Origin of the sequence: Methylophilus sp. 13 (genome assembly GCF_015354335.1) — a bacterium.
Classification (GTDB): Bacteria; Pseudomonadota; Gammaproteobacteria; order Burkholderiales; family Methylophilaceae; genus Methylophilus; species Methylophilus glucosoxydans.
This window is the reverse complement of sequence record NZ_JADKYR010000003.1, coordinates 510,551-625,893: the sequence shown is the minus strand read 5'-3', so window position 1 is coordinate 625,893 and position 115,343 is coordinate 510,551. Positions and strand designations below refer to the sequence as shown.

Below are 115,343 nucleotides of genomic sequence, written 5' to 3'. Positions count from 1 at the left end.
CTGCAAGCAGTTGAAACTGAGCTGGGAAAGTTGCTTGTCTGGCTGCGCGAGAAATGGTGATATTGCCACTTTCCAGAGGCTCGCGGAGCACCTCCAGCACTTTCCTGTCGAACTCAGGCAGCTCATCCAAAAATAACACGCCGTGATGGGCAAGGCTGATCTCTCCGGGTCTGGGCACACTGCCGCCACCCACCAGTGCCACGGCAGAGGCGGTGTGATGTGGCGCCCTGAATGGCCGCTTTTTCCACTGGCTGGCCGGAAATTGGCCGGTCAGTGACAAAATTGCCGCACTTTCCAGCGCTTCCTGCGTAGTCATGTCCGGCAAAATGCTATTAAATCGGTTCGCCAGCATGCTTTTGCCTGTGCCTGGCGGGCCGCTCATCAATAAACTATGTTGACCCGCCGCGGCAATTTCCAGGGCGCGCTTGGCGCGTAATTGACCTTTGACTTCGAAGTAATCCGGAAAGCTTAATGAGGATTCTGACAGCACCAGCGGGTGAGGGGACAGCGATTGTTTGCCCGACAGATGGGCGCAGACTTCAAGCAAACTATTCGCGGCAAAAATGGAACAGCCCTCTACCAGGCTTGCCTCATGCGCACTCTCCTGGGGCAAAATCGCCGCCCTTTTGTGCGCCGGGCCCTGAATCAGTTGGTAAGTCATCGCCAGGGCGCCGCGTATCGGCCTTAACTCGCCTGTTAGTGCCAGCTCACCAGCGATGACATAGTTGGCCAGCGCTTGTTTAGGTAATTGCCCGGAGGCTGCCAGAATCCCAAGCGCAATCGGTAAATCGTAGCGGCCCCCCTCTTTGGGCAGATCTGCCGGTGCCAGGTTAACTGTAATCCGCCGCGCCGGGAATTCAAACTGTGCGGTTTGAATCGCGGCCCTCACCCGGTCTTTGCTCTCTTTCACTTCGGTTTCTGGCAGCCCGACGATAGTGAAGCTGGGCAGGCCATTGGCGAGATGCACTTCTACCACCACTTCTGGTGCATCCATCCCGCTTAGGGCCCGACTGTATAACACGGCCAAACTCATGTAGCACTCCCGCACCAAAGAATGCTAACAATTGTAAATTAAATTTTACTTTCTGGCGGCGTTGGCTTGTTCTAGCTGGCTGATTTTTTCTTCAAGCTGTTTTAATTGTTGCTGCGTGCGTGCCAGCAAAGCGGCCTGAATATCAAATTCCTCGCGCGAAACAAGTTCCATTTTGGGGAGCATGCCCTGAATTAGTGCATGCAAGTTGCTTTCAAGCTCTGAAATGGGGCTTGAATCAATTAGTTGTTTGATTTTAAAAGATAATTCTTTAATTTTTTCATTTGAAAATAGCATGGCAGGCTCTCCTTGGGATCACATTTTAGCATGTAAGGCCCTCGAAAAAAGGGGTGTAAATGGTTGATTTTTATGTGTTTTCAATTAAAAACATGTTGTTGTGTTGCTAATGTAAGTATTTAATTTAAGTATTTTAATTAAGGTATTGATTTTTAATAGCTATGTGGGTTGGCACGTGCCTTGCTTTTAGGTCAATGTTGTTTCATTCTCGTTTACAACAATTTGATCAAGATTTTCACAGAGAGAGGACCTATAAATGCGTCAATCTATTTTGCTCACAGCAGTATTGAGTGCAATGTCATTTGCACAAGTTTCATACGCAGCTGAAGAAGCCAAGGAAGAAGCCAAATCTGACTGGACTGCCACTGGTAACATCGGTGTGGTATCTGACTACTACTTCCGTGGTATTTCACAATCCTGGCATAAGCCAACCGTGCAAGGCGGTATGGATATTACGCATTCCAGCGGTTTCTATACTGGCCTTTGGGGTTCTGGTGTAACACCAAATACCTATCCTGATGCCACTACTGAAATTGATATCTATGCCGGTTATAACGGTACGATTCCAACCGTAGAGAAATTAGGCTACACCGTTGGTATTTACGGCTACCTGTATCCAGGTGGTTCATGGAAAAAATACAGAGGCTCTACTACAGTTGACGTAAATGGCAACCCAGATCCGAATAGACCTTTGACTCCAGGGGGTGGGCGTTGGGATACTTACGAAGCAAACGTGGGTGTTTCTTATGACTGGATCAGTGCAAAACTGTCGTACACTCTGACCGATTGGTTTGGTGCAGATAAGTCTACTGGTTGGGATGGCAGTACTAAAGGTTCAACCTATGTTGAGCTGAACGCTGCTTATCCATTGCCATGGTGGGATTTGACTCTGATTGCTCACGTTGGGCGTTTGAACGTCTCTGGTAAACTTGATAGAACGTTCTCCACCGACGGCATTAACTTGCCTAGCGATTCTCTTTCTAAAGCAACTGACCCAGACTACACAGACTGGAAAATCGGCTTAAGCAAAGCATTCAAAATCGGTGCTACAGAAGGCTGGAATGCGGGTGTGTATTGGATTGAGTCTGATAACTCACGCTACTGGGGTTACAGAGGCTACGGCGGCTCAAGCTTTAATGGTAAAGGCACTAACGGCGCAGTTGAAAGCAAAAACCTGAATGATGGTCGTTTAGTTTTAACATTAGGCCGTACATTCTAAGTAAGCAAGTTTTAGATCTGGCGGGCATGTGCCTGCCAGAGTTAACAACGGGAGAAGCAAATGAAATTTGTATCCGCAATAATCAAGCCATTCAAGCTTGATGAGGTGCGTGAGGCTTTGTCCAATATCGGCGTACAAGGCATCACTGTCACTGAAGTCAAAGGATTTGGCCGTCAAAAAGGGCACACTGAGTTGTATCGTGGTGCTGAATATGTCGTAGATTTTTTGCCTAAAGTTAAACTCGAAGTTGCGATCAAAGATGACATGCTGGATCAGGTCGTAGACGCGATTGAAAAAGCAGCCGCAACAGGCAAAATCGGCGATGGCAAAGTCTTTGTCTTCGATTTGGAACAAGTTTACCGTATACGTACCGGCGAAACCGGTCCGGATGCGCTATAAGAAAGGGCTTCTGTTATGAAGAAAATTCTTTCCATATTATCGCTGGTCGCCGTGATGGGTCTGGCGGCAAGCCCAGTCAGTTATGCAGAAGAAACTGTGACCGAAACCATCACAGTACAAGAAACCGTTTCTACTGATGCGGCACCTGCGGCCGAAGCGCCTGCAGCGGCCGAAGCTGCCCCTGCTGCTGAAGCAGCACCAGCCCCGACGCTGGATGTGGGTAATACCGCGTTTATGATTGTTGCCACTGTGCTGGTGATTTTGATGACGATTCCTGGCCTGGCGTTGTTCTACGGCGGTTTGGTACGTCAGAAAAATATGTTGTCAGTGCTGATGCAAGTGTTTGTTGTCTTCTCTATGATTTCTGTATTGTGGGCTGCGTATGGTTACAGCATGGCTTTCAGCGAAGGTAACATGATTGTCGGTGGATTAAGCAAGGCGTTTCTGGCGGGTATTACACCTGCTAGTTTGTCTGGCACGATTCCAGAGTATGTATTCTTGACCTTCCAGCTGACATTTGCTGCCATTACACCGGGGTTGATTGTTGGTGGTTTTGCTGAGCGTATGAAGTTCTCTGCTGTATTGTTGTTCACGGCATTGTGGGTGACTTTTGCCTACATCCCAATCGCACACATGGTATGGGGCGGTGGTTACCTGGCAGAGCTGGGTGCCAAAGACTTTGCTGGTGGTACTGTCGTACATATCAACGCTGGTATCGCTGCCTTGATTGGTGCCATCATGTTGGGCAAACGTATTGGTTACGGTAAAGAAGCCATGCCTCCGCACAACCTGGTGATGACCATGATTGGTGCTTCCTTGCTGTGGGTAGGTTGGTTTGGCTTTAACGTCGGTAGTGAACTGGCTGCTGATGGCATTGCCGGTATGGTGCTGATCAATACACAATTGGCAACAGGTTCTGCTGTATTGGGCTGGATTTTTGCTGAATGGTTGTTCAGAGGTAAGCCAAGCATGCTGGGTGCCGCTTCTGGTGCAGTCGCTGGTCTGGTTGCCATTACCCCTGCTTGCGGCTTTATCGGCCCGATGGGTTCTATCATCCTTGGCTTCACTGCCAGCTTTGTCAGCCTGTGGGGTGTGACCAAACTGAAAGGTGCGCTGGGCTACGATGACTCACTGGATGTGTTCGGTGTGCACGGCTTGGCCGGTATCTGGGGTGCGGTGGGCACTGGCGTATTGATGTCACCAGGTTTGGGTGGTGTTGGTTACGCAGAAGGTGTGACGATGGGTGGTCAGGTCTCTACTCAGATCATCGCAGTGGTAGTGACATTGATCTGGACAGGTATTGTGAGCGTCATTCTTTACAAAGTGGTAGATGCGGTTGTCGGTCTGCGTGTGAGTGAAGAATATGAGCGCGAAGGTTTGGACACGACTGAACATGGCGAGCGTGCTTACAGCTTGTAATCGTTGTGTGGTATAAAGAAACGGCTCTAGTTAGAGCCGTTTTTTTTTGGGGAACTAATATAAACGGTTGTTATCCATTTACAGGGCCTAGTTAACAACAATTCTTATTATGGCAAACATTCATACAACATCTCTCAGCCCTTTTCAAAGAGTCGTCAAATTACTCTCATTTGAAAAACAGGACATTTTGCTGCTTTTTTATTTAACTGCGGCTTACGGTGTGCTGGGTATCGCGACACCTGTTGCCGTGCAGGCGATGGTGAATATCGTCACCATGGGCGGCGTATTGCAGCCGCTGTACGTCGTGGGGTTTATCCTGTTTTGTTTGCTGGCGTTGTCTGGTGCGATTTATGCGATTGAGAGTTTTCTGGTTGAGATGATTCAACGACGGCTTTTTGTACGGTATAGCTTACAGATTGCGCAAAATACCGGGCAAATTCATATTTCTGTGTATGACAAATTCAATCCGGTAGAACTGGTGAATCGTTATTTTGATATTCAAACGGTGCAGAAATCGATGGCCACCTTACTCACGGTTGGCTTGACCGCCTTGTTGCAAGGCATCATCGGCAGCATTGTGCTGCTTTTTTATAGTCTGTATTTTGGCATTTTGGTCATCCTCATGCTGATTGTGTTGTGGGTGATTATTTTTGGCCTGGGTAAACAGGCAGAAGAGACATCGATCAAAGAGTCTAAAGCCAAATATGAAATGGCGGCTTGGCTGGAAACCATTGCCCGCAATAAATGGCTCTCAAAGTTTTATGGTGCGACTCAGCGCAACACGGCGAATACCGCGCAGCTTGCAGAAGGCTATCTGCAAGTCAGGACCAAGCACTTTAAAGTACTCATGATGCAACTGATAGGCGCGGTGGGCCTCTATGCCTTGATTGGCACGGGTATGCTGATTTTAGGTGGGACGCTGGTGATTAAAGGCCAGATCAATCTGGGCCAGTTTGTTGCCGCAGAGCTGATTATTTTTGGGGTGCTTTCTGCGTTTGTACGATTTGTGACCAAGCTGGAGTATTTCTATGATCTGCTTGCGGCGGTCGATAAACTTGGCGTGCTGGAAACCTTGCCTGTAGAGCGCTCGGGGGAGCATCAGTCAGGTCAGGAAGGCTACACTACCCTAAAGGTGCATCAGCTGACTTTTCAACACGCGGATCAAGCCGCTTTGGTCAGCAACCTGAGTTTTCACTTGCAACGTGGCGAAAGCCTGGCGTTGATCGGTGGCTTAGGCAGCGGTAAAACGACGTTGCTGGAGCTGATCACCGGTATGAGGCAGCCGCTGCAAGGACATGTCAGCTACAACGACATTGATGTGCGCCAGCTTGACCTGGCACATTTGCGTGACCGGATTGGCGTGGCGAACAAAGTCGAGTGGCAGCATGGCTCTATTCTGGATAATCTGAGGTTGCAACGGCCAGAGGTGACACTTGATCAGGTGATTGAGTTACTACAGGTGCTTGGGTTGTGGCAAGAAATCAGCAAGCTGCCCAATGGCGTAGAAACAGTCTTGACCGACTTTGGCGCACCGATGACGCATACGCAGTTACAACGGTTAATGCTTGCCCGTGCGATGCTGGGTCAACCGGATGTATTAATCATTGATGGCTTGCTGGATCAACTGGCGCAACATGAGCTGGATCAGGTGCTGATGTTGCTTAAACGTCACCAGCAGGACTGGATGGTGTTGATCACCACGCGATATCAGCATATCGCCCAGCAATGCAAACAAGTCATTCATCTGCAAAGCCAAGCGGCGACAGACGTGGCAGGAGGTCAGCATGAGTAATACGGTTGAAAGTATGCTGACACAAAGCGTACAAACCCCTGAGCATTTAAGGGTTTGGATCAAACGGATGGCCTGGCTGCTTGTTGTGCTGCCCCTTGCTTTTTTGCCTCTGCCATGGCAACAAAACGTGACCGCGCTGGGCAAGGTCACGGCCTACTCTCCCTCCGAGCGGGTGCAAACCGTCGATGCCCCCGTGAGCGGGCTCATCCAGCACTGGTATGTGCAAGAGGGTTCGCAAGTGAAGCAAGGCGATGTATTGCTGGAAATCAGCGATACTGATCCTAACTTCAGGCAGCGCCTGCAAGCGCAGCGCGATAACCTGGAGGACAAACTCGCTTCCAAGCAAAGCGAGTTATCAGCTTACTCGGTGCAGCGTGACAACCTGGCCGCCGGCCGTGATGCCAAAATCACCGCCGCCCAATACAAGTTGGATGTCGCTAACCAAAAAATTCTCAGTGCACGTGAAGCGGTGAACTCTGCTCAAGCGACGCTGGATGCTGCCACGATGCAGGTCAAGCGTATGCAACGCCTACTGGGCGATGGCCTGGTTTCCAAGCGAGACACCGAAGTGGCTGAGCGTGACCATACGATTGCCAGCCGTAACCTAAATAGTGTGCAGGCACAACTGCAATCGGCCATGGCCGAGGCGCAGTCGGCACAAGCAGAAATCCGCCAGGTGCGTGCCGATACGCAAGCATATCTGGATTCGGTCACGGCCAATATCAACAAAATCAAAGGCGAGGTCTCAGATGCTGAAAACAGCCTGCACAGCTCCGAGATTTCACTGGCGCGGCAAAACATGCAGAAAATCATCGCGCCCCGAGATGGCACGATTTTCCGTTTACCGGTCAATTCACAATCCCAGATAATCAAGCAAGGTGATCCCTTGCTGATTATTGTGCCACATACCTCGCAGCGTGCCGTGGAGTTATGGGTTGATGGCCGCGATGCGCCACTGATTACTCGCGACAGTGTTGTGCGTCTCGAATTTGAGGGGTGGCCTGCGATTCAGGTGCCTGGCTGGGCGCAAGTCGGTGTGGGCACGTTTGAGGGAAAAATTGCTTTCGTCGACCCGACTGACAATGGCACCGGGCATTTCCGTATCATGGTGATCCATAAAGAAGGCACGCCGCAATGGCCAGAAGCCCGCTTTTTGCGTCAGGGTATCAGTGCCAAGGGTTGGGTATTGTTGGAGAAAGTGACGATAGGCTATGAATTGTGGCGCCTGCTCAATGGCTTCCCGCCCAGAATCCCGCATGAGCCAACACCGCTCAATCTACCGGCTGGCGTTGGGGTAAGCAAATGAAGCGTGGTGTGCAAATACCGGTTTTGACCAGGCTGTTTGGTCTGGCCAGTATGCTATTGGCCACAGTTGTCGGTGCGGATGAGTCATTGAGTGACAGCCGGGCGCGCCAGCGATTGCAGAACACAGAAGGCCGCGGCCTGGAGCCATATGCCAAGGGCAAGGGTGTGCCGCTGCATGATGCGGTCAAACAGCAGCAGCAACAACGCAATAAGTCGGTAGTGATAGACCTGAAAAGTGCGCTGCAACCGTTTGACTCGCCAGAAACTGCAAATATGCTCAGCAATGCGCCCAAGCAAGGGCCGCAACTGAGTATTGCGGATGTGCGGCAGAAGGCGTTGCAAAATAATCTTAATTTGCAAGTGGCCAAAATCGACCCGACCATTGCCGCGCAATCGTTGCGTGAAGAGCAGGCCAAGTTTGACCAGGTCATTTTTGCCTACGCCAAATATGGCCAGAAAGACTTGCCTGCGATGGCGGGCGACAAAGTGATTTTCAAGTCGGATAATCCTGCGCTGGATAGCGAGCTGGTCAAACTGAATCCGGCAGCCCAAAACAAGGAGTTTTGGGAGTTGGAAACGGGCATCAAAGTGCCGTTAAGAACTGGTGGTAGCGTTACCCTGAGTGCGCCACTGGAAAACTACCAGAGCAAGGGCAGTCTGCCCAGTGACCAATACCGTAGTGCATTGCGCTTCTCCTTCAGCCAGCCGTTGTTGCGTAATGCCGGGCGGCAGGTGAACGAGGCCAGCATCCGCATTGCAGCACTTGATCAGGATAGCGCCCAGCTCAGAACGCGTTTGCAAAGCATCCGCATAGTCACCATGGTGGATAAAGCTTACTGGGATTTATACGAGGCTTGGGCGGCCCTGGATGTGCGCCGCAATCAGTATGAATATGCTAGCCAAAATCTGGCCATGGTCAAACGCCGCGTGCAGGAGGGGCTCACCGCCGCGATTGAAGTCAACCGTGCTGAAATTGGTGTCGCGGATCGCATGGAAGCGCTGATTATTGCCGAAACCAACCTCAAGCTGGCCCAGCGCCAGTTACAGTTCCTGCTCAACGAACTGCCGGAGCAAGGCGTGACTAGTTTGCCGTGGGTACCTTCTACCACGCCCAATCTGGTCAAGTTTGAGTTTGACCGTGAAAAACTGCTCAAAGATGCGTTGGATAGCCGCATCGAGCTACTCGATCAGGAGCTCAAGCTGAGCGCAGATCAATTACAAATTGATTATCTGCAAAATCAGACCCTGCCGATGTTTACGCTGGATTACCAATACGGCGCCCTGTCCAGTTCTGCCAACCGGGCAGGCAATATCGGTCAGGATTTGCTGAATGGCCAATACAATGACTGGTCGGTGGGCCTGAAGTTTGAAATGCCAGTGAGCAATGAAGCGCGCAAAGCCAAGCTGGATAAAGCCATTGCCCAGCGTATGCAGCGCCTGACTAACAAAACGCTGCAAGCGCTGACCGTCAAACGCGAAATTCATGACGCCCTGGATAAGCTTGAGCAAAACTGGCAGCGCATTCTCGCGGCACGCCAGCAGGTGATGATCGCCGGCTATAACTACGAAGCCGAACTCAAGCAGTTTAATGAAGGCTTGCGTACCATGACCGAAGTGCTGGAAACGCTGACCCGGCTAGGCGAGGCGCAGATCAAGGAAATTCGCGCCATTAATGACTATCAGATTGCCCTGATAGACCTGACCTTTGCCACCGGAACGGTGTTGGGTTATACGCAGATTAGCATGCAGTAGGGTAGCCTCGAATGACGTGCAAGGCAGATGAGGCTACTTGATCAAATCTGTGCGCTGAGTGATTTAAGAAGCGGTGCGGATGCCTGGATCAGAAAAACTCAGGCGTTTATTCAGGTTTTTCTCAGGATTCTCTGAGGACAAGCATCAAAGTGATCGCACACTTTAGATTCTTGTTGCGATGGGATTGGCTATCAGAAGAAAACACGCATTGTTTACTGTGCAGGCATGCCCCTACTCGACGATTTTTTCTATGCTGCCTAACAATCTGGCCAGTTACGCTTATCCTTCATAAAACTCGGCTAGCCAGAGGGTCTCTCTGTTTGGCTAGGTCCATTTCAACCGGTGTTTAGCGGCAATATTCAGACAATCTCCGGCTTTCAGGTTGAGGGTGCCTTCTTCAAATGCCCGTTCTGCTTCATCTTGCAAGCGCAACACCCACGCAGCTTGCGCTTGGTCATCCCAGAAGTCCGCTGTCGATGAATGACCCTAGGAGACGATGCGCTCAATATGCAGTTGAGGTGAAGAGAGCAGCACTTGAAGGCATTCCTCAGGCAAGAGCACGGGAATCTCTGCAAGCAGGTTGAGTTGTTAAATGAGGGATGTCACGCGCAGTCGAGCTGCGGCAATCTGATTATTCAGTCAGGATCGGTTTCAGCAGCGCTTCCACCTGCGCCAGCGTCATCCGGTGGATTCCCGCCTTTTCCCCGTGTTTACGCGGGGCGGTACGCAGGTCGTCGGCTTCAAAAATACTGATGCGTTGCGTACCGTACCGGGTTTCTACCAGTACCACCGGCACCCGTTTGCGTAGCAATTCGTGCTTTTGTTTGCTCGGACGGTCTGACATGCGGTAGTGCTGTTCGTCGAGGCGGTAGGGGATATTCTGGTTAAGCAGGTAGATTTCCAGTTCTTTGGCGCTCTCGGCAAAGACATGGATTTCGGTATCGGCATGGGGCCCGGCAGTGCCTTCCATGACGGCGCCAGTCAGGTAGGGCTGGAATTTCTGCAATAGCCGCATGGTATGCAGCGCGGCCTGCCGCAGTTCCAGCAGGTGAGCGGCATCGCTTTCATCTGCGTAAAGCGCGTGATATTCACGCAAGGCCGCATCAATTTCGCCGTTGGTCGGCAAGGGCGCATCTTGCGTGATGCCCATGGCTTTGATGGCTTTGCGTTTGGCGCGCGCATAGTCACTGATGCCTTCTTCAAACATCAGGCGCGCAGCAGATTGGGCAATTTCTTGCCTCAAGTCACTCGTAAAATCATCAAACATACTTTAGGCTTTTCGTAGATTGATTGCTAATTCGGGCTCAGCAGCTTGGCTGCCGGATTGGCTGGCAGTTTTCTATCCTCATTGTTGCCACTGTGTTCGCCGATCAGGCGCTCCAAAAAGGAAGGCTCTTCCTCTTCGGGCGCATGTTCACCCTCCGGGTCAAACAAGCCAGGCAGTGTTTCGGGTTTGGATTGTGGCAAGTGCTCTTCATAAAAATACTCATAAATGCCCGCATCGTCTTCGCTGATCTGCGCACCGGTGTAAGCATCTACTTTCAATTGCAAGACGCCCTCAGGCACTTTGTATTGATAAATCGGCTGACCTGACAGGGTTTGCTGCATATAGCGTATCCAGATAGGTAAAGCTGCGCGGCCACCAGTTTCGCCTCGGCCCAGGTTGTGCGGGTTGTCATAACCCACCCACGCGACTGCCACCTCTTTTGGGTGGTAGCCAGCAAACCAGGCATCAAACTGGTCGTTGGTGGTGCCAGTTTTACCGGCAATGTCGGGGCGGCGCAATGACAGTGCTGCGCGCGCAGTCCCATCTCTCACCACGTCTTGTAGCATGGTGGTAATGATGAAGGCGTTGCGCTGGTCAATCACCCGCTCGGCGGAGACATGTTTGCCTGGTTGCACGGCCTGAATCACCTTGCCGCGGCTGTCCGTGATCTTTTCGATCAGGTAAGGATGCACCTGATAGCCACTATTGGCAAAGGTGGCATACGCGGCCGTCAGCTGCCAGACCGTGGTTGAGCCAGCGCCCAAGGCGGTAGACAGATAGGCCGGGTGATCCTTGGGGTCAAAGCCAAATTTGCGCAGGTAGTTTTGGGCATAACGCGCGCCAATCGCATTCATAAGCCGGATTGAGATGGTGTTTTTGGATTGCGCCAGTGCTTCACGCAAACGCATCGGACCAGCATATTTTTCATCGTAGTTGCGCGGCTCCCAGCTGCTGTTGCTGCCAGTCTCGGTGGAGGTGAAACTGATCGGTGCGTCTTCAAACACACTGGCAGGGGAATAGCCTTTTTCAAGCGCTGCAGAGTAAATAAATGGTTTAAAGCTGGAGCCGGGTTGACGGCGACCCTGGGTGACATGGTTATATTTGTTGCGCTGGAAACTGAAGCCACCGATCAGCGCTTGTACCTGTCCGGTTTCAGGATTGAGTGCCATAAAGCCACTTTCCACTTCTGGCAGTTGTACTACCGACCATTCTTCACCGTTTTGATATACGCGAATGACCGCGCCCGGCTTGAGTGACAAGGGGGTGGGTTTGGCGGGCGGCATATGGTTTTTGACCAGCAGCAATGATTTGTCCTGCAGCTTGAGTACCTGGCCGCGCTTGGTGACCAAAGTGAGCAGGTTGGGTTCCACCTTGGTGACCAAGGCGGGCACAAATTGGTTGTAAGTGACAAAATCACGCAATAAATCAGCGGCTTCCGACGCCCTGAGTGTTGCCGGTAATGGCAACACTTGCTCTGCGCCACGGAACCCGTGCCGCAACTCAAAATTGATGATGCCTTGAATCATGGCCGTATTGGCAGCAGCCTGGTGTTTGCTATTGATGGTGGTATAAACACGCAAACCGCTGGTATAAGCCTTCTCACCATAGCGTTTATACAAGCTTGCCCTGACGATCTCGGCCACGTATTCCCCGCCCAGTGCCTGGATTTGGCGTCTGGATGACTGGAATTTAAGCGGTGCTTTTAATGCTTCTTGATAGGCTTGATCAGAGATCATGCCATAGCGGTGCATGTCGCGGAGTACTTCGTGCTGACGGTTAATGGCGTAGTCGGGATGAATGTAGGGATCGTATTTGCTCGGCGCTTTGGGCAAGCCTGCCAGTAACGCGGCTTCGGCCAGGTTCAGTTGTTTCAAGTCTTTGTCATAGTAGGTTTTGGCGGCAGTCGCAAAACCATAGGCGCGCTCACCGAGGTAAATCTGGTTGAGATAGAGCTCCAGAATCTTGTCTTTGCTAATGGCATGTTCAATTTTGATCGCCAGCAAGGCCTCTTTAATCTTGGTCCATAGATTGCGTGGCGTATCTGGATTGCTGAAAAAGTTTTTAGCCACCTGCATGGTGATGGTGCTGGCGCCTTCGTGCCCGCGTCCGGTCAGGTTGTTTCGAATCGCCCGCAAAATGCCTGTGGTATCAATGCCGTTGTGCTGGTAAAAGCGACGGTCTTCAATCGCCAGAATGGCGTCTTTCATGACTTTGGGCGTTTGTTCAATCGGTACGAATGCGCGGCGCTCCTGACCAAATTCAGCCATCAAGCCGCCATCGGCGTCATAGACCCGCAGGGGCAATTTGGGGTGGTAATCCGTCAGTGCATCAATCGAAGGCAGGGAAGGATAGAGGATGCTGATCATCAATACCAGCAAGGCTGCGACGATCAAACTGCCAGTAATGAAGAGAAAAAGAAGGGACTGCAACCAGGTTCTTGAATTCATGCGTCTTGCTGCCATCGAGAGAATTACCTATGAATTGTAATCTTTTTTTGCTGATTCATAGGCAGTTAATTATGGAATCATGCAAATAATCAGGATTTCCCTGACTCGCAAAAATACATGTAAGCCATTGTTTACCCACTCGAATGCATGAGTTGGCATGGATGATGCATAGCAAGTCGGGCATGTAACTATTTATGAAGGGCAATACCGTTGAGTCTGGGCTTTTTACAGCGCAAAAAAACCAGTTTTATTGGTGTGGATGTCAGTGCAACCGCCGTCAAGATGGTGGAGCTCAGTGCCATTGGCAAGCAGCAATTCCGGCTGGATGGCTATGCCAACGTCACGTTGCCTAAAGGCGCAATCAGTGACGGCAATATCAATGATCTCACCCAGGTGGCTGAGAGCATGCGTGCCGCCTGGCGATTGCTGGGTTCGCGTGCACGTCAGGTAGTCTTGGCCTTGCCAACTGCGGCGGTGATTTCCAAGCGCGTGATTATGCCTGCCGGATTGCGCGAAGAAGACATGGAGCTGCAAGTCGAGTCTGAGGCAAATCAGTACATCCCGTTCCCGCTCGACGAAATGAATCTGGACTTTCAGATCTTGGGCCCGATGGGGAAAAGCACCGATGAAGTGGAGGTGCTGATTGTGGCGGCCAAGAAAGAAAAAATCGATGACCGGGTGGCCGTGGCTGAAGAAGCCGGGCTCAAGGTGCAGATCATGGATGTTGAGGCCTATGCGACAGAAACGGCTTACCGTCAGATTTTGAGACATTTGCCTGATCACAGTAAAAAAACTGTGACCATGATTCTGGATATCGGTGCCTTTGTTACCCATATCAATGTGATGGTAGGCACACACTCCGTCTATGCACGAGAGCAAGCCTTTGGTGGGGCGACCTTGTCGCAAGAGATTCAGCGCCGGTTTGGCTTGTCGCCTGAAGAAAGCGAAATCGCCAAGCGTCAAGGCGGATTGCCAGCTTCTTATGCGCAGGAAGTGTTGCAGCCGTTTTTACAAAATCTGGCGGCCGAGGCTGCCAGAGCCGTTTCATTTTTCACTAACTCCACCCAATACAACAAAGTTGATCATCTGTTGTTGGCCGGTGGCGTGGCGGCAACCGATGGCTTGGCGGCACTTATTGAAGAAAAAACCGGCGTGCATAGCTTGGTGGCGAATGCTTTTCAGGGCATGGCGCTGGCCAGCAAGATTAAACCTTCACAGCTTGAGACAGATGCCCCAGCACTCATGATTGCCTGTGGTCTAGCGTTACGCGGGGTGGACGCATGATTAAAGTCAATTTGTTGCCGCATCGTCAGATCCGGCGTGCCGAGCGTCAACGTGAGTTTGGCTTGATGGCGGCATTGGTAGCCGTCGCCGCCGCAGCCATTTTATTTGTGAGCTGGAGCTATATCCACAGCAAAATCCAGGCACAGCAAGCACGGAATCAGCGGCTGCAAGACGAAATGGCAAGGCTGGATACCGAAATTGCCAATATTGGCAAACTGAAGGATCAGATCAAGCATGTTTTGGAGCGCAAGCAGATTGTTGAGGGCTTGCAAAGTGACCGTAACCAGGCGGTGCTGATTTTGGATGAATTGGCCAGACAACAACCCGAAGGTGTCTATCTCAAGAGCGTAAAACAGCTTGAGGATGAAATTGAGCTCAAAGGTGTGGCCGATACCAATGCCCGAGTGGCGACGCTGGTGCATAACCTGGCTAGCTCAACCATTATGCACAGCCCTAACCTGGTTGAAATCAAAGCCATCACAAACGCACAAGCAATCAAGGAGTATGAGTTTGTCTTGCGCGTGACCTTGAAGCGGGATGCTCCCCCTACGGCGGACAAGCAAACCCCGGTGCCAGCTAAAGGATGACCTCGTATGCAATTGTCTGACTTTAACAATATTGATTTAAAAAATGCCGGTAACTTGCCGGTGCCAATGAAGGCGGCCTTGCTGGCGATGCTGGCTGCTGCCTTGCTGTTACTTGGCTACTTGTTTCTGCTCAATCCCAATCTCAAGGAATTAAAAGCAGAAAAGGAAAAAGAGCAGGGGCTGCGTGATGAATACCTGGCCAAGAAAGTCCAGGCCTTGAGAATGAATGCCTATGAGCAACAGGTGGTCGAGATTCAGCATACCTTTGGCACGCTGTTGAAACAATTGCCGGATAAATCCGAAATGGATGGCTTGCTGACCGATATCAATCAGGCTGGATTAAGCCAGGGACTTTCATTTGAAGGCTTTGTGCCTTTGCCTGAAATATTTGCCGAGTTTTATGCCGAGAAGCCCATCAATATCAAGGTGTTGGGGCATTACCATGATCTGGGCGCATTTGTGACAGAGGTCGCCAAGCTGTCACGCATCGTGACCTTGCATAACTTGCATATTCAGCCTGCAGGCAAAGATGACAAGCAGCCGCATAAAGACATGCTGGTGATGGAGGCCGTTGCCAAAACATATCGCTATCTCGATGCCGAGGAAGTGGCGGCGCGTAAGGCACTGGAAAGCAAGGCGGCAAAAAAATGACGATCAATCTGCAATGGATCCCGGTTGGATTGGCGCTCCTGCTGACCGCATGCGGTAGTAAGCAGGATGATGATCTCACCCAGTTTATGAATGAAGCAAACCAGACCATGGTTGCACCGATAGAGGCATTGCCACAGGTACAAGGGTTTGCGCCCAAACAATACAACGCAGACGGTGCGTTGCATGATCCGTTTGTGCCCCGCAAGGCCGCGGTACACAACACGAATCAGCCTGACTTGAAACGGCCTAAAGAGCCGCTGGAAGCGTATCCGCTCGAAAGTCTGAAGTTTGTCGGCGTGATGAGCAAGAAAAGTATTATGTTTGCCACTATCCAAACGCCGGATAACCTTATTTACCAGGTCAGGCCGGGGTCTCATTTGGGAGAGCGGTTTGGTGTGGTCACGGCTTTGGGTGAGAACCGGCAAAGCCTGAAATATGAACTGAAGGTAAAAGAGACGATTCAAGACCCGGTTAGCGGTGAATGGTCTGAGCAAATGACAACGTTGGAACTGCAGGAACATCAATGATGAAAATATTTCCTAATCATATTGTCCGATTGGCATTGCTGATCGCCATGGCTGCCCAGATTGGTTTTGTGGCAGCAGAACCAACAGACGGAAAAACCCAGCTGCAGGCCGTTGAAGCTACCTTGCAACCCGGTGCCAAGCTAAATCTGCAGTTGCAGTTGTCGCAACCATTGGCAAGCGCGCCAGTTAGCTTCACGTTAAGTAATCCGCCCAGAGTGGTTTTTGATCTGCCGAATGCCATCAATGCGACAGGGAAAAATGTGATCCCGATCAATCAGGGGGTGTTGAAATCGGTACAGATCGCGCAAAGCAATGACCGTAGTCGTGTGGTGTTGAATTTAACCAAATCCGTACAGCACCAATTGCAATTGCAGGGCGCATCCCTGATGGTCGGGTTGATTCAGGAGGCTCAGGAGGTGCCAGTCGCTGCGGCTGCAGCGAAACGCTTTTCGGAGCAAGCGTCGGGTGCAGCACATAAAATTGAGCACATTGATTTTGTGCGTGGCAGAAATGGTGAAGGCCGGATACTGGTTGATTTGTCGGATAGCCGGGTGGGCGTGAATGTACGTAATGCCGGTAAAACCGTGGTGATTGACTTCGCTGATACCGAGTTGCCTGAAGCGCTGCAACGCCGTTTAAATGTGATTAACTTTAATACCCCCGTGTTGTATGTGGATGCATTACGTCACGCGCATCAAGCGCAAATCGTGATTGAACCGCAAGGCGATTGGGAGCAATCGGCTTACCAGACGGATAAACGGTTGGTGGTGGATATCCGTCCGTTGGCAAAAGACCCGAACAAGCTGATTCAAGGCTCCAAGCAGGGCTATGCAGGTGAAAAGTTATCGCTTAACTTCCAGCGCGTTGATGTGAGGGATGTGTTGAAAGTGATCGCTGACTTCACCGGTAAAAATATTGTGGTCAGCGATGCGGTTTCGGGCAGCGTGACCATTGGTCTGAAAGATGTGCCCTGGGATCAGGCGCTGGATGTGATCATGAAAAGCAAAGGGTTGGACATGCGCGTCAATGGCAGCGTGATCTCGATTGCACCGGCCGAGGAGTTTGCCGCGAAAGAGAAAGCACAACTGACCGCAGAAGCCGAGCGCGAGACACTGGAAGCATTACGTACAGAAGTTTTCTCGCTCAAATATCAAAAAGCCATGGACTTCAGGAATATGCTGCTGGGGGGTGGTACGGGCACCACCGGAAGCAGTGGTGGCGCCAGCTTGTCTATGAGTGGTGGTGCTGGCGGATCTTCAGGTGGACGGATGAACCGTATTTTGTCTCAACGTGGCAGTGTGACCTTTGATGCCAGGACAAACACGATATTTGTGCAGGACACGCCGAGAAAACTGGATGAGGTGCAAGCCATCATCAACAAGGTGGATGTACCTGTGAAGCAGGTGATGATTGAGTCACGCATGGTGATTGCCTCAAATACCTTCTCCAAAGCGTTGGGCGCACGGTTTGGTATTTCACAAACCGGTACACCGGGTAGCAATACCAATCTTTCTATCGGCGGAGGCTTGGGGAACAAGGCAACCGCATTCACGGCACCGACGACGGCGGGTAGTAACGGGACCTATACCTTGGGTGCTCAAGGAGGCACGGTACAAAGTGCCACGATAGGCAACTATATTATTAGCTCCAATGGTCAGCCTGATCTCATGTCCAATTTGCCGGTCACCAATGCTTATGGCGGCATCGCGCTCAGTTTGCTCAAGCTCTCGGCTAACTTGTTGCTGAATCTGGAATTGTCTGCACTGGAAGCCGACGCACGCGGCAAAGTGATTTCAAGTCCGCGCGTAACCACAGCCAATCAGCAAAAAGCCCGTATTGCACAAGGCGTGGAGATTCCATACCAAACTGCGACCAGCAGTGGGGCGACAGCCGTCAGCTTTAAAAAGGCCGAGTTGAGCCTGGAGGTGACGCCACAAATTACACCAGACCAGAAAATTATTATGGATCTCGATGTGCGCAAGGATAGTAAGGGTGAGGATACCCCCGGCGGTGTCGCGATCAACACGCAAAACGTGCAAACGCAAGTGCTGGTGGGTAACGGTGAGACCGTGGTATTAGGTGGGATTTATGAGCAAGTGTCGCGTAAATCTACGGACAAGGTGCCATTTTTTGGTGACTTGCCTGTGGTGGGTTATGCCTTCAAGCGCAACACCAGACAGGAAGATAAAACTGAGTTGCTGATCTTTATCACGCCTAAAGTCATGGACGAGACGCTGGCCTTGAACTGATCATTGCATGGCTTGCTGAACGATTACTGACAGCAGACAGGCTTTGCCTTAAAATGCCCAACTGAACAGTTGGGCATTTTTATGGGTACGCAAATACCAAATAACATTTTTTTGATCGGGTTGATGGGGGCAGGCAAGACCACAGTTGGCAAATTGATTGCCAAAAGTCTGGGCAAGACCTTCTACGACACGGATCATGTCATTGAGCAGCGCACGGGCGTTAAAATCCCGACCATCTTCGAGCTGGAAGGCGAAGCTGGCTTCCGCAAGCGCGAGACCGCCACGCTAGAGGAGTTTGCGCAGCAGGAAAATATCGTGCTGGCCACCGGCGGTGGTGCCATCATCGCCCCGGAAAACCGCGAAATTCTCAAAAAATATGGCTATGTGATTTATTTGCGTGCAAATGTGAATGAGCTGTATTTACGCACGCGCAACGATAAAAACCGACCGCTGCTACAGAATGTCGATGTCAAAGCCAAATTGGAACAATTGTTCCATGCCCGCAATCCACTCTATACCGAGACTGCACACCTGATCGTCGATACCGGTCATCAGCCAGTCGCAGTGATTATCCAAAAAATTGAGAGCGCCCTGAAAGCGTTGGAGCCGTCATGCAAACCTTAACCGTCAGCCTGGCTGACCGTAGCTATCCTATCCATATTGGGAATGGCCTGTTACATCAGGCAGACCTGATATTGCCTCACCTCAAGCGCAAGCAAGTGGCGATTGTCAGTAATACAACGGTCGCGCCTTTGTATATGCAGAGTATTGCCCAGCCACTGCGAGAGGCAGGCGTGAGCGTGATTGAAATCATTTTGCCGGATGGCGAGGCCTATAAAAATAATGAGACCTTGCAAATGATTTATGATCATCTGCTACAACACCGCTGCGAGCGTAATACCACGCTGATTGCGTTGGGTGGAGGGGTGATTGGCGATTTGACCGGGTATGCTGCGGCGACCTATTTGCGCGGCGTGCCGTTTATTCAGGTGCCTACGACTCTGCTCTCGCAGGTGGACTCCAGTGTCGGTGGTAAAACCGGCATCAACCATCCTCTCGGCAAAAACATGATAGGCGCGTTTTATCAGCCCAAGCTGGTACTGGCGGATATTGATACCTTGAGAACCTTGCCGCAACGCGAGTTGTCTGCCGGCGTGGCTGAGGTTATCAAGTACGGGCTGATTCGGGATGCTGATTTTTTTAATTGGCTGGAAACCAATATGCCCGCCCTGATGGCGCTGGATCATGCCGTAGCCAGCTATGCCATTTACCGTTCATGTCAGAACAAGGCCGAAGTGGTTGTTGCGGATGAGCATGAGCAAGGCGAGCGCGCCTTGCTCAATCTGGGCCATACGTTTGGTCATGCCATCGAAAATGCCATGGGTTACGGTGTCTGGCTGCATGGCGAGGCAGTGGCGGCGGGTACCGTGATGGCGGCTGACTTATCGCAACGCATGGGCTGGCTGGATGCGGCACAAGTCGCGCGTATCAAAACCATCATGCACGCTGCCAGCTTGCCGGTGACTGCCCCTGATTTAGGCGCGGACGAGTATTTGCGTTTGATGCAACTGGACAAGAAAGTGGCCGATGGCCGCATTCGCCTGATTCTGCAACAGGCGATAGGTAAAGCCGTGATCACGGCTGATTACGATGCAGATAAACTTAAACAGACGCTGTCGCTGGCGGCCTGATTCAGAAAGCCCATGATGACACTCGCCGTTTTTGCTGCCCATCCAGAACAGTCTCGTGGCCGCAAGGTCGGCGAGCAGGAGTCCCCGTTGCGCAATGTTTTTCAGCGTGACCGCGACCGGATTATTCATTCCACGGCCTTTAGGCGTCTCGAATACAAAACGCAGGTATTTGTAAACCATGAAGGTGACCTGTTTCGCACGCGTCTGACGCATAGTATCGAGGTCGCGCAACTGACACGCGGTATCGCGCGCACCTTGGGCTTGCACGAAGATTTGGCCGAGGCTATCGCGCTGGCGCATGATCTTGGGCACACACCGTTTGGCCATGCCGGACAAGATGCGCTCAATCATTGCATGAAAGACTATGGCGGTTTTGAGCACAACCTGCAGTCCTTGCGCGTGGTCGATCTGCTGGAAAACCGCTATGCCAGTTTTGATGGCTTAAACCTCACTTTCGAAGTCCGTGAAGGCATCCTCAAACATTGCTCGCGCAAAAATGCGCAACTTCTGGGCGATGTCGGTGAACGTTTCTTGCGCGGTGAGTCGCCCAGCCTTGAGGCCCAAGTCACCAATTTTGCTGACGAAATTGCCTATAACAATCATGACGTGGATGACGGCTTACGTTCCGGCCTCATCACCATCCAACAGCTATCCAATATCCAGCTATTTGCCGAAAATATGCATGAGGTTAAAAAGCAATATGGCGAGATTGAGGAAAAGCGGCTCATCCATGAAACCATCCGCCGTATGATCAATGTGCTGGTGGTCGATTTATGTCAGCATAGCCAGCAAGCGATTGCGCAGTTGAATCCGGGCAGCGTAGACGATGTGCGCAAAGCACCCGCTTATCTAGTCGGCTTTAGCCAGCCGGTCGTGCAAAAGAATCACGAATTAAAACAGTTTTTGCGCAAGCACCTCTATCAGCACTACCGGGTGAATCGCATGAGTGCCAAAGCCAGGCGGATTATTGAAGAGTTATTTAAGACCTTTATGGATAATCCGGCCTTGATGCCTGACGAGCACCAATTGGCAGCCAAGCAAGATCAGGCGCGGGCGGTGGCTGATTACATTGCCGGCATGACTGACCGTTATGCCATCCGTGAGCACAAACGCTTGTTTGCGGTTGAGGAGCACTGGTAGTGCGTGGATGATGGCGATGCAATAAAACCAGTGCAATAAAAAAGCTGCCCTTAGGCAGCTTTTTTATTGCTTGATAGCTTTAGCCTTATTTGGCGACTTGTTTCTCGCGCATTTCATCCAGCGTTTTGCAGTCTATGCACAAGGTGGCGGTTGGGCGGGCTTCCAGGCGCTTGAGGCCAATTTCGATCCCGCAGCCTTCGCAGTAGCCGTAGTCACCGCTGTCGATGTTACGCAAGGTTTCGTCGATTTTCTTGATCAGTTTGCGCTCACGGTCACGGTTGCGCAGTTCCAGCGCCATGTCAGATTCCTGGCTGGCGCGGTCATTCGGGTCAGCAAAGCTGGTCACTTCGTCCTGCATGGTATGCACGGTACGATCAATATCGTGACTCAATTCTGCTTTCCAGTCATTCAGGATTTTGCGGAAGTGATCCTGCTGCTTTTTATTCATGTATTCCTCACCGGCGGCGGGCTGGTAAGGGGTAAAGGATTTGTTAACGGTATCTGCCATGATGGTTCCAACGAACGAAACTTCGAATAGTGAATGCCTGTAGCGGCATGGTTTATTGCATTACGTCAATCAACAATCGCGCGAGTTTACACCAGTTTCAAACCCCTGCAAAGCCTATTCGCAAGGGCAAGACTGCTTCGGCTTAAGCTTGCTCACTGAGTTCCAGCGCCTTCAAGGTATTTTCCATCAGCGTGGCTACAGTCATTGGGCCGACGCCACCAGGCACCGGCGTAATATGGCTGGCACGCTGGCTGGCAATCGCAAAGTCAACGTCGCCGGTGATCTTGCCATCAGGCAGGCGATTAATCCCAATATCGACCACAATAGCGCCAGGTTTAATCCACTCACCCTTGACCAAGCCAGGCTTGCCCACCGCGGATACAATGAGATCGGCACGACTAATATGGCTTTGTAAGTCTTTGGTGTGCCGGTGACAGCTGGTGACGGTGCACCCGGCCAACAGGAGCTCCAGGCCCATAGGGCGCCCAACGTGGTTAGACACGCCAACGACAACGGCGTCCAGCCCCTTGATCACGATCCCGCTGGCTTGCAGCATCTTTATGACTCCGTAAGGCGTGCAGGAACGTAATAAGGGCTTGCGTACCGCCAGGCGGCCTATATTGTAGGGGTGAAACCCATCCACATCTTTGCCGGGATCTATCAGCGCCAGAATGGCAGACTCATCAATATGATGGGGGAGCGGGGATTGCACCAGAATGCCGTCAGTGTCAGGGTCGGCATTCAGTGTTTGAATGAGCGCGAATAAGGCCTCTTGCGTGGTGTTGGCTGGCAGGTTATGCGCAATTGAGACGATCCCTACTTTTTCGCAAGCCAGACGCTTGTTGCGCACATAAATAGCCGAGGCCGGATCATCACCGACCAGGACAACGGCCAGGCAAGGAGCACGTTTGCCATCAACTAGCCGTTGGTCGATTTTGGATTTGATTTCTTCTAATAGTTGATTCGCAATTTGCTTGCCATCAATAATCTGAGCGCTCATGAGCAAAAAATTTGTCGTAAAAAAGATAATTTTATCACATCGAGATTGACACAAATTCGTGAAATCGGTTATATTTCTGCTTTCGGCGTGTAGCGTAGTCTGGTAGCGCGCCTGCTTTGGGAGCAGGATGTCGGGAGTTCGAATCTCTCCACGCCGACCAGTTTCTCTGGATTGCCTGATCGGCATGTAACTACTTTATCTGCTCGTAGCTCAACTGGATAGAGCACCAGCCTTCTAAGCTGGGGGTTACAGGTTCGATTCCTGTCGGGCAGGCCAAAATTTCAGCCAATTTCTCTCAGTGGTGGCTATAGCTCAGTTGGTAGAGCCCCGGATTGTGATTCCGGTTGTCGTCGGTTCGAGCCCGATTAGCCACCCCATTTTCACTTTTCTGCTTCAACCTCACAATTTAGTCCTACAAATCGGTTCTTTTCCTAATTAAGAATCATTCTTCCCTTTGTTAAAGTGTTCGAAACAACATCTGTCGAACACATGCCTAGTCATTTAAATTTGAAAAAATTTATGCAAAGCCTGATCGGCCTGACACAGGTCAGGGAGAGCCTTGCATTGGATCCAGCGCTACTCTCGTTGATGCAGCACTGGATGTGTATTTTTGCTGCTGAGGAAAAGCCGATCCGGATGCAGGTATTGTCGCGTCGGCAGTTGGTCTCGGTGATGGACTCTCAAGATGAGATGGATCCTGCTTTTGAAGCGTGGCCTAGCGATGTTTATGCGTTGCTTTTAAATTACCTGGATCAGGAAACTCGGCAATCTGTTTGCCTGGACACTGCAGCGGGCAAGTTGCACATTTTTCCGCTAAAACAAAGTGTTGCCCATAAAAATGCCATACTGTTGATTCAGCATGCGCAGTTAACCGCAGAAGCGATCGCGCTGGTCGAACAATGTTTGCAGGTATTTAATCACTATGCCGGCTTGATTATTGAAAACGAGCGGGATGCACTGACTGGGTTGCTTAACCGCAAAACCTTTGATAAGTGTGTGAGCAAGATTTTGCTCAATGACTACAAGCCAGAATTCCGGTTTCCGTTACACCATTATCTGGTGATTTTTGATATCGATTTCTTTAAAAAGATCAATGACAGCTATGGTCATTTGATTGGTGATGAAGTGTTACTGCTTTTATCCCGCCTCATGCAGGAAACCTTTCGTGATGGCGATTTGCTGTTCCGCTTTGGTGGTGAAGAATTTGTGGGCGTATTTTCATGTGCTGATAAAGATGACATCGTCATGCTGCTAGAGCGCTTCCAGCAAGCCCTTGCTGAATATCGTTTCCCGCAAGTCGGGCGAGTTACCATCAGTATCGGTTATTCCAAAATGTCACCGCATTTGCTGCCGAACACTGTGCTAGAGCGGGCAGATGAAGCACTCTATTATGCCAAAGAGCATGGCAGAGACCAGGTCTGCTGCTACGAATCCCTGGTTGAGCAAGGCTTACTCAACTACAGCATCATTAGCGGCGAAATCGAGCTTTTTTAAACGCCCTCTCTCGCACTGGTTGACCAGATTGCGCCGGATGGATTGACAGTTAACATTGCTTATATTTAATATATGTTAAAAAATGTCAATAATCATTTGGAGGGGGTTGATGCGTATTGCGCTCATCCTGTGGTTGGTGATTGGACTCGCTGCCTGTAAAAGCCAGCCCCCGGGCAGCGCTACGCATGCGCAGTTGCATTTACCCTCAACCCCTTCAACCCCTCAGGCCGACAACGGTTCGGCTAGCTTCCCGGAAATTGAAACGGCAGACATTGTTTCTACCCCAGCCATCAAGCCCCCCGCGCTCAAGTCGGCCATCCCCACCATCTTGATCAATCTGGTCGTCCGCGAAGCCCCCGTGCAGGAGGTCCTGTTTGCCATGGCTCAAGAAAGCGGCCTGAATTTTGATGTGCATCCGGCCTTGATCGGTAAAGTCACTTTAAATGCGCAGCAACAGTCGGTGCACGCGATTCTTGCGCGCATGGCCAGGCAAGTCGATATGTATTATGAATGGTCAGACGGGGTGTGGCTGGTGACACCGGACACGCCGGTGATTCGTAGCTACAAACTCAATTATGTGAACATGAGCCGCGATACCTATGGCTATATTGGCGTGGCCAGTGAAATCAATGGCGCTGGCCGTGGCGGCATGGCCGCAGCCGGTAACAGTAATGCGCAGGTGCAAGCATTGCCGGCACAAGGCGGCAGTAGTAATAGTTCCAGAACCGCAGTCACCTCTCAATCCCGCTATCACCTGTGGGAGAGCGTGGTAGACAATGTACAGCTTCTGCTGGATGAAACGGATAAAGCCGGTAGTGCACGGGCAGAAGTGATGGATCACCTGCCCGCAACCGTGATCATGCCAGCGAGCGGTACTGATAGCGCGCCAGGTAGCGCCGCAGTCAGTGAACTCAAAACCACAGCAGAATCCGTCTTACCATCACCATTGCAAGAAAAGTCGCAGCAAGCGCAACGCCGTTGGCGGGCTTCCAAACTGATTGCAAACGCCGAAACCGGCATCTTGACCATACGTGCCTCGCAGAGTCAGCAGGCGCAAGTCAAAGCCTATCTGGAATCTGTGATGCAGGTTGCCGCCAGGCAGGTCTTGATTGAAGCTACCATTGTAGAAGTTGAGCTGAATAAAAGTTTTCAGATGGGCATAGACTGGAGTCGCCTGTCAGCCTCGGCGCAACAACGGGGCTGGCTGCTTTCGCAATCTTTGGGCAGCGATGCGGCCCAGTTTAACCGCACCACTGGTCAGTGGGAGAGCAATAACAGTAAAAATGCCTTGGGCCAGAACAATGGCAACGTGGCGTTTATGTTGAGCTACTTAAATCCTCTCAGCCGCTTTGGTAATTTAAGTGCCAGTGTCACCTTGCTTGAGCAGTTTGGCAAAACGCGTGTCCTCTCCAGTCCCAAGCTCATGGTGCTCAATAATCAGACGGCCATTCTCAAGGTGGTCGATAACTTGGTCTACTTCACCATCCAGTCGCAAATTTCGCAAAGCAGTAGTAATAGCGGTGCTAATTTGCAAGCAGTGACGACCACGGCCAATACGGTGCCGGTAGGCTTGGTCATGGCTGTCACGGCACAAATCAATAGTCGCCAGCGCGTCAATTTAAATGTCAGGCCGACGGTGTCCAAGGTGCTGCGCTATGTCGAAGACCCCAATCCGCAATTAGGCAGTGGCAGCAGTCGGATTGTGAGTAGCGTGCCCGAAATCCAGGTAAGGGAAATGGAGTCTGTGCTCAATGTTGCCAGCGGCCATATCGCTGTTTTAGGCGGCCTGATGCAGGATGATCAGCGTGAATTTAGTGACCGCGTGCCTGGCCTCTCGCGACTGCCTGTCATCGGTCAGGCATTTATTGGCAAAAATCAGGCCGCCAAAAAGACCGAGCTGATTGTGTTTTTGCGGCCCACTGTGATTGGTCGGGCCGATGTTAACACGGGCGATTTGCGATCGTTTCAACCCTTGCTGCCAGACGCTTTGCCTGCTGATGCATTTGAAATGAATGTCGAGGAGCCATCATGATGGATGTTCGAGCATGGCTGGCTGATTCAAAACGCCCCTTGCGCTTAAATAAAAATGCATATGCAAAATCGCTGATGATCACCGATTGGCAGCAGCTTGAGCGGCGTATCATGGGATTGTTGTGGCTGATGCTGATCATTGCGTCTTGCTGCGTAGTGCGACAAGGCTGGGATATCTTTTCAGCGGCATCCGCGCCGGACCATCATGCTGCGCCCAGATGGGTAGATGCAAAGCCATTCGTCACTCCGGTTAAGCCGTCACCAATCGGTGAGCAAAAGTATCGATTGCAGGAGGAACCTAGCGTATTTGCTTTGCATGCGCCAGCAAAAGCTGAGCAACCTTCCGTAGCCACACCCAGTCAGAGTGAGCCTGCGCAGAGCCCATCACCCTCACTCCGTCAAAATAACCCGCCTCGTTGGGTCATGCAGGTACAGCGTGGACCATTGCCGACCTTGTCCTCCATCAGTCTTCTGGCGCAGGCGCGTACGGCATTACAACAGGAGAAACTGCAAAATGCGCAGCCTCTTTATGCGCAACTGTTGGCGCAAGATCCGCATCAACTCGAGGCTTTAGTCGGCATGCTTTATATCAGCCAACGGCTGGGTGATCAGGCGCAATACGAGCACTATTGGCTGCGCGTTCGGCAACTGATGCCAGGGGTCGAAGCCAATGCTGCTTTATTTGCGCAACTACTGGAGCAAGAGTGATGCGGATCGGAGAGTGGATGCTGACGAAAGGCATGATTACTTCGGATCAGCTTGATATCGCACTGATCGAGCAACGCAAGCAGCAATTGTTGCTTGGCCAGCAGTTGGTCAGGCTGCACTTTGTCACCGACGCCATGGTGAGAGACGTGCTGGCACAGCTGCATGTGCAAGAGAGTATGGATTTGCAGTATGTGATGCCCGACCCGGCGTGGATCGCCAAAGTGCCAGAAACCTTTGCCAGGCAACATCGCTTGTTACCGCTTGATCTGACACCAGATCAGCAATCGTTGCGGATTGCGGTACAGGATCACCAGAACGCACACGCGATTGAAGCACTGAAACATTTATTAGGTGGTGGCATTACACTGACGCCTGTTCTGGCGACCGAAGTCCAGATAGAGCAGGCGCTGGATCGGTGTTATGGACATAGCCTGTCGCTAGAGCGCTTGTTGCAGGAAATCGAGCAGCAAGAGGCTGCAGTTAGTCTTTCGCCGGTGGCTTCCGCCTCTCATCCCGTGATCCGGCTGGTGGATGCCATCTTGGTCGATGCCGTCAAACAAGGCGCCTCGGATATCCACTTCGAGCCTGAACAGGCGTTTGTCAGGATACGCTACCGCATTGATGGTGTGCTTTGGCAGATCCGCTGTTTGCACGATCGCTATTGGCCCGCCATGTGTGTGCGCCTCAAAGTCTTGGCTGGCATGGATATCGCTGAGCAGCGTATGCCGCAAGACGGCCGCGTGAATCTGTTCTTGTGCGGGCGCGAGGTCGATTTCAGGGTCTCCAGTCATCCTACCCTGCATGGTGAAAACTTGGTGCTGCGCGTGCTGGACAGGCATAAATCCATTATTCCGCTGTCGCAGATGGGTATACGCTGCGCGCAGTTGGCGTCTTTAAAAGCCATGCTGGCAAAACCGGAGGGCTTGTTAATCGTGACGGGCCCGACCGGGAGCGGTAAAACCACTACGCTTTATTCCATGCTTGGGCATCTCAATCAGACCGGGGTGAATATCATGACCCTGGAAGATCCGGTTGAGTATCCGCACCATTTAATGCGGCAAACCTCCGTCAACGAAGCCAATAAGGTGGATTTTGTCACTGGTGTGCGCGCCATTTTGCGACAAGACCCCGACATTATGCTGATTGGCGAGGTCAGAGATGAAGCCACGGCCGCTATGGCGGTGCGCGCCGCCATGACCGGACATCTGGTGATGACCACCTTGCATACCAATCATGCTGCAGCTGCCTTTTTACGCTTGCAGGATTTGGGGATTCAGCCGCATACCCTGGCCGGTTGCCTAGTTGGGGTGATTGCCCAGCGCTTATTGCGACGCTTATGTCAACACTGCAAGCGCCAAGCTTCCCCGGACCCACACCTTTTAGCCATGTTTCAATACATCGATTCAGCGTGCATTCCTGAAAGTTTCACGTGTTTTGAAGCGGTTGGTTGTCAGCATTGTCGACAAAGTGGTTATCAAGGCCGGACTGTGGTGATGGAAATTTTGTCCATGCATTCTGGCTTGGAGGAGGCGCTCACGCCACTCTCGCTGCCAAGGTTACAGCAGAACGCACGATCATATGGTTACACCACGCTGGCCGAGGAGGGGGTGCGATTAGTGATGGCAGGCGAAACTAGTCTGCAAGAATTAAAAAGAGTGGTCGATTTAAGTGTGCTTGAGGCCAATGTGCTGGATGTAAGCAGGCCTGTTTAAAACGATGACAAGCTACCGATACACCGCGATTGATAAGACGGGCCACTTAACACGGGGCTATGGCACCTCCGACTCTGAAGAGGCGCTGGCTGCATCCCTGCAGCAGCAAGGCTTGGAATTGCTGACGGTGAAGCTGGGTGAGCCATTGCGCTGGCGACAGCCACGCGTGCACCCCAAAATGTTGATCGTGTTTTGTGTGCAGCTGGAGCAGCTATTGCAAGCCGGCTTGCCTCTCTGTCAGGCCATTGCGGTCTCGGCAGAACAAGCCGAACAGGCGGTGATGGCCGAGGCCTTACGTGGTTTGTTGCGCGATCTTGAGGCGGGCAAATTACTTTCACAAGCGTTGCAAGCGCAGCCCAAGGTCTTCCCAGCCTTGTTTTATCAACTGGTCAATGCTGGTGAACGGACGGGTCAGCTCCCTGAAACATTTGGCCAATTGAAGGCCACCCTCACGTGGCAATTTGAGCTGAGTGCGCAAATCAAGCGGGGACTGAGCTATCCCGCTGTGTTATGCGTGATGGTGATGATTGCCGCATACGTGATGCTGACCTTTCTGGTGCCGCAAATGGCAGGTTTTTTGCAAAGCCTGGGGCAGTCTCTGCCATGGAGTACACGATGTTTGTTAGCCCTGTCAGAGGGTGTCATGCACTATGGGGCTTATCTGCTATTGGCGATATTGCTGTCCCTGGTGAGTGTGACTCTAATCGTGCGGCACTCGGAAAAATGGGCTTATAAATGGGATAGCATGATGTTGCGATTGCCGGTGTTTGGCCGCTTGCTAAGAGCATGGGTGATCACGCGGCTGTGCAGGTTTCTTGGATTGATGTACCAGGCCGGGATTCCGCTGTTACAGGCATTGCAATGGTGCCAGCCCTTGCTGACGCAGCGTGTCATGGCCCGCGCACTTGAGGATGTGTCTGCGCGCGTACAGGCCGGTGAAAGCCTCACCGCCAGCTTTGCGGCTACCGGGCAGTTTCCGCCACTGATGCTACACCTGCTCAAGGTGGGTGAAACCACAGGTGGACTGGATCGCATGTTGTTTCAGTTGGCTGACTATTATGACCGGGACGTGCAAGCGCGGATCCAGTCGCTATTGCGCATGTTGGAGCCCGCGCTGACCATTTCACTGGGGTTGATGTTGCTGTTTTTGATGGCCGCCGTCATGTTGCCGGTCTATGACAGCTTTTCAACCATCAGGTACTAAAGATGTCCGCCCAGCGCTTCATTCTCCTGATTGATGCGCAAGCATGGCGGCTGGTCTTATTTAAGCGCAATCAGTATTGCGAGCTGCGTTCGTTTGGTCCGGATGAAGCAGGGCTAGCGGCCATGTTAGGGTGGATGCAAACTTTCCCAGGCGCGCGTGTGGCGGTGTTAACTAATCTGCCAGAGGAGCACTATCACCTTGAGCTGATGCCTGTAGTGCGAGGGGCGGCTGGTCGTGCACTACTCAAGCGCAAGCTGGCGGCTTGGCCACATGCACAAGGCTTGCATACCGCCTTTCTACTCGAAACGATCAAGACGAGCCGTTTAGAAAACCGTTTTTTGTTTGCCGGGCTGTTTTCCCCACCACTGACTCACTGCTTGCCCGCGCTGCAAGCGGCAGCACTCAGCCTGCAAGGCATTTATACGCAAGCAATATTGTTGCCATATTGCTTGCCTGCAAACGCTCAACGCCTGAGTGATTGCATCTGTGTGCACGCGGAGCACACGACCCTGTGCTTGAGTTATTTCAAGCATCAACGGTTGTGTTTAAGGCGCCGCCTTTCAATGCCAACACAAGGGATGCAGGATGTGGCGTCTGTGACCCCGGCGCTGACTCAGTTGCATCGTGAGCTGGTCAGCCAGTTTGGCTTATCCGAATCTGCAAGTCTGCCGGTGTTTTGCATCATCGCAGAAATACAGCAGGCTGAGAGGCTCACCTTACCCGCCCCTTTTCAATATCAACCTCTGACTGAGGCCGCGCTCATTGCGGCCGTGGGTCAAGGCTCGCTCCCTACCGGTCTCCGCGCGGTCGAGTGGGTCGCCATGCATGCGATATTGGCAGACCAGGCGCTCCCTAACTTGGCCCCTGAGGCCAGTCTCTTGCCAGAGAAACTCAAGCGGTTACAACGAAATATCCACGTGGCAGGCGTAGGGCTTGCGTTGCTATTGGCGCTGCTAGCCGGCTTCCATGCGCTGGCAACTCAGCAACTGCATACGCAAGCCGGGCTGGTGAAGGCACAGCTTGATGAGCCAGAGGCGATGCCATTCGCCGGGGGACTGCGCGCTGAACAATTGCCAGCGATTCATGCCTTAACCCGCACGATGCAAGCGATCAGCGCCTCCGCCCGATTGCCCGATCAAGCCTTGCATGACTTGCAGCCGATGCTGACTGGCTTGCGAGATTGGCAACTGATCCGACTCGAATGGCAGGCAGAGCCTCCTGAATCAGCAGACCCTGATGCGCATCAAACTCAGTCATTGAAAATGACTTTTCAACAATTAGAAACAAGTCAGCACACGCGTGCCGTACTTGAATGGCAACAGTTGATGCAGCGTTTAAATCAGTTGCCATCAGTCAAGCAGCTGCAAACAGAGAACTCCAGTCAGCAAAGCACGACGAATGGTCGCCAGGGCAGTACAGATCCGCTAGCCATGCTGGGCTTGCAGCCGATGCTCACGCTGACTTGGGCAGCCGTGCAACAGGAGGGGTGGTGATGGTTCTGCAAGTGTGGGCGGCATTAAAACAAACCTTATTGTTTTGGTTAGGCGTGATGAGCTTGTTAGTGGTGTGTACCCTGTTGCAGTATCAAAGACGTGAAGAAGCCGAACAAGTCTTGTCTCAGCTAGAGGCACAGTGGCAGCAACGGCAACAACAAGCGGCTTATCAGCAGCATTTTGCTGCAGAGATCGCTACCTATTTGGCGCTTCGCGAGCAATGGCAAAACATCGGGGTGATGTCGCCCTTGAATGTGCCTGCATGGGAAAAGGCACTTGCCGAAATGCAGCAGGCATCTGGCTTGAGTCATCTACGCTATGAGTTCTTGCCGACCACTCCTTGTGACCTTGCCCTGTGTTTGCCGCAAGCATCCACTGGCCAGCAAGCCGACATCAAAGTGATGCTTAGCCGTCTACAGCTCGCATGGTCGGTCAAGCATGAAGCAGACATATTGGCATGGTTACAAGCGTTGGCCAAACAATATGCAGGTGCGATTAAAGTCCATCATTGTGTCTGGACAGTGACGCCGTCATTCGTCCAGATTGATGCGCAATGTGAGCTTCATCTGTTTAATTTCCCTGACGTGTTTCCCAATCCGTCGCCTGTGCAGCCATGATTGGTTGTTCACATTTTCAAAGAGGAATTGCGATCTGGGCGCTTTTGCTGCTGTTGTCCGGCATGGCGGGCATGCTGGTTTATCCCTTGGTGGGCCGTGAGTTTTCCAGTCAGGCGTCGTTGCACAAAACCATGACGGCTTTGGCCAAGGCCGAGCAGGCCTTGCTTGCCTATGCGCAGCAACCCTTGGGCACCACGCCTTGTGAGTTGAATTGCCCACGCCCGGGCGATTTGCCTTGCCCAGACCGCAATAACGACGGCATTGCCGAAACCTCATGCAGTAACTCCGCCCGCTTGGGCAGGTTACCCTGGAAAACACTGGGCTTAGGCGACCTGCGCGATGGCAGTGGCGAGCGCTTGTGGTACGCAGTGTCAGAGCGCTATAAAAATAATCCGCGCCTGCGTCCTTTGAATCTGGACACGCAGGGCAGCTGGAGCGTGATGGCCAACAATGGGCCGACTTGGGATGCAAGTGTGGGCAATGGCGTTGTGGCTGTGGTAATTGCTCCCATGCAGCCGCTGTTGAGGCAGGATGGCTGGCAGCAACGCCGCTTGCAGCCTGACGATGGTGCCAAGGAGTATCTGGATATTGAGGGGACCTTGGATAATGCCAACCCGACAGAGTACAGCGATCACGGCTTTGTCATGTCGCCTCCGACTACACAATTTAATGACGTGGTCTGGCCAATCTCGGCCAGCCGCATGCATCAAGTCATGCAAAAGCAGGTGTTATCAGAGCTTAAGCGAGCATTTACTTGCACGTCCAGGCCATGTGCGCCTTTACCTGTGCCAGCATCCATTTCAGATGCGAGTTGTTTAGGTGCACACTCATTGCAAGCTGGGCAATGTATGTCTGCTCAAGCGACTACGCTGGGCCGCTTGCCGGTCGATGGCGACTTGCACGGCCCACTTGCAAATCAAGCCACGCTGGATGGTCAGGCCATGCATCACTGGTTTCAGCAAAATGGCTGGCGGGAGCAGGTGTTTTATCTGCCGCGGTCCTCGCAAGTGCTCTTGGTTGTGTCCGGCGAGATGTTAGCCGGGCAATTACGACAGACGGCTACGCAAAAAAGCGAGCATGCCAATTTTATCGAGATGTCGACAGTCGCTGCGCTGGGTCTGACTGGCGTCACCGCATGGGATGCACCCAGCAATGATCAGTTGGAGCAAATCGCCAGATGAAGGATATCAGCGCGCATTTGTCTCGACCGCAATCTGCTCTGCGCGGTTTCAGCCTGCTTGAAATGGCGATCGCTTTGGTGATTTTAAGCCTGATGATGGGCTGGCTCATGACGCCCCTCAAGGTGCAATACGGATTGCAGAAATATCAGCAAACCGAACAGCGGCTGAATACGGCGCAACAGGCCTTGCTTGGCCATGCCCTGATTTATCATTACCTGCCGTGTCCTGATACCGACCAGCCGCCCGATGGGTGGGAAAATGTATTATCCAACCAGACCTGCGCCAGTGATGAGGGCTGGTTGCCATCGCAGCAATTAGGGGTAGTCGCCACCGATGCCTGGGGTCGTTTCTTTCGCTATCGCGCAGACAGCACGTTTACTCATCACAGCCAGTGGTTCTCGGTAGCTGCGGCCGAAGGTGCCAGCAATATTCAAGTCAGCAGTGAGACTGGCCCGGCCACCAGCGGGCCTAGCCGACCGGTGGCGATTATCCTTTCACATGGCGAAAACGGGCTGGGTGGCATACAATCCGTGTCTGGCGGCGGCGCCTATGCCATGCCCGCACCCGAGCACGCGGATGAGCGTGAAAATGCAGATGGCGACCTGGCCTTTGTTGATCAGGCACAACAACAAACGGGTACGGCCGTGTTTGATGACCGGCTGATCATGCTGTCGCCCAAGGTGTTGATTCAGCAAATGGTACAAGCGCAACGCCTGCCATGAATAATTGGAAAATACATGCAAGACGATTTGTTGTTACGCTACAGTCGGCACATCATGTTGCCGCAAATTGAATATGCAGGGCAAGAAAAGCTCACGCAAAGTCATGCCCTGATCGTGGGGGCTGGCGGCTTGGGGGCCCCGGTGGCGATGTATCTGGCCGCAGCCGGGGTAGGCACGCTGACCATTTGTGATTTTGATCAGGTAGACCTCACCAATCTGCAACGTCAAATTATCCATACCACGGCAGCAGTTGGGCAAAACAAGGCCTTGTCGGCCCAGGCCACGATTGCGGCCCTCAATCCTGAAGTCAACGTCCATGTCGAAACGACACGGCTCAATGACGAGGCGCTTGCCGGACGGGTCTTGGCAGCAGATGTCGTGATTGATTGCTCGGATAACTTTGCTACGCGCTACTTGCTCAACCAGCTTTGTTTTGAGAGTAAAAAGCCTCTGGTCTCGGGGGCGGCCATCCGCTTTGAAGGGCAATTGAGTGTGTTTGATTTCCGCCATGCTGACAGCCCTTGCTACCACTGCCTGTATCCAGACGTCGGCGATGACCAGGCGTTGCGTTGTGCAGACAACGGTGTATTTGCTCCGCTGGTGGGTATGATAGGCACAGCGCAAGCTGCTGAAGCCATTAAGGTGTTGCTCAATATGGGCCAGACCATGAAAGGCAGGTTGCTATTGCTGGATGCGCTCAGTGCAGAATGGCGCACCATACGCCTCAAAAAAGACCCTTCCTGCGCGGTGTGTGGTCAGGCGGAATCTGTGGGCTGAGACTGTAACGACGCCACCAGTTCCGTAATCTCCCATTCGCAGCCAGCGCAGCCTGACAGCGCGCCAGAATAGCGCGAGATGCCATCCAGATCTTTGCCTTGCCTGACCAACTCGATAATCAGGCCACGCGTGGTGCCGCTGCAACTGCACAGCACCTCTCGGGGATCATTTTCAAGCAGGTCAGCCATATTTCCTTTTGTGCTCAAATCCATTGTGTCTAAGCGCAGACAGATCGTGTGATCGTGCTCACAATTAACGGGTTCATTTCAAGCTAGACCACCAATACAGCAATTGGTTTATCTCATTGTTTAATCTACCCAGATACGTCCAACCCGCCAAAGCTGTTCGCACTCAGGCGGTATGTCGACGAGCCAATTAACTGAGTTTGGCCAGCTGCGCCTGCAGTTTTTCCAGATTGGCACTAAACTCGGCCAGACGGGCTTTTTCCTGCTCGACCACGGCTGCCGGGGCGCGGGCGACAAAGCTTTCGTTGCCCAGTTTGCCATTGGCTTTGGTGATTTCGCCTTGCAGTCTGGCGATCTCTTTGCCTAAACGCTCTTTCTCGGCGGCAACATCAATTTCCACCTTGAGCATCAGTTTGAAGTCACCCGCCAGCATCACAGGTGCATCGGCTTCTGGCAGATCGGCAACGATATCTACACTTTCCAGCTTGGCCAGCGACTTGAGGTAAGGCGCATAGGCGGTCAGTGCCTCGGCATCGCCCGCGACAATGAGTGGCACTTTGGCCGCAGGTGAAATGCTCATTTCGCCACGCAGGCTGCGGCAGGCTTCGACAGCGGTTTTCAGTGTCGCCACCCAGGCTTCAGCCTGTTCGTCGATTTTTTCCAGATCTGCTTTCGGGTAGACCTGCAACATAATGCTCTCAGTGCCACGCGACTTGTCCTTGAGTTCGGTCATCGGTGCCACCGTCTGCCAGATCTCTTCGGTGATAAACGGAATAATCGGATGTGCCAGCCGCAAGATGGTTTCCAGCACTCTTAACAGGGTACGACGGGTTGCGCGCTGTTCGGCTTCAGTGCCGCCTTGTAACTGCACTTTGGCAATTTCCAGATACCAGTCGCAATACTGATCCCAGACAAACTCGTAGATCGCCTTGGCAGCGAGGTCAAAGCGGTAGTCGTTAAAAGCGCGTTCCACTTCGGCTTCGGTGCGTTGCAGCAAGCTCACAATCCAGCGGTCGGCCTGGCTAAATTTGCGGCCACCGGCGTCACAACTCTCGGCGCCAAAGCCATTATCTTTGCCTTCTGTATTCATCAGCACAAAGCGGGTGGCGTTCCACAGCTTGTTGCAGAAGTTACGGTAACCTTCACAACGTTGCAGGTCAAACTTGATGTCACGGCCGGGTGAAGCCAGGCTGGCAAAAGTAAACCTTAAAGCATCCGTACCATACGCTGCAATGCCTTCTGGGAATTCTTTGCGCGTGCGTTTCTCGATTTTTTCCGCATCTTTCGGGTTCATCAGGCCGGTGGTGCGTTTTTTCAGCAGCGATTCCAGGTCTATGCCATCGATCAAATCAATTGGGTCCAGCACATTGCCCTTGGACTTGGACATTTTCTGGCCTTCGGCATCGCGGATCAGGCCGTGCACATACACATGCTTGAATGGAATTTTGCCGGTCAGGTGTTTGGTCATCATGACCATACGCGCCACCCAGAAAAAGATAATGTCAAAACCAGTGACCAGTACTGAGGAGGGCAGGTATTGCTGCAAGGCCTGATTCTGCGCGTCCAGTGTTTCGTCGCCGGTCCAGTCTAAGGTGGAAAATGGCCACAGGGCAGAGGAGTACCAGGTATCTAATACATCCTCATCACGTTTCAGGTTGCCGGTATAACCCGCTTGTGCTGCCATTTGTTTGGCTTCAGCTTCATCATGCGCGACAAACACTTCGCCATTTGCGCCATACCAGGCCGGAATCTGATGCCCCCACCATAACTGACGTGAGATACACCAGTCTTGAATATTGTTCAGCCACTGGTTATAGGTGTTGACCCAGTTTTCCGGATAGAACTTGATCTGGCCATCCGCTACCACTTCGAGCGCCTTTTCAGTGATGCTTTTGCCATCTTCTCCAGGCTTGCTCATCGCCACAAACCACTGGTCGGTGAGCATGGGTTCAATCACCACATTGGTACGATCGCCCCGCGGCACTTTCAATTTGTGTTTTTCAACTTTCACCAGAAAGCCGCCAGCCTCAAGGTCGGTAACCACTTGTTTGCGGGCAGCAAAACGCTCAAGACCCCAGTAATTCTTTGGAATACCTAGATCAGCAGCAGTTGCTATAAAGTCTTGAGGAGGAAGCATTTTTCCACCATCGCTTTGAGGAGCGACATAATCAAATTTGGACTCGTGACCAGTATGAATGTCTGCAGTAATTATGTGTCCAGTTAAGTCAATTACCTGTATTGGTTTTAATCCATGACGCTGACCAACGGCATAGTCATTAAAGTCATGTGCAGGCGTGACCTTGACCACGCCAGTACCAAACTCCTTATCCACGTAATCATCCGCGATAATCGGAATTTCGCGGTTGCACAACGGAAGAGTCACGTTTTTACCGATCAAATGTGCATAACGCTCATCCTCAGGGTGCACCATCACCGCCACATCACCCAGCATCGTTTCTGGTCGGGTCGTTGCGACAGTCAGGTGACCTGAACCATCCGCCAGTGGATAGTTGATATGCCACATCGAGCCGTCTTCTTCTTCCTGAACCACTTCCAGGTCAGAAACGGCAGTGCCCAATTTCACGTCCCAGTTCACCAGCCGTTTGCCACGGTAAATCAGGCCTTCGTTATACAAACGGACAAAGCTCTCGGTGACCACCTTGTTGAGCCCGGCGTCCATGGTAAAACGTTCACGGCTCCAGTCAGGCGAAGTGCCGAGGCGGCGCATTTGTTTGGTGATGGTGCCGCCTGAGTATTCTTTCCATTCCCAGACTTTTTCGAGGAATTTTTCGCGGCCGAGGTCGTGGCGGCTCACGCCTTGCGCATCGAGCTGGCGCTCGACCACAATCTGTGTGGCAATGCCTGCGTGGTCGGTGCCTGGTTGCCACAAGGTGTTATCCCCGCGCATACGGTGATAGCGGGTCAGCGCATCCATGATGGTCTGGTTAAAACCGTGGCCCATGTGCAGCGTGCCGGTCACGTTGGGTGGCGGCAGCAAAATGCAGAAATTATCTTTGACCTCCGGGTTCATGCCGGCGGCGTAATAGCCTTTGCCTTCCCAAAAAGCATACCACTGGCTTTCAATGGTTTTCGGATCAAAGGATTTAGCGAGTTCGCGGGTAGAGCTGGATGTATTGGTTTGTGTAGTCATGCGCGGGATTTTACCACAGCCGCCCCCTTGTTCTGGAGCACCTGTCCCCGTAGCACTAGTCCTGTCATATTAAATTCACTGCCAGCGATTAATTTAGTCAAAATTTTTTAATTATGGAGTTTTGACATGACTTTTAAATTAGCCGCCATGACTGTGGCGATTTCACTGGCATTGCCTGCCTTGGCAAATGCAACCCCTTCATTGATCGCTATTGGCAGTTTGTCCGGGACCACGGACTTGTCCAGTTTCACTGGCATGCTGGAAAACGGTGTGGATCATCAGAATGTATTGGGCGGCATAGGCTCTGGCCTGGCTTGGGCGGGTGGTAGTACTTTCCTGGCGTTGCCAGACCGTGGCCCGAATGCTAGCGAGTATAACCCGCTGGTAGACAATACCACTTCTTACATTTCGCGCTTTCAAACGCTCAACCTCAGTTTGCAACAAACCTACAATGGTTCGAGTTACAGTTATAGCCTGACCCCGACTTTGACTGGCACCACGCTGTTATACAGCAATACGCCGCTTAACTACGGCACGGGCGCCGCTGGTACAGGTAGCGTGGGCGGCCAAAACTACACATTGGGCAGTGGCGCGACTGTAAATGCAGGTAAATATTATTTCAATGGCCGTTCAGATAACTTTTTGGCAGGCACCAACTCCAGCAACTCGAATAATGGCCGTTTCGACCCAGAGGCCATCCGCGTTTCTAATGATGGCAAAAGCGTTTATATCAGCGATGAATATGGTCCTTATGTCTATCAGTTTGACCGTGCGACCGGCGCCAGAACCAATGTCTACAACTTGCCTTCAGCATTTACTGCGCAAAATTTGAGCAGCCAGGGTGCGAATGAAATCAGTGGCAATACTAGCGGCCGTGTGGCCAACAAAGGCATGGAAGGCCTGGCCATTACGCCTGATGGCAAAACACTGGTTGGTTTTGAGCAAAGCCCGCTGATTCAGGATGGTGGCGATGGTAGCCGTACCAACCGTATCGTGACGATTGATACGAAAACGGGTGCTACCAAGCAGTATGTCTATGACAACTTCCTCTCAGATAAAAACAAGACCTACAACAGCAGCGAGATTCTGGCGGTCAACGACCATACCCTGCTTGTGCTTGAGCGTGATGGTAAAGGGTTGGGCGATGGGTCCAAGGCCGACGTGAAACGCATCTACAAAATCGACCTCAATGATGTGAATGGCGATGGCGTTGCGGGCGACCAGGCGGTGGATATTGGCTCTCTGAATAGTGGCGCAGGGATCAGCGGCCAAAGTAACCTGCTGGGTTATGCGGCGCAAAAAAGCTTGTTCCTTGACCTGAAAGCGGCGCTCATCAATGCCGGGATTACCAATACCAATATTCCTGCCAAGCTCGAAGGCATGACATTTGGCGAGGACATCATGGAAGGTGGCGTGTTGTATCACACCCTGTACGTGGCCAATGATAATGACTTTGTGCCAGGCATTGCAGGGGCCAACAAATTCTTTGTGTTCAAGTTTACCGATGCAGACTTGAATGGCAGTCAATTTGTGAACCAAGCATTGTCCGTCAGTGCCGTGCCTGAGCCAGCCAATGTTTCGATGCTGATTTCTGGCCTGTTCCTGATGGGTTGGTTGCAACGTCGTCGTCAGCGCTAATCGAGCTGCTGTGAGTAAAAAGCCGCCTTTGCAAGGCGGCTTTTTTTATGTGGCTGGATCGTTTGAAAATCGTTCATCGTCGTTGGTAAACACCAGCGGCTCAACTTTTTTCCAGTAGCGGCTAAACCGCATCAGCTCATGGTCGCTGAAGTGGGTGTCATAGAGGCTGGGTTCTTGTAGCCAAGTAAGTCGTGCATCGTCAGCCGCTGCTTTGAGCAGCGCGTTCGGAGTGTTCTGGCTGATGATATGCCTCTGCGAATAGCTTGCCAGTACTTGTGCTGTGCTGCCAAGCCATATGTCTGTCTCTGGGATTTCGCTCAGGCAATCGGCCATGAATTGCAGGCGTTTCAGGGGCCATTGCCCATAAAGTGCAGGGTCAAATACAAAGACGCGAGGGGCCTTACTCTTTAGTAGAGCATGCTCTGGCGATAACATTTCGTCATGAAGCCAAACCACAGCACTGTCGTCACGAAGGGGCAAATGCTGCGCTGTTATTTCCACAGGCAAATACGCGCTGTGGCTGGCAGCAGCCTCATCACCTGTTTGCGGCGGAGGGGCGCCAAACAATTGTTGATGCAATGTTTCGTAGCTGGCATCGAACGGGCAACGCACAGGACATTGCTGGCACCAGTGTCCGCCGCCGAATTTGACGATATTCTCTTTGTTGAAGAAATAAGGTTTATGGCTAAAGCTGGCGCCTATCCATTGCCATGATAGGTGATTGGAAGCTAGGTCACCATCCAGCAGGTTTTGTTCAAACCAGTCTGCCGCCTGGCGCCAGTCTACTTTTAACCAGTGCAATACATAGGCTGCAAACCACATGCGGGCATGGTTGTGTACGTAACCCTCTTGCCGCAGCTGACGCACAATTTCATCCATGCATACCAGCCCGGTGAATCCCTGCGCAATAAAGTCAGGCAAGGGTTGTGTACCCAGGGCCACTTTAGGTGACTCCATGGGTTGTTTGATTGCCTCACCAAAACGGTACCAGACCTGCCTGAAGTAGTCGCGATAGCTGAGCTCGGCAATCAGTTTGACACCGCGCTTGCCAGCGCTTTGGCGGACGCTGTTCACCGTCTCTTGCAAGGACAGACAGCCGTGGCGCAAGTAAGGCGAAAGCCGGGTGGCTGCGCCATCCAGATGATTCCGGGTCTGGTGATACGCATCGGCATCAATGGTCGCCACTCGCTGCAATGCCGTGACGCGGCCGCCATGCCAGCGGTCGTCCAAATCTGGTCCGCTGGCCTGCGGAAAGCAGGTGCGGATTTGTGCCAGCCGTTCCCGGCGGTCAGTCGCAAGCGTAAGGCGGACAGGCGGTTGAGTCATTCCCCCATTTTGACACAAGTAGTGATACCATGCGCTCAAAGATTCGTGGTCGTTTATTCATCGTGGTTTGGGGGGAGCGGGTTATGCAGACAGGATGGTGGTGGTGCGGATTGGGCCTGGTGCTGTTATGCTCGGAAATGTTGCTCGGCACCTTGTACTTGTTATGGCTAGGCATTGCCGCACTGGCAATGGCAGCGCTCACTCTGTTTTGGCCTGAGATGTCATTGGCCTTACAAGCCCTGAATTATGCCGTGCTGGCGGCACTGGCCTTGACCATCATGCGCAAGCTGGAGAAACGCAAGCCTGACTTGCGGGTTGGACAGGCGCAGGGCGAGGAGATCGGTCGTGAAGGCGTGGTGATTGAGGCTATTTCTCCCATGCAACCGGGCAAGATCCGGTTTGCACAAGGGGTATTGGGTAGCCGCGAATGGGTGGCATATGCCGATACGGCCATGGCTGTGCAACAAGCGGCAATCATTGTCGCCGTGGAAGGCAACAGCCTGCGTGTGGCGCCTGCCCACCACGGTTAATCGTTTTAATTATTGAGGGGAGTCGTTATGACCGAAGTCAGTGTCATTGTCATCGTACTGGTAGTGATCGCCATCGTGAAAGGGGTACGTATTGTGCCGCAGGGCGAAGAATGGGTGGTCGAGCGGCTCGGTAAATTTGCCGGCATTCTCAAGCCAGGCCTCAATGTGATCAACCCGGTATTCAGTAATGTCAGTTACAAGGTGACCACCAAAGACATCATTCTCGATGTCCCAGAGCAGGAGGTGATCACCCGTGATAACGCGGTGATTCTGGCCAATGCGGTGGCGTTTATCAAGGTGACTAATATCGAGCGTGCGGTCTACGGCATCGAAAACTTTCGCGAAGCCATGCGCAACATGGTGCAAACCAGTTTGCGTTCTATCATCGGCGGCATGGATCTGAATCATGCGCTGACCTCGCGTGACCGGATCAAGGCCGAGCTTAAAGAGGCGATTGCCGATGAGGCGCTGGACTGGGGTCTCACCGTGAAAAGTGTGGAGATTCAAGACATCAAACCCTCTGCCAATATGCAGGATGCGATGGAGCGTCAGGCAGCGGCCGAGCGGGAGCGTGTGGCGGTGGTGACCGAAGCCGAAGGCGCCAAGCAGTCTTTGATCTTGAATGCCGAAGCCCGCCTGGAAGCCGCGCGTAAAGACGCAGAGGCGCAAATGGTGGGGGCTCAAGCCTCAGCAGCGGCGATTAAAATGATTGCCGAGGCGGTCAAGGAAAACAATACCTCCGCCACCTTTTTGCTGGGGGACCGTTATATTCAATCAATGCAAAAAATGGCCGACTCCAACAATAGCAAAATTGTGGTGTTGCCAGGCGATGTGGTGAGCGCGGTCAAAAATCTGGTAGGCGGCAGCAAGTAAGTCGATCAGGGTTAGCGTTTAATTGCCGCCACGCGCTGGGTTTTGGCGTGGCTGGCATATTTCCTGCATCACACTGCTTAAAATCATAATATTATTGAGGATCAGCAGTGGCTATACGCGTCGCTTTACATCACCGCACCCGCTATCAATTTGACCGCCTGGTCAATCTTTCGCCACACGAAGTCCGCCTCAAGCCCGCTGCCCACGCGCGCACGCCGATTTTGTCGTATTCGCTGACGGTTAATCCTGAGCAGCATTTTATCAACTGGCAGCAAGACCCCTACGGCAACTACATTGCCCGTTACGTATTCCCCGAAATGGTGCGTGAGCTCGACTTTACGGTCGATTTGGTGGCAGATATGACCGTCATCAATCCGTTTGATTTTTTTGTCGAGAAATATGCCGAGCATTACCCCTTTAACTATACCGCGCAGCAGGCGTTCGAGCTGACCGCCTATTTGCAGCCCGATCCGGTCGGGCCCTTGTTGCAGGCGTGGATGACGGAAATGCGGCAAGCCGTGATCAAACCCGAAGTCGGCATTGTCGACTTTCTGGTGGCCGTCAATCAGCGTTTGCAGGCTGAAATCGGCTATACCGTGCGCATGGAGCCGGGCATACAAACCCCGGAAGAGTCTCTGCAGAAGCGCACAGGGTCTTGCCGGGACTCCGCCTGGTTGCTGGTGCAAATCATGCGCCACCTGGGCTTGGCCGCGCGCTTTGTTTCCGGCTACCTGATTCAGCTCAAGGCCGACGTTGCGGCGCTGGATGGCCCCAGTGGCACCGACAAGGATTTTACCGATTTGCATGCCTGGACCGAGGTGTTTATTCCCGGCGCAGGATGGGTTGGGTTAGATCCTACCTCTGGACTGATGGCCGGAGAGGGGCATATTCCGTTGGCGTGTACGGCGATTCCTTCCTCGGCAGCGCCAGTGACTGGCTTTACCGATATCGCCGAGGTCACGTTCACGCATGAGATGACAGTAACGCGCATTCACGAAGACCCGCGCGTGACCAAGCCTTACAGCGAAGCGGACTGGCAGGCCATCCTCAAGCTGGGTGACAAGGTGGATGTTGAGCTCAAAAAACACGATGTGCGGCTGACGCAAGGCGGCGAACCGACTTTTGTGTCGATTGATGATATGGATGGCGCACAATGGAACACCCTGGCACTGGGAGATCACAAGCGGCAACTGGCCGGTGACCTGGCTTTGCGCCTGAAAGCGCACTTTGCCCCGGATGGCTTTTTGCATTATGGCCAGGGCAAATGGTATCCCGGTGAGCCTTTGCCGCGCTGGGCCATCAATATTTACTGGCGCCCGGATGGCAAGCCGGTGTGGCGCGATGCCAGCCTGTTTTCAGCCGAAGGTCATAATGACGGCTATGGCGTAGCGCAGGCAGAAGCTTTTTCCCGGCATCTGGCCGACATGTTGGGCTTTCCCAAAGCTTGTGTGATTGCCGCATATGAAGATGTGATGAGTCTCGCGCAACAAGAGCAGCAGTTACCGGTGAATCTCGATCCGCTCAAGCTGGATTTGCAGGATGCGACAGAGCGCAAACGGCTGGCAGATTTGCTCAACCAGGGCTTGGGGCAAGTGGTTGGTTATGTTATGCCGCTCAAGCCGGACGAGAGCCAGTCTGCCGGGGCATGGCTGACCAGCAAGTGGCCGTTGCGCCGCGAACATTTGTATCTGCTGGGTGGTGACTCGCCCATGGGCTTGCGCTTGCCCTTGTCCTCGCTGCCATGGCAGTTGCCTGCAGAGATGGAGCCAGAATTTCCCCTGGACCCGTTTGAGCCACAGGCAGCGTTGGCGACCGCCAAATCACCCACGGTGCGGATCAAGCACAAAACAGTGCAGCCGCTGGCCCGGGAAGTGGTCCATACCGCGTTATGCGTACAGGTGCGCAATGGCCGGCTGTATGTGTTTATGCCGCCAGTGAGTCGACTGGAAGACTATCTGGATTTACTAAGTGCCATTGAGCAAACTGCGGCCGATTTGAAACTCAAACTGTGGCTGGAAGGCTATCCCCCACCACGCGACAGCAGGCTCAAGTTGCTCAGTGTGACGCCGGACCCCGGCGTGATCGAAGTGAATATCCACCCGGCGAAAACCTGGAAAGAGCTGGTGACAAACATCAACGTCTTGTACGACGAGGCGCGTCTATGCCGGCTCGGCACCGAGAAATTCATGCTGGATGGCCGCCACACCGGCACTGGCGGCGGTAACCATGTCACGCTGGGTGGGGAAACGCCGGCGGATAGCCCCATGTTGCGGCGCCCGGATGTATTACGTAGCCTGATTACCTACTGGCAAAATCACCCCGCCTTGTCTTATCTGTTTTCAGGGACTTTTATTGGGCCGACCAGTCAGGCGCCGCGCGTGGATGAGGCCAGGGATGACAATTTGTATGAGTTGGCGATTGCTTTTCAGCAGATGGAACAAGCCTTACCCGCAGGCAAAGAAAGCGAGCAGCCGTGGCTGGTTGACCGGCTACTGCGCAATTTGCTGGTGGATTTAACCGGTAACACGCACCGCTCGGAGTTTTCCATCGACAAACTCTATTCGCCGGATGGCCCCACTGGTCGCCTCGGGCTGGTGGAATTCCGTGCTTTTGAAATGCCGCCGCATGCGCGCATGAGTTTGCTGCAAAGCCTTTTACTGCGTGCGCTGGTGGCCCGCTTCTGGAAAACGCCATATACCGGCAAACTGGTGCACTGGGGCACCGAGTTGCATGACCGCTGGATGTTGCCGCACTTCGTGGCGCAAGACATCGCCGATGTCGTGGCCGATTTGCGCGATGCAGGTTATGCCTTTGAACAGCGCTGGTTTGAGCCCTTTGTCGAGTTCCGTTTTCCGCGCTATGGCACCGCGGCTTATCATGGCGTGGAGCTGGAGTTGCGCCAGGCCATAGAGCCTTGGAATGTACTGGGCGAAGAAATGGCGGGCGGGGGCACCGCGCGTTACGTGGACTCTTCCGTCGAGCGCATGCAGTTGCGTGTGCGGGGCCTGACCGATGGTCGCCATGTGGTGACCTGTAATGGCCGACCCTTGCCGCTGCAACCAACCGGCCATGCCGGGGAATATGTGGCTGGCATCCGCTTCCGTGCCTGGAGTCCGTGGTCAGCGCTGCATCCGACCATTCCGGTGCAAGCGCCGCTGGTGTTTGATCTGGTCGATACCTGGAGTGAAAAATCCCTGGGAGGATGCACCTACCATGTCTCGCACCCAGGGGGGCGCAATTACAATACGTTCCCGGTGAATGCCAATGAAGCTGAGGCACGGCGGTTTGCACGCTTCTGGGCGCATGGCCATACGGCGGGCAAGGTGACTGTGGTAAAAGAACCACCGAATCCACGTTTTCCATTTACGCTTGATCTGCGATGGCAGCCTAATGTGTGAACATCCTGTTACACTCAAGGTCTTGTTTAAGAGGCCGCGCGTTTGAGTCGCACCATGATCCTCGCTTAACCACGCATGCAACCAGTGCTTAATCAACTTTATTTTTCTGACCGCTATAACGAACTGTTGGATGGCAGGGGCCAGCCACGTCCGCACTGGCAGGCCCTGGTTTCTCAGCTGGAGAGTGAAGAGCCGGCCGTCATGCGCAAGCGCATGGAGGCCGTGCAGCGTCAGATTCGTGATAATGGCGTGACGTATAACGTCTATGCAGACACGCATGGCGTGCAGCGGCCGTGGGATCTGGATGTCTTGCCGCTGATTATTCCCTCGCATGAGTGGCAGCATATCGCTGCTGCCGTGGCGCAGCGGGCCACCTTACTCAATCAGGTGTTACTGGACGTATATGGTGAACAACGCCTGTTTGCCAGCGGCCAACTGCCGCCGGCGCTGATTTACGGTCATAACGGCTTTTTGCCTTCTTGTGTCGGCATCCCGCATTACGACAATATTGCCCTGCATAACTATGCCGTGGATATTGCGCGCTCGCCCAACGGGCAGTGGTGGGTGGTGTCTGACCGGACCCAGTCGCCCACCGGGGCTGGTTATGCGCTGGAAAACCGTACCATTATTTCCAGTGTGTTCCCCGAAATGTTCCGCGACCTCAATATTGAGCGCTTGAGCGGCTTTTTTGCCAGCATGCGTGACAGTCTGGCACATTGGGGGCACCGCGTTGCACAAAATCAGGCACAGACTGTCCCTGGCATCGCGCCACTGAGTCAGGGGGAGCCGCCACTGGTGGTGATTTTGACGCCAGGACCGTATAACGAAACCTACCACGAGCAGTCATTTTTAGCTGGTTATCTGGGCTATCCTCTGGTGCAAGGCAACGACCTGACGGTGCGCAACGGCGTGGTCTGGCTCAAAACCATCGCCGGGCTCAAGCCTGTGCACGCCATTTTGCGCCGCATTGACGATGATTATTGTGACCCGTTGGAACTCAACGCCGAGTCGCTGTTAGGCGTGGCCGGGTTGACCCAGGCCGCCCGACTGGGCAATGTGCTGATTGCCAATGCGCTGGGCGCCAACTTGTTGCAATCTGGGGCTTTGCTGGGCTTTTTGCCCAACTTGTGCCAGTCGCTGCTCGGGGAGTCGTTGCACATGCCTTCGGTGGCGACCTGGTGGTGTGGTGAATCTGCGGCGCTTGACTATGTGATCCAGCATCTGGATGATCTGGTGATCAAACCGGCTTACCCGCAAATGCAATCTTCGCCCATTTTTGGCGAGGATCTCAATGCCACGCAAAAAGAGGCGCTGATTGCCAAGCTGCGTGCGCAGCCCGGCCATTATATTGCCCAGGAACAAGTGGATATTTCACATGCGCCTGTGCTGAGCAATCATCATCACCAACCACAAATGGGCAGCTTGGCAGTGAGTTTGCGTGTCTATGCCTTTGCTACCCCCAATGGCTATGCGGTGATGCCTGGCGGCCTTTCCCGCGTCGCCAGCGGTAAAGATAGCCGCGTGGTGAGCATGCAGCGTGGCGGCACCAGCAAAGACACCTGGGTGCTTTCGGAGTTTACGCAGTCGGCGTTCAGCTTGTTGCGCAAAACCACCTCCAGTCAGGACCTGGTGCGTGAAAACACCTCGCTCTCCAGCCGCATGGCAGAAAACATGTTCTGGTATGGCCGCTATTCAGTGCGCAACCTGCAAAAAGCCATGATGTTACGCGCCACCTTGCGCGCCTTGCTCGAATACACGCCAGAATCGCGCGAAGGCGAGTGGCCGACCATGCAGGGCTTGTGTCAGTGGTTTGACCTGTTGCCCTCGCCTAAAGATGATGAAGAATGGGCGAAATGGCAACCGTACAGTGATGATGATATTGAGCCGTTGCTGGTACAAGCCGTGTTCTCGCAGCAGTCCGGCAGTCTGGCCACCAGCGTGCAGCAGTTGTATCAACAGGCGTTCAACCTGCGTGAGCGCATCTCCAATGACCACTGGCGGACCGTGAACGTATTGTCACGGCAGTTTATTACCCGGCACGCGCATGCCACCTTGCAGGATGCGATGTCGTATATCGAGCAGGCCGTGAATCATTTTGTCACCTTGACCGGCTTTGCCATGGACTGGATGACGCGTGATCTGGGCTGGCGGTTTATGTCGCTGGGACGCCGTATTGAGCGCTTGCAGTTTATGTGTGTGTTATTAAGCCGTGCCTTGCAAATGCCACAACATAGTAATCTTGAGTGGTTGCTACAAGTGACCAATAACCTGGTCACTTACCGTGCCCGCTACGCCTCGCAACCCGAATGGTTGCCTGTGCTGGATTTACTGTTGATGGATGGCAATAATCCCAATGCCATCGTTTTTCAAATCAAGGGCTTGGTGAAATATCTCGAAGAGATGGATGCCCATGACAATGCAGGCGGCATTGCCGCCGAGCTGAAAGCCTGCTGGCAAGCGTTGCTACAACTGGACCCGGACACCTGCTTTATGCAAGGCAGTCCAGAGTTGTCAGCCTGGCTCAATCACACCTACGAGGTGACTTTAACGCTGTCTGACCGCCTCAGCCTGCGTTTTTTCAGCTATGCCAGTCCGGTCGTCATCTCTGGTCATTAAGGACCCGCATGCGCTATCAGGTCGAACACCAAACCATTTATCGCTACGATGTGCCCGTGATTCAATCGCAGCAATTACTGCATTTAATGCCCCGTCAAACCGCATTTCAGCAATGCGTTTCTTATACGCTGGCCTGTGAGCCGCAGCCGGCGGAACAGTCGCGGCGGCTGGATTTCTTCGGCAACCACAATGACTACTTCACGCTACTGACACCCCACCAGTCACTCGAAGTCACCTCCAGATTCCAGGTCGATATCCAGCCACGGCCAAAGATGGCTGAGCTTGTGCAAAGCCCACCCTGGGAGCAGGTGCAGACTTTGTTAAAAGATCAGGACACACACCACCTGGATGCTGCGCCCTATGTGTATGCCACCAGGCGCGTGACCTGTAGCGAAGCGCTGGCCAGTTTCGCCCTGAGCTGCTTTACCCCGCAGCGACCGGTGCTGGAAGCCGCCATGGCGCTGACGCAAAAAATTTATACCGAGTTTGAATTTGACCCACAAGCCACCGATGTCTCTACCCCGCTGGATACGGTGCTCAAAGGCCGCCGCGGGGTGTGCCAGGACTTTGCCCATCTGATGATAGGCGCGCTACGCTCTATCGGTTTGGCCTGCCGTTATGTCAGCGGTTATATCCTTACCCATCCACCCGCAGGCCAGCCGCGCCTGGTCGGCGCCGATGCATCGCACGCCTGGGTGTCTGTCTATTGCCCGGTCTATGGCTGGGTAGACTTTGATCCGACCAATAATTGTCTGGTCCAGCAAGAGCACATTACCGTGGCCTGGGGCCGCGATTTTGGTGATGTCTCACCTATGCGTGGTGTGGTGCTGGGTGGCGGTCAGCAGCAGCTTAAGGTCAGTGTCACCGTCACGCCGTTGGCCTACGCCGGGCAAGCGTGATATTCCTGTGATCTCACCTGCAAAGACGCGATAAAATATCGCTTTGTTCGCCAAACGGGTTTGCCAGTGATTAAAGCCGCAATTTTTGACATGGACGGTCTGCTGATCGATTCTGAACGTATCATCATGCAAGGTTGTATTGAAGCCGCCGCCAGCATAGGCATCACTTATACCGAGCAGCAATATGTGCAACTGGTGGGGCGGATCTGGTCAGACTCCAGCCGGATCATGGCAGAGCAACTCAACGGCGAACATCATATGCAGCAGGTGATTGCTGGCCTGAACACCTATCTTGATGCACGCAACCATGTGTTCCCGCTCAAAACGGGTGTGCTTGAGCTATTACAGTTTTACCGTGACGCAGGCGTCACTTGCAGTGTCGCTTCTTCTTCCCCCATCCCGCATATTACCCACCGTCTGAGCCATACGGGTGTGCTGGATTACTTTGACCACATCACTAGTGGCCAGGAGGTGCAGCGCGGCAAGCCCAACCCAGACATCTACCTGCTGGCCCTGGAAAAACTGGGCTTGCAGGCAGACGAATGCATTGCGTTTGAAGACAGTGAACTCGGCGCACAAGCCGCTATTGCCGCAGGCTTGCGCGTGATTGTGGTGCCTGATTTAAAACAACCGGGCGACCTGGTGCGGGCACAGGCGTTTCATGTGGTGGAAAGCTTGCAGCACTGGCATCAGAGTCACGAGACGTTCATAAACTGTTTGACGTGAAGCTTTCGAATCAGCTAGGGCACAAAACGCTCACAAGACTCCCCGGTGAGACTTAAAAAACCATCATTATTAAGCCTAAATTGTTGAAATTTTGCGCATTTGTGTTCAGAGTCTAGTGATAATTCAGAGCGTTCTGTCTCCACAAGTTTACCTTTGATCCAACAATAAGTTGAGCTAGTACCACCATAAAAGTCTTCATAGGTATTCGCCTCAGATTCAGACAAGCAATTAGGCTGTTGGCTAATTTTCAGATTGGATATAGCTGACAGGTCGTCAGAATAAATAAATTTGCGGGTGGGTTGACTGTATAAAAAAACCGTATAAGTGACATCGCCTCTTGCATTCATTCCGCTTACCCATGAAATATCTTGGCATCCATCAAAGTTATAATCATCAAGATAAAAACTCTGGCTAATTTCCGGAGTGGGACTAGCTTCACCATTTAAAGTGGCAAAAGTATTGCCGGATGATTTATTTTTTACCAGCAAAGTTCTTTCGAGTAAATCTTTTGAGTTTGTTACATCCCATTCAAGAACATAATCTGTATTGGCAGTATTACACCAGTTACTATCCTCTTCTGCATGTAGGATGAAAGAAAAAAAACATAAAAATGGTAGTACATACAATCTGGAGGTTCGCCAAAGACTCATATTACTTTAGTATGTCTTGATATTTAATTATTCAATCAGTAGCAGCATTTTACGATAAGGCCTGCAACAACCAGACTTGTTCTTGTGCCGGGCATTTGCCCTTAAGGCCACCCGCCAGCGGTACATCGGCCAAGAGGCTTAATCTAAAGTCCTTGCCGTACAGTTGTTGCACTGCTTGGGCATCGACACTAAACGGTGGTCCGGCTTGTAGTGATTGGTCATAGTCAAAACTCACCAGCAATTGTTTGGCGTGTGCGGTCAAGGCGGTCAAATGCTGGCTGTAGCGTGGGCGCATGTCAGCGGGCAGGGCCACCAGTGCGGCGCGGTCATAGGCCGCATCTATCTGACCTACTTGCGCCTGCTTCAGTTGTGTCTGGCTGAGGGCAAAAAAGTCGCCATTAAACACAGTCAGTGGCCCGGCACGGTAACAGGTGATCGCCCCCATCTCTTCTACTTCTGGCGTCAGCGCCAGCTCTTGGAACAACGCTTTCACCGCGAGTGGGCTCAGTTCTATGCCCACCACTTGTAGCCCTTGGTCTAACAGCCAGGGGATATCCAGCGATTTTCCGCACAAGGGCACAAAAATACACTGCCCGGCCGTTAATGCCAAATGATGAAAGTGGCTGACCAGAAGCGGGTTGGCTTGGTCGAGATGAAAGCCAATTTGCTGGTTTTGCCAGCGACTGTGCCAGAATGCGTGATCCATACAAAATCCTTGGTCTAGGCGTCAAAGCCTGAGCGTAAAGAGTCTAAGTATAGATCAACCTGTGCACGTCCGTTATTTCCCAGCGCGCTGACTCAATCTTGCCTGTTGCTCCAGCACGCCTTCTTCCACCCCGGCGGCCTCTGTCAGCTTGGCCACGTTATCCCGGGTGAAAAAGCCATCAAAGCCGTCATAGCGTTGTACATATTCAATAATCAGCGAGGAGTGTTCAGAGGCATTAGAGAAAATCTGTTTCAGGCCTTCTTCCTTGGAGCCAATCACATCGAGCAGAAAGCCTTTGCCCTGGCTGGCAATGGCATCGACGACAAATTCGATATTTTCCTTGCCGTCACGGGTGCCATCTTTGACTGATAAGGCGATATGGTGCAAGCGCGGGCCATAGTTACGCACAAAGGTCTCGGTCGGCGAGGGCAGTTTTTCCAGGTGGTTAACAAAATAAGGCGTATTGTTGGCGGTAAACACTTTGGCCGGACTCTTGGTTTCTGGGAAACCATGCACGCTCTTGGTCACATTGGTGGAGGAGTTCTGATCCCAGATGTTATAGGCGCCCCAGAAAAAGTAGCTGGACCAGGACAGGTATTCGAGAATCGCCACCTCACGGTTTTGGCTATAAACGCGGGTGGCCAGGTGATCCACCGGCAAAATCAAATCGTCTATGCGCAGCTTGGCCTGCAGGTTTTTAGCCTCTTCATACGCGGCTTGCACATCGGCGCGGATGGTACTGATACCAAGCGCATACACGCGTAATTCATCCGGCTCGCGTTTCATATAGCCAACGATATTATGCGTGTAGGGCGAAGGTTTGCTGATCGCCACATTGCCCGGCAATTCCAGTTTGCGCACTTCGTCCTGGGTAAAAAAGCGGAATTCGCGTTCTTCCTGTAACTTCACCACCTCGTGCATATTGGTAACGCGGATGATTTCACCCATGTAGCGGCTATTTGGTTTGCGCGCCCCAACAGGATAGATCTCGTTGAGTGCGCGGAAAATCCCCCTGAAGTTAGGGTCTTTCACCTCTCGGACCAGTAAATCCGGCGAGTCGAGGTCTATGCGCAGAATATGCGTCCAGTGCTTCTCACTCTCCAGTGTCACCAGATAATGGTAAGAGGTCATTAAAGACAGTTCGGCGATGTACTGGATCGAATGATCAGGGTCTACCGTAATCATCAGCGCATCGATTTCCTGAATCATGTCGGTCAGCCCGAGCTGGTCGCGCTCTTCGAGCAGCTTTTGCAAATACTCTTCAAAAAAGGCGGAGTTTTGTTTGTCGCCGTGGCGGGCAAAATCGAGAGAATTAATCATGAGGCTCCATCAATGCATCTAAAACCTGAAATAAGCAAGTGGCGTTCCTACTGGGGGACGTTGGCTAAATATTGCGCACAATGGCTTGTGCTTGCGGCCCGTGCCCTGCACTTGCTGTGCGCGGGATATTTGAAAATGACACAGGGCAGCGATGGCTGCCCTGTTTTAGTGCTTGTCTGAGGTTCGCGTGGCCGCAAATTAGCGGCCCTTGCCGCTCAGTGAACCCCGCTTGAGGATGGGGTCGTCAAACGCGATGCAACGGCCGACACCCAAAAAGCTGGGCCGCATACCCAAGGGACAGCTATTACTCCGCTCAAATTGTTCGACTTTGACTTTGGCTTCCTCGGCTTTTTTGGCATCCTTAAACTCCCAGTAGCCATTGGCGTGCAGCACCACTTCATCGCCATTGGCGGTTTTGGCTTGAATATCATCTGCTTCTTCTTTGGCGGCAAACGCCACCGTCGGCAACAAGGCAATCAGTAACACACAGAGGGGCAGACGAGACATTTTTAATCCTTAAAACGATCTGGCTAGCATAGCGGGTGCGTGTAAAAAAGCCAAGTGTCAGACACTTGGCTAGATGTACAAAGTGATTAACTTGCCATGCCGTTGTGGCGTAACAACGCATCCATACTCGGCTCGCGACCTCTAAAGGCAACAAAAGACTCCATGGCCGGACGTGCGCCACCTTGTGCCAGCACCTCGTTTTTAAAGCGGCTGCCTGCCTCGGCAGACAACACGCCCAGCTCTTCAAATAGGCTATAGGCATCCGCAGATAGCACTTCTGCCCATTTGTAGCTGTAGTAGCCTGCGGCATAACCGCCTGCAAAAATATGGCTAAAGCTATTGGGGAAACGGTTCCATTTCGGCGGACGCAACACGGCCACTTCATCACGCACCTGTTCGAGCACGTCGAGTGCCGTCTGCTTGCCTGCCGGGTCAAAGCTGCTGTGCAAACGCATATCAAACAATGAAAACTCGATCTGGCGCACGGTTTGCATGCCGGCCTGGAAGTTTTTGGCGGCGACCATTTTGTCGAACAGTGCGCGCGGCAGTTGCTCACCAGTGTCGACATGCGCCGTCATATGGCGCAGCACGTCCCATTCCCAGCAGAAGTTTTCCATAAACTGGCTGGGGAGTTCGACCGCGTCCCATTCCACGCCCTTAATGCCGGAAACACTGTATTCCTCGACCTGGGTTAGCATGTGGTGCAGGCCGTGACCAAATTCATGGAACAGCGTGATCACTTCGTCATGGGTGAACAGCGCAGGTTTGTCGCCAACGGGTGCCGAGAAGTTACAGGTCAGGTAGGCAACCGGCAGCTCTATGCCATTGGCAATTTTGCGGCGGGTAATGCACTCATCCATCCAGGCGCCCCCGCGTTTGCCATGCCGCGCATACAAGTCCAGATAGAAATAGGCAATTGGCTGGCGCTGCTGGTCGCTGATCTCATAAAAACCCGCATCCTTATGCCATAACGGCGCATCGGTTTTGCGCACCTGCACGCCAAAAATGGTTTCCACCACTTTAAACAGGCCTGCCAGCACCTTGTCTTCGGGGAAGTATTGTTTGACTTCCTGATCTGAAAACGCGTATTTGTCCTGGCGCAGTTTTTCGCTGATGTAGGACACATCCCAGGCCTGCATGTCGCTAAAGCCCAGCTTTTCGGCATAGGCCTTGAGTTCGGCCATGTCTTTTTCGGCATAGGGTTTGGCCCGCTTGGCCAGGGTGTCCAGAAATTCAATCACCTGTGCCGGCGTATCTGCCATCTTGGTCGCTAGCGACAGTTCAGCATAGTTTTTAAAGCCTAACAGTTGCGCTTCTTCCTGCTTGAGTTTGAGCAGGTCAGCGATCAGGGCGGTGTTATCCCATTCGGGTTTACTGAATTCTGAGGCGCGCGTAGCATAGGCCCGATACAGCGTTTCACGCAGGGCGCGGTTGTCGCAGTATTGCATGACCGGCATGTAAGACGGGAAGTGCAGCGTAAACAGATAGCCGGTTTTCTCCTCTGCTTTTGCAGCTTCGGCGGCCGCTTGCAAGGCGTCCTCAGGCAGCCCTGTGAGTTCGGCTGCGTCTGTCACCAGATGCTTGAAGTCGTTGGTGGTATCGAGGATATTTTCTTCAAACTTGCTGCCCAGTTTGGATAGTTGTTCGGCGATTTCCTTGAAGCGTACTTTTTCGGCTGGCGGCAGCTCGGCACCGCCCAGTTTGAAGCCACGCACTTCGTTGTCGATAATCTTGCGTTGTGCCCGGCTCAATTGTGCGTAACCTGCGCTGGCCTGGATGGCTTTGTACTTGGCGTACAGGCGCTCATCCTGTGACAGGTCGCTGTAAAAATCGGTCAGTTTGGCCAGGTTTTCATTATAGGCTTCACGCAGTTCTGGCGTGTTGACCACGGCGTTCATGTGCCCGACCGGCCCCCAGCTGCGAGACAGTCTTTCCGAGTAGTCTTCAATCGGCTGCACAAAGTTTTGCCAGTCGGGCGTCTCGCTGGCAGTCGCCAGGCGCTCTACCAAGGCACGGCCTTCTGTCAGTAACTGGTCAATGGCGGGGGAGACGTGCTCTGGACGGATATCGTTAAATTTGGGCAGGCCACTAAAAGCAAGTAATGGGTTGGTGCTCACAGCAAATCCTTTGTTGAATGCGATAGATGATAGAGGCGTATTATTCGCCAAATGTTCGCATTTGGCTCATTGTATATATTGATGATGGTGATGAGTTTTGTTTAATACAAGGGCATCCGTGCAGCGTTAGTGCACTTCGCCATTTAATTTTTTAATCAGTGGGTCAATTTTCTCCAGATCATTGAGCGACAGAATTTTTCTGGCTTGTTTGGCCAGCACGTTTTCTTCGCTCTGCAGGATTTGCGACTTCACGCTCAGGATATGCGCCGGATGCATGGATAACTGGCGCATGCCCATGCCAACCAGCAAGCGCGTCAGTTTGATGTCGCCCGCCATTTCGCCGCAGACAGAGACCGGCTTGTCATATTTGGCGGCGGCGGCAACCGTCATCTGGATCAAGCGCAAGACGGCTGGGTGCAAAGGGTTATACAAATGTGCCACCGCATCGTCGGCACGGTCAATCGCCAGCGTATATTGAATCAGGTCATTGGTGCCTATGGACAAAAAGTCCAGCTCCTGGGCAAAGGCGTCAGCATTGATGGCGGCGGCCGGTACTTCGATCATGCCGCCGATAGGCACTTGCTCGTCAAACGGGATGCCTTGCTGGCGCAGCGATTCTTTGGCACGGGCGAACAGCAGTTTGGTTTGTCGCAGTTCTGCCAGGTTGGACAGCATGGGAATCAGGATTTTCACCTGGCCATAGTGCGAGGCACGCAACAGGGCGCGGAATTGGCTGTGAAAAATATGCGGCTCGGCCAGGCAATAGCGCACGGCACGCAAGCCCAGCGCCGGGTTGATGGCCGTCACCACTTCATCCGGGTTCAGTTGCTTGTCGGCGCCAATATCCAGCGTGCGGATGGTGACCGGCTGGCCTTTCATGGCCTCCGCCACATGTTTGTAGGCTTCAAACTGTTCCTGCTCATCGGGCATTTCGGTGCGATTCATAAACAGGAACTCGGTCCGGTATAAGCCTACGCCGACGGCGCCCGAGGCTTTGGCAGCAACCACATCGTCAGGCACTTCAATATTGGCCAGTAAGTCAATCGCCACCCCATCCACGGTGACGGCCTTGGTCGTTTTAATCCGTTGCAGCTTTTGCTGGGCAAGTTGCCACTGGTTTTGCTTGAGTTGGTATTCCGCCAGTACCTCAGGGTCAGGATTGACGATGACCACACCCTCGCTGCCGTCGACTATCATCAGTTCGCCGTCATTGATCAGGTCACGGGCGCGCTGCAAGGCAACGATGGATGGAATATTCAGGCTGCGGGCCAGAATCGCCGTATGCGACGTGACACCGCCGACATCGGTGATAAAGGCTGCAAACTGGTGATGTTTGAACTGGATGGCATCTGCCGGGGAGACATCATGCGCCACCAGAATCATGGCGCGCTCTTGTCTGGCTTGCAGTTTTTTCTCGCTGGCGGCGAGTTGGTCGCGGCCCAACAAGACCTTGATTACACGCTCGACCACCTGCACCACATCCTGCTTGCGCTCACGCAAATAGGCGTCTTCAATCGCGTCAAACTGGGCGACGATATCATCCATTTGCTGTTTGAGCGCCCATTCGGCGTTGCACAGCTCATTACGGATAATGGCTTTAGGCGCTTCTGACAATGATTTGTCAGTCAGCATGGCTAAGTGGGTATTGATAAAGGCACTCAGTTCAGCCGGGGCATTTTTGGGCAGTTGTGCTTTGAGCTGTTCCAGGTCGTGCTTGACCAGACCGATTGCACGTTCAAAGCGGGCAATTTCCTCGTCGATAGCAGACGCCTCAATTTTGAAGTGCACGACTTCGAGCAGGGCATGCGAAATCAGGTGTGCATGGCCGATGGCAATGCCACTCGATACCCCGACGCCATGCATGCTAAAGCTGGTCAATTATTCACCCTCGCCAAAATAGTCGTTAACCAGTGCTTCGAGTGCGGCCAGCGCCTGATCTTCATCCGGGCCGGTGGCTTCAATGTCAATGATGCTGCCCTTGGCGGCGGCCAGCATCATCACGCCCATAATGCTTTTGGCATTGACCCGACGGCCATTCTTTTCCACCCAGACTTCGCTCTTGAACTGGCTGGCAGTTTGGGTGAATTTGGTGGAGGCGCGTGCGTGCAAGCCGAGTTTATTGATGATTTCTAAAGAAAGTTTGGCCATGTTTTATGAGGTTATTGTGCGTGATGACAAGTGGTTTTGGTAAAGTGGACAACGCCGTCGCGGCCACCGCTGAGGGCCTTCTGGATGCAGGAGTGCAAACCCTCGTGACGGTAGTTGAGCACGCGCACCAGCATGGGCAGGTTCACGCCAGCCACGCCCTCGGTCTCGTCTGGTGTCAGCAGTTTGGTGACAATGTTGCACGGGGTTGCACCATAAATATCTGACAACACCAGCACCCCCTGGCCACTGTCCAGGCTTTGCACCAGTGCCTGCGCCTTGGGCAGTACCGTTGCCGGGTCATCATTTTTTGAAATTTCCAGATAATCCAGCTGTGCCGGGCGGTTGCCCATCACATGTGTGGCGCAGTCAATCAGGCTGGGTCCCAGGCTACCGTGCGCAATAATCAAAACACCAATCATAAATGTACTTTCAGAGTCTCGTTACGGGGTAGCGATCGCGGCGGCATCCTGCAGTTCGCGGTGGCGAATCATGACTTGATGCTGTTGCTTGAAATACGCCCCCAATTGTTCCACCAGATAGACGGAACGGTGTTGCCCCCCGGTGCAGCCGATGCCTACCGTGACATAGCTGCGATGGTCGTGATAAAAGCTTGGTAGCCATTTTTCGATATAGTGCTGAATGTCTTGCTGCATTTCAAGCACCTGTGATTCATTTTGCAAAAACTGCTGTATCGGCGCCTGCGTGCCATTGTAAGGTCGCAAAATCGGATCGTAATGCGGGTTGGGCAGGCTGCGCACATCAAACACAAAGTCGGCATCGAGTGGAATGCCATGTTTAAAGCCAAACGAGATAAACGACAGCACCAGCGAATGCGAGCGGGCGGGCAAATAGCTTTGTTCAATTTGCAGCATCCAGTCCCGGGTGTGGTTGCGCAAGGCATTGGATGACAGGTTGCTGGTATCCACATGGTGGCCCAGATTATTCAGGCCAGACAGCAAGTCACGCTCATGTTTAATGCTCTCGGCCAGTGCTTGATCTGGCGTGCTGAGCGGGTGTTTGCGCCGGGTTTCAGAAAAGCGCTTGACCAGCGTCTCCAGGCTGGCATCCAGAAACAGCAGATGCGCGGCAATGCCCTGGCTCTTGAGGGTTTTCAGGATGTCGGGTAAAGACTCAATCGCAATGCTGCGGCTATCAATACTCACCGCCACTTTGGCCGCATCACGGTTGGCCACATGGCTCTGGATATGCGGCAGCAAGGTGGCAGGCAGGTTATCAATGCAGTAATAGCCGCTGTCTTCAAACACGCGCAAGGCAATGGTTTTACCCGAGCCGGAGAGCCCGGTCACAATCACCAGTTGCATGTGCTTAACCCTGTGGATGTCATCGTAATTTGCTTTCTCTGAGCATGATCTGTTTTTGCCGCTGTGTCAGTTGTTTGGTGGCATTGACGCCACGCAACAGCAACATGTGATTGCGTACGGCGGCTTCTACCAGTACCGCAATGTTGCGTCCGGCCGCAATCGGGATAATGACCTTGCTGATCTCTACATCCAGCACTTGTTGCGTCTGCCGGTTGGCACTGAGCCGGTCCAGGTCCTGCGGCTTCAATTCGTCGGCCAGCTCCAGCTGTATCATCATATCCAGCGGTTTGGTTGGTTTGACTGCATTATCGCCATAGAGTGCGCGGATATTCAAAATGCCGAGACCGCGCACCTCCAGAAAGTCTTGCAACAGCTCCGGGCAGCGGCCTTCAATGCGTTCGGGCGAGACCCGGTAAAAATCCACAATATCATCTGCCACCAGCCGATGACCCCGTGAAATCAGCTCGAGCGCCAGCTCGCTTTTACCAATCGCCGCACTGCCGGTAATCAGCACGCCAAAGCCTTGTACCTCCATAAACACACCATGCAGGCTGGTGGTTTCTGCCGTCGCTACCGCCAGATAATGGCTGAGTAATTCCATCAGTTGCGGGCTGATCATGGGCGTCGTGAATAAGGGGGTTTGCGATTGTTGTGCGGCTTCCAGCATGACCGAGGGTACTTTTTCGCCATTGGCGACCACGACCATGGCCAGGTCGGTTGAAAACAGGTTGCTTACCGCCTGTTGCATGGCCAGGATGCTGAGCCCACCGAGGTAGTCCATTTCGGCACAGCCCAACACTTGCACCCGGTTGGGGTGCACAAAATTCAAATGCCCGACCAGTGCCAGTGAAGGCTTGGTCACAGTGCCTGAATTGAGAATTTTCTGACCGCCAGACTCGCCTGCTACCCATTTCAATTTGAGTTTACTGCGAATCTGCTTGTATAAATCGGCTACAGAGATTTGAGCCATAAGTTGTTAACGCATCAACAAAGTGTTGGACTCATTTTACAACTGAATTGATTCGGGTGGCGTGAAACGGCGTAAAAGTAGCGGGGGCGGGGTGAATTCTCTACCCGGTCGGGTAGAGAATGGCGTTAAGGCTTATGAGCTTAACTGGTGTTTCACAGCGCCACCGGATTTGTGGTGGTCGCCATTTTTTTCCTTGTGTTTCACGACCTGGCGGTCAAGTTTGTCGGTCAGCATGTCGATGGCACTGTACATGTTTTCGTCTGAGCAGGCGGCGTGTAAGTCGTTGCCTGGCACATGCAATGTCGCTTCAACCTTTTGGGCAAGCTTTTCAACAGACATGGTGACTTTGACATCAATCACATGATCAAAGTGATTGCTGATACGCGAGAACTTGGATGATACGTACTCGCGCAGTGCTGGAGTGATTTCTAAATGGTGTCCTGTAAGTTGTAAATTCATGACAAACTCCTTGTTTTCGGAAAGGGTCTTATCGAGTGTTTGCTGGATCATTCAGCAAATGTTGGATAGATAAGACAGTTTCAGTTTACTCTTTTGAAAAACAGATGCAACCCGGAAGTGAGCGGGGTTTTTGATCTTCATCAGCGTTTATGCGGCTATTCTTAAGGCGTTGTCAGGGCGAGATGCTAACGCGCTTTTCTCAAGGTGAGGTTAATGCGTTGCGGGCCAATGAGCAGGTGCTGCCCAGGCTGGACTGGCGCCACGCCATGATAGAAGCGCCGGCTGGCGCCGCCCCAGACCACGACATCGCCATGCACCAGCGGGATTTTCACCGGCTTGTCCGTCCGCCTGGGGCCGCCAAATAGAAATGTGGCGGGTAGCCCGAGCGACACTGACACAATCGGCTGCGTAAAATCCAGCTCATCTTTATCTTGATGCAAGCCCATTTTGCTGCCGGGAGCATACACGTTGATCAAACAGCTGTCGGGCACAAAGTCGGCATAGCCTGCCTGCTGCGCGGCGGTCGCAGCCAGCTGTAAAATCACCTCCGGCATTGCTGGCCAGGGTTGATGGTTGGCGGGGTCAGCCGCCTGGTAACCATAGCCAGCCGCACTGCCTACCCAGCCCCAATCACCCATGCTGCTGGTGCGCACTGACATCGGGTAACCCATGGGCGTCATCATCTGCCGGGGCGGATGGGCAGACAGATGCTGTGCCAGACAAGGCCAAAGCACTGGCATGCAGGGTAGCGCAAAGCCGGATAGCCAGCAGGCACCGGGGGCCAGCATCACTTTAGAGGGGGTGTCTTGTGCAAATAAGTCCATGCGTTCTCGCGGCGATTAGGGCATCCACACCAACGTGACATTTTTCTGTTTTGCCAGCCGCTGCATGTGGGGAATGGCGCGCTCCAGTTGCAACAGGTAGTCTGCAGCCGATTCCTGATGAAATCCCAAGACCATGACGGCAGGGGCCTGGTTCAATAAAGCTTCAAACAGGCGCAACAGTTGTTGCGTGTTGGTGTAATCCGCCAGGGCGGCGTTATCCGGGTATTCCATCAATTGATAAGACAAAGCATACGGTTGTTCCAGCGGAGTGCTGCCCGCATGCAGCTGTTGCAATCCCTTGATCAGGGGACTGTCGCTGGGCCAGCGCGAGGTCAGCAAGCGCGCATCAATGCGCGAGCTATCCCAATAAAAGCCATTCGCAACCAGGGCGGCTTGCAACTTGGGCCCCAGTTGCCAAGCCCCGGCGCGGAAATGCCGGGGACGGTTAAAGCCGTTTTGCACCATCAAATCACTGCTGCAATGTACTAGCCGCGTCAGCTCGGTCTCGCTGTAAGCAAACTCCAGGCTAACTGAGTGACCGCAACTGGCCTGTCTGCAATGTTCATCGCGGCCAGAAATCGAGGGCGTGGCCTGATAGGTGAGCCCGCAATACTCAACCAATGTGCGCATGGGGTGCAGATGCAATCCCACCGTGTCTTGCGGTAAAAACGTGCTGCGAATCAGGCTGCCTACCTGGGCGCGATGGACCCCAGGTTGGATAAAATAGACCGGATTGACCAAATGCAACATCGGAATGTCTGGAAACTGCTGCCGAAAGCGTTGCATGGCCTGTAGATTGTCTTCATCCAGCGACAAGCCTTCCCAATCGACGGTGATCCAGAGTTGCATGGTGTCCGCCGCCATGGCGGGGGATGTCAGCAGTAATGCCAGTCCCAGCAACAGTCTCTGGATCGCGATGCGCATCTTAGCCTCGCATGAGCTTCTCGTTGGTTAGTCCTGGGGACACTTGATGGAATGGTTCACAATGTTTCCATCCACCAGATGGATCGTTTCCTCGCCCAAGCGGCATTTATTGTCGGCGTCCATGGTCCAGGTATTTTTATAGGTTTGTTTATAACGCGTATTGTCCCAAGACCAGTGCGTTTCACTCCCTGCCGCTGCATCGCCGTCGGTTTCGCCCAGTTTTTGGTAGCCATCAAATTTTTTGTCTAATACGGCCACCTTGATTGCGGCAGGGGTATGCCAAATGAGCTTGGCCGCCGCCCCTCTCATTTGAAACAACCACACCGGGCAAGCGGCCTCGCGGCACAGGCAAGCATGTGCTGGTTTCACCAAATAAGCTTTTGCCGTTTTGCTCAGGCGTACCACTTGCGTTTCCAGCAAAGCGGCAGGCTTGGATTCCCCGCAACTAGCACTATTGACCACCGACGGCTCTTGCGCCAGCAAAGTCACGATGGCCGAAGGCATTTTTGCCGGTTGCCTGAATGGCTCTTTGGTGACGAAACTTTCCTCTGCATGTGCGCAAAGCGTCACAAACCAGAGAAAACACAAACTGAATACTGAAATACGTGATGTCATGAAAATAAACCTTTAGTTAAGGGGCAGACTGCTTGCGATAGCAGGCCGGCATCTTACCCGATTAAATCTTGCCACATTTAATCGGTTGCTTAAGACTTGCGGGTGCGCCCCATCTATATCGGCAGAGTCGCACGGGGTCAACGACGGCTCATCAGCGTTACCGCCTACTGCCTGATTCACCGCACCCGCTTGCAGATTGTAGGCGATTTTGCACGCCGCAGCCATGTGAAGCGATAGCGTATAATCTTGCCTATGTCTTTGTCCATCCGCCAGATTCTTGCCCATCAGGGCTATGCATTCCCCAAGTTGCTTGCCTACCGCATCCTCATGGTGCTGTCGTACCAGATGATGATGGTTGCCATCGGCTGGCATATCTACGAGTTGACACACGATCCCTGGTCCTTGGGGCTGGTCGGCCTGGCAGAAGTGGTCCCTTACATGGGTAGCGCGCTGTTTGCGGGGCATGCCGTGGATCATTACTTCTCGCGCCGCGGTTTTGCCGCCGTGTCGGCTTTTTTTCTGGCGGTGAACGCCGGGTTACTGGTGATGATTACGCAACAACAGCCAGCACATACTGCCTGGTGGATCTATGGCACGGTCTGCCTGACCGGCTTTGCACGTGCGTTGATCTCCCCCAGCTATAACACGCTATTTGCCCTGATTATCCCGCGTGCCTCCATCGCCAAGGCCTCTGGCATCGGCAGCTCCATGTTTCAGATTGGGCTCATTGTCGGCCCCGCCATCGGCGGTTTGCTGATTGGGTTTGCTGACAAATCTATCGCTTATGGGCTGTCTGCACTGCTGGCACTGGCCGCATGTGTGGCTGCGCTGGCCTTGCGCGTGACCGAGCACCATAGCCATGAGCCAATGAAAGTCTTTGCCAGCATTGCTGAAGGCTTGCGCTTTGTCCGCCGTACGCAAGTGGTGCTCGCCGCGCAACTGCTCGACATGTTTGCCGTGCTATTTGGCGGTGCTGTCGCCATGCTGCCTGCCTTTGTGCACGATATCTACCAGATGGGCCCAGAAGGCCTGGGGTTGTTACGTGCCGCCCCCGCACTGGGCGCCATAGTGTCCGGCGTCTGGCTAGCCAAACACCCGATTCATGAGCACAGTGGCCGCTGGCTACTGTTTGCCGTGGCCGGTTTTGGTGCGTGCATGATTGCATTTGGCTTGTGTACCAATTTTGAATTAGCCATGCTGATCCTGGCCATCTCCGGCATGATGGACGGCGTCTCGGTGGTGTTACGGCAAACCATTCTGCAACTGGCCACGCCCGATGGCATGCGCGGCCGCGTCTCGGCCATCAACGGCATTTTTATCGGTTCTTCCAATGAGCTAGGTGCGTTCGAGTCCGGGCTCACCGCCAGACTCATGGGGTTGGTGCCCTCGGTGGTGTTTGGGGGCTGCATGACGCTGGCAGTGGTAGGGGTGACGGCGTTCAAGGCGCCAAAACTTCGAGATTTGCACCTTTCGCAGTTGCACTGATTGTGGTGTGTAGGCCATGCGCGATCTCGAAGCCTTGTTTCAAGCCCTGCAACGCTCCGATTTTCGCGCACGGTTCAAATTAAACCCTAAAGACCAGCACTATTTGCAACAAAAAGGGTTAGCGGTGGTGCTAGACCATGCAGAAAAATTTATTGCCGAGCGGCTGGCCCCGGCTACTCCGGCCAATGATGGTCAGCAAACGCCGATGCGCGGACATCCGGTGTTTGTCGCGCAACATGCTACCGCTACATGTTGCCGGGGATGTTTATCCAAATGGCACCAGATTCCTGCTGGCCGAGCGCTGACCCTGGAGGAACAGGCGTATCTGGTGGTGGTGATTGAGCATTGGCTGGCGGCAAACTTACAGCAAGCTTAATTTGGCACCGTCTTTGCGAACATTCGGGCTGCATCAATATCAATCATTCAGGCAAATCGGTTAAGATGTTGCGCGTGGGTGGGCGGTGGCGAGGGCCATTACTGCCTCTATCTTTAGTTAGTGGAGCGTGTGTTGCAATGAATAAAAAAATGATGCGGATTGTCACCCTTGTCATCGCGGTAATCGCGTTTGCCTGGGGGATTTATGAGATACAGATTCCGCACAAGATGGTGGCTATGGCCGCATTTGCCTTGACGCTGATGGCGCTGGCGGTGAATTATTTTGGCATTGAGGTGTTTGAGAAGCAGCATCGTGGCCTTTCCCTGGGCATGCTGATTTTTCTGTTTGGCTTTTATGCGGTCATGAATGAATACAAGCCTGCCGGTACGATATTGACTGTGGACCAAACCCGCTATGAAGTCGGCGCGCAGTTGATGGAAGTCGATGGCAGTTCGGCTTGCGGCAGCCTGAGCGATGCGCGCGAGGCTTTGCGTGAAGCGGCCAAGAGCTGTTTCGCGTTGTCTAAGGACAAGCGCGTCATGTGGTTTGGCAACAAATCAGTCCCGCCGCGCAAACCAGCAGATTTTGGTTTGACCGTGCCAGCCAGCCAGCAACCTTTGGACGGTTGTGCAGCTTGGGTCGCCGTCATCAACCAGCAATGCCCGACCTATTTGGGCGCACTGGACCAGCGCTCGCTGGATAACCTGCTCGGCAAATAAGCCCCATTCTAATAACTTGCCCGTGGCTAGCCTGTTTGGTTAGGCACGGGTGAGTGCTTGTCAGCGTCACGCAATATACGGCGCATCTCTTCACGACTCCTCCCTCCGGCGCTCTGCCACAGCGCTCGTTGCGCACACGACTGTTTAAACAGGGATGCCTTCATCCTGCAGCAATGGTATTTGCTATGGGGAGGGTCGCTTTTGTGCGGATTGGGTGAGTGGTGTTTACTCGTTATTCAACTTAGGCTGTGTGCCATATGTGTCGCTAAGGCAGCACATGTGCCAGTAGCGCGTTGTGTAGCCTACTTGCGTGCCGAGGTCGATTGAGTGCTCTCAAGCATTGCTACGCTCTGGTGGTCTAGGTGAATTAGACAAAAGGGATGGTTGGAGGCGCGGGAATGGATGTTGCAGGGCAGCAAAAACAAAGGGATTCCATTTTTCGGAATCCCTTTGTTTTGTCAGATCGCGAGCTTTAGACTGGGCGATCTGCTTAGGCTTGGTTTGGGTAACGCTTAACGCCAGCCACCGCCCAAAGAGCGATAGAGATTGATCATGGCAGACATCTGTTGCTGCTTGGTGTCTATCAACTCCATTTTGGCATCCAGCGCATCACGTTGCGTCAGCAGCACTTCACCGTAATCCGCGCGGGCATTTTTAAACAGCTGGTTGGCCACGTCAATTGACTGCGTCAACTGGTTAACCTGGTCGGTTTTCAGGCTGAAGTTTTTGCTCAGGTTATCGACGTTGGCAATTTGATTCGCCACTTCCATATAAGCATTGATAATGGTTTGCTCATACTCGTAAGCTTTTTCAATTTGCGAGGCACTGGCATTTTTATACTCGGCAATGATCGCGTTCCGGTTGATCAATGGCCCCATCAAGCCCGCGCCCAGTGAAGCGCCCAGTGCATCTGGGATATTCAGCAAATACTGCGGCTTGAAGGCCTGAAAGCCCAGTCCGGCGTTCATGGTGAACGAGGGATAGAAGTTGGCTCTGGCCACATCAATATTCAGCTTGGCCGCTGCCAGCTCGAGCTCGGAGCGACGGATATCCGGACGGTTGGCCAGCATTTGTGAAGGCAGGCCAGTCTCGACTGCTTTAGGTTGTAGTTCCATGAAGCCATCGCTGTTGCGTGCAATTGGTTGCGAGGTGCGACCCAGCAGCATATTAATGCGGTTCTCAGCCTCGGTAATTTGCTGCTTGATCACGTACTGCTTGCTCTGGTTCTTTTTCACTTCGGCTTCAAACCGTTTGACCGCAAGTGAGGTTGAGCGCGCGTATTTCTGCAGCTCACGAATCACATTGAGCGCATTCTGCTGAATCTCAATGTTTTTTTGCAGCGTCAGCAACTGGTTGTCCAGCGCGACCAGCTCGTAGTAGCTGTTGGCCACCTCAGCCACCAAATTGGTGACCAGGAAACTTTTGCCTTCTGTGGTCGCCATGTAGTCGAGCACGGCAACTTGTTGTGCATTACGCAGTTTGTGCCAGATGTCGACTTCCCAGGAGGCTACCAGCCCAAACTGGTAGTCGCCAAGAAAGGTCGGGAAGGATTGATTATGAATCTTGAGGCCATCTTCGACCGCACCCAGCCGGGTAAACTTGCTGGTTTTTTCATAATTGATGCCACCACCGGCATTCACAAAAGGCAGGTAAGCACCGCGTCTGGCCTGAATTTCGTTCTGCGCCATCGAGATACGCTGCGCCATCATCTGGATCTCTTTATTGTTGGCCACGGCCGTATCAATCAGAGAGACCAGATTCTGGTCCTGGAAGAACTCTTTCCAGCTCACACTGGCACTGCTTTGGGTGTCGGCCGCGGCCGCTTTACCACTATATTGCGCGGGTAAGGCGGTGTCGGCCTCCTTGGTCATGATGTTGGGGATCGCACAGGACTGCAGCATGGCTGCAACTGCACCGCTTACCAGCCAATACAGATATTTATTAGTGGTCATGTTCGTCTTCTTCTTCATGTCTGTTGTACTCGTAGGACTCAGTCAGTGGGTTCTGATCTTCCTTGCGGATCAGCGTTTTACCGTCCGCCAAGCTAGCGAAAATATAGTAAAGGCCAGGAATCACGACCACACCAAAGAGCGTCCCGAATAACATGCCGCCCAAGGCCGAGGTACCGATGGTCCGGTTACCAATCGCACCGGCCCCGGTCGCGACCGTCAATGGAATCAGGCCGGCAATAAAGGCAAACGAGGTCATTAAGATTGGTCTGAAACGTGCTTTTGCCCCGGCGATGGCGGCCTCTTTGATAGAGGCGCCTTTTTCACGCGCCTGTACCGCAAACTCTACAATCAGCACTGCGTTCTTACCAAGCAAGCCCACCAGCATGATCAAGCCAATCTGCGCATACACGTCATTGGCCAACCCGGCCATTTTCAGCAACAGGAAGCTACCGAAAATACCAACTGGCAACGACAGCATGACCGCAAACGGAATAATGAAGCTTTCATATTGTGCGGCCAGCACCATGTAAACGAATACCAGCACCACCATGAAAATAATGATGTTTTCATTGCCACGGCGTTCTTCGTCAAAGCTCAAGCCTTCCCAGCCCACTGAGTAGCCTTTAGGCAGAGATTTAGCGGCTTCTTTGATGGCATTGATTGCAGAGGCGGTGGTGTAGCCTTCAGCAGGCTCGGCACGCAGCGCTGCAGAGTTAAACAGGTTGTAACGGGTAATTTCGTTAGGACCCTGTTGTTTCTTCATCGTCATGAAGGCTGAGTAAGGCACCATCTCGCCATCTTCATTGCGTACATAGTAGTTCAGGATGTCGCTAGGGAAGCGGCGGAACTCAGGTGCAGCCTGGGTATACACCCGGAAGTAGTAGTTAAAGCGGATGAAGGCCAGTTCAAAGGTACTGCCCACCAGCACGTCGAGGTTGTCCATCGCATCGGCAATCGTGACTTTTTTCTGCATGGCACGTTGCGGATCAATGATCAAGTCGTACTGTGGATAGTTGGCCGCATAGAAGGTAAACAAACCGGTTAATTCTTTGCGTTTTGCCAGGGCCTTCATGAAGTCTTTGTTGATGTCATCAAACTTCTGGTAATCCAGCGAGCCGGTTTTATCCAACAAGCGGAAGGCCAGACCGGAAGCCGTACCATAACCAGGCACTGCAGGCGGTTCAAAGTATTCAATCCGCGCGCCAAAGTTTTCGGTGGCTTTCTCCAGTAATTTGAGTACGTCAGCCACGGTCTCTTTACGTTCTTCCCAGTCCTTGAGGTTGATAATACAAGTACCCGCGTTAGAACCGCGCCCTTCGGTCAGCACCTCGTAACCCGCCAAGGCGGTCACAGACTGCACTGCAGGAATTTTCTTCGCTACTTTTTGCAGCTCTTGAGACACCTGATAGGTGGTTTCCAGTGTTGAGCCTGGAGGGGTCTGGATAATTGCATAAATCATGCCCTGGTCTTCACCGGGAATGAAGCCCTCTGGAATGATTTTAACAATCGAAACAATCCCGAAAGAGAACAGCCCAATCACCAGAAAGGTGATCGTGCGCTGAGTCACCAGTTTTTCAAGGAAGGCCGTGTAATAATCAGTTACCTTGTCAAAGCCCTTGTTGAACAGGTCCAAAAACAGGTTGATCGGGTTACGGCTTCTGGGCTGGCCATGTGTATTCTTCAAGATCATCGCGCACAGCACGGGGGTCAGGGTCAGCGCAATAATGCCTGACAACACGATGGAGGACGCCATGGTGATCGCAAACTGGCGGTAGAACACACCCACCGGACCCGGCAGGAAGGTGATCGGCACAAATACCGAGGTCATCAGCAAGGTGATCGCGACCACCGCGCCGCCGATTTCACCCAATACACGTTGTACCGCGGCGTAAGGGCCGACATGGTCAGAAGCCATTTTGGCGTGCACCGCTTCCACCACCACAATCGCATCGTCCACGACCACCCCGATCGCCAGTACCATGGCAAACAGCGTAATCAGGTTGATACTCAAGCCGAACGAGCTCATCACGGCAAACGCTCCGATCAGCGAGATGGGCACCGCGATCAACGGAATCAGGGTAGAGCGCCAGTCACCGAGGAAAATGAACACCACCAGCGATACCAGCACAAACGCTTCCACCAGCGTATGCAAGACCTTGTGGATAGAAGCATCTACAAAGCGTGACACGTCGTAGTTGATTTCATAGGTCATGCCAGCCGGGAAGGTCGGTTTGAGCTCTTCCAGCGTTTTCTTGACGTTTTCAATCACTTCTTTCGCGTTGGTGTTGTAGTTTTGCTTCAACACAATCGAGGCAGAAGGATAACCGTCTTTGTTGGAGTAAATGTCGTAGAACTCACTGCCCAGCATGACTTTGGCAATGTCTTTCAGGCGCAGAATCTCACCTGAGGGGGTGGAGCGGATCACAATATTTTCATATTGCTCAGGCTTTTCATAGCGGCTGGCGCTATACACCAGGGTGTATTCTTTGGCTTGCGCCTGCAGGCCCGAGCTTTGCCCCAAACGGCCTGGACGACCAATCAAACTCTGGTTGGACATCGCATCCATGACTTCTTTGGACGACACGTTGTAAGCCCGCATGCGGTCAGGATTTAAATACACCCGCATGGCATATTGGCGGCTACCCAAAATCTGCGCCCAGGCAATGCCGTTCACGCGCTGGATTTCAGGAATCACGTTAATTTGTGAGTAGTTGTAGAGGAATTTCTGGTCCGCGTTTTTATCGGTACTGTACATGTTCACGTACATCAACATGCTAGGCTGTACCTTGTTCAGGATCACCCCTTCCAGTTGTACCAGCTGAGGCAGACGGTTGATGACCTGGTCCAGCCTGACCTTGGTGTTCACCATCGCTTCGTTCGGGTCTACCCCCTGATCAAAATAGACCTGGATGGTGGCTTCACCCGCACTGGTCGCGTCGGACACGATGTATTTCATGCCGGGCACACCGTTAATGGCGCGCTCCAGTGTAATCAGTGACGATTGCACCAGCACGCTGGCGCTGGAGCCAGGATAAGCCAGGAAGATCAATACGCGCGGTGGCGCAATGTCTGGAAACTGCTCGACCGGCAGACTTTTAATGGACAAGAATCCAGTAAACGTCAGGAGCAGGGACAGTACGATGGCCAGTACTGGGCGTTTGAGGAATATGTTAAGCATATGTGTTCACCTGATGTTTCGTTATTCTGCGTACAGCTTCAGTTCAGGAACAACCTTGTCGGGTGTTTTAAAGTCCTCAATGATCTTGTCACCTTTGGTGACGCGGCGCAGGCCTTCAATCAACACATGATCGGTGTCTTGCAGGCCGCTCTCGATGATGGACATGTCTTGAATGTCAGCCGCCACTTTAACCAGTCGTTGTTCCAGTTTGTGATCCTTGCCCACCACGAACACATACTGTTGGTCGAGAATTTCAAAAATCGCTTTTTGTGGAATCAGCATGGCGTTTTTGTAAGGGATATCCATCATGATGTTACCGGTCTCGCCATGACGTAACAGACGCTCAGGGTTCATGAAGCCTGCCCGGAACTCGATGTTACCGGTTTTGTTGTCAAAGTCGGCTTCGATGGTTTCGATGACCCCCTGTTGGTTAAACACCTGGCCATTGGCCATGCGCAGATGCACCTTGACCTGTTTTTCATCTTCATGACGGGCTTTAAAGTCCAGATACTCGGATTCTGGCACGTTAAAGTACACCCACATTTTGCTGATGTCAGACAGTGTGGTCAGCAAGTCACCCTCTTGCATCAGGCTACCTTTCCGCACAAACAGGTGGTCCATGATGCCGTCAAACGGGGCATTGATGTCGGTAAAGTTCAAGTGTGTCTGGTGCAGGTTCACTTCAGCCAGCGCCTTGTCGAGTTTGGCTTTGGCAATCGCCAGCTCGTTTAGCGACACAACATTTTTTTCGGCCAGCGCCTTGGTGTTTTCGTATTCAATCTGAATGGCATTGGCCTCAGCCTTGGCGCGCATCAATTCCGCCTGGTAGATATTTGGCATGATCTTGAACATGGGCTGGCCAGCTTTGACATATTTGCCTTCGTCGACAAAGATATCCTGCAAATAGCCACGCTCCAGCGCGCGCATTTCAATATGCCGGATGGCATGGATCTGGCAGACATACTCTTTAATCAGCGTGGTGTCTTTGCGCATCGGGGTGGTGACTTCCAGTTTGGGAAGCTCTTCCTTGTGCGCTTCTTCTTTATGACAAGCGCCTAGCAGGGAGCCAAGCAAGCCTAAAACGATTAAGTGCTGTTTCATCATAAGTGTGTTCTTATCTTAATTAAATTGAAGAGGAATACTGGTTAAACAGCCATCTGGCATCTTGTAGGCGTATGCCGCCAGGGAATGTTCACCCACCGTTGGACTCTGGGCGCCAGTACCATGTCACCGGGCATGATGCAGGACAGGGAGGGCGCATCGGTTACAAACACTATCAACTTGAATCGGGTAGTAACAGCATGCGCATGGGCACAGAGTGTCCTAAACAGATGCGGGGGGAGCCCGTGAGTGCAGGTGGCGAACCACCGTGCGGTGTTTGATCAGGCGCTGACGTGGCAAAGCCAGTAGCGCAAACGGAATCACGCAGGCAACGACGAAGCTTGCGGGCAGGTTAATCAAAGGCAGTAATGAGGGAAACGGCGATTCACCATCGGCGGAAGGTTCGCTAATCTCGGCAATCCGCACGCGCACCACATCATCACGGTAGCTGGAGTGGTCAGAGAACTCTGCCACCAGGGCCACCCCGAGCACAGCCAGCAGCACTGTGACGACCCACAGTCTGAGCTTGTATGCGGCTGTATTCAGAGGTTTATCCATATGTTCAGTGAATGGCTATCATCTATGGTTGTTAGTATGTGGTGTATGTTTACGGTTTATTACTGTGATAAGGCACTGTTTTCACTGGCTAATCGTTTTGATCAGCCAGGGGACGCTTTCACACATTGATCGCCGTAAATGGGATTTACAATGCTTACATTAAACCCTTTTACGTTTGGAATGACAATACGATTTTGCGCCAAGTTCGGCCAAAATGGCCGTTTGTAAGCTGGGTGTCAGCTAGAAGCCCAAATGTGGCCGTAAATAGGTCAATACGATGGGCAGGCCGATGGCACTGATCACGCCATTGAGCCCCATCGCCATGCTGGCAAACACCCCGGCTTCTTCATTGACACTAAACGCGCGTGTAATGCCCAGACCATGCGCGCCCACCCCAATCGCCGTGCCGCGTATCCACCACTGCTGAACTTTGACCGCATTGAGGATATAGGGGGCCAGAATCGCCCCTAGCATGCCGGTGATCACGGTAAACACTGCCGTCAGCGTCGGCGACACGTTCAGGCGCTCGGCAATGCCCATGGCAATCGGCGCCGTCACCGATTTGGCATACATGCTGCCCACAATGTTGTCGGTCGCGCCCATCAGCTTGGCAATCGCCACCGCGCTGGCAATAGACACCGTACTGCCCACGGTGAGTGCCACCCAGATGTGAAAAATCTTGCCTTGCATGCGCTTGAAGCCGTTGTAAATCGGTACTGCCAGGGCGACGGTCGCCGTGCCCAGCAAAAAGTGCACAAATTGCGCACCTTCAAAGTATTTTTCGTACGGCATGTCCAGCAGGTCTATGGTCAGGCAGGTGAGCAGCACCGAAATGGCGACCGGGTTGACCAGCGGATGACGCTTGGCGCGCACATACAACAGGTAACCGAGCTGATAACTGGCCAGCGTAATAATCAGCGCAAACAGCGGGTCACCCGACAGGTAGACCCAGATTTCGGCAATTGGCAGGCGCTTACTCATGGCGGTGCCCCTTATTGCGCTTGAGTGAAACATACCAGAATAGTTTGAGCACAATGGCGGTGACGGCAATGGTCAGAATCACGCTCACCAGCAGGGCAGTGCCTACCGCCAGGGCATGCGTTTGCAGCTCGGGCAGAAACAGCAGCACGCCGACCGAGGCGGGTACAAATAACAATCCCAGATGCTGGCGGAAACTGTCGGCCACCAGGCCGAGGTCGGCATTCACCTGCCCACGGGCACATAAAAACACCAGCAAGAGCAGCAGGCCCAGCACCGGTCCGGGGATGCCGGGTAAAAAGAATTTACTGAGCAGCTCGCCCAGCCCCTGCCATAAAAAAAGTTGTACCAAGCCTGAAATCATCTGTGAATCCGTTTGTCTGTGTGGTCCCTGCGTGATGGATAAAGCCATACGCCCTTGAATCAGCGCTATGTTAAATGCATTTTTTTATTTCGCCTATCCGGTTTAGGCGAGCTCGGGATTTCCACCCAATGCTCCAGATTAAGCCTTGCGCCGACAGGCAAGGAGCCGCCTTGTGCTTGTGATAAAATATCGCTTTTGTTTTCAAGTTGATACGCATGACGCAACTGCCGGTTTCCGCGACTGAACAATGGCTCCGTGAGGCGCTTTCCCAACGCATCCTGATTCTGGATGGTGCCATGGGTACCATGATCCAGCGCTACAAGTTGACCGAGGCCGATTACCGTGGCGAGCGCTTCAAGGATTTTCAGGGCCCGGCAGGCGAACGCGAGCTGTTTGTCAAAGGCAACAACGAGCTGCTGACCCTCACGCAACCGCAGGTGATCCAGGAAATCCACGAGCAATACCTGGCCGCGGGCGCCGACATCATTGAAACCAATACCTTTGGTGCCACCAGCGTCGCGCAAGATGATTACCATATGGCGCATCTGGTGTACGAGATGAACGTCGAAGCCGCCAAGCTGGCCAAGGCCGCCTGCGTCAAATACAGCACGCCGGACAAGCCGCGTTTTGTGGCGGGCGCCCTCGGGCCTACGCCAAAAACCGCCTCCATCTCGCCGGATGTCAACGACCCCGCAGCCCGTAACGTCAGTTTTGACCAGCTGGTGACTGCTTACCTGGAACAAATCCGTGGCCTGGTCGAAGGCGGCGCCGATATCCTCATGGTGGAAACCATTTTCGATACGCTTAACTGCAAGGCCGCACTGTTTGCCATCGACAGTTTTTTTGAAGAACAGGGCAAGACCTGGCCGATCATGATTTCCGGTACGGTCACTGACGCCTCCGGCCGTATCCTCTCCGGCCAGACCGTGACTGCCTTCTGGCATTCAGTGCGCCATGCCAGACCGCTGACCGTCGGCCTCAACTGTGCACTGGGTGCGACCCTGATGCGCCCGTATGCCGAAGAGCTGAGCAAGGTCGCCGATACCTTTGTCTGTATCTACCCGAATGCGGGCCTGCCCAACCCGATGTCAGACACCGGCTTTGACGAAACGCCGGATATCACGGCCAGCCTGGTCAAAGAATTTGCGCAAAGCGGCTTTATCAATATTGCCGGTGGCTGCTGCGGGACTACGCCGCCACATATCAACGCCATTTATAACGCGATTAAAGACCTGCCACCACGCCAGGTGCCCACCTTACCGGTGACGACCAAGCTGTCAGGCCTGGAACCGTTTGTGATTGATGAGCAGTCTCTGTTTGTGAACGTGGGTGAGCGGACCAACGTCACCGGCTCCAAAGCGTTTGCACGCATGATCATCAACGAGCAATACGAAGAAGCGCTCAGCGTGGCGCGCCAGCAGGTTGAAAACGGCGCCCAGGTCATCGATATCAACATGGACGAAGGCATGCTGGATGCGGTCAAGGCCATGACGCATTTCCTCAACCTGGTCGCTTCCGAGCCGGATATCGCCCGCGTGCCCATCATGATCGACTCCTCCAAATGGAACGTGATTGAAGCCGGCCTCAAGTGTGTGCAGGGCAAAGCCATCGTCAACTCGATTTCGATGAAAGAAGGCGAAGCGGAGTTTTTGCGCCAGGCCAAATTGTGCCGCCGCTACGGCGCTTCCGTCATCGTCATGGCGTTTGACGAAAAAGGCCAGGCCGACACGTTTGAACGCAAAACTGAAATCTGTAAGCGTGCTTACGATTTGTTAGTCAGCACTGGCTTTCCGCCTGAAGATATTATTTTTGACCCGAACATTTTCGCCATTGCCACCGGCATTGAAGAACACAACAATTACGCTGTGGACTTTATCGAAGCCACACGCTGGATCAAGCAGAACCTGCCCTATGCGCGTATTTCCGGCGGCGTGTCTAATGTGAGCTTCAGCTTCCGCGGCAACGAGCCGGCGCGTGAAGCCATTCATACCGTGTTTCTCTACCATGCGATTAAAGCCGGCATGACCATGGGCATCGTCAACGCAGGTATGGTCGGTGTGTATGACGATATTGAGCCTGAGCTACGCGAGCGCGTCGAAGACGTGGTGCTTAATCGCGTGGTGGATCCTGACAATCCATTAGCGGCCACCGAGCGCATGATCGAAATCGCCGGCACGTTGGTCGCAGGCGGCAAAAAAGCGGAAGCGACGCTGGCCTGGCGCGGCACCCCTGAAAACCCGGTGCCTGCCAATAAGCGCCTCGAATATGCGCTGGTGCATGGCATTACCGACTTTATCGTCGCCGACACTGAAGAAGTGCGTCAGGACATCATGAGCAAGGGCGGCCGTCCGATTCACGTGATTGAAGGGCCACTCATGGATGGCATGAACGTGGTCGGTGACCTGTTTGGCCAAGGCAAGATGTTTTTGCCGCAGGTGGTGAAGTCCGCGCGCGTCATGAAATCTGCCGTGGCACACCTGATTCCGTTTATCGAGGAAGAAAAAGCTGCCGAAGAGCGCCGCACCGGCATGGTCGCCAAGCCCAAGGGCAAAGTGGTGATTGCCACGGTCAAAGGCGATGTGCACGATATTGGCAAAAACATCGTCTCGGTGGTGTTGCAGTGCAACAACTTTGAGGTGGTGAACATGGGCGTGATGGTGCCCGCCGCTGAAATTCTGGAAATGGCCAAACGCGAGAATGCGGACATCATCGGCCTGAGTGGACTGATTACACCATCCCTCGAAGAAATGGCCTACATCGCCAAAGAGATGCAGCGCGACCCGCACTTTGTTGAGCAGCAAACCCCCTTGCTGATTGGCGGTGCGACGACCTCACGTGCGCACACCGCGGTGAAAATTGCGCCCAACTACACCGGCCCGGTCATTTATGTGCCCGATGCCTCACGCTCGGTCAGCGTCATGCAAAACCTGCTCACGCCAGAAACGCGCGGGGCTTACCTGGCCGAGATTCAGGCCGACTATGAAAAAGCCCGTCAGCAACACGCCAATAAAAAAGGCGTGCCCATGCTAAGCCTGGCTGAAGCACGCGCCAATGCCGCACAACTCACTTTCACGGGTGACCATGCGCCACTGAAACCCAAGTTTATCGGCCGCCGCGTATTCAAAAACATCGACCTCGCCCTCATCGCGCAATACATCGACTGGGGCCCGTTCTTTCAGACCTGGGACCTCGCCGGGTTTTATCCGGCGATTTTAAAGGACGAAGTCGTCGGCGAAGCCGCGACCAAAGTGTTTGCCGAAGCGCAAGTCATGCTCAAGCGCATCATTGATGGCCGCTGGCTTAGCGCCAATGGCGTGATCGCCTTGCTGCCCGCCAACCAGGTGAATACGGACGATATCGAAATCTACACCGACGACAGCCGCAGCCAGGTCGCCTTGACCTGGTACGGCATGCGCCAGCAAACGCAAAAACCGGTGATCGACGGTGTTGCCCGCCCCAACCAGTGTATGGCTGACTTTATTGCGCCTAAAGGGGTCGACGATTACATTGGCCTGTTTGCCGTCACCGCGGGTCTGGGCATGGAAAAACGCCTGGCCGAGTTTGAGAAAAACCACGATGACTACAACGCCATCATGTTCAAGTCACTGGCCGACCGTTTGGCTGAAGCTTTTGCCGAATACATGCACGAGCGTGTGCGCACTGATTTCTGGGGCTATGCCGCCGATGAAGACTTGAGCAACGAAGCGCTGATCAAAGAGCAATACCGCGGCATCCGCCCTGCGCCCGGCTACCCCGCCTGCCCGGACCACACCGTGAAGTCCGAGATGTTCAAGGTGTTGCAGGCAGAAGAAATTGACATGCAACTCACCGATAGCTACGCCATGATTCCGGCGGCGGCTGTCAGTGGGTTCTACCTCGCGCACCCTGAGTCGCGCTATTTCAGTGTCGATAAGATTGGCAATGATCAGGTGGAAGACATGGCACAGAGAAGGAATGTGGATAAAGCTTGGTTGGAGCGGTGGTTAGCGCCTAACCTGGGGTAAAGGGGTTGATGGCAGATAAAAAAGCGCACACTAGTGCGCTTTTTTGTTGGGTTTAAAAGGTCATGATATGGATTGGCAGGCCGCTGATTAGCTCAAAATGAGACTCTTAGGAGGTAGGGTGGGCATGCATGCCCACGCGGATGATTTCTTGTCGTATGGAATGGTCTTTTTCGCCTCTAGGCGAGTGACTTTTCTTTGCTTGCCCAAAGATAAAGTCACCAAAAGAAATGCACCCCAGCTTCCGCTTGTTCCCTGCGTTGCTCAGTTTAGGACTTTCGTCCGCTGCTTTGCTGGACTTAGGACAAGCGGTCACGAAACTCGACCTGGCGGCTCACAAAATACGTGAGCTGCTGCGGGACTCGAACAGTCGCTCCCTTTATTCTTGTTTTGCCTGCGCTACTCGGCGCGGCAGATAGGGGCCCGAAAAATCCGTGAGCGCCACCTTTTGTGAATTAAAGAACGAATTTGAGTTTTTGAACGGTCCAAGCTTCAACAGTGAGCGTTTGGCGAGATGAATCCCATCCCATCACGCTTGATTTCATTGCTTGGCAGGCGGAATAAGGTTGCAGCTTGTTTGAATCCCGCAGCAGCTTACGGGTTGTGTAAGCTGCCAGGTTGAGTTCTGCAACCGCGACTGACGAGTAATGAAATCAAGGGAGCCTTTAGGCCGTGATGGCTGGGTGCCCTCTTCTTTGGTTACTTTCTGTGGGGCAAGCAACAGAAAGTAACTCGCCTACGGGCGAAATAAAATGTGGCTTAAACGATGTGATCTACTATTTGCCTAAAAATCACCTTTTCAATAACGGCGCGATCGCCGCCATCAACCTTTCCGTTGTCCCTCTATGCTGCAAGGTAAACCCCTTCGCTGCTTCCGCCATCGTACGCACTTTCACTTTATCCGCTGCCAGTGCCGCAATCATCCCATGCAACTCACTTACATCCTTTAGCTGTACCGCCGCATCCGCCATGACCGCCGCTTGCGCCACTTGCGCAAAATTAAACATATGCGGTCCCAGTATGGTCGGCACGCCCATGGCGGCGGCTTCAATCAGGTTTTGCCCGCCCAGCGGCTGCAGGCTGCCGCCCATCACGGCAAAGTCGCTGGCGGCGTAATAGGTATACATTTCGCCCATGCTGTTGCCCAGCACGACTTGCACATCGGCAGGCAAGGGTTGGACCAGTTCGGTGCGCAACACATAGCGCAAGCCACGGGCTTTGAGCAGCGCCTCCACCTCGGCAAAGCGTTGTGGATGGCGGGGCACCAGCAGGGTGAGCACATTTAGGCCTTGCACGGCGTCGAGAATCAGCGATTCTTCGCCTTCGCGCGTGCTGGCGGCCATGCATACCGTGCGGTGAGGGCCTAGTTGCTGGCGCAAGGCTGTTCCTTTGTCGGTGCTGTCTGCGGGGGGCGTGACATCAAACTTGAGGTTGCCGCAAATCATCGGTTGGGCGGCGCCCAGGGTGTGCAGGCGTTCGGCATCGGCCTGGGTTTGGGCGGCGATGAGGGCGAGTTGCTGCAAGCCCTGGCGGGTGAGGCTGCCGAGTTTGGCATAGCCACGCGCGGATTTTTCCGAGAGGCGGGCGCTGAGCAAGGCCATGGGGATGTGCTGGCGGCAGGCCTGGTCAATTAAATGAAACCAGAGCTCGGTTTCCATCAGCACGCCGAATACCGGCTTAAAGTGGGTGAGAAAGCGCCTGGCTGCGCCGGGCGTGTCTACCGGCAGGTAGGCTTGCAGGACACGGCCACTGGCAATCTCGGCGCTGAATAACTGGCTGCTGGTCGCGCGGCCGGTTGGCGTGCCGTGCGTGATCAGCAGCTGGTGTTGCGGATAGGTGCTCAGCAAGGCGTGAATCAGCGGTTGAGTGGCACGAGTTTCGCCCACCGAGACACAATGCACCCAGATCAGGGGGCTTTGCACCGATTGGCGGTAAAAGCCGTAGCGCTCAGCCACATGCTGGCGGTATTCCGGCTGCTTGAGGCCGCGCCAGAACAGCTTGAGCGGCAGCAGAACGGCGACCACGGTCATGAGCAGGGTGTAGACAAATCTAGGCATGGCGGTATTTTCGCATATTTGCCCAACACTGACCTGTTGCGTATTGCCGACACCGGCAAAAGCAGGTGAGTGATGACTCACCTATGCCGTAGCGCCTGTTTCTATCACGCTTAAAAAAATGCAAGATGTTGCACGAAAAAAAGCATCAAAAAAAGCGCAAAAAATCGGTTGACGGCAACTAGCTATAGGCATAAATTATCGCCAGCAACACAAGATATTGTGTTTGGTCAGGGCCCGCACCCATGTCGATGTGCAGGCCGGGCAAGCCGCATAAATACACAACAAAGCTTGTCATATCCTGGCCCCGTTCCAAAACGCATCCCGCCCCATGCCGTTGCCAAGCTTGTGGCGGATGTTAGTTGTAATAACCCTGTTTGTCAAACCAATAAGAATCACCAAGGTGTGGGAGAACTCGATGTTAAAAGCTGTTGAACAAAAGAAAGTCCAGTCAGAAGGCGTTGCCGTGGAGATTCCAGTGCAGCCCGTCTCACTCGATATTTGGGACAAGAAATACCGTCTCAAAACCAAGTCGGGCGAACATGTGGATCAGGACATGGACGATTCTTATCGCCGCGTTGCGCGTGCGCTGGCAGACGTCGAGACCACCGAAGAAAAGAAAAATGAATGGCACGAAAAGTTTTTGTGGGCGTTGCGCCGTGGTGCGATTCCGGCAGGCCGCATCACCTCTAATGCGGGCGCGTTAGAACACAAACCAGCCACCTCTACCATCAACTGCACCGTGTCTGGCGTGATTGCCGACAGCATGGACGATATTTTAGGCAAAGTGCACGAAGCTGGCCTGACGCTCAAAGCCGGTTGCGGCATTGGTTACGAGTTTTCTACGCTACGTCCAAAAGGCGCATTTGTCGCCGGTGCCGGTGCCTATACTTCCGGCCCATTAAGCTTTATGGATATCTATGACAAAATGTGCTTCACCGTGTCCAGCGCCGGTGGCCGTCGTGGTGCACAAATGGCGACCTTTGATATTTCGCATCCAGACGTGACTGACTTTATCAAAGCCAAGCGTGAAAACGGCCGTTTGCGCCAGTTCAACCTGAGCTGCCTCATCACCAAAGAATTTATGGAAGCGGTGAAAGCCGATGCCGAATGGCGTTTGGCCTTCCCCGTGACTGAAAAAGAAGCCATTATTGACGGCCTCAACGTCAACGACGAATCACAAGTGGTGTGGCGCGACTGGCCGGTCAAGCACAAATATCTGACCAAAACCGAAGGTCCTGATGCTGGTAAAGTGGCTTGCCGCATTTACAAAACCATCAAGGCGCGCCGTCTGTGGGATGTGATCATGTCCTCCACCTACGACTTTGCCGAGCCAGGGTTTATCCTGATCGACCGCGTCAACGAAATGAACAACAACTGGTTCTGCGAAAACATCCGCGCGACCAACCCATGCGGTGAGCAGCCATTGCCGCCATACGGTGCCTGCCTGCTGGGTTCTGTGAACCTGACCAAGTTTGTACGCGAGCCATTCACTGACAACGCGCATTTTGACTGGGACGAATACCGCGAAGTAGTCGCCGTGTTCACCCGCATGCTCGACAACGTGGTGGAAATCAACGGCTTGCCACTCGAGCAGCAACGCCAGGAGATCGCCCGCAAACGCCGTCACGGCATGGGCTACTTGGGCCTGGGCTCAACACTCACCATGCTCAAAATGAAATACGGTGATGAAGATTCAGTGAAATTCACTGAAGAAGTCACCCGCATCATGGCCGAAGTCGGCTGGGAAGTCGGCGTGCAACTGGCCGAAGAAAAAGGCCCGGCACCGATCATGGACGAAAAATTTGAAGTCACCGCCGACATGCTGCGCGTGCGCCCTGAAATGGCGGCCGATGGTATCAAGGTCGGCCAGAAACTGGCCGGTAAAGTGCTACTGGGTAAATATAGCCGCTACATGCAGCAGTTCCCGGAAGGCCTGCGTAACCAGATCGCCACCAAAGGTGTGCGCTTTACGCACCACAGCTCCATCGCGCCCACCGGCACGATTTCACTGAGCCTGGCCAACAACGCCAGCAACGGTATCGAGCCAAGCTTTGCCCACCACTATGCGCGTAACGTCATCCGTGAAGGCAAAAAGTCTAAAGAGAAGGTAGATGTATTCAGCTACGAGCTGCTGGCTTACCGTGAACTGGTGAACCCGAATGCCATGCCGTTCAGCGACAAGCCAGAAGAGCAATTGCCAGATTACTTCCTCGATTCATCCACCATCATGGCAAAAGCGCACGTGGATATTCAGGCCGCCGCGCAAAAATGGATTGATAGCTCCATCTCCAAAACCATTAACGTGCCTACCGATTACGACTTTGAAGACTTTAAAAACATCTACCTCTACGCGTATGACAAAGGCCTCAAAGGGTGCACCACCTTCCGTTTCAACCCTGAAGCGTTCCAGGGTGTGCTGGTGACCGAGAAAGACCTGGAAAGCACCACCTACAAGTTTACGCTCGAAGATGGCACAGAGATTGAAGCTAAAGGTAACGAAGAGATTGAATATGACGGAGAAATCCACACCGCCGCCAACTTATTCGACGCCTTTAAGGAAGGTTATTATGGCAAGTTTTAATTAGAGCCAAGCGGATTAAAAGTCCGCTGCTCTAAAAACTTGCCCGTCAAAAGTAGTGGCAACCATCAAAATTTGAGCACGTTAGAAGATTGATTTATTAAAGAATATACTCCAATAGGGAGAACAACATGGCAATCAAGATCGACAAAAAAATCACCGCCTACAAACTGGTGACCGATGAAGACAAAAAAGCAGCCGAGGCCGCAGCAGCGCCTGTCACGAATATTATCCAAATGGGCGAACCATTAAGCCGCCCAGATATGCTTGTGGGTAACACCTACAAGATCAAAACCCCGGTGACCGAGCACGCGCTCTACATCACCATCAACGACGTCATCATGAACGAAGGCACGCCACAAGAGCACCGCCGCCCGTTTGAGATCTTTATTAACTCCAAAAACATGGAGCACTTCCAGTGGATCGTCGCGCTCACCCGCGTCATGTCCGCCGTGTTCCGCAAAGGTGGCGATGTCACCTTTTTGGTAGAAGAACTCAAAAGCGTATTTGAGCCTAGCGGCGGCTACTTTAAAAAAGGCGGCAAGTTTGTGCCTAGTCTGGTGGCCGAGATTGGTGAGGTAGTAGAAAAACACCTGCAAGAAATCGGCATGTTGAAAAAGCCCGGCTTAGACGAACACCAGCAAAAACTGGTAGAAGAGAAAAAAGCCGAATACCTGGAAAAACACGCCAAATCGGGTGAGGAATCAAACGACGAAGGCTTCCCAAAAGGTGCGCAGCTCTGCAAAAAGTGTAATACCAAAGCAAGCATATTGATGGATGGATGCATGACTTGCTTGAATTGTGGGGATAGTAAGTGTGGTTAGAGTAAAAAAGAGGCGATAGCCTCTTTTTTTGCGAATGGGAGCTGAAATGAAAGATAAATTGTTGCCTAGTGACGCACCAAAAGACTTTGAGGCGCTAAAACTAACAAATGAACATGGCGCAGAATACTGGAGTGCACGTGATTTACAACATTTGCTTGGCTACGGCCAGTGGAGACGTTTTGAAGATGCAATTAAGCGCGCAATTATATCCAGTGAAAGCTCAGGCAATGATCCAGATTATCACTTTGCCGGCGCCGGCAAACCGATCGTCGGCGGTAAAGGAGCAGTTCAACTAGCCGCAGACTATCATTTATCACGCTTTGCATGCTACTTAATTGCACAAAACGGTGACCCACGTAAACCTGAAATTGCGCATGCACAAAAATACTTTGCCATACAAGCCCGTAAACAAGAGCTTAGCGACCAAGCAACAGCCGATTTAGAGCGATTAGAACTGCGTAAACAAACCAGTGAAGAATTCAAAGCGCTTTCAGGGGCAGCACAAGATGCAGGTGTGCAAAGCAAAATGTTTGGCGTGTTCCATGATGCTGGCTATAAAGGCTTATATGGTGGATTAAGCAGCGCAGCGATTAAATCTCGCAAATCAATACCAGACAAAGAAAACCTTCTAGATCGCATGAACGCAACTGAGTTGGCTGCAAACCAATTTCGAATGACACAAACGCGTGATAAGTTAGCGCGAGATGGCATCAATAATCAGGCAAAAGCAATACAAACGCATGAGCAAGTAGGCAGAGAGGTTCGAGAAGCGATTGAGCGTATTGGCGGCACCCCGCCTGAGCAAATACCGCCGGCAGAACATATTAAGGAAGTGGAAAAACGTTTAAAAAATGCCACACCGAAACTTGAGCTTGATGAACGTGAGGCTGGTGGATTACTGGGTGATGTAAGCAAGAAAATGGGAAGTAAGGGTACTGACTGAGCCAAAAGGCACCTGCGAGAATTACAAAATTCAAATCAAATTAAAGTGACTAAATGATGTATAAGCTTAATTAATCGCCGAATTCCAGGGATGCCAATTTTTTGCCCAGCCTGGCGGCTGAGATTGGCTAGGTGGTAGAAAATCCCCTGCAAGAAATCTGGATGCTGAAAAAACCAGGGTTAGGCGAACACCAGCAAAAACTGGTAGAAGAGAAAAAAAGCCGAATACTTGGAAAAACATACCAAGTCAGGTGAAGAATCAAACGATGAAGATTTCTCCAAAGGGGCTCAGCTTTGCAAAAAGTCTAATACCAAAGCAAGTATTCTGATGGATGCATGACATGCTTGAATTGTGGCGATAGTAAGTGCGGTGAAATAAAAAGGAGCGCAAGCGCCTTTTTTGTGATGGTGTTAGTCAAGCAAGATGTAGTCATCAGCGATAAAAGCGGGAGTAACTTATTTCCTTTAGCATTTCGTCATTTTCTATCCATAATAGACTGAGGACTCTATCGTTTGAAATTTTAATTGCATCCTCAATTATTTCGTAACGCTCTGCTTCATGATTATCAAACCATGTGTCAGCCGTAGCTTTTTGAGCCCTAACCCTAGCTTCATTTGCAAACAATTGATCAAATGCCATGGAGTCCTGGCTAAGTTCTTTTTGGGGGAACCATCTTTCAGGAACATCTTTTGAACGATTGAACCATACACGACCATTTTTAGAGTGGCAAACTAGCACCAAGGGCCAAGCATTGATATTTACTAACCTTATGGCAGTGGCCGTAATACTCGTATTAAATGCATCAGCAAGTTGCTTTACTCCATCAAAGGTTGGACGTTTGAGTTTTTTAGCCACAGGTTCAAACATATACTTTGGCATTAGAAGCTCAGATGCATATGTGTCAGCCTCTCGTTCTTCAGCAGGCTTGACAGTATAGCCCTCTATCCAATCATCCACTCTGCACTCAAAAGATCGACCTCGATGATAATTCCAATGACCTAATTCATGTGCCAGAGAGAATCGTTTCCTTCTTTGGTCAGATTGATTTCTAATAGTTACTATCGCCCGATTGTTATAACCGACTAAGCGCGCTTCACAACCAATCAATTCCTTATATTGGACGCGTACACCCTCATCCCAAGCAATTGCCTCTAAATCTATTTCATTCGGAGAGTGAATACCGAGTTCTAACAGTCTTCGTTCGGCTTTTGAGGAAGCGATTATCATGTTTAGATCTCGTCGTTTTTAATTGCACCTAGTTCTAATAGTTCATTTACTAACTCTATAGCCTCTGTATCACTTATATGATTTAGGTTACGTGCTGCCAAAGTGAGGCGAGTATCATTTGCAGCCGACAGTCGGGATATTATTTGACGTGCACGTTGAATATCTATCCGAGGCACAACCAACTCCTTCAAAATATTAGTATGCTTCATTTCAGCCCTAGCAATCTCTAGCCTTTTTTCTCCAAGAGACTTAATTGCTTTTTGATAACTATCCCTGGCATTTGTGGCTGCCTGAATTAGTGATTTATCGCTTGAGGCTTCTTTAAGCAGTTCTGCATCATCAGTTTTAAATAAGTCGTCAATTAACGCTTTAGCTAATGAGTTTAATTGTTCACGCGGATCTTTAGACTCTGTCATATTGACTCCTCGTTCTCTATTTTATTTAATTTACGACGTATCGAAGTTAAAGTACTTGCGTATTGGACTGGGGTTAATCCAACTAGGTTTTGAATTTCTTGGGGGGAGTATCCATCCAGTTGGGCCATGAAAACCATTTCAATGGTTTCGTTACCACTCAAGGTATCGTCAATCTTTTCTAGTGTCTCTTTGGCAATTAATATTTGCTCAGGAGTGTCGATGTTAGGCTCTAAGTCCAAACTATCTAGCAGGTCATCTTCTATAACCAAATCTACAGACTGCGCTAACGGGTCTCTCTTACGTTTCTTTAAATAAGCAGATACTAGGCTTTCCATGGCACGGTAAATAAAAACCAATACGGGCAAGCCTTTACGGCATTTGCGTTTCCCTTCCAGGGCTTTGCAAAAGGCTATATTCAAAAGATCCTGACCATCTATACCAAGCCCCCAGGATAAGTAGTCTGCAGATTTACCTAGTTTCATCCACTCGGCATCAGACATTGACTCAATAAGCTCTTTTAGCTCTATTACAGATAAAACATCGTGTGTATTTTCTGCTTCTATCAAGGCTGCCCCTCCCTAAATACTAAAAGGCTATCTTTTTTTATTAAACAGACAATGAGAAAAATATTTTTTATCTTATGTCTGCAAGACCATTATATGAGAGCCATTGTTCTTATGGTACCCAATTGTATCTGATCATTAACTAAGTACAGGAGAGTAGCAATGGCTGACGTTCAAGTGACTTGTATTACTAAACCGAAAAATGGCTCGCACGAGCACATAACTCACATAGGCAATCCGGCAGGAAATTGGAGGTGGACTGTTCAAGATGTAATTAAAAGTATTGATGAAAAAACGAATATGTTTCATGTGGTAGATGCAAGAACCGGGAAGCGTGCATATGTGGGAGTCGTTCGTCCAGATAATCATGCGCCATACATACGTACTTATGCGGATGGTGTTTGGAATGACAATTTGTTGTCACTACCCAACTGCAGTTAATAACTAATGACTTTTAAAGGAATATGCAATGAGTAAAAATCAACATGTTGTGCCACACGATAATCAATGGGCTGTGAAAGGCGAGGGTAACTCAAAGGCTACCGCGATATATTCAACGCAGAATGAAGCGATTGAGCGGGCGAAAGAAATAGCTCAGAACCAGCAGTCCGAATTATTGATTCATGGGCGTAATGGACAAATTCGCGAACGGAATAGTTACGGAAATGACCCATTTCCCCCTAAAGGTTAGTTGTTATTAACCATATCTTTATAGAATGCTTCTTGTGAAAGGAAAGCCATGAGAGTTAATTTTGCACATCTTCGTGAACATTCAACCTCTGGAGGTTGGGTAAATTTTGCAGTCTTTGATGCTAAGTCAGTTTCGGGAGATTCCGGTAACTCTCAACTTTTAGCTCAACTAACTGCACAAGTTCGCGCACAAGGTTTAAGGGTTGATCAGTCGGCACTTGCTTTTACGCAGAATGGACGAGTTAGATTTTATGGTACCGACACTTTGGTCAAATATTTATCAAGAGTGGGTATTCCAGGATGGACCCATTCAATTGATGTTTAGGTTAAAGATGCTGGGATACAGTCTTTATATCCCGGCATTTCCAACATTACAGATTCCCGTTTGAATTATTTAGATACTTGTCCAAAACTAGAAAGGCATGAGCAATGGCGTCACTAAGTTCATTATTGAATAACCCGATCTTGGTATCAACCGGTCCTTTTATTATTATTTTCTTGATTGCTTGCATTTGGTTCAGAGCAGGGACCATTGTCAGCCTTCTAGAAAGAGTCTGGAGGCTGGCGGCAGGTAAGGCCGAAATATCGGATTCAAAATTAATAAAACTAAATAAAGAGTTGAGGGATATAGAACAATTTAATTTTTTATATGGATTCAAAATAAAATCTATCGGACAAATGCATCAAATTATTGAGTGGATGGAAAAACACAAGCTTGGTTTTGCCGACATAAGAAGCACAAAAAAATGGATTGATATGCGAACGATGACTATCCAGTTGCCAAGTGAGAGTTACATCAAATGGCGAATTGCTGGGTTTATTTTTTGCGCATTATTGCTCATGCTTACAAGTTTCCCGCTAGGGTTAAAGTCAGCGTTACTCCAATTCAAAGATTCAAAAACTTGGATATTATTAGATAAGCATAAAGCAGAAGGATTAATAAGCAATTGGGTTTTGGGGGTTAATCAGTGTGATGGATCACAAGAGAGTAAGTCTTTGATACCTGAGCTTACTAAAAGTGAAAAAGAAATAATCTGTCAGTCTTTCCAAGATAAGGAGGTGACTGAATATGTAGAAAAAACATTGCACACTCAACGATTATTATTTGGTTTTATTTTTGTCGCATTAGTACTTAGCATAATGAATATTGCTATGAAAATAAAAAGCTACGAATTAGCGAGAAAATTACAGGAAACTTTAGCCAAACCGAACAATTGAAATCGCTAAGTGAAATCAATGGGGTCAGACTCCATTGATTTTCATCATGCCATCATGCCGCTAATTATTCGCATAACCCCAACGTCAATGCCTGCAAAATCTCCCCCGTTACAGGATTCTGCACAAAAGCCACCACGCTAAGATCACGCTGCTTCCAAGCTGGTTGAAAGTGGATTTCATGACTTTCATTTGTTTTGCCATCCGCCCCCACCTTAAACGGCCCTAACCACTGGCGCACGACATAATCATGGCGCAACAGCTCGCCACGGTTTTCACCTGCATTGACGGTGGATTGAAGGTTATTTTCTTGTAGCGCGAGGTAATAGACCAATGGCCCTGCCTCTGCGGTTTTGATGTTTGTGGATACTTGTACTGATTTTAGTGTGTGGGAATTCACTGCCAAGCGAATTTCAGCTTTGGCTGGCATGCGGTTGATGCTGGCAATTTCATTTTTAAACCGCGCATCACTTAACCAGCTACGGTTATCCTGCCCGTTGACGGCAATTTGCGGGGTATACACACCGCTTGCATAGCCTAAGGTGGCTATTTCGCGTTGCCGTTTGGAAAAGGCATGAATCTACAATTGATAGATAAGGTTCGGCCATTAGTCGTCACGCCCAAGCCAATGCCTTTTGAAAGCTATAAAGGGTATATTTTGCGGGTGGCCGAGGCTAACGGTTATCGTTCCATTCACGGCATGCTCCGGCATGCCGGAATGACTGAGAACGAAATCCGTTCGGCAATGCCACCTCCCGATAAGCTGAAGCCATTGCTGGGGAGCGATCTGCCGGAGTTTGACTTCCTGTCTGAGAAAACCAAGCATAGTCGCTATCAGGTGCTGTCAGGACATCGTATTCCGACTTTGCATTTGCGTTCCAAGCATACGAGAGTCTGTCCTTGTTGTATTGCTGAGGCTGGTTATATCTCCAGTTTTACTGAGCTCAAATATGCGGTTGTCTGCCCTGCTCATAAGGTTGAAACGATAGACCGATGTCCAAGCTGCGGGAAGGATTTGGATGTGTTCCGACCAGGCCTCACCAAATGTCAGTGTGGCTATGATTTTAAGCGCGCGAAGGGTGTCGAGGTGACAAACCATGCTGTCATTGGTTTGATGCATATCCTCAAAGCCAAACTTGAAAATCAGGATCTGGACATGACATTGCTTGAGCCGTTGGGGTTCCCTGTTGAGGCGATTACTCAATTGTCTCTAAACACAATTCTAAGTCTGTTGTACCGATTGGAGCGACGCTCAGCGGATGTACACCCCACTGGTGACTTAATGGATGCAGTCACTTTGGCGGCTTCTATCTTTACGGACTGGCCTAAAGGTTTTCATCAATACCTGGAGGAAGCACAGGGGCCGCAGGCTAATATGGCAAGCGTAGGTCTGCGCAAGCAGTTTCTGCCCATCTATGAGACCCTGTTTAAGAATGGGCTACCTAAAGATGAGGTGGCATTCATGCACCAAGCCTTTGTTGAGTTTGGCCAAAGTCAGTGGCGTAAAGCACTGATCCATCCTAAGTTCCAACAAAGTGGTTCATCGAATATCGTTGGTATTTACGGACTGGCGCAGGCGCTGAGTAAACAACCTGCTACGTTGCAGAAAATGGTGGCTGCAGGACTGATCCCTGTCCATGCAGTCAATGCCAAAGGACAGGCACTGTTTGAAGTCACTGAACAGTTGGTGTTTGAGTTTGCTTCTGGTCAAAGCTTAACGATTAAGGAGGCTGCTGAGCGATTGGATTTGCCTGTAGCCATCTTGAATGTGTACCGCCAAAAAGGCTACTACCTGGCACAGTTTATGACCAACCCAATGAAGCTATTTCACGAGCAGGATGTGGAAAGGTTACGGCTGGAGTTAATCGCCGGAGTTGAGTTCTTATCCAATTCACCGCAAGACATTCGGTATATCAGTTTAAAGCAGATAATGCTCAAGAAATTGGGGCCCTCAGTCATCAAAGCGGCATTAATCGAAGCCATTAGGATTCGGGAGATTATGCCTGTTGGCATCGCTGGCGATAAGCCTGGAGATTTGCTGTTCAAGCGCTCAGAAATTGATGAGACCATTTCCAGCATATCGCAAAACTTCTCTGGCATGATTTCATCAGCAGATGCCGGCGAGATTTTGGGAGTCGAGCCCAAGGTTGTTAAAAGTTTGATCAAAGCCAGTGCGTTGGATGCTTGCACTACGGATTATGGCATCTATGTGATTGAAGACTCAGTGGTTGAATTTAACCAATCCTGCATGCAGGAATATTCTGTCAATCGAGCATGATTTAGCCCAATAGCTGAAGGAGTTGCATGATGAAAAAATTTCGAGAAAAAGTGGTTCAGGAAATCTCTAGCTACGTTTGTGATCGTTGTGGCCGTGAAGCCGAAGCTCAGGGAGGAGAGGCTGAGGAATTCGTTTCCATTGAGAGAGTGGGCGGATATGGCTCAATTTTTGGAGATGGCAATCGAATTTCAGTCGACATTTGCCAGCATTGCCTTAGAGACGTCTTGGGGGAGTGGTTGCGCATTGTGCCGCTGAGTTTGCCATGACTATTGAATCTACTCCTGCACAAAATCTGGCAAAGATTCGATCTTTAGCGATTGATACCTTTGGTTCTGAGTCGGCGGCAGAGTCCTGGCTCAACCAACATCATGTTTTGTTAGGGGCTGCTCCGATCATTGTGGCCGAATCATCTTCTGGATTTATTGAGGTTAAGAAAATACTAAGTGCGATCAGTTATGGTGGAGCAGTTTAAGCTGAGGCAGTGATATAAAAGGTTGGATTTTCTTTGATCATGTTTGCTAATCATGGGCGGAAGGATTGACAGATGACTAAAAAATTCTCTGAATTACATTCCCAAATGAAGCCTGAGTCGCAGTTGCGCTCTCAAGCTAATACAAAACAACTTCTGGCTGAAATGCCACTGCATCAATTGCAGCAAGCGCGTGGGCTCACTCAAAAACTGCTTGCTGAATTATTAAACGAAAAAAAGCGGTCTATCGCAAAACTAGAAAAACGCGCAGATATGTATGTATCTACTTTACGCACTCATATCCAGGCGATGGGGGGAGGTCTGCAGATCGTCGCTCGTTTTCCTCTTGGCTCGGTTAGTATCGGTAATTTTTCAGAATTGGAAAGAGAATCGGACTCAAATTACTTCGATTAATAATCTTTTTTTATCAAATTATTTAGTTTTATCTTAATTGATAACTGTTCATGCCTTGTAGCTTCAAGTAATGTTTGTACTGATGTTTTGAGATGATGTTTCTGAAAGTAAAGCCTGAATCCAATGATGGGGATGCGGGCTCAAGTGGCTGTGGAAGTCATGAATCTTTTTTGAAAGCAGACTATTCCCAATTGAGTTAAGCCTTCGATCCATTTAACATTCCTTAAAAATTATATTAATAACAATAATATATTGAGGATACTAAAATGGGTGGAGAGGTCTCTTCTGGGCACTTTATTTGGTGCCTGGGTAGTATTACGAGTATTCATCGCATTCCTTTCGATGAGCGGCTGCTTTTAAAGTCATATCCGCCGCCATATCGATCTGCGAATCTTCAGCAAGCGCTGGCTGACTACGGCTTTAAAGTTGCGTCAGAAAAGCTGGATATCCGGTCAATTCATCCGGCGGCTTTTCCTGTGGTGGCTTTCATTAAAGTATCCAAGGCAAGTGAACCCTCAGAACAAACGCTTGAAGCTAAGCAGGATATTGAGACTGTCAACCCCGTCATCATCCTAAAAACGGATCAGCAGCGGGTGTTATGGCTCAATACCGAAAACAATACACCGCGTACAGATGCCATCGAGACCTTATTGCCACTACTCACCGGCGAGGTGCTGCTACTTTCCCACCAAAAACAGCAAAGTCAGGCGGCATCAGAAGCGGATGCTCTGCTTGCAGGTGAGGATCCGGAAGAGAAGCATCGCCCCTTTGGCTTTAAGTGGTTTATCCCAGAGTTACTCAAACACAAAAGTGTTTGGCGTGAGATTCTTTTAGCCTCTCTTGCCATTCAAATCGTCGCCTTAGCCACACCTTTAGGCACCCAGGTCATTATTGATAAAGTGGTGGTGCACCACACCACCAGTACCTTGATTGTTGTTGCCATTGCATTAGGCATCTTCATGGTGTTTAACGCCATCATGAGCTGGGTACGGCAGTACTTGGTATTGCATACTGGGAATCGCATTGATGCCGTGCTTGCTCATAAAGTTTTTGGTCATTTGTTGCACTTGCCCATGCGCTATTTTGAGCATAGACCGACTGGCACACTAGTGGCCCGCTTACATGGTATAGAAACCATCCGCGAATTCCTGGCCGGCTCTCTCATTACCTTACTTCTCGACTTCCCATTCTTAATCGTCTTTTTGGCGATTATGTTTTGGTACAGTTGGCAGCTTACCTTGATCAGTTTGGCCAGTCTGGCCTTGATTACGATTGTCAGTCTGGCTGTGACACCACTACTCAGAAAGCGGCTAAACGAGCAATTTCTACTCGGTGCAAGAAACCAGGCTTTCCTCACTGAATACATCTCAGGCATGGAAACGGTCAAAGCCCTGCAACTCGAACCGCAGCTTGAACAGAAATACGGGGATTATCTCGCTACCTACCTCAACAGCACCTTCACAGCCAAACAACTTTCCAATAGCTACAACATCACCGCCAATACCTTAGATCAACTACAAACCCTCGCTATTCTTTGCGTTGGTGCATGGATTGTGATGCATAACCCGGAATTCACCATCGGGATGCTGGTCGCTTTCCAGATGTTCAGCGGCAGACTTTCCGGACCAGTGCTCAGATTGGTTGGTATGTATCAGGAGTTCCAGCAGGCAGATATTGCAGTGAAGCGTCTAGGTGATTTGATGGATGCACCCACTGAGCCATATTCACTCATCCCAGCCAGAGCAAACAGCATTAAAGGCCAACTCGACTTCGAGAGCATCAGTTTTAGATATTCTGAAAACCACCCCTGGTTGTATCAACAGTTAAATATCAATATCAAACCACACAAATGCACTGTCATCATGGGCCCAAGTGGTTGCGGCAAAAGCACTTTGGCAAAACTGATGCTCGGTTTCTTGCAACCACAAGAAGGCAGCATTAAGCTCGATGGCAAAGACATCCGCTATATGAGTGCTAATGAACTACGTAATGTCTTTGGTGTAGTGCCGCAAGAGACCACACTCTTCTCAGGCACTCTCTATGAAAACCTCACGCTCGCAAATCCCCATGCAAGCTTTGAGCAAATCATCATGGCATGCCAGTTAGCAGGTATTCACGAAACGATTGAGCAACTGCCCCAAGGCTACCAAACCCCTTTAGGTGAACATGGCACGGGCTTGAGTGGTGGGCAAAAGCAACGCATTGCCATTGCCAGAGCGCTACTCAGACAACCCAATATTCTGATCTTTGATGAAGCTGTCTCAAACCTCGATCCTCAGACTGCTGAGCAATTCGCACAAACAATAAATAAGCTTAAGGGCAAGGTCACTATCATTTTCATTACCCACCAACTGCCCAGAAGTTTGCAAGTAGATGAGGTGGTGCGGTTGGGCAATCACGCCGTCCTATCCCCTCAGCCAGCCAAGACGCAACAAGAGTGCTCAGAGGATGTGTTATGACTGATGCCGCCATCCAAACCAAGAATGTGCTCATCATTCACCAAAACTTCCCTGGTCAGTTTCGTTCCATTGCTCTTCATTTGTGGCAACAACCAAATATTAAAGTGATTGGCATTGGTAAGGAAAGTGCGCCTGGGATTCCAGACTTTCCATGGATTAAATATAAGATTAACAAAAGTGCATTCAGGCAGACGCATCCTTATAATTTTAGAAGCGAAACCGCTATTTTGCACGGCCATGCAGTGTTTTGCATTTTGCAAGACTTGAAAGCCAAAGGTTATCAACCCGATGTGATTCTTGCTCACCCTGGATGGGGTGAAGCACTTTATGTCAAAGATGTTTTTCCTAATACCAGATTGATACATCTTTGCGAGTGGTATTACAACTTAAGCGGTGCCGATTTTGGTTTTGATCCAGAGTTTACAAATGGCGCAGACGATAGACTAAAGTTGCTCACGACAAATGCATATCACCTACTTAATTTAGAAAATTGCGATGTAGCTGTTAGCCCAACGCACTGGCAAAAGTCACAGTTCCCCAAGAGTTACCAGCATAAAATTCAGGTGGCTCACGAAGGCATTACAACAGAGCATTTGGGGCCTGATAGCAATGCATATGTGAAATTGCCCAACGGTAAAACATTAAAGTCGGGCGATGCTGTCATTACATATGTTGCAAGAAACCTGGAGCCTTATCGTGGTTTTCACCAGTTTATGCGGTCATTACCTGGACTTATAGAAAGGCACCCAGAATGTGAAGTTGTCATCATTGGTGGTGATGGTGTGAGTTATGGGAGGCCTCCCCAAAATGCACCTTGTTGGCGAGTAAAAATGCTGGAGGAAATTTTACAAACGGCCCCAGCGTTTCCCGTTGAACGGGTGCACTTTTTAGGCAAAGTGCCCTACAGCCTCTATACAACGATCCTAAAAATTTCTGCAGTCCACGTCTATTTAAGCTACCCCTTCGTTTTATCCAGATCCTTATTGGAAGCTATGGCAACTGGTTGCGCCATTGTCGCCTCTGACACGGCACCTGTTAAAGAAGTGCTTCGCCATGGCCACAACGGATTGCTTGTTGATTTCTTTTCTACTAATGCGCTTCAACACGCTATCAGCATGTTGCTGACCAATAAAAGTTACTCATTGAGCTTAAGGCAAAAAGCGGTAGAGACTGCACGCAAATATAGTCATCAGGAGGGCCTATCTGCCTACATGAACTTAATGTTTGGGCAGTTTCGCACCAAGCCGTCCATTCAACTCTCACTGAACAGGCAACAGGTTACTTTGCATCCTTTGGCGCGTCGAAAAAGTGATCGCTTGCATGAGTTGGGACTATCACCTAAAGAGCTGGAGGTGCTTAAATTTCTAGTCACTGGGATGGAAGATAAAGATATTTCTAGCAGCCTACAGATTAGCCATAAAACGGTAAGCCAACATGTCAGCAGCATCATTAATAAGTTGGGAGCTAGCAATCGAACACATGCGATTGCCAAGATATTTAATCCGGCATCTCTTAGATGAGTACTGATTGTGAATTTTGTGTGACTAGGGAATTTTCCGGATGTGCATATTAAAACCGTGTGCAATGATTGACAGCATTAGTCGTAGCTAATGCCAAAGGTTACAGCGTTATTCATTGGCTAATACATAAGAAAAAATAAGGGTAACCAAGTGAATAAAATTAAAATTTTTAGGCAAAGTAAAGTGATATTGATTGGTGCTTTACTTTTTCTGATTTACATAAGCTGGTATTGCTATGAGCGTCCACATTTTATAAAAGTAGATGCTTGTACAAAGTGGAATCTTGATACAAATAAGAGCAGAACAACTTGCAATAAAGTCCTTCACATGCAGATTAGTCGAGAGTTTGCGCCAATAGTTGATGAACGAGGGGCTCTGGACATATTTTGGATTAATTTGTCACGCGTGAAAATCTTTGATGATGCGGTGATGTGGAAAAACGATGATGATATGAATATAGACATTCACTTTTTTGATGAGTCCAAAGAGCAATGGTTTGCTCATGCTTATGAGATGCACGCAGTATTAGCGAACCCAATTATTGTTGACATACCTGAGGGCGATGGATTGTTAGTTAAATCAGAAGATACTCATCGCTATTCAAGCACTGGGGCAGGTTTTAGCTACATTATTCCAAAAGATGGTGGTAAAGATGTTTGGATTAGTTGCGCAATGCCTTATTACATAGGAGGCGCAGAACTAAAAACCGATGTGGGCTGTAATGTTAATTACTTCATGCAACAGGGTTTTTATATCAGCTATCAAATGCGCAGAAAACATCTTTATCGTTGGCGAGAAGTGAACCAGAAAGTTATTAAGCAGGTTGAACAAGCGATTTTTAATCAAACTAAAAACTCAGGAGAGAGATAATGGCTACCTTAACGCAAACCCAATACCAGCAACTAAAAACGAATCTAGATAACGATGACCGGGTAGCTTTTTATGTAAATTTGTATAAATTTACAGGTAGTGAGTCAGCATTACTGATGGCGCAAATATCATCTTCTAGCAATGTTGTAGGAGGAATCGCTTGGTCAGTCAATGATCAAATTAAGGCTATTAACCCAAATCTCTACACTATTGATGTTGGGACTTTTTCTAGAGAAATCGCACAAAATGATTTTAATCTGATTCGGCAACTATCAGACGGCAAAGCGATTGTACCGCCAGACATAGATATGTTACTTGGCGCTAGAAAAGTTTGGGATTCCAAGGGATTAGGTCAATGGTTCCCAGGAAATGGGATGATCGGTGGAAAAGAAATACTTGCTGGAAATTTTTCACTTGGTCTAAGCTATATTAATGAATGGAAAGCTTTTTGGCCAATAGTTGGTCATGCTGCAATTGAGTTTATCGGTGAGTTGGGAAATAGTACTACAAATTATTCTAAATCAATTCAAGAGTTTATTACCAAGAATCCTGGATCAACATACAATGTAGTCAACCTACCTATATCTGGCTATCAGACTAGTAAGGGGTTGGTTCAAGTGTTTGATGCAAATGGAAAGACTTTAGGGGCATTTCCATTTGAAACTCGGTTGTTTGGTAGCGGTGGGTATACATCTTTAAATGATGTGCTTAATGGATTGCCAGCAACTGATCCTAATTACCATGAAACCAAAGTAAACCTTTCTGTAAATTCCACAACATTTGAATCTGGGAACGCAAGTACTAAAGTTGTCACAGTAGACAGCAGACAAACGTTAGTCAGCTTTACAGATAAGAAAGTAGATGGAAGCGTAGTATCGAAGGTTCAAATGTTTAGGGATGGTGTCCCGATAAATAGTACTGGCGGCAACACTTGGACCGTCGGTACTGGCGCTAAAGGCGATTTAATCGCCGCTGCTGCCGGAATCACAATAGATCAACTTCAAGCGGCTAATCCTGGAGTCAATGTAATAGATCCACCAGCAGGTACTGTGCTCAACCTCCCCACAGTTCAGAACGGCTTGTTGGTAAGTACGACTGCTACAGCTCCTAACTTCAATGTTACACAAACACCTACAGCTTCCGAAGCCGCTGCTGCTGCCAACGTAGCCGCTGGCCTTGCAGTCGTCAAACCGGTTGCCACCGTGGGATTCAGCGACAACACTCTTAACGGCAGTAGCTACATTGACGTTTTGAAGGGCTTAACTGCCACAGATGGTATCCGTGTAGGTAATACTAATCCCTACAATATCGTTTTAAGTCCGAATGGCACTCTGACCCCGATTTCTACGCTGCATGGTACTCCAAGCGGTCCTAGTACTCCCATTAATCAATATGGCTCACCTGTAGGCGTATTCAACGGTCAGGCTGTTTACGCACCTAACTTTGCTGTAAACAACAGTGTGTCTTCTACCCTTAAAGGTAGCTTCACCTATGTTGACCCGCTGATTCTCGACCTCAATGGGGATGGTGTACAACTCACTTCATATGCTGAACGCAATGTCTTATTTGATATTGACCGAGACACAAGTGCCAGCAAAGAGCAAACTGGTTGGGTGAAAGCCAATACCACTACCGGCCAGACTTTTAACACTGATGGCATACTGGTACATGACATTGATGGCGACAACAATATTGATGGTATTCATGAAACGCTCTCTGAGTTTTACAACGTGGCAGCAGGGGGTAATCGAGCATATAACAATGGCTTTGAGGCGCTACAGAGCCTGGACAAAGGCAATGGCACCGTTGGCAGTGCAGGGTACAAGGACAATATTTTTGATAATAAAGATACTGCCTACTCTCAGGTACGCGTATGGATAGATGCCAATGCGGATGGGGCAACTGACGCAGGTGAACTTAAAACGTTGGCTGAACTGGGTATTACCTCGATTAACCTCAGTTCAACGAATCAGTCAGGCCTCGTCAATGGCGGTAATCAGGTACGCGCCAGCGGGACCTTTGTCCAGAATGGTCAGAGCAAAACTGTGCAGTCGGTAGATTTTATTGCTAACCCTGCCGGTTCTACTTTCACTATTGATGCGAATGGTGTCAAGATCAGCACCGAAGCGCCTGCGAATGGTCAGGCTGTGACTGCTTACAGCACGTCTATTACCACTGGCACCACCCTGAATGCTGCAACCTTAGGTGTTAACAATTTATATGGCAATAGTGGGAACGATACTCTGATTGGTGATGCTTCCAATAACTGGTTAGCTGGAGGACAAGGCGCTGACACCATGAATGCGGGTGCAGGCGATGATGTCCTGTTATTCGACAGCCTTGATACCATTGATGGCGGCGATGGCAATGACATTGCGCAAGTGATAGGAGATGAGGGGGTGACGCTTAACCTGACACAAAGCCATATTGAAGTGGCTGTGGGCGGCCGTGGGAATGATATCTTTATTGGCGGTGGCCGTAGTAGTGTGTTTGTTAAAGCTGGCGAGGGTGATGACATTATCATCGGTGGTGCAGCTAACGATGTACTCTCTGGCGAAGATGGGCAGGATCTCATTGATGGTGGTGCTGGTAATGACTTGATCCGCGGTCATCGTGGCAGGGACCAACTCATGGGCGGTGCTGGCGACGACATTATCGAAGGCGGACAGGACGATGACAGCTTGTCAGGTGGCGACGGTAACGATGTGCTTAATGGCGGTCAAGGCGATGACAGTATAGATGGTGGTGCTGGTAATGACGTTGCAGAGTTTTCTGGCAGTTATGCCGAGTATCGGGTAACAAAACTCGAGAATAATAAGTACCGGGTAACTGATTTGCTGGGGCGTGATGGCACTGACACGCTGACCAATGTTGAGAAGCTTTCCTTCAAGGATGTTTCGTGGGTTGACCCTGATCTGGCAGCGCCTATGCCAGTGAAAGATATTTTGGACAAGAATGCCAGCGGTACAGCATTTACTCGTAGTGGAGTACAGCTAATCAATGTATCTCAGTTGCTGGGTAATGATATTGATCGCCAGAATGATGCGTTGCATATTACTGTGATTACTGATGTTCAGGGTGGCACTATCGTGGGTAGCTATGATGCCACGACAAAAGAGTGGACGCCTACTATTACTAATGGCGAAATACAATTTATCGCGGACCCTAATTACAAAGGCATCATGGGTTTCAAATATAGCATTGCTGATGCAGCGAATAATGTAACTCAAGTGATTTCTAATGGTGCATCGGCAACTATGAAAGCAGCAGTTTATTTGCGTACACCAGATGTGCCACTTGATCCCTTAGTAGTTGATCAATGGTATTTAAGCGAAGCGAATATTATTCCGGTTTGGCAGGATTACACTGGTAAAGGTGTAAAAATTGCTCAGTTTGAACCAGGTGGTGAGTTCTCTGTTGGCCCCGAAATCTTGGATGTGACCCATCCTGACCTAAAGCCAAATCTGGATCAAAATTGGTTGTCGAACCCTAACAGCAATATCCCGCAGACTTATTCAAATCATGCCACTATGGTTGCAGGCGTAATCGTCGGTGCGCGTAATGGTGAAGGCGGCGTAGGTGTAGCATACGATGCAAAAATTTCCGGGCATTATATCCAAGGCTCTGGTCTCACCATTCCGGCAATGGAGCAAGAAATTACTAATGCTTTGGCAACCTTCAAAAACTATGATGTTGTAAATAATAGCTGGGGTGCTGTATCCAACTTTGATATCAATGTCGTCCCAGTTGGATTGTTACAAAGTGGAATTCTGGATGCAGTCCAGAATGGTAGAAATGGTCTTGGCACTGTCATTGTGATGGCCGGGGGCAATGACCGGCAAAAAGGCGGAAACACAAATACAAATGCATTGACTGCTAACCGTGGTGTGATTGTGGCTGGGGGTATCAATGCGGCTTCAGATTTAGGCAGCTTGCAAATTGGCGGCACCCCGTTCTCCAACCCAGGTGCAAGTATTTTAGTATCCGCACCTGCATCTAATATTGCATCGTCAAGCCGGTTGATAGAGTCTGATAGTGGTTCTACTTTTGGTTCTGACTACAGTGCAACTCAAGGTACCAGTTTTGCAACGCCGATTATTTCTGGCGTAGTTGCTTTAATGCTGGAAGCCAACCCCAATTTAGGCTGGCGAGATGTACAGAAGATATTGGCGATTACAGCTAAAAAGGTGAATGATCCAAACACGGATACGGTTTGGAACGGCGCTACAGACTGGAACGGTGGCGGAATGCATACAAGCCATGACTATGGGTTTGGCGAGATTGATGCCAGAGCGGCGGTGAGATTGGCTGAAACTTGGATCGGAGGCAATCATACAAGCCTCAATGAACGACACTTGGTGAGTGGCGAAGGCAGTATGAATAATGCCGCAAACCTGAATGTTGCAATTGCAGATGGTGCAGTCATTACCCGTACTTTGAGTATTGGTGCGGGCTTGCGTGTAGAGCATGCGACAGTCAGCCTGGATGTTAACCATTCAAACTGGGGCGATTTAACGGTGGAGTTGATTTCACCGACGGGTACCAAAAGTATTTTGTTAGCGAACACCGGGACTTATACGGCGAACCCTGGTGGTGAAGTGGGGGACGGCAGGCTGACTTTCGCTCTCGATACCACCCACAGCTACGGTGAGAATGCACAAGGAAACTGGCAACTTAAAATCACTGATCGTAGTGGCAGAGGCACTGGTACTTTATATGGCTGGAAAGTAGATGTCTATGGCAGTGACTTTAATGAGACTTTCAATAGTCGAGACAATGTGTATGGCGCAGCCCCGGTTATTTCATCTACTGCTGATAATGTCTATTACTTTACGGATGAGTTTGCAACGGCTCCTGGTGCTAGCCGAACTACCATTACGGACACCAACTCTGGATTGGACATTATTAATGCAGCGGCAGTATCCACGAACGTTACCATTAATTTGAATAATGGCAGTACTTCCACGATTGGTGGTAGAACATTCACTATCAACGGCAATGTAGAGCATGCATTTGGCGGGGATGGAAACGATACATTGATTGGTAACGCAGATGCTAACCGGCTAGTAGGTGGTCGTGGCGATGATAGTTTGAGTGGCGGAGCACAACTCGACTTTTTGGACGGTGGAAAAGGCAACGATACGCTCACAGGTGGGGCTGATCGAGACTTGTTTGTTATCCGCGCTGATGCTGGCTCACAAGACACTATTACTGATTTTAGTTTGGCTACTGCTGGCGAGAAAATTATTCTGATTGGTTTCTCTGGCCTGGAAGACTTTAGCCAGATCACCAAAACACAGATAGGTTCTGATGTTCGCCTGGACTTAGGCAGTGCTCAAAGTGTTTTGATCAAGAATATGACTTTGGCAAACCTCACAGAGCAGTCAGTGCTAATCCTGAAAGATCAGACTGCATTGGATCGTTACACACCTTACATGGCAAACGCGTTTGCATCAGGTGATGCGTCAGCACAGTCCTTACTTTTGCCAACGACCAGTGGAGATATGACTTATTACGCAATGGCAGGGAATGATGCTGTTGGTGCTGATAATAATCGAGATCTCTTAGATGGTGGGGATGGGAATGATACGCTTTGGGGCGATTATAGTGGGACCAGTGCTGGGAACGACTGGCTAGAGGGTGGGGCCGGTAACGATACTTTATATGGTGGTGGTGGCAATGATTTCCTGGTTGGCGGTAGTGGCAACGATGGTTTAGCTGGTAATGCGGGTGACGATATATTACTAGGCAACAGTGGCGACGATGCGTTATTTGGTGGCGATGGAGACGATCTGCTGGATGGTGGTACTGGACGTGATCTACTCTCTGGTGAAGCTGGAAACGATACCATTTATATTGATAACGATCTGGGCGAATTGAATATCACGACCAGCACTTTGAATTACGGCATGCTTGGTGGCGCTGGTTCAGATACGTACGTCTTGAAGAATTCAGCAGGTGGCTCTCAGCGTTTTGGTTTAACAGTTACTGGGGCTGGTACGGTAGTCACCTCAAGCAACCTGATCGGGGATTTTAATGTCAGTGAAGATAAAATTGATCTGAGAAACTATGCAGACATTACTAAACTATCCGATCTTATTATTGCTCAACCATTTACTTCTGGCTCTACAACAATTACCAGAATTGTTGTTGGTAGTAGTGCAAATGCGCCAGTAATTACACTTCGAAATGTCCCTCCAGCCAGCCTGACTGCCAGTAACTTTATCTTTGCAACAAGCGCAGAAATATTGGGAACTGCTGGGGATGATAACTTGGTTGGGGATAGTGGAGGAAATACGATTAATGGTAAGGCTGGTGCAGATAGAATGGAAGGACGCACTGGAGACGATACCTATATCGTTGACAATGTGAATGATGTTGTCATTGAGTTACCAGGTGGCGGATATGATGCAGTACAAGCATCGGTGACATATACATTGTCTGATAATGTAGAAATGCTCACCCTAACCAGTACATCTGATATAAATGGTACCGGGAATTCTGCAGCAAATAGGGTTGTTGGGAATGCAGGAAATAACATCCTAGATGGTAGAGAAGGCTCTGATGACCTTGTTGGTGGTTTGGGTAATGATACCTATATCGTAGATGTTGGGACTGATCGGGTTACAGAGAATACCAATGAAGGTGTCGATACTGTTCAATCATCAGTTTCCTGGACGCTTGGGCAGAATCTAGAAAACCTGACGTTAACCGGTAGCGATAACATCAATGCGACCGGTAATACTCTGAACAATACCCTGATAGGTAATGCTGCTAACAATATATTGGATGGCGCACAGGGAGAAGATGTCATGCAAGGGGGCGCAGGTGATGACACATACTTCGTAGATAGTACAAACGATACGGTCACTGAGAATTCAAATGAAGGTATTGATACAGTGTATACCTCTGTGAATTTGGGTCGTAACCTCGATGCCAACGTTGAAAACCTGATACTGTTTGGTAATGCTACAACCGCTACTGGAAACGGTTTAGACAATACTTTAATAGGTAATGACCTTGCAAATACTTTGAATGGAGCTGCAGGTGACGACACTTTAGATGGTGGAGCTGGGGTCGATATCTTAATTGGTGGTGACGGCAACGATACTTACATCGTGGATAGCACAACAGATACCATCACTGAAACCTCTACAGGTGGCGTAGATACAGTGCAGAGCAGCGTGACTTTCATATTAGGTGCTTCAAGTAATCTTGAAAATCTCATACTAACCGGAACTAACGAAGTAAATGGAACTGGTAACGCGCTAAATAACTTATTGATTGGTAACTCTGGCAATAACACCTTAAGCGGTGGTGATGGTAACGACAACCTTAATGGTGGTGCAGGTACTGACACTTTGGTGGGTGGCAATGGTAATGATACATACATTGTAGACAGCACCACAGACACTATCACTGAGACATCTACAGGTGGTGTTGATACTGTGCAAAGTAGCGTGACTTATACGCTTGGTGCTACTAGCAACCTTGAAAACTTGATATTGACTGGCTCTGCTGCAATCAACGGTACAGGTAACACCTTAAATAATGTCATTACAGGTAACTCTGCTGCGAATACATTGAATGGAGGCACAGGCGTGGATACCCTGATCGGTGGCGATGGTAATGACATATACATAGTAGATACCACTACTGACACTATCACTGAGACATCTACAGGTGGTGTTGATACTGTGCAAAGTAGTGTGACTTATACGCTTGGCGCTACCAGCCACCTTGAGAACCTGACTTTGACTGGCACAGCCGCTATCAATGGTACGGGTAATGATTCCAATAACGTTCTTATTGGTAACTCTGGCAATAATGTCTTAAATGGAGGAGGAGGCTCCGATACTCTGATCGGTGCTGCTGGTAATGACACTTACGTTGTTGGTCAATATGAAATTACCTCCTACTCATCTGCTGAGGTTGGAATTGACATTGTCATAGATAGTGATTCAACAGCAGGAAATAATGACACTGTAGAAGTCGGATTTGAAAACTTGCTGCAGGGTCAAGAGTACAGCAATGCTTATGGAAATTACACTTTCTATTTGAATGTTAATAGAAAGCTAACCAATGATAATCATGACAATTTAGAAATATCAGCAGAGGGTAGTTACATTACTGATTCTCCTGTCAGTTCATCAGAGTATTTCAGTAGATTATTAATCCAAGATCAGTTCAAAGAGTCATCAAAGATTGAACAAATAAAATTCTCTCCTACTGGAGAAGTACTTGCGATGCAAAGTTATCTAACACGGGTTGGTTATAACTTTATCGGCTCAGACAATAATGACACTATGTACGGAACTAGTGGTGTCAAATCAATGAATGGCGGCCTGGGTAACGATTTCATGTATGGTAATGAAGCATCCAATACACTTTATGGTGGCGCAGGAGACGATACGCTCTCTGGCGGTGCCGGCGATGATTATTTGTACGGTGGCGATGGCAGTGATACCTATGTCTTCTCACGTGGCGATGGGATTGATGTGGCCGCTGATGAACATTGGAATCCTGATTACACCGCAATTAGTGGCGGCTCATTTGAATCGCAAACTATAAGGGTCAATGCTAGCAGTAATGAAGTGAACTTGACCCGAACCGCAAATCTTTTTGCATGGGGCTCACAGCCAGCTCAAAAATCGAACTTGGTTGTTGAATTTATCAACAATACCGCGGATAGATTAACCTTTAACGACTGGTGGTCAGTAGATAGTTCAAATGCCAACAGAAAGATCGTTTTTAATGATAAGACGATTAATCTAGATGAGATTGAGATGACTTTAACTTTTAAACCATCAACAACAGGGGCGGATTTGCGTTATGGTTCCAATCGAAACGATACGATTTCCGGTTCATCTGGGAATGATATTCTTATTGGAATGGGAGGCGCTGACATACTGAATGGTGATAATGGTCAAGATAGGTTATATGGTGGGCTAGGCAATGATCAGTTATATGGTGGGCTAGATAACGATTATCTATATGGTGAAGATGGTAACGATTCGCTATATGGAGGTGACGGTAATGATACCCTGGATGGTGGAGTTGGCGCTGATCGTTTAGATGGGGGCACAGGCTGGAATACCTACTATGTCGATAATATTGGCGATGTTGTTGTGGGTAATGGGGAGGTTTATTCAGATATTCAAACCTATACATTGGCAAATGGACAAACCAATTGGGTAACTATCAGCAATAACGGATCAAACGCTCTAGGTAACGCTGAAGATAATACGATTAAAGGCAATAGCCGTTCGAATTTTATTATTGGCAATGCGGGCATTGACCATTTATCTGGTGGTGTTGCGGGGTTTGACATACTACAGGGAGGTGAGGGGAATGACTCTCTGGATAGAGATGTAAACGGCTGGTATACCAATGATGCGCTTGGAAATGCAATACTGGATGGCGGTGCTGGAGATGATTACCTTAGTTCCAGATTCATAGGTCAAACAGGCCAGCAAGCAGGTAATGATGCCCTTATTGGAGGAAAAGGAAATGACATTATCTATGCCAGCCGCGATCAAGATGGAATTCCTGGAGAAGATTCGGAGCAGCCCTATTATGCTGGCATGACAGGTAACGATGTTATTCTGTTTAATGTCGGTGACGGTCAAGATACATTGTATGCTGGCGATGGTCCAAAACTCACGCTTTCATTAGGTAAGCTTAGCAGCTATGACCAGTTGAGCCTCACTAGGAGTGGGAGCGATCTCGTGTTGAATGTGGGGGCGTCAGACAAGATCACACTCGCAGATTGGTATGCTAACAATAGTGCGGTGAACGCAAAGAGTATTGCTAATTTGCAAGTGGTTGCAGAGTCCTTAACCGGTTTTTCTACTCAAAGCTCTAACACTTTACGTAATAACAAGATTGAAAACTTTAACTTTGCTAACTTGGTAGCTGCGTTTGATGCGGCTGGTTCGATTTCAAACTGGCAATTAACGGAAACTCGCCTTTCAGCGCACCTTAAAACTGGAAGTAACACAGAAGCCATTGGCGGAGACATTGCTTACCAATATGGCCGTAATGGCAGCCTAACCGGCATGGGCTTGAATGCAACCCAAGCTGTATTGAGCGATGCCAATTTTGGTAAAGTGGCCCAGACCTTCAGTACTTCTACCATTGGGGCAAACGAAGCCATAAAACTGTCATAAATATGTCTTAACCTTTCTTACACCACTGAATGATTTCAGTGGTGTAATTTTTTATAGAGACCGAATCATGACAAAAAATAAACAGCTATCGGTAGAAATCAATCCACAAACCCTTAACTTCACCCCGCAGCTCCTGCATATCCAGCAAGCCCATCCTTCACCAATGCCTCGTATCGTATTGGGATTGATTTTAGGCTTGATGTGCCTGATGTTGGTCTGGGCTATCTTTGGCAGGCTGGATGTGGTGGCCGTGGCCGAAGGCAAACTCATCCCCGCCACGTATCTTAAAATCGTACAGCCTTCAGAAGGCGGCATCGTCAAAGATATCCGGGTGATTGAAGGAGAGCTAGTCAAAGCGGGACAGGTCTTGGTCGAGATGGATAGCCATGCCGCTGAAGCAGACAGCACCACCATCACCGATGCACTGAATTACCATGATCTCACCTTACGCAGGATAGCGGCTGAGTTAAATGGCACCGCTTTTCATCGCAAGCCAGGCGACGATCTTAACCTGTTTGATAAAGTCAATGCGGCTTATCTTGCGAATATCCGTGCCTATCAAGATGACCTCTCTGCTGAGCTTGCCAGCAAACGCAAAGCCCAAAGTGATTTAGCTGCCTCGCAAGAAATCCAGCGCAAACTAGAGCAAACCCTCCCATCCTATAAAGCGCAAGAAGCCTCTTATGAAGAGCTAGGCAAAGAAGGTTTTGCCGGCCAACTGATGGTCGATGAAAAAAAACGTTTCCGCATAGAAACCGAGCAAGACCTTGAAGCACAGAAGCACAACGCACAAGCCATCCGCGCCACCATTGCGCAAGCGGATCAAAGACTCGCACAGATCCGCTCAGACTACCGCCAAAAGCTAGAAGCAGAAAAGGTGTCCACCTTTACCGAAGAACAAAAGCTCAAACAAGACTGGGCTAAACAGTCACATAAAAATGGTTTGCTGCAACTCAAAGCCCCTCAAGCCGGTATTATCAAAGACCTAGCTACCCATACACCTGGTACGGTGGTTTCTCCTGGTACGGTGCTCATGACGCTCGTGCCTGTGCATGAAACCCTCAATGCTGAAGTTTGGATCAAAAACGAAGATGCTGGCTTTGTGCATGAAGGGCAGGAAGTCAAACTCAAACTCACCGCTTATCCGTTTCAGAAATACGGCATGATAGATGGGGTGGTGCAGCAAGTGGGGGCGGATGCGACCGAACAAACGCAACAGCGTAATAACCCCACAGAAGAACCTAAGACTCAGCTGCCCGCTAGCTATAAAACGCTGATCAAGCTAGACCAGCAACAATTGGCCGTAGACGGAAAATCTCTAGAGCTTACCCCTGGCATGCAAGTCTCCGCCGAAATTAAACTGGCTGACCAGACCGTCATGGAGTATCTGCTCTCTCCAGTCAGAAAAGCTTTTCATGAAGCGGCTAGGGAGCGCTAGGTCTTATTGATCTTGCTTTGATGTATGGGGCTTTGTTCACCGAGAGTGACTCGGCGGCACTCGGCCTCCATTGATCGCCTAATAATAAAAGACCATAAAAATGCTTAAATACACACGCATCTTAATAGCAGTTGCCTTACGGATAGTTGTCTTTGGAGTATTTCTTAGTACTGCCCCAGGCATGCTCTACGCTGAGTCAGCTCAGTTCGCCACTGAAGAACCACCTGCACAGACACCGCAGCCCGGAATGGGCCTCAAGGAAGTCTATACACTGGCCTTAGCGAATGACCCGACTTGGGCCGCGGCACGCTATGCCAATGTCGGTGCGCAAGAGAAACTGGTGCAAGGCAAGGCCTTGCTGCTCCCGACCATTAACCTCAATGGCAATCTGAGTCGTTCAGACACCAATATTCAATACACCGGCCAAACCGTCTTTAATAACAACAACCGCTCCGAGCGCTTTAATACCTTAAGCTACGGCATCAATATCAATCAACCTCTTTATCGTAAACAGAATGTCGTTCAATACCAGGCTTCTCAATTAGAAGTGAATGAGGCAGACCTGCAACTCCAGCAAGATCGGCAGGACGTCCTCATGAAAGCGGCACAAGCCTATTTTGATGTGCTGTTGGCCCAAGACAAACTGGTACTGAACCATGCACAAAAAGAGGCCATTGCCATTCAACTGGCCCAAGCCAAAGCTAACTTCAAAAATGGGGTATCAACTATCACCGATGTGGATGAAGCACAGGCTAAATATGATGTGGTGCAATCGCAAGAAATTGCGGTAAGCATCGAAATTGAAAACAAGAAGCAAGCGATAAAACTATTGACTGGCCGCTACCCGGCTAGCCTCTTCGGTATCCAGCCCAATATTCCACTGCAGCAACCCGAAGCGATTAAAGGCACTTCTAGCACCCCCACTCAGCCTGCTTTGCAACAGTGGCTGGACGTAGCCTTGCAAAATAACCTCACTGTACAGCTTAAAAAAGTAAGCTATGAACTGGCGAACAAGGCGGTCGAACTCAACAGCGCAGGCCATTTGCCGACCCTGGACGCTGTGGCCAATTACACCAGAACAGATGCCAATGGCGGTATCAATGGCTTTGGCAGTGATTTAAATAACACCACGGTGGGGTTGCAGCTGCAAATCCCACTTTACCAAGGTGGCTCGGTAAGCTCTAAAGTCAGGGAAGCCATCGCCAAACAACAAAAAGCCCAAGAAGAAATCGAAGCTGCCCGTCGTAAAGTCGAGCTTGATACCAAACAGGCCTACCTAGAAATCACGAGTAGCATCGCGCAGGCGCATGCTAACGAACAAACCCTGCGTTCAGCGCAAAGCCAACTCACCTCAACCACCAAGAGTTTCAAACTAGGTATCCGCACCAACGTTGATGTGCTCAATGCGCAACAACAGGTATTTAATGCCAAGCGAGAGTTGCTGCAAACGCACTACACCTATCTGCTGGGATTGCTCAAACTCAAATACAGTAGTGGCCTATTGAGTGAGGATGATCTGGATGAGGTGAATCAATGGTTGGCCCCGGTTTAGTCTTGCTGCTACTCCATCAAGAGAACGAGTTAGAATGGTAAAAAAATGCTGAATACACATCAGAGATGAATTCTGAATCGTAATGCTTTTTGAAAAAACAAAAAGAGGCCATACCCGTTAATTAAACTGTCGCGCCTTTTCTTGGGATAGGGAAATATGATGTTTCAAACTTTACGCAAAGTTGGTAATTCATTCGTAATGACCTTGCCAGAGGCTTTTATAGAGCAGAATGGGCTGAGTGTAGGATCGCAAGTGAAACTGCATATGCGTGGTGCAAAGATGATTGTGGAGGCCCGCAATACACCACGCTACAACTTGGTCGATCTTATGGCAGAAATGGCCGAGGGGTTGCCAAGTGTGGAAGGCTGGGAAGGTATGCCTTCCGTTGGTCAGGAAAGCCCATGATGGTAGAGCCAGTAATGGTGTGGCCAGGAATAATCCTAAGCTTAATTCATTCATACTTGCTTCGATGTGAGTTCCGAGGTCGGGTTATCCATTGAAATTCAGACGATAAATCGTTTTCACAATTAAGCAGTTGCATCTTATGTGCCGAATGATCGGCGATGCTGCAATTTATGGCAGCATTATGTTGTGATATTTGATGTTTTTAGAAGATGTAAATATCTGACAATAAGAGCTGATTAGTTGCGCTTTATGTAGGTGGGCACACTATGAATGAAAAAGCCCCAAATTCTTGGGGCTTTTTAAATGAATGACAACATATTTTATTCATTAAATTATTCTCTTAATTTAATGCTATTGGTCAGTTTGCTTCAACATCCCAACCTAAACATAGGAGACTTTAAAACATCCTTTCACAAGGGTAAATATCTTTGCCCACTATTTAAATATCTTGGGTATGGTTGACTTAATATAATCAATTTTCAAAATTGTGTTTACGTAGAATAATTGATTCCTCTGCTCGTTGCTCTTCGATTACTATGCTTTGACTGATTCTAGTGATGAACCACTCAGCAAAAGCTTTAATCGACATGTTGTCACTCTGCAACCATTCTGAAATCTTTTCCCGCCTGCGTTTATAGACCTCAACAAAACCGAATTCACCCATAACGACGCCAGTTGAACTAAGAATAATTGAGAGCTCAGACCAGTAGTCACTGTTTAATGGTAATTTTTTGATGATCGACTCAACAATAGGATGAGTGAAATCCTGACCTTCATAATCACGCAGGATAGCTATTACAAAATACATGTGATCAACCGACTTATCAATATACTTCAGTAAGCTCTCCTGAGCTTCTAAGCTGATTTCTGAATGAATAATCCTAAATAGGCGACTTCCTGTAAATGTGAATTTATATTTGTCTAATTCATAAATCTTATACATTCGTTCAAGAAGATAATTAGGTTCTTTCGATAATGATTCATTTAGCTTAAACAGTTCAAATGGAATTGCATCATAGTTTGCATCTCCATATCGAACAGCTATACGGTCACACAAGTAATCAATCACTTTTGACGGGTGCTCAAGAGAAATAAGATATAAAATTTCCTCAGCTTGATAATCAATTTCTTTAAGATTAACTAAGTTATTCAGTACTAAATCAATTGAACTATGGCTTAATGTTGATATCAACCGCTGAGACTCAGCCAAATGCCAAATATCAAATATCCATTGAGCTGACTTAAAACGAGTTAATGTTTTGACACTCTTTAGAAAATACCTAATAAGTATCCTCTTTCCACTTTCATCTGATGAATTAAAGTTTGATGTAGCGACATTTGTAGTTAGTGAAATCGCCCCAAGCTCTTTAAATTTACGAGCGTTGTAGAATATGGTTCCAATTAACTTAGAATCCCACTCTGAGTTGTCAGTAAACAGTTTCATCGACTGGTATATGTATCGTCCATCATTCGCCCAAGCTCGAATAGCCTCAACTAAACTTCCCCTCATATCACTAGACCACAGACCTCTAAAAATAGGGATCAAAAAGTTTGTTAGTTGCTCATGATTTCTTGTCAAAAACTCAAACATCAGCCCAGGATGCAACTTACTAATCAATGCAAGAAATTCATAATATTTAGGAAAGGTAGCTAAATCATCAGACTCAACTTTGCAAAACTCAATCAATCTTTTTTTCCATACATCGAAGTTGGAAGCGTCAATTGTATGCGCATAAGTTTGAATCTTTATCTGCCTGTATTGCTCGGTCGATTCATATTCACCAGCTTTCGCTTCTAAAGATTGCCAATCACCAAACACCCCTTCAAACCCGATAAGGACTTTGAATATTTCATACTCTTCGTGCTGCTTAAGAAGAGCTTCAATTTTGAGAGCTTCTGCTTTGACATCTTCAAAAATGGAATGTCGAAATCTCCAATATGCCAAATGCTCGATTTGCTGAACAATCATCAAGTTTTCATTTGGAATTATTCGTTGGAAGAAACTAAGCACGGAAAGAGCATTTTTCTGAGCAATTCTTTGAAACTCAGCACTGGAATATTTTTTAACAATTGTTGCACTACTCAAGACATCTATAAGTGCCTTCTTCTTTTTGAAGTCACTAACACTGCCATAAATACTAATTAACGCCTCAATTGCAAAGTTCCTGATGTCTTCTAAATCTGTGTTTACAGGAATCTCACCCCTAGAGAAGGAGAGGCTGTTATAACTTTCCCAAGAGCTGCTTTGTACTTCGTTTTCCAGAAAAGCTCGGTAGATGATTATCAAGGAATTGAAATACTTGCTACTTTGAAGGTGGCTGTTTTCTTTAATTACATCGACAATTTTGGTCTGAATAGAATATGGAGACAAATTGTTATTCATGTAATGTCTCATAGCATTCAAATTGAAAGTGGCAAGCAGCTTTAAGCCCCCTCTAGACTTTTCTCTAACAGTTGAATTTTCGGAATTTTCTAGCTCAATTAAGAGTAATAACAGCTTCTGAGGTTGGTCAAACCACAATCCGATTAGAACATCTAAAGCTTTGGAGGTTAACGTTATTGCATTTTGATATTCAGCTAGTTGCGTCGCAACTACTTCTTCAAAATTCTCAAAAACTAGTTTTCGCTTTGAAATAGATCCAATGAAATCACTTAACAAATCGAAAGACGCAATGGGATGTCTGTGTTTCAGAATATCAACGATTTGTAGGTTAAATTCGAGTGCCTGGTAATCACTACCACTTTCCAGATAGGACTTAGCCTGCTCCAATACTTCCGCAATGGAAGTACTAGATTTATCGGTTGATGATTGCACTAATCGTCTTAGTGCTTTGAGTTTCAAATTCGATTTCATGATTTATCATCTGCTAGCATTTTGATTATCTCATCTTCAACTGCGCTAGCTGCAAGTTCACACATTGATTTATTTTTTATTAAATAATTATTGCCTGAGTCAGATATGGCATCTGTTAACACCAATCTCTGAGCAATATTTTCTGAAATATGCCTACCTATACCCTGCTTGCTTAAAGTTTCAAACAACTCATCTTTATTGGCCGGGTCGAAATATGCGATATAACCCAACACTCTCTTCTCAAGGCCCATAAAACTTTGCTGAGATACTAATAATGCTTTTTCCAATTCATCGACAGGAATGACTTCGGGAGTAGTCTCTTCAGTAACGGTCAAAACTGGCGAAATACAACGATTTATTCTTTCAAATAACTCTTCATAGTCTCCAATTACATCGATTTTTAACTCTTGGATAGCTTTGGTTAATTTCCCGTCCTTTCCAAAAACGACCATCTCTTCAAATCTTGTTTTCAGATCGATGGCCGCCTCTAATATCCAGGAATCTGGTATGTCTTTTCTGCGAACTTCCCGATCTGCCTCATCTAAGCTGAAGGGTGGGTGAATTTCAAAAAATCTAGTCCAAGCTCTTTGAGCATGATCTTCACCAAGTTGTAGAATTTCAATGCCATGATCTTTGGCAAATTGAGCCATTATCTCTTTCGACTTGAGTTTAAGTGCATCGTCATCAAACTCAAACATTGGCGTCTTAGGTAAAGGGTCAAGAAATAAATTTTTTGAAGTAGAAAATTCGGAATGAGCTTTACGCAAAGCTTTGTTCTTTTTCAAAGCTTCTTCAAGTATTTGAGTTCTTCGCTCTTCCCAACTGATGAAGGGAATATACAACTTTACCTGCCCAGCTTTGGAATGAAACAATAGTTTCCTAAATTCGCCATTGTTTAAGCCCATTCCAGCTGAATAAAGTGGATTTGTATCGATGAATATGTGAAGCATAATTTGAAGTTTATTTATTATTTTTTAGTCAAGAAAGTTACAAAGCTTCAAACTCAGCCCAAGCCTCATGCATAGCTTCAATTGCCTCTTGGCAGGCACCATTGCACCTCAAATGCGAGAGCCAGATTTCGATGTCGTTACTTTCTTGAGGGATGTTGCGAGCTCGCTCAAGATCTTTCGCTAGATCACCAATAATGTCATCTCTATTGGATTGTTTATTCAACCATTTATAGAAACTGCTAACTTTAGCCATACTTCTCCCTAAGCTATAAAGTTGATCGGAGTACAAGCAATAAACAATAATATGTCTAATTATGAAAATAGTAATTGATAGCAACAGTTAAATAATCCTAATTTGAAAGATTACCTAGCAAAATCTTTAAGAAATTTTGCCATTCTCTGTGAGTTTGTATCAATGGTAATTTACAAGGGAGAGAGAATCTAAAAAATTATTCTAAGTTTTAGAGCACCCTCGAGGTCAGGTCTTGCAAAACTACATTCTAACTATACAAATGCTTGCGATGGGCATAGTAAGTTAATCTTCACACAACCCTAAAGCTAATGCCTGAAAAATCTCCCCCGTTGCTGAGTTCTGCACAAAAGCCACCACATTAAGGTCACGCTGCTTCCAGGCTGGTTGAAGTTGGATTTCATGACTGGCACTTATTTTTCCATCCGCACCCACTTTAAACGGCCCTAACCACTGGCGTACGACATAATCGTGGCGCAATAGCTCGCCACGGTTTTCACCTGCATTGACAGTGGATTGCAGGTTGTTTTCTTGTAGCGCGAGGTAATGGACCAGTGGCCCTGCCTCTGCGGTTTTGATGCTTGTGGATACTTGCACTGACTTTGGTGTGGGGGAATTTATTGTCAGGTGAATCTCGGCTTTAGCAGGCATGCGATTGATGCTGGCAACTTCACTTTTAAAGCGGGCATCACTTAACCAGCTGCGGCTATCTTGCCCGTTGATGGCAATTTGTGGCGTATACACACCACGCGCATGCCCTGAGGCGGCCATGTCACGTTGCCGCCTGGCAAAGGCAGGGTTGGCAAAGTTGTCTTTCCAGCCGATGTAATCCCAATAATCCACATGCAGGGCCATGGGCACGATGTTGCCAAACTGAGTGCCTTGCGTTTTTAGGCGCGTTAACCACTGGTCTGCGGGTGGGCAACTGCTACAGCCTTCTGAGGTATATAGCTCAACCAGGGCATTGGTTTGTGGGCCGCTGATGGCGCTGCATTGTGGTTGCGCGGTAGCGTTTGATGCAAACACGATGGCGTATAAAGCGATGAGCAGAGATTGTTTGTTCATGACGAGACTCCATCAATTGGCTGGAGTGGATTGGTCGTTTGACTTGTTGATGCCTTACACGTATTTGTTCTCCGACGCAGTTTCAAGACTAAATGTGATGGTTTGCACAAAATGTACAAAATAGACATTTTGTACTATGATTAGGCAAACAGGAGAGTTGATTATGCAATATGTTTCTGCAACAGATGCTAAACAAAATATGGCGGCTTTAATTGATACGGCACAGCGCGAGCCAGTGACGATTCGTCGTCAAAACCGTGATGTTGCGATTGTGCTTTCTCCCGCTGAATATCAACGCTTGCGCGGGCTGAATCTGGCTGAGTTTCAATCATTTTGTGACCGTGTCGGGCAGCAGGCGGTGGCAAATGGCTTAACCGAGGACAAATTAGCCGAGTTGCTGACCAATGAGTGAGGCGTTACGGGTAGTCTGTGACACCAATACTTTGATCAGTTATTTGCTGTTACCGAACAGCGTTTCATCAATTGCCGTGCGTAAAGCTTTTGAGCGAGGTGTATTGCTGGTGTCAGAGTCTACGCTCAATGAACTGGCGGACGTATTATCTCGCCCAAAGTTTGACCGCTATATTTCGCTTGAAGACAGGCAAGCTTTTTTTAGACTGTTTAGTCGCATGTATGAACGTGTGAATATTGTCTATCCCGTGAATGCCTGCCGTGACCCAAAAGACAATCAATTTTTAGAAGTCGCCGTGAATGGTGGTGCATCGATGATCATCACGGGCGATGCTGACTTGTTGGTGTTGCATCCTTTTCAAGGCATCTCTATTTTGACTGCCGCACAGTTTAATGCGCTTTGAATTAAGCCGGTCTCACACTCTTGTAAGCCAAGCCACATCTACGCGTTTTTATTACCTTAAAGACGCATGCGACGTGATCAGGTCGCTATTCTTTCATGCGGCTCCCAAGCAGGTTTGCAACTCTATTTTTCGTGCTATACGCTAATGCTACATGCGTGTTGACGAGAGGGATGAACGATGGCTATAAGCACTGTGTTTATTAA

Annotated in this window: 94 protein-coding genes, 3 tRNA genes and 1 pseudogene (2 of these 98 running past the window's edge); 60 read left to right on the top strand and 38 right to left on the bottom strand. The window is 50.3% G+C overall.

What is annotated here, in order from left to right; genetic code table 11:
* Nucleotides 1-1,033, bottom strand: the 5' portion of a protein-coding gene (locus INP77_RS10740) for a YifB family Mg chelatase-like AAA ATPase (RefSeq protein WP_194749001.1). Its footprint begins 467 nt before the window's first position; only the first 1,033 of its 1,500 coding nucleotides appear in the window; it begins with the start codon at nucleotides 1,031-1,033; the stop codon falls past the left edge of the window.
* A 45-nt stretch (nucleotides 1,034-1,078) separates the two neighbouring features.
* Nucleotides 1,079-1,327 carry an accessory factor UbiK family protein gene (locus tag INP77_RS10735; protein ID WP_194749000.1) on the bottom strand — a complete coding sequence of 83 codons (249 nt, stop codon included), beginning with the start codon at nucleotides 1,325-1,327 and terminating at the stop codon, nucleotides 1,079-1,081.
* Between the two features lie 256 nt (nucleotides 1,328-1,583).
* Here INP77_RS10735 and INP77_RS10730 point away from each other — a divergent pair, with 256 nt between their 5' ends.
* The 6 genes from INP77_RS10730 to INP77_RS10705 all read left to right on the top strand — a co-directional run bounded on the left by INP77_RS10730 (nucleotide 1,584) and on the right by INP77_RS10705 (nucleotide 9,213).
* Entirely contained in the window at nucleotides 1,584-2,546 is a 963-nt protein-coding gene (locus INP77_RS10730) for a TorF family putative porin (protein ID WP_194748999.1), read from the top strand.
* A 60-nt stretch (nucleotides 2,547-2,606) separates the two neighbouring features.
* Complete coding sequence (gene glnK, locus INP77_RS10725) at nucleotides 2,607-2,945, top strand: P-II family nitrogen regulator (RefSeq protein WP_018986930.1); 339 nt, start codon at nucleotides 2,607-2,609, stop codon at nucleotides 2,943-2,945.
* A gap of 15 nt (nucleotides 2,946-2,960) precedes the next feature.
* Nucleotides 2,961-4,364 (top strand): ammonium transporter, encoded by a 1,404-nt coding sequence (locus INP77_RS10720; protein ID WP_194748998.1) that lies wholly within the window; start codon nucleotides 2,961-2,963, stop codon nucleotides 4,362-4,364.
* Nucleotides 4,365-4,551: 187 nt separating this feature from the next.
* On the top strand, nucleotides 4,552-6,156 hold the full coding sequence (locus tag INP77_RS10715) for a peptidase domain-containing ABC transporter (RefSeq protein WP_228518862.1): 1,605 nt from the start codon (nucleotides 4,552-4,554) through the stop codon (nucleotides 6,154-6,156).
* Nucleotides 6,149-7,462: an HlyD family secretion protein gene (locus tag INP77_RS10710; protein WP_194748996.1), complete on the top strand. Its 1,314-nt coding sequence runs from the start codon at nucleotides 6,149-6,151 to the stop codon at nucleotides 7,460-7,462. The genes INP77_RS10715 and INP77_RS10710 overlap by 8 nt, the downstream gene beginning before the upstream one ends.
* Nucleotides 7,463-7,470: 8 nt before the next feature.
* Nucleotides 7,471-9,213 carry a TolC family protein gene (locus INP77_RS10705; RefSeq protein WP_368667935.1) on the top strand — a complete coding sequence of 581 codons (1,743 nt, stop codon included), beginning with the start codon at nucleotides 7,471-7,473 and terminating at the stop codon, nucleotides 9,211-9,213.
* A 631-nt stretch (nucleotides 9,214-9,844) separates the two neighbouring features.
* Here the strand turns inward: INP77_RS10705 and INP77_RS10700 are convergent.
* Together INP77_RS10700 and INP77_RS10695 are read right to left on the bottom strand one after the other, a co-directional pair.
* Nucleotides 9,845-10,480: a hypothetical protein gene (locus INP77_RS10700; RefSeq protein WP_194748994.1), complete on the bottom strand. Its 636-nt coding sequence runs from the start codon at nucleotides 10,478-10,480 to the stop codon at nucleotides 9,845-9,847.
* Nucleotides 10,481-10,506: 26 nt separating this feature from the next.
* Nucleotides 10,507-12,927, bottom strand: coding sequence for a penicillin-binding protein 1A (locus tag INP77_RS10695; protein WP_194748993.1), 2,421 nt, complete (start codon nucleotides 12,925-12,927; stop codon nucleotides 10,507-10,509).
* A gap of 210 nt (nucleotides 12,928-13,137) precedes the next feature.
* Between INP77_RS10695 and INP77_RS10690 the strand changes: the two genes are divergently transcribed.
* The 8 genes from INP77_RS10690 (at nucleotide 13,138) to INP77_RS10655 (ending at nucleotide 21,056) form a co-directional block, all read left to right on the top strand.
* On the top strand, nucleotides 13,138-14,211 hold the full coding sequence (locus tag INP77_RS10690) for a pilus assembly protein PilM (RefSeq protein WP_194748992.1): 1,074 nt from the start codon (nucleotides 13,138-13,140) through the stop codon (nucleotides 14,209-14,211).
* Complete coding sequence (locus INP77_RS10685) at nucleotides 14,208-14,798, top strand: PilN domain-containing protein (RefSeq protein ID WP_194748991.1); 591 nt, start codon at nucleotides 14,208-14,210, stop codon at nucleotides 14,796-14,798. Before INP77_RS10690 ends, INP77_RS10685 begins: the two co-directional genes overlap by 4 nt.
* A gap of 6 nt (nucleotides 14,799-14,804) precedes the next feature.
* A complete protein-coding gene (locus tag INP77_RS10680) occupies nucleotides 14,805-15,449 on the top strand; it encodes a type 4a pilus biogenesis protein PilO (protein ID WP_194748990.1) in 645 nt (214 codons plus the stop codon).
* A complete protein-coding gene (locus INP77_RS10675) occupies nucleotides 15,446-15,976 on the top strand; it encodes a pilus assembly protein PilP (protein ID WP_194748989.1) in 531 nt (176 codons plus the stop codon). The genes INP77_RS10680 and INP77_RS10675 overlap by 4 nt, the downstream gene beginning before the upstream one ends.
* Nucleotides 15,973-18,225, top strand: a complete 2,253-nt coding sequence (gene pilQ / locus INP77_RS10670; protein WP_194748988.1) for a type IV pilus secretin family protein — start codon at nucleotides 15,973-15,975, stop codon at nucleotides 18,223-18,225. Before INP77_RS10675 ends, pilQ begins: the two co-directional genes overlap by 4 nt.
* Before the next feature lie 81 nt (nucleotides 18,226-18,306).
* Nucleotides 18,307-18,849 (top strand): shikimate kinase, encoded by a 543-nt coding sequence (locus INP77_RS10665; protein ID WP_194748987.1) that lies wholly within the window; start codon nucleotides 18,307-18,309, stop codon nucleotides 18,847-18,849.
* Nucleotides 18,837-19,916, top strand: a complete 1,080-nt coding sequence (gene aroB, locus INP77_RS10660; RefSeq protein WP_194748986.1) for a 3-dehydroquinate synthase — start codon at nucleotides 18,837-18,839, stop codon at nucleotides 19,914-19,916. The genes INP77_RS10665 and aroB overlap by 13 nt, the downstream gene beginning before the upstream one ends.
* A gap of 12 nt (nucleotides 19,917-19,928) precedes the next feature.
* Entirely contained in the window at nucleotides 19,929-21,056 is a 1,128-nt protein-coding gene (locus tag INP77_RS10655; RefSeq protein ID WP_194748985.1) for a deoxyguanosinetriphosphate triphosphohydrolase, read from the top strand.
* Nucleotides 21,057-21,141: 85 nt separating this feature from the next.
* Here the strand turns inward: INP77_RS10655 and dksA are convergent, their stop codons facing one another.
* Both dksA and folD read right to left on the bottom strand, forming a co-directional pair.
* Complete coding sequence (gene dksA / locus INP77_RS10650) at nucleotides 21,142-21,564, bottom strand: RNA polymerase-binding protein DksA (RefSeq protein ID WP_018986915.1); 423 nt, start codon at nucleotides 21,562-21,564, stop codon at nucleotides 21,142-21,144.
* Nucleotides 21,565-21,706: 142 nt separating this feature from the next.
* Complete coding sequence (gene folD, locus INP77_RS10645; RefSeq protein ID WP_194748984.1) at nucleotides 21,707-22,564, bottom strand: bifunctional methylenetetrahydrofolate dehydrogenase/methenyltetrahydrofolate cyclohydrolase FolD; 858 nt, start codon at nucleotides 22,562-22,564, stop codon at nucleotides 21,707-21,709.
* 83 nt (nucleotides 22,565-22,647) lie between these two features.
* Between folD and INP77_RS10640 the strand changes: the two genes are divergently transcribed.
* The 13 genes from INP77_RS10640 to INP77_RS10580 all read left to right on the top strand — a co-directional run bounded on the left by INP77_RS10640 (nucleotide 22,648) and on the right by INP77_RS10580 (nucleotide 34,503).
* Nucleotides 22,648-22,724, top strand: a tRNA-Pro gene (locus INP77_RS10640).
* A gap of 39 nt (nucleotides 22,725-22,763) precedes the next feature.
* Nucleotides 22,764-22,840 (top strand) — tRNA-Arg (locus INP77_RS10635).
* A 25-nt stretch (nucleotides 22,841-22,865) separates the two neighbouring features.
* Nucleotides 22,866-22,941: transfer RNA gene (locus tag INP77_RS10630), tRNA-His, on the top strand.
* Nucleotides 22,942-23,053: 112 nt separating this feature from the next.
* The gene (locus INP77_RS10625; RefSeq protein ID WP_228518861.1) at nucleotides 23,054-24,058 is read left to right on the top strand and encodes a GGDEF domain-containing protein; all 1,005 of its coding nucleotides are present in this window, start codon (nucleotides 23,054-23,056) and stop codon (nucleotides 24,056-24,058) included.
* Nucleotides 24,059-24,167: 109 nt separating this feature from the next.
* Nucleotides 24,168-26,090 carry a type II secretion system protein GspD gene (locus INP77_RS10620; protein ID WP_194748983.1) on the top strand — a complete coding sequence of 641 codons (1,923 nt, stop codon included), beginning with the start codon at nucleotides 24,168-24,170 and terminating at the stop codon, nucleotides 26,088-26,090.
* Nucleotides 26,087-26,797 carry a hypothetical protein gene (locus INP77_RS10615; protein ID WP_194748982.1) on the top strand — a complete coding sequence of 237 codons (711 nt, stop codon included), beginning with the start codon at nucleotides 26,087-26,089 and terminating at the stop codon, nucleotides 26,795-26,797. The genes INP77_RS10620 and INP77_RS10615 overlap by 4 nt, the downstream gene beginning before the upstream one ends.
* Nucleotides 26,797-28,509 carry a GspE/PulE family protein gene (locus INP77_RS10610; RefSeq protein WP_228518860.1) on the top strand — a complete coding sequence of 571 codons (1,713 nt, stop codon included), beginning with the start codon at nucleotides 26,797-26,799 and terminating at the stop codon, nucleotides 28,507-28,509. The genes INP77_RS10615 and INP77_RS10610 overlap by 1 nt, the downstream gene beginning before the upstream one ends.
* A gap of 4 nt (nucleotides 28,510-28,513) precedes the next feature.
* Nucleotides 28,514-29,713 (top strand): type II secretion system F family protein, encoded by a 1,200-nt coding sequence (locus INP77_RS10605; protein WP_194748981.1) that lies wholly within the window; start codon nucleotides 28,514-28,516, stop codon nucleotides 29,711-29,713.
* 2 nt (nucleotides 29,714-29,715) lie between these two features.
* Nucleotides 29,716-31,206, top strand: coding sequence for a hypothetical protein (locus INP77_RS10600; protein WP_194748980.1), 1,491 nt, complete (start codon nucleotides 29,716-29,718; stop codon nucleotides 31,204-31,206).
* Nucleotides 31,203-31,823 carry a hypothetical protein gene (locus INP77_RS10595; protein WP_194748979.1) on the top strand — a complete coding sequence of 207 codons (621 nt, stop codon included), beginning with the start codon at nucleotides 31,203-31,205 and terminating at the stop codon, nucleotides 31,821-31,823. Before INP77_RS10600 ends, INP77_RS10595 begins: the two co-directional genes overlap by 4 nt.
* Nucleotides 31,820-33,004 (top strand): hypothetical protein, encoded by a 1,185-nt coding sequence (locus INP77_RS10590; protein ID WP_194748978.1) that lies wholly within the window; start codon nucleotides 31,820-31,822, stop codon nucleotides 33,002-33,004. Before INP77_RS10595 ends, INP77_RS10590 begins: the two co-directional genes overlap by 4 nt.
* Nucleotides 33,001-33,726: a type II secretion system protein gene (locus INP77_RS10585; RefSeq protein ID WP_194748977.1), complete on the top strand. Its 726-nt coding sequence runs from the start codon at nucleotides 33,001-33,003 to the stop codon at nucleotides 33,724-33,726. Before INP77_RS10590 ends, INP77_RS10585 begins: the two co-directional genes overlap by 4 nt.
* A 15-nt stretch (nucleotides 33,727-33,741) precedes the next feature.
* A complete protein-coding gene (locus INP77_RS10580; RefSeq protein WP_194748976.1) occupies nucleotides 33,742-34,503 on the top strand; it encodes a molybdopterin-synthase adenylyltransferase MoeB in 762 nt (253 codons plus the stop codon).
* On the opposite strand, the gene INP77_RS10575 is transcribed toward INP77_RS10580, so the two are convergent.
* Both INP77_RS10575 and INP77_RS10570 read right to left on the bottom strand, forming a co-directional pair.
* Nucleotides 34,482-34,691: a (2Fe-2S)-binding protein gene (locus INP77_RS10575; RefSeq protein ID WP_194748975.1), complete on the bottom strand. Its 210-nt coding sequence runs from the start codon at nucleotides 34,689-34,691 to the stop codon at nucleotides 34,482-34,484. The two genes, INP77_RS10580 and INP77_RS10575, sit on opposite strands and share 22 nt — an antisense overlap.
* Before the next feature lie 187 nt (nucleotides 34,692-34,878).
* Entirely contained in the window at nucleotides 34,879-37,839 is a 2,961-nt protein-coding gene (locus INP77_RS10570; protein ID WP_194748974.1) for a valine--tRNA ligase, read from the bottom strand.
* Nucleotides 37,840-37,965: 126 nt separating this feature from the next.
* On the opposite strand from INP77_RS10570, the gene INP77_RS10565 reads away from it, so the two are divergent.
* On the top strand, nucleotides 37,966-39,477 hold the full coding sequence (locus INP77_RS10565) for an esterase-like activity of phytase family protein (RefSeq protein ID WP_194748973.1): 1,512 nt from the start codon (nucleotides 37,966-37,968) through the stop codon (nucleotides 39,475-39,477).
* 45 nt (nucleotides 39,478-39,522) lie between these two features.
* On the opposite strand, the gene INP77_RS10560 is transcribed toward INP77_RS10565, so the two are convergent.
* Entirely contained in the window at nucleotides 39,523-40,803 is a 1,281-nt protein-coding gene (locus tag INP77_RS10560; protein WP_194748972.1) for an FAD-binding domain-containing protein, read from the bottom strand.
* 83 nt (nucleotides 40,804-40,886) lie between these two features.
* On the opposite strand from INP77_RS10560, the gene INP77_RS10555 reads away from it, so the two are divergent.
* The 6 genes from INP77_RS10555 to INP77_RS10530 all read left to right on the top strand — a co-directional run bounded on the left by INP77_RS10555 (nucleotide 40,887) and on the right by INP77_RS10530 (nucleotide 49,845).
* Nucleotides 40,887-41,333, top strand: a complete 447-nt coding sequence (locus INP77_RS10555) for an NfeD family protein (protein WP_194748971.1) — start codon at nucleotides 40,887-40,889, stop codon at nucleotides 41,331-41,333.
* A 27-nt stretch (nucleotides 41,334-41,360) separates the two neighbouring features.
* The gene (locus tag INP77_RS10550) at nucleotides 41,361-42,206 is read left to right on the top strand and encodes an SPFH domain-containing protein (protein WP_194748970.1); all 846 of its coding nucleotides are present in this window, start codon (nucleotides 41,361-41,363) and stop codon (nucleotides 42,204-42,206) included.
* 107 nt (nucleotides 42,207-42,313) lie between these two features.
* Nucleotides 42,314-45,604, top strand: a complete 3,291-nt coding sequence (locus INP77_RS10545; RefSeq protein ID WP_194748969.1) for a transglutaminase family protein — start codon at nucleotides 42,314-42,316, stop codon at nucleotides 45,602-45,604.
* Nucleotides 45,605-45,679: 75 nt separating this feature from the next.
* Entirely contained in the window at nucleotides 45,680-48,220 is a 2,541-nt protein-coding gene (locus INP77_RS10540; RefSeq protein WP_194748968.1) for a circularly permuted type 2 ATP-grasp protein, read from the top strand.
* Nucleotides 48,221-48,228: 8 nt separating this feature from the next.
* Nucleotides 48,229-49,119 (top strand): transglutaminase family protein, encoded by an 891-nt coding sequence (locus tag INP77_RS10535; RefSeq protein ID WP_194748967.1) that lies wholly within the window; start codon nucleotides 48,229-48,231, stop codon nucleotides 49,117-49,119.
* Between the two features lie 66 nt (nucleotides 49,120-49,185).
* Nucleotides 49,186-49,845, top strand: coding sequence for an HAD family phosphatase (locus INP77_RS10530; protein WP_194748966.1), 660 nt, complete (start codon nucleotides 49,186-49,188; stop codon nucleotides 49,843-49,845).
* Between the two features lie 14 nt (nucleotides 49,846-49,859).
* On the opposite strand, the gene INP77_RS10525 is transcribed toward INP77_RS10530, so the two are convergent.
* From INP77_RS10525 to INP77_RS10460, 14 genes are all read right to left on the bottom strand, one after another.
* Nucleotides 49,860-50,495: a hypothetical protein gene (locus INP77_RS10525; RefSeq protein ID WP_194748965.1), complete on the bottom strand. Its 636-nt coding sequence runs from the start codon at nucleotides 50,493-50,495 to the stop codon at nucleotides 49,860-49,862.
* A 49-nt stretch (nucleotides 50,496-50,544) separates the two neighbouring features.
* Nucleotides 50,545-51,201 (bottom strand): thiopurine S-methyltransferase, encoded by a 657-nt coding sequence (gene tmpT, locus INP77_RS10520; protein WP_194748964.1) that lies wholly within the window; start codon nucleotides 51,199-51,201, stop codon nucleotides 50,545-50,547.
* 72 nt (nucleotides 51,202-51,273) lie between these two features.
* A complete protein-coding gene (locus INP77_RS10515; protein WP_194748963.1) occupies nucleotides 51,274-52,521 on the bottom strand; it encodes a hypothetical protein in 1,248 nt (415 codons plus the stop codon).
* 198 nt (nucleotides 52,522-52,719) lie between these two features.
* Nucleotides 52,720-53,028, bottom strand: a complete 309-nt coding sequence (locus INP77_RS10510; RefSeq protein ID WP_194748962.1) for a hypothetical protein — start codon at nucleotides 53,026-53,028, stop codon at nucleotides 52,720-52,722.
* 86 nt (nucleotides 53,029-53,114) lie between these two features.
* Nucleotides 53,115-55,145: a M3 family metallopeptidase gene (locus tag INP77_RS10505; RefSeq protein WP_194748961.1), complete on the bottom strand. Its 2,031-nt coding sequence runs from the start codon at nucleotides 55,143-55,145 to the stop codon at nucleotides 53,115-53,117.
* Between the two features lie 126 nt (nucleotides 55,146-55,271).
* Nucleotides 55,272-57,023 carry a phosphoenolpyruvate--protein phosphotransferase gene (gene ptsP / locus INP77_RS10500; RefSeq protein ID WP_194748960.1) on the bottom strand — a complete coding sequence of 584 codons (1,752 nt, stop codon included), beginning with the start codon at nucleotides 57,021-57,023 and terminating at the stop codon, nucleotides 55,272-55,274.
* Complete coding sequence (locus INP77_RS10495) at nucleotides 57,024-57,293, bottom strand: HPr family phosphocarrier protein (RefSeq protein ID WP_194748959.1); 270 nt, start codon at nucleotides 57,291-57,293, stop codon at nucleotides 57,024-57,026.
* An 11-nt stretch (nucleotides 57,294-57,304) separates the two neighbouring features.
* Nucleotides 57,305-57,712, bottom strand: a complete 408-nt coding sequence (locus tag INP77_RS10490) for a PTS sugar transporter subunit IIA (RefSeq protein WP_194748958.1) — start codon at nucleotides 57,710-57,712, stop codon at nucleotides 57,305-57,307.
* A 21-nt stretch (nucleotides 57,713-57,733) separates the two neighbouring features.
* A complete protein-coding gene (gene rapZ / locus INP77_RS10485; RefSeq protein WP_194748957.1) occupies nucleotides 57,734-58,615 on the bottom strand; it encodes an RNase adapter RapZ in 882 nt (293 codons plus the stop codon).
* Between the two features lie 19 nt (nucleotides 58,616-58,634).
* Nucleotides 58,635-59,585 (bottom strand): HPr(Ser) kinase/phosphatase, encoded by a 951-nt coding sequence (gene hprK, locus INP77_RS10480; RefSeq protein ID WP_194748956.1) that lies wholly within the window; start codon nucleotides 59,583-59,585, stop codon nucleotides 58,635-58,637.
* A gap of 132 nt (nucleotides 59,586-59,717) precedes the next feature.
* Nucleotides 59,718-60,044, bottom strand: coding sequence for a ribosome-associated translation inhibitor RaiA (gene raiA / locus INP77_RS10475; RefSeq protein WP_194748955.1), 327 nt, complete (start codon nucleotides 60,042-60,044; stop codon nucleotides 59,718-59,720).
* A gap of 185 nt (nucleotides 60,045-60,229) precedes the next feature.
* The gene (gene alkB, locus INP77_RS10470; RefSeq protein ID WP_194748954.1) at nucleotides 60,230-60,868 is read right to left on the bottom strand and encodes a DNA oxidative demethylase AlkB; all 639 of its coding nucleotides are present in this window, start codon (nucleotides 60,866-60,868) and stop codon (nucleotides 60,230-60,232) included.
* A gap of 15 nt (nucleotides 60,869-60,883) precedes the next feature.
* Nucleotides 60,884-61,792 (bottom strand): hypothetical protein, encoded by a 909-nt coding sequence (locus INP77_RS10465; protein WP_228518857.1) that lies wholly within the window; start codon nucleotides 61,790-61,792, stop codon nucleotides 60,884-60,886.
* Between the two features lie 27 nt (nucleotides 61,793-61,819).
* Nucleotides 61,820-62,407: a hypothetical protein gene (locus INP77_RS10460; protein ID WP_194748953.1), complete on the bottom strand. Its 588-nt coding sequence runs from the start codon at nucleotides 62,405-62,407 to the stop codon at nucleotides 61,820-61,822.
* A 252-nt stretch (nucleotides 62,408-62,659) separates the two neighbouring features.
* Here INP77_RS10460 and INP77_RS10455 point away from each other — a divergent pair, with 252 nt between their 5' ends.
* From INP77_RS10455 to INP77_RS10445, 3 genes are all read left to right on the top strand, one after another.
* Nucleotides 62,660-63,892, top strand: a complete 1,233-nt coding sequence (locus INP77_RS10455; protein ID WP_194748952.1) for an MFS transporter — start codon at nucleotides 62,660-62,662, stop codon at nucleotides 63,890-63,892.
* A 16-nt stretch (nucleotides 63,893-63,908) separates the two neighbouring features.
* Entirely contained in the window at nucleotides 63,909-64,268 is a 360-nt protein-coding gene (locus INP77_RS10450; protein WP_194748951.1) for a DUF4186 domain-containing protein, read from the top strand.
* A 137-nt stretch (nucleotides 64,269-64,405) separates the two neighbouring features.
* Complete coding sequence (locus INP77_RS10445; RefSeq protein ID WP_194748950.1) at nucleotides 64,406-64,987, top strand: hypothetical protein; 582 nt, start codon at nucleotides 64,406-64,408, stop codon at nucleotides 64,985-64,987.
* Nucleotides 64,988-65,499: 512 nt separating this feature from the next.
* Here the strand turns inward: INP77_RS10445 and INP77_RS10440 are convergent.
* The 6 genes from INP77_RS10440 to INP77_RS10415 all read right to left on the bottom strand — a co-directional run bounded on the left by INP77_RS10440 (nucleotide 65,500) and on the right by INP77_RS10415 (nucleotide 73,118).
* Entirely contained in the window at nucleotides 65,500-66,939 is a 1,440-nt protein-coding gene (locus tag INP77_RS10440) for a TolC family protein (protein ID WP_228518856.1), read from the bottom strand.
* Nucleotides 66,929-70,117 carry an efflux RND transporter permease subunit gene (locus INP77_RS10435; protein WP_194748949.1) on the bottom strand — a complete coding sequence of 1,063 codons (3,189 nt, stop codon included), beginning with the start codon at nucleotides 70,115-70,117 and terminating at the stop codon, nucleotides 66,929-66,931. Before INP77_RS10435 ends, INP77_RS10440 begins: the two co-directional genes overlap by 11 nt.
* A gap of 21 nt (nucleotides 70,118-70,138) precedes the next feature.
* Entirely contained in the window at nucleotides 70,139-71,221 is a 1,083-nt protein-coding gene (locus INP77_RS10430) for an efflux RND transporter periplasmic adaptor subunit (RefSeq protein WP_194748948.1), read from the bottom strand.
* 219 nt (nucleotides 71,222-71,440) lie between these two features.
* The gene (locus INP77_RS10425) at nucleotides 71,441-71,776 is read right to left on the bottom strand and encodes a hypothetical protein (RefSeq protein WP_194748947.1); all 336 of its coding nucleotides are present in this window, start codon (nucleotides 71,774-71,776) and stop codon (nucleotides 71,441-71,443) included.
* A gap of 240 nt (nucleotides 71,777-72,016) precedes the next feature.
* On the bottom strand, nucleotides 72,017-72,757 hold the full coding sequence (locus tag INP77_RS10420) for an LrgB family protein (RefSeq protein ID WP_194748946.1): 741 nt from the start codon (nucleotides 72,755-72,757) through the stop codon (nucleotides 72,017-72,019).
* Nucleotides 72,750-73,118 carry a CidA/LrgA family protein gene (locus INP77_RS10415; RefSeq protein WP_194748945.1) on the bottom strand — a complete coding sequence of 123 codons (369 nt, stop codon included), beginning with the start codon at nucleotides 73,116-73,118 and terminating at the stop codon, nucleotides 72,750-72,752. The genes INP77_RS10420 and INP77_RS10415 overlap by 8 nt, the downstream gene beginning before the upstream one ends.
* Nucleotides 73,119-73,333: 215 nt before the next feature.
* Between INP77_RS10415 and metH the strand changes: the two genes are divergently transcribed.
* Nucleotides 73,334-77,122: a methionine synthase gene (metH, locus tag INP77_RS10410; RefSeq protein WP_194748944.1), complete on the top strand. Its 3,789-nt coding sequence runs from the start codon at nucleotides 73,334-73,336 to the stop codon at nucleotides 77,120-77,122.
* Nucleotides 77,123-77,910: 788 nt separating this feature from the next.
* Here metH and waaA read toward each other — a convergent pair.
* Nucleotides 77,911-79,257, bottom strand: a complete 1,347-nt coding sequence (waaA, locus tag INP77_RS10405; protein ID WP_368667934.1) for a lipid IV(A) 3-deoxy-D-manno-octulosonic acid transferase — start codon at nucleotides 79,255-79,257, stop codon at nucleotides 77,911-77,913.
* A 334-nt stretch (nucleotides 79,258-79,591) separates the two neighbouring features.
* Between waaA and INP77_RS10400 the strand changes: the two genes are divergently transcribed.
* The 4 genes and pseudogenes from INP77_RS10400 to INP77_RS14910 form a co-directional block, all read left to right on the top strand.
* A complete protein-coding gene (locus tag INP77_RS10400; RefSeq protein ID WP_194748943.1) occupies nucleotides 79,592-81,757 on the top strand; it encodes an adenosylcobalamin-dependent ribonucleoside-diphosphate reductase in 2,166 nt (721 codons plus the stop codon).
* A 128-nt stretch (nucleotides 81,758-81,885) separates the two neighbouring features.
* Nucleotides 81,886-82,578: an NrdJb gene (locus INP77_RS10395; RefSeq protein ID WP_049637539.1), complete on the top strand. Its 693-nt coding sequence runs from the start codon at nucleotides 81,886-81,888 to the stop codon at nucleotides 82,576-82,578.
* A 46-nt stretch (nucleotides 82,579-82,624) separates the two neighbouring features.
* Nucleotides 82,625-83,521, top strand: coding sequence for a DNA damage-inducible protein D (dinD, locus tag INP77_RS10390; RefSeq protein WP_194748942.1), 897 nt, complete (start codon nucleotides 82,625-82,627; stop codon nucleotides 83,519-83,521).
* 98 nt (nucleotides 83,522-83,619) lie between these two features.
* Nucleotides 83,620-83,892, top strand: a pseudogene (locus INP77_RS14910) (NrdJb); the annotation flags it as partial.
* A gap of 61 nt (nucleotides 83,893-83,953) precedes the next feature.
* On the opposite strand, the gene INP77_RS10385 reads toward INP77_RS14910, so the two are convergent.
* The 3 genes from INP77_RS10385 to INP77_RS10375 are packed head-to-tail and all read right to left on the bottom strand — an operon-like array spanning nucleotide 83,954 to nucleotide 85,730.
* On the bottom strand, nucleotides 83,954-84,748 hold the full coding sequence (locus tag INP77_RS10385; RefSeq protein ID WP_194748941.1) for an ImmA/IrrE family metallo-endopeptidase: 795 nt from the start codon (nucleotides 84,746-84,748) through the stop codon (nucleotides 83,954-83,956).
* Nucleotides 84,749-84,750: 2 nt separating this feature from the next.
* Nucleotides 84,751-85,164: a hypothetical protein gene (locus INP77_RS10380; RefSeq protein WP_194748940.1), complete on the bottom strand. Its 414-nt coding sequence runs from the start codon at nucleotides 85,162-85,164 to the stop codon at nucleotides 84,751-84,753.
* Nucleotides 85,161-85,730: a sigma-70 family RNA polymerase sigma factor gene (locus INP77_RS10375; protein WP_194748939.1), complete on the bottom strand. Its 570-nt coding sequence runs from the start codon at nucleotides 85,728-85,730 to the stop codon at nucleotides 85,161-85,163. Before INP77_RS10375 ends, INP77_RS10380 begins: the two co-directional genes overlap by 4 nt.
* A 159-nt stretch (nucleotides 85,731-85,889) precedes the next feature.
* Between INP77_RS10375 and INP77_RS10370 the strand changes: the two genes are divergently transcribed.
* The 4 genes from INP77_RS10370 to INP77_RS10355 all read left to right on the top strand — a co-directional run bounded on the left by INP77_RS10370 (nucleotide 85,890) and on the right by INP77_RS10355 (nucleotide 87,635).
* The gene (locus tag INP77_RS10370) at nucleotides 85,890-86,168 is read left to right on the top strand and encodes a DUF3892 domain-containing protein (protein WP_194748938.1); all 279 of its coding nucleotides are present in this window, start codon (nucleotides 85,890-85,892) and stop codon (nucleotides 86,166-86,168) included.
* Nucleotides 86,169-86,196: 28 nt separating this feature from the next.
* Nucleotides 86,197-86,418 (top strand): DUF2188 domain-containing protein, encoded by a 222-nt coding sequence (locus tag INP77_RS10365; RefSeq protein WP_194748937.1) that lies wholly within the window; start codon nucleotides 86,197-86,199, stop codon nucleotides 86,416-86,418.
* A 48-nt stretch (nucleotides 86,419-86,466) separates the two neighbouring features.
* Nucleotides 86,467-86,742 (top strand): hypothetical protein, encoded by a 276-nt coding sequence (locus INP77_RS10360; RefSeq protein WP_194748936.1) that lies wholly within the window; start codon nucleotides 86,467-86,469, stop codon nucleotides 86,740-86,742.
* A gap of 104 nt (nucleotides 86,743-86,846) precedes the next feature.
* Nucleotides 86,847-87,635: a DUF6216 family protein gene (locus INP77_RS10355; protein ID WP_194748935.1), complete on the top strand. Its 789-nt coding sequence runs from the start codon at nucleotides 86,847-86,849 to the stop codon at nucleotides 87,633-87,635.
* A gap of 64 nt (nucleotides 87,636-87,699) precedes the next feature.
* On the opposite strand, the gene INP77_RS10350 is transcribed toward INP77_RS10355, so the two are convergent.
* Nucleotides 87,700-88,155, bottom strand: a complete 456-nt coding sequence (locus INP77_RS10350) for a DUF1223 domain-containing protein (protein ID WP_368667933.1) — start codon at nucleotides 88,153-88,155, stop codon at nucleotides 87,700-87,702.
* 51 nt (nucleotides 88,156-88,206) lie between these two features.
* Here INP77_RS10350 and INP77_RS10345 point away from each other — a divergent pair, with 51 nt between their 5' ends.
* From INP77_RS10345 to INP77_RS10295, 11 genes are all read left to right on the top strand, one after another.
* Entirely contained in the window at nucleotides 88,207-89,910 is a 1,704-nt protein-coding gene (locus INP77_RS10345) for a TniQ family protein (RefSeq protein ID WP_194748934.1), read from the top strand.
* 26 nt (nucleotides 89,911-89,936) lie between these two features.
* Nucleotides 89,937-90,176: a hypothetical protein gene (locus tag INP77_RS10340; protein WP_228518855.1), complete on the top strand. Its 240-nt coding sequence runs from the start codon at nucleotides 89,937-89,939 to the stop codon at nucleotides 90,174-90,176.
* Entirely contained in the window at nucleotides 90,173-90,382 is a 210-nt protein-coding gene (locus tag INP77_RS10335; protein ID WP_194748933.1) for an antitoxin Xre/MbcA/ParS toxin-binding domain-containing protein, read from the top strand. Before INP77_RS10340 ends, INP77_RS10335 begins: the two co-directional genes overlap by 4 nt.
* A gap of 72 nt (nucleotides 90,383-90,454) precedes the next feature.
* Nucleotides 90,455-90,793: an XRE family transcriptional regulator gene (locus INP77_RS10330; RefSeq protein ID WP_194748932.1), complete on the top strand. Its 339-nt coding sequence runs from the start codon at nucleotides 90,455-90,457 to the stop codon at nucleotides 90,791-90,793.
* A gap of 266 nt (nucleotides 90,794-91,059) precedes the next feature.
* Nucleotides 91,060-93,252, top strand: coding sequence for a peptidase domain-containing ABC transporter (locus INP77_RS10325; RefSeq protein WP_194748931.1), 2,193 nt, complete (start codon nucleotides 91,060-91,062; stop codon nucleotides 93,250-93,252).
* On the top strand, nucleotides 93,249-94,772 hold the full coding sequence (locus INP77_RS10320) for a glycosyltransferase (RefSeq protein WP_194748930.1): 1,524 nt from the start codon (nucleotides 93,249-93,251) through the stop codon (nucleotides 94,770-94,772). The genes INP77_RS10325 and INP77_RS10320 overlap by 4 nt, the downstream gene beginning before the upstream one ends.
* Before the next feature lie 150 nt (nucleotides 94,773-94,922).
* Nucleotides 94,923-95,642 carry a hypothetical protein gene (locus tag INP77_RS10315; protein ID WP_194748929.1) on the top strand — a complete coding sequence of 240 codons (720 nt, stop codon included), beginning with the start codon at nucleotides 94,923-94,925 and terminating at the stop codon, nucleotides 95,640-95,642.
* A complete protein-coding gene (locus tag INP77_RS10310) occupies nucleotides 95,642-105,811 on the top strand; it encodes a S8 family serine peptidase (RefSeq protein WP_194748928.1) in 10,170 nt (3,389 codons plus the stop codon). Before INP77_RS10315 ends, INP77_RS10310 begins: the two co-directional genes overlap by 1 nt.
* A 67-nt stretch (nucleotides 105,812-105,878) precedes the next feature.
* Nucleotides 105,879-107,249, top strand: coding sequence for an HlyD family type I secretion periplasmic adaptor subunit (locus INP77_RS10305; protein WP_194748927.1), 1,371 nt, complete (start codon nucleotides 105,879-105,881; stop codon nucleotides 107,247-107,249).
* A 181-nt stretch (nucleotides 107,250-107,430) separates the two neighbouring features.
* Nucleotides 107,431-108,801 (top strand): TolC family outer membrane protein, encoded by a 1,371-nt coding sequence (locus INP77_RS10300; RefSeq protein WP_228518854.1) that lies wholly within the window; start codon nucleotides 107,431-107,433, stop codon nucleotides 108,799-108,801.
* 156 nt (nucleotides 108,802-108,957) lie between these two features.
* Nucleotides 108,958-109,206 carry an AbrB/MazE/SpoVT family DNA-binding domain-containing protein gene (locus tag INP77_RS10295; protein ID WP_228518853.1) on the top strand — a complete coding sequence of 83 codons (249 nt, stop codon included), beginning with the start codon at nucleotides 108,958-108,960 and terminating at the stop codon, nucleotides 109,204-109,206.
* 472 nt (nucleotides 109,207-109,678) lie between these two features.
* Here the strand turns inward: INP77_RS10295 and INP77_RS10290 are convergent, their stop codons facing one another.
* The 4 genes from INP77_RS10290 to INP77_RS10275 form a co-directional block, all read right to left on the bottom strand.
* On the bottom strand, nucleotides 109,679-112,060 hold the full coding sequence (locus INP77_RS10290; RefSeq protein WP_194748926.1) for a hypothetical protein: 2,382 nt from the start codon (nucleotides 112,058-112,060) through the stop codon (nucleotides 109,679-109,681).
* Entirely contained in the window at nucleotides 112,057-113,010 is a 954-nt protein-coding gene (locus tag INP77_RS10285; RefSeq protein ID WP_194748925.1) for a PIN domain-containing protein, read from the bottom strand. Before INP77_RS10285 ends, INP77_RS10290 begins: the two co-directional genes overlap by 4 nt.
* A gap of 37 nt (nucleotides 113,011-113,047) precedes the next feature.
* Nucleotides 113,048-113,263, bottom strand: a complete 216-nt coding sequence (locus INP77_RS10280) for a YozE family protein (protein WP_194748924.1) — start codon at nucleotides 113,261-113,263, stop codon at nucleotides 113,048-113,050.
* Between the two features lie 282 nt (nucleotides 113,264-113,545).
* Nucleotides 113,546-114,325: a thioredoxin family protein gene (locus tag INP77_RS10275; RefSeq protein ID WP_194748923.1), complete on the bottom strand. Its 780-nt coding sequence runs from the start codon at nucleotides 114,323-114,325 to the stop codon at nucleotides 113,546-113,548.
* Nucleotides 114,326-114,488: 163 nt separating this feature from the next.
* Here INP77_RS10275 and INP77_RS10270 point away from each other — a divergent pair, with 163 nt between their 5' ends.
* From INP77_RS10270 to vapB, 3 genes are all read left to right on the top strand, one after another.
* Nucleotides 114,489-114,737 (top strand): type II toxin-antitoxin system Phd/YefM family antitoxin, encoded by a 249-nt coding sequence (locus tag INP77_RS10270; protein ID WP_194748922.1) that lies wholly within the window; start codon nucleotides 114,489-114,491, stop codon nucleotides 114,735-114,737.
* Nucleotides 114,730-115,140: a putative toxin-antitoxin system toxin component, PIN family gene (locus INP77_RS10265; RefSeq protein WP_194748921.1), complete on the top strand. Its 411-nt coding sequence runs from the start codon at nucleotides 114,730-114,732 to the stop codon at nucleotides 115,138-115,140. Before INP77_RS10270 ends, INP77_RS10265 begins: the two co-directional genes overlap by 8 nt.
* 177 nt (nucleotides 115,141-115,317) lie before the next feature.
* Nucleotides 115,318-115,343, top strand: partial view of a type II toxin-antitoxin system VapB family antitoxin gene (gene vapB, locus INP77_RS10260; protein WP_194748920.1) — the beginning only. Its footprint extends 175 nt past the window's final position; 26 of the gene's 201 nt are visible here — the first part of the coding sequence; its start codon is at nucleotides 115,318-115,320; its stop codon lies beyond the right edge, outside the window.

What these genes read in the sequence shown, in the direction of transcription:
- INP77_RS10285 (WP_194748925.1), bottom strand. Translation starts at nt 113,010, where the DNA reads ATGCTTCACATATTCATCGATACAAATCCACTTTATTCAGCTGGAATG.
- INP77_RS10330 (WP_194748932.1), top strand. Translation starts at nt 90,455, where the DNA reads ATGACTAAAAAATTCTCTGAATTACATTCCCAAATGAAGCCTGAGTCG.
- alkB (WP_194748954.1), bottom strand. Translation starts at nt 60,868, where the DNA reads ATGGACTTATTTGCACAAGACACCCCCTCTAAAGTGATGCTGGCCCCC.
- INP77_RS10610 (WP_228518860.1), top strand. Translation starts at nt 26,797, where the DNA reads ATGCGGATCGGAGAGTGGATGCTGACGAAAGGCATGATTACTTCGGAT.
- INP77_RS10345 (WP_194748934.1), top strand. Translation starts at nt 88,207, where the DNA reads ATGAATCTACAATTGATAGATAAGGTTCGGCCATTAGTCGTCACGCCC.
- INP77_RS10365 (WP_194748937.1), top strand. Translation starts at nt 86,197, where the DNA reads ATGAGTAAAAATCAACATGTTGTGCCACACGATAATCAATGGGCTGTG.
- glnK (WP_018986930.1), top strand. Translation starts at nt 2,607, where the DNA reads ATGAAATTTGTATCCGCAATAATCAAGCCATTCAAGCTTGATGAGGTG.
- INP77_RS10280 (WP_194748924.1), bottom strand. Translation starts at nt 113,263, where the DNA reads ATGGCTAAAGTTAGCAGTTTCTATAAATGGTTGAATAAACAATCCAAT.
- INP77_RS10515 (WP_194748963.1), bottom strand. Translation starts at nt 52,521, where the DNA reads ATGATTAATTCTCTCGATTTTGCCCGCCACGGCGACAAACAAAACTCC.
- INP77_RS10360 (WP_194748936.1), top strand. Translation starts at nt 86,467, where the DNA reads ATGAGAGTTAATTTTGCACATCTTCGTGAACATTCAACCTCTGGAGGT.
- INP77_RS10695 (WP_194748993.1), bottom strand. Translation starts at nt 12,927, where the DNA reads ATGAATTCAAGAACCTGGTTGCAGTCCCTTCTTTTTCTCTTCATTACT.
- metH (WP_194748944.1), top strand. Translation starts at nt 73,334, where the DNA reads ATGACGCAACTGCCGGTTTCCGCGACTGAACAATGGCTCCGTGAGGCG.
- INP77_RS10710 (WP_194748996.1), top strand. Translation starts at nt 6,149, where the DNA reads ATGAGTAATACGGTTGAAAGTATGCTGACACAAAGCGTACAAACCCCT.
- INP77_RS10325 (WP_194748931.1), top strand. Translation starts at nt 91,060, where the DNA reads ATGGGTGGAGAGGTCTCTTCTGGGCACTTTATTTGGTGCCTGGGTAGT.
- INP77_RS10560 (WP_194748972.1), bottom strand. Translation starts at nt 40,803, where the DNA reads ATGACTCAACCGCCTGTCCGCCTTACGCTTGCGACTGACCGCCGGGAA.
- INP77_RS10570 (WP_194748974.1), bottom strand. Translation starts at nt 37,839, where the DNA reads ATGACTACACAAACCAATACATCCAGCTCTACCCGCGAACTCGCTAAA.
- INP77_RS10355 (WP_194748935.1), top strand. Translation starts at nt 86,847, where the DNA reads ATGGCGTCACTAAGTTCATTATTGAATAACCCGATCTTGGTATCAACC.
- INP77_RS10450 (WP_194748951.1), top strand. Translation starts at nt 63,909, where the DNA reads ATGCGCGATCTCGAAGCCTTGTTTCAAGCCCTGCAACGCTCCGATTTT.
- INP77_RS10290 (WP_194748926.1), bottom strand. Translation starts at nt 112,060, where the DNA reads ATGAAATCGAATTTGAAACTCAAAGCACTAAGACGATTAGTGCAATCA.
- folD (WP_194748984.1), bottom strand. Translation starts at nt 22,564, where the DNA reads ATGAGCGCTCAGATTATTGATGGCAAGCAAATTGCGAATCAACTATTA.
- hprK (WP_194748956.1), bottom strand. Translation starts at nt 59,585, where the DNA reads ATGGCTCAAATCTCTGTAGCCGATTTATACAAGCAGATTCGCAGTAAA.
- INP77_RS10550 (WP_194748970.1), top strand. Translation starts at nt 41,361, where the DNA reads ATGACCGAAGTCAGTGTCATTGTCATCGTACTGGTAGTGATCGCCATC.
- INP77_RS10730 (WP_194748999.1), top strand. Translation starts at nt 1,584, where the DNA reads ATGCGTCAATCTATTTTGCTCACAGCAGTATTGAGTGCAATGTCATTT.
- INP77_RS10445 (WP_194748950.1), top strand. Translation starts at nt 64,406, where the DNA reads ATGAATAAAAAAATGATGCGGATTGTCACCCTTGTCATCGCGGTAATC.
- tmpT (WP_194748964.1), bottom strand. Translation starts at nt 51,201, where the DNA reads ATGGATCACGCATTCTGGCACAGTCGCTGGCAAAACCAGCAAATTGGC.
- INP77_RS10455 (WP_194748952.1), top strand. Translation starts at nt 62,660, where the DNA reads ATGTCTTTGTCCATCCGCCAGATTCTTGCCCATCAGGGCTATGCATTC.
- aroB (WP_194748986.1), top strand. Translation starts at nt 18,837, where the DNA reads ATGCAAACCTTAACCGTCAGCCTGGCTGACCGTAGCTATCCTATCCAT.
- INP77_RS10425 (WP_194748947.1), bottom strand. Translation starts at nt 71,776, where the DNA reads ATGGATAAACCTCTGAATACAGCCGCATACAAGCTCAGACTGTGGGTC.
- dinD (WP_194748942.1), top strand. Translation starts at nt 82,625, where the DNA reads ATGAAAGATAAATTGTTGCCTAGTGACGCACCAAAAGACTTTGAGGCG.
- INP77_RS10700 (WP_194748994.1), bottom strand. Translation starts at nt 10,480, where the DNA reads ATGTTTGATGATTTTACGAGTGACTTGAGGCAAGAAATTGCCCAATCT.
- INP77_RS10275 (WP_194748923.1), bottom strand. Translation starts at nt 114,325, where the DNA reads ATGAACAAACAATCTCTGCTCATCGCTTTATACGCCATCGTGTTTGCA.
- dksA (WP_018986915.1), bottom strand. Translation starts at nt 21,564, where the DNA reads ATGGCAGATACCGTTAACAAATCCTTTACCCCTTACCAGCCCGCCGCC.
- INP77_RS10270 (WP_194748922.1), top strand. Translation starts at nt 114,489, where the DNA reads ATGCAATATGTTTCTGCAACAGATGCTAAACAAAATATGGCGGCTTTA.
- INP77_RS10655 (WP_194748985.1), top strand. Translation starts at nt 19,929, where the DNA reads ATGATGACACTCGCCGTTTTTGCTGCCCATCCAGAACAGTCTCGTGGC.
- INP77_RS10615 (WP_194748982.1), top strand. Translation starts at nt 26,087, where the DNA reads ATGATGGATGTTCGAGCATGGCTGGCTGATTCAAAACGCCCCTTGCGC.
- INP77_RS10600 (WP_194748980.1), top strand. Translation starts at nt 29,716, where the DNA reads ATGTCCGCCCAGCGCTTCATTCTCCTGATTGATGCGCAAGCATGGCGG.
- INP77_RS10465 (WP_228518857.1), bottom strand. Translation starts at nt 61,792, where the DNA reads ATGCGCATCGCGATCCAGAGACTGTTGCTGGGACTGGCATTACTGCTG.
- INP77_RS10735 (WP_194749000.1), bottom strand. Translation starts at nt 1,327, where the DNA reads ATGCTATTTTCAAATGAAAAAATTAAAGAATTATCTTTTAAAATCAAA.
- INP77_RS10300 (WP_228518854.1), top strand. Translation starts at nt 107,431, where the DNA reads ATGCTCTACGCTGAGTCAGCTCAGTTCGCCACTGAAGAACCACCTGCA.
- INP77_RS10525 (WP_194748965.1), bottom strand. Translation starts at nt 50,495, where the DNA reads ATGAGTCTTTGGCGAACCTCCAGATTGTATGTACTACCATTTTTATGT.
- raiA (WP_194748955.1), bottom strand. Translation starts at nt 60,044, where the DNA reads ATGAATTTACAACTTACAGGACACCATTTAGAAATCACTCCAGCACTG.
- INP77_RS10665 (WP_194748987.1), top strand. Translation starts at nt 18,307, where the DNA reads ATGGGTACGCAAATACCAAATAACATTTTTTTGATCGGGTTGATGGGG.
- INP77_RS10335 (WP_194748933.1), top strand. Translation starts at nt 90,173, where the DNA reads ATGACTATTGAATCTACTCCTGCACAAAATCTGGCAAAGATTCGATCT.
- INP77_RS10685 (WP_194748991.1), top strand. Translation starts at nt 14,208, where the DNA reads ATGATTAAAGTCAATTTGTTGCCGCATCGTCAGATCCGGCGTGCCGAG.
- INP77_RS10555 (WP_194748971.1), top strand. Translation starts at nt 40,887, where the DNA reads ATGCAGACAGGATGGTGGTGGTGCGGATTGGGCCTGGTGCTGTTATGC.
- INP77_RS10680 (WP_194748990.1), top strand. Translation starts at nt 14,805, where the DNA reads ATGCAATTGTCTGACTTTAACAATATTGATTTAAAAAATGCCGGTAAC.
- INP77_RS10400 (WP_194748943.1), top strand. Translation starts at nt 79,592, where the DNA reads ATGTTAAAAGCTGTTGAACAAAAGAAAGTCCAGTCAGAAGGCGTTGCC.
- INP77_RS10675 (WP_194748989.1), top strand. Translation starts at nt 15,446, where the DNA reads ATGACGATCAATCTGCAATGGATCCCGGTTGGATTGGCGCTCCTGCTG.
- INP77_RS10720 (WP_194748998.1), top strand. Translation starts at nt 2,961, where the DNA reads ATGAAGAAAATTCTTTCCATATTATCGCTGGTCGCCGTGATGGGTCTG.
- INP77_RS10620 (WP_194748983.1), top strand. Translation starts at nt 24,168, where the DNA reads ATGCGTATTGCGCTCATCCTGTGGTTGGTGATTGGACTCGCTGCCTGT.
- INP77_RS10495 (WP_194748959.1), bottom strand. Translation starts at nt 57,293, where the DNA reads ATGGCCAAACTTTCTTTAGAAATCATCAATAAACTCGGCTTGCACGCA.
- INP77_RS10460 (WP_194748953.1), bottom strand. Translation starts at nt 62,407, where the DNA reads ATGACATCACGTATTTCAGTATTCAGTTTGTGTTTTCTCTGGTTTGTG.
- INP77_RS10320 (WP_194748930.1), top strand. Translation starts at nt 93,249, where the DNA reads ATGACTGATGCCGCCATCCAAACCAAGAATGTGCTCATCATTCACCAA.
- INP77_RS10625 (WP_228518861.1), top strand. Translation starts at nt 23,054, where the DNA reads ATGCCTAGTCATTTAAATTTGAAAAAATTTATGCAAAGCCTGATCGGC.
- INP77_RS10310 (WP_194748928.1), top strand. Translation starts at nt 95,642, where the DNA reads ATGGCTACCTTAACGCAAACCCAATACCAGCAACTAAAAACGAATCTA.
- INP77_RS10490 (WP_194748958.1), bottom strand. Translation starts at nt 57,712, where the DNA reads ATGATTGGTGTTTTGATTATTGCGCACGGTAGCCTGGGACCCAGCCTG.
- INP77_RS10295 (WP_228518853.1), top strand. Translation starts at nt 108,958, where the DNA reads ATGATGTTTCAAACTTTACGCAAAGTTGGTAATTCATTCGTAATGACC.
- INP77_RS10415 (WP_194748945.1), bottom strand. Translation starts at nt 73,118, where the DNA reads ATGATTTCAGGCTTGGTACAACTTTTTTTATGGCAGGGGCTGGGCGAG.
- INP77_RS10605 (WP_194748981.1), top strand. Translation starts at nt 28,514, where the DNA reads ATGACAAGCTACCGATACACCGCGATTGATAAGACGGGCCACTTAACA.
- INP77_RS10440 (WP_228518856.1), bottom strand. Translation starts at nt 66,939, where the DNA reads ATGACCACTAATAAATATCTGTATTGGCTGGTAAGCGGTGCAGTTGCA.
- INP77_RS10435 (WP_194748949.1), bottom strand. Translation starts at nt 70,117, where the DNA reads ATGCTTAACATATTCCTCAAACGCCCAGTACTGGCCATCGTACTGTCC.
- INP77_RS10370 (WP_194748938.1), top strand. Translation starts at nt 85,890, where the DNA reads ATGGCTGACGTTCAAGTGACTTGTATTACTAAACCGAAAAATGGCTCG.
- INP77_RS10540 (WP_194748968.1), top strand. Translation starts at nt 45,680, where the DNA reads ATGCAACCAGTGCTTAATCAACTTTATTTTTCTGACCGCTATAACGAA.
- INP77_RS10510 (WP_194748962.1), bottom strand. Translation starts at nt 53,028, where the DNA reads ATGTCTCGTCTGCCCCTCTGTGTGTTACTGATTGCCTTGTTGCCGACG.
- INP77_RS10395 (WP_049637539.1), top strand. Translation starts at nt 81,886, where the DNA reads ATGGCAATCAAGATCGACAAAAAAATCACCGCCTACAAACTGGTGACC.
- INP77_RS10580 (WP_194748976.1), top strand. Translation starts at nt 33,742, where the DNA reads ATGCAAGACGATTTGTTGTTACGCTACAGTCGGCACATCATGTTGCCG.
- INP77_RS10535 (WP_194748967.1), top strand. Translation starts at nt 48,229, where the DNA reads ATGCGCTATCAGGTCGAACACCAAACCATTTATCGCTACGATGTGCCC.
- INP77_RS10265 (WP_194748921.1), top strand. Translation starts at nt 114,730, where the DNA reads ATGAGTGAGGCGTTACGGGTAGTCTGTGACACCAATACTTTGATCAGT.
- INP77_RS10385 (WP_194748941.1), bottom strand. Translation starts at nt 84,748, where the DNA reads ATGATAATCGCTTCCTCAAAAGCCGAACGAAGACTGTTAGAACTCGGT.
- INP77_RS10420 (WP_194748946.1), bottom strand. Translation starts at nt 72,757, where the DNA reads ATGAGTAAGCGCCTGCCAATTGCCGAAATCTGGGTCTACCTGTCGGGT.
- INP77_RS10380 (WP_194748940.1), bottom strand. Translation starts at nt 85,164, where the DNA reads ATGACAGAGTCTAAAGATCCGCGTGAACAATTAAACTCATTAGCTAAA.
- INP77_RS10590 (WP_194748978.1), top strand. Translation starts at nt 31,820, where the DNA reads ATGATTGGTTGTTCACATTTTCAAAGAGGAATTGCGATCTGGGCGCTT.
- INP77_RS10575 (WP_194748975.1), bottom strand. Translation starts at nt 34,691, where the DNA reads ATGGCTGACCTGCTTGAAAATGATCCCCGAGAGGTGCTGTGCAGTTGC.
- rapZ (WP_194748957.1), bottom strand. Translation starts at nt 58,615, where the DNA reads ATGCAACTGGTGATTGTGACCGGGCTCTCCGGCTCGGGTAAAACCATT.
- INP77_RS10585 (WP_194748977.1), top strand. Translation starts at nt 33,001, where the DNA reads ATGAAGGATATCAGCGCGCATTTGTCTCGACCGCAATCTGCTCTGCGC.
- INP77_RS10430 (WP_194748948.1), bottom strand. Translation starts at nt 71,221, where the DNA reads ATGATGAAACAGCACTTAATCGTTTTAGGCTTGCTTGGCTCCCTGCTA.
- INP77_RS10305 (WP_194748927.1), top strand. Translation starts at nt 105,879, where the DNA reads ATGACAAAAAATAAACAGCTATCGGTAGAAATCAATCCACAAACCCTT.
- INP77_RS10565 (WP_194748973.1), top strand. Translation starts at nt 37,966, where the DNA reads ATGACTTTTAAATTAGCCGCCATGACTGTGGCGATTTCACTGGCATTG.
- INP77_RS10340 (WP_228518855.1), top strand. Translation starts at nt 89,937, where the DNA reads ATGATGAAAAAATTTCGAGAAAAAGTGGTTCAGGAAATCTCTAGCTAC.
- pilQ (WP_194748988.1), top strand. Translation starts at nt 15,973, where the DNA reads ATGATGAAAATATTTCCTAATCATATTGTCCGATTGGCATTGCTGATC.